Origin of the sequence: Pseudomonas sp. GV105 (assembly GCF_003058185.1) — a bacterium.
In the GTDB taxonomy this organism is placed as follows: domain Bacteria; phylum Pseudomonadota; class Gammaproteobacteria; order Pseudomonadales; family Pseudomonadaceae; genus Aquipseudomonas; species Aquipseudomonas veronii.
Genome location: NZ_QBUF01000012.1, coordinates 113520 through 227074, shown reverse-complemented (window position 1 = coordinate 227074; position 113555 = coordinate 113520). Strand labels below are relative to the sequence as shown.

107 protein-coding genes, 1 tRNA gene and 1 riboswitch (2 of these 109 cut by a window edge) are annotated in these 113555 nt (G+C 61.5%); of the genes, 64 read left to right on the top strand and 44 right to left on the bottom strand.

Annotated features, from left to right (window positions below; translation table 11 throughout):
- From C8K66_RS23195 to ung, 4 genes are all read right to left on the bottom strand, one after another.
- Positions 1-943, bottom strand: the beginning of a protein-coding gene (locus C8K66_RS23195) for an autotransporter outer membrane beta-barrel domain-containing protein (RefSeq protein ID WP_108526039.1). Its footprint begins 1352 nt before the window's first position; 943 of the gene's 2295 nt are visible here — the first part of the coding sequence; it begins with the start codon at positions 941-943; its stop codon lies beyond the left edge, outside the window.
- A 197-nt stretch (positions 944-1140) separates the two neighbouring features.
- Positions 1141-3102 (bottom strand): hypothetical protein, encoded by a 1962-nt coding sequence (locus tag C8K66_RS23190; protein WP_108526037.1) that lies wholly within the window; start codon positions 3100-3102, stop codon positions 1141-1143.
- A 344-nt stretch (positions 3103-3446) separates the two neighbouring features.
- Positions 3447-5480, bottom strand: a complete 2034-nt coding sequence (locus C8K66_RS23185; protein ID WP_057004963.1) for a hypothetical protein — start codon at positions 5478-5480, stop codon at positions 3447-3449.
- Between the two features lie 204 nt (positions 5481-5684).
- Positions 5685-6377, bottom strand: a complete 693-nt coding sequence (gene ung / locus C8K66_RS23180) for a uracil-DNA glycosylase (protein ID WP_017844892.1) — start codon at positions 6375-6377, stop codon at positions 5685-5687.
- 136 nt (positions 6378-6513) lie between these two features.
- Between ung and C8K66_RS23175 the strand changes: the two genes are divergently transcribed.
- Positions 6514-7626: an enoyl-CoA hydratase/isomerase family protein gene (locus C8K66_RS23175; RefSeq protein WP_017844891.1), complete on the top strand. Its 1113-nt coding sequence runs from the start codon at positions 6514-6516 to the stop codon at positions 7624-7626.
- A gap of 3 nt (positions 7627-7629) precedes the next feature.
- Here C8K66_RS23175 and C8K66_RS23170 read toward each other — a convergent pair whose 3' ends face one another.
- Both C8K66_RS23170 and C8K66_RS23165 read right to left on the bottom strand, forming a co-directional pair.
- Entirely contained in the window at positions 7630-8064 is a 435-nt protein-coding gene (locus C8K66_RS23170) for a DUF3757 domain-containing protein (protein ID WP_046384380.1), read from the bottom strand.
- A 154-nt stretch (positions 8065-8218) separates the two neighbouring features.
- Positions 8219-8545 (bottom strand): hypothetical protein, encoded by a 327-nt coding sequence (locus tag C8K66_RS23165; RefSeq protein ID WP_082643854.1) that lies wholly within the window; start codon positions 8543-8545, stop codon positions 8219-8221.
- A 313-nt stretch (positions 8546-8858) separates the two neighbouring features.
- Positions 8859-8960, top strand: a riboswitch (guanidine-I (ykkC/yxkD leader).
- A 60-nt stretch (positions 8961-9020) separates the two neighbouring features.
- Between C8K66_RS23165 and C8K66_RS23155 the strand changes: the two genes are divergently transcribed.
- The 14 genes from C8K66_RS23155 to C8K66_RS23090 all read left to right on the top strand — a co-directional run bounded on the left by C8K66_RS23155 (position 9021) and on the right by C8K66_RS23090 (position 21213).
- Positions 9021-10088, top strand: a complete 1068-nt coding sequence (locus C8K66_RS23155) for a putative urea ABC transporter substrate-binding protein (RefSeq protein WP_108526033.1) — start codon at positions 9021-9023, stop codon at positions 10086-10088.
- Positions 10089-10100: 12 nt separating this feature from the next.
- Positions 10101-10916 carry an ABC transporter permease gene (locus tag C8K66_RS23150; RefSeq protein WP_046384383.1) on the top strand — a complete coding sequence of 272 codons (816 nt, stop codon included), beginning with the start codon at positions 10101-10103 and terminating at the stop codon, positions 10914-10916.
- Positions 10913-11677 (top strand): ABC transporter ATP-binding protein, encoded by a 765-nt coding sequence (locus C8K66_RS23145; RefSeq protein WP_017844886.1) that lies wholly within the window; start codon positions 10913-10915, stop codon positions 11675-11677. The genes C8K66_RS23150 and C8K66_RS23145 overlap by 4 nt, the downstream gene beginning before the upstream one ends.
- Positions 11674-12399, top strand: coding sequence for an urea amidolyase associated protein UAAP1 (locus tag C8K66_RS23140; RefSeq protein WP_017844885.1), 726 nt, complete (start codon positions 11674-11676; stop codon positions 12397-12399). The genes C8K66_RS23145 and C8K66_RS23140 overlap by 4 nt, the downstream gene beginning before the upstream one ends.
- A gap of 9 nt (positions 12400-12408) precedes the next feature.
- Positions 12409-13038 carry an urea amidolyase associated protein UAAP2 gene (locus C8K66_RS23135; protein WP_046384385.1) on the top strand — a complete coding sequence of 210 codons (630 nt, stop codon included), beginning with the start codon at positions 12409-12411 and terminating at the stop codon, positions 13036-13038.
- 233 nt (positions 13039-13271) lie between these two features.
- Positions 13272-16895 carry an urea carboxylase gene (uca, locus tag C8K66_RS23130; protein ID WP_108526031.1) on the top strand — a complete coding sequence of 1208 codons (3624 nt, stop codon included), beginning with the start codon at positions 13272-13274 and terminating at the stop codon, positions 16893-16895.
- A 59-nt stretch (positions 16896-16954) separates the two neighbouring features.
- Positions 16955-17167, top strand: coding sequence for a cysteine-rich CWC family protein (locus C8K66_RS23125; RefSeq protein ID WP_017844882.1), 213 nt, complete (start codon positions 16955-16957; stop codon positions 17165-17167).
- Positions 17167-17859, top strand: coding sequence for a pseudouridine synthase (locus tag C8K66_RS23120; protein WP_017844881.1), 693 nt, complete (start codon positions 17167-17169; stop codon positions 17857-17859). The genes C8K66_RS23125 and C8K66_RS23120 overlap by 1 nt, the downstream gene beginning before the upstream one ends.
- Positions 17860-18163: 304 nt before the next feature.
- On the top strand, positions 18164-19048 hold the full coding sequence (locus C8K66_RS23115; RefSeq protein WP_057004957.1) for an alpha/beta fold hydrolase: 885 nt from the start codon (positions 18164-18166) through the stop codon (positions 19046-19048).
- Between the two features lie 142 nt (positions 19049-19190).
- A tRNA-Gly gene (locus C8K66_RS23110) sits at positions 19191-19264 on the top strand.
- 218 nt (positions 19265-19482) lie between these two features.
- Positions 19483-20007 (top strand): DUF3833 domain-containing protein, encoded by a 525-nt coding sequence (locus tag C8K66_RS23105; protein ID WP_046384389.1) that lies wholly within the window; start codon positions 19483-19485, stop codon positions 20005-20007.
- A gap of 23 nt (positions 20008-20030) precedes the next feature.
- Positions 20031-20336, top strand: coding sequence for a DUF6482 family protein (locus C8K66_RS23100; RefSeq protein ID WP_017844869.1), 306 nt, complete (start codon positions 20031-20033; stop codon positions 20334-20336).
- A 223-nt stretch (positions 20337-20559) separates the two neighbouring features.
- On the top strand, positions 20560-20841 hold the full coding sequence (locus tag C8K66_RS23095; protein ID WP_082107793.1) for a BrnT family toxin: 282 nt from the start codon (positions 20560-20562) through the stop codon (positions 20839-20841).
- Between the two features lie 3 nt (positions 20842-20844).
- Complete coding sequence (locus C8K66_RS23090) at positions 20845-21213, top strand: BrnA antitoxin family protein (RefSeq protein WP_079443030.1); 369 nt, start codon at positions 20845-20847, stop codon at positions 21211-21213.
- Between the two features lie 81 nt (positions 21214-21294).
- Here C8K66_RS23090 and C8K66_RS23085 read toward each other — a convergent pair whose 3' ends face one another.
- Both C8K66_RS23085 and C8K66_RS23080 read right to left on the bottom strand, forming a co-directional pair.
- Positions 21295-22488 (bottom strand): MFS transporter, encoded by a 1194-nt coding sequence (locus C8K66_RS23085; RefSeq protein WP_108526029.1) that lies wholly within the window; start codon positions 22486-22488, stop codon positions 21295-21297.
- A complete protein-coding gene (locus C8K66_RS23080; protein ID WP_108526027.1) occupies positions 22485-23648 on the bottom strand; it encodes an MFS transporter in 1164 nt (387 codons plus the stop codon). The genes C8K66_RS23085 and C8K66_RS23080 overlap by 4 nt, the downstream gene beginning before the upstream one ends.
- 95 nt (positions 23649-23743) lie before the next feature.
- Here C8K66_RS23080 and C8K66_RS23075 point away from each other — a divergent pair, with 95 nt between their 5' ends.
- The 4 genes from C8K66_RS23075 (at position 23744) to C8K66_RS23060 (ending at position 26039) form a co-directional block, all read left to right on the top strand.
- Entirely contained in the window at positions 23744-24646 is a 903-nt protein-coding gene (locus tag C8K66_RS23075) for a LysR family transcriptional regulator (protein ID WP_046384393.1), read from the top strand.
- A gap of 148 nt (positions 24647-24794) precedes the next feature.
- Positions 24795-24977, top strand: a complete 183-nt coding sequence (locus C8K66_RS23070) for a type II toxin-antitoxin system HicA family toxin (protein ID WP_108526025.1) — start codon at positions 24795-24797, stop codon at positions 24975-24977.
- 22 nt (positions 24978-24999) lie between these two features.
- Positions 25000-25410 carry a type II toxin-antitoxin system HicB family antitoxin gene (locus C8K66_RS23065; protein ID WP_057004761.1) on the top strand — a complete coding sequence of 137 codons (411 nt, stop codon included), beginning with the start codon at positions 25000-25002 and terminating at the stop codon, positions 25408-25410.
- A gap of 128 nt (positions 25411-25538) precedes the next feature.
- Positions 25539-26039, top strand: coding sequence for a methylated-DNA--[protein]-cysteine S-methyltransferase (locus tag C8K66_RS23060; protein WP_046490294.1), 501 nt, complete (start codon positions 25539-25541; stop codon positions 26037-26039).
- A gap of 92 nt (positions 26040-26131) precedes the next feature.
- Here C8K66_RS23060 and C8K66_RS23055 read toward each other — a convergent pair whose 3' ends face one another.
- The 4 genes from C8K66_RS23055 to C8K66_RS23040 all read right to left on the bottom strand — a co-directional run bounded on the left by C8K66_RS23055 (position 26132) and on the right by C8K66_RS23040 (position 28822).
- Positions 26132-26659, bottom strand: coding sequence for a DUF4142 domain-containing protein (locus tag C8K66_RS23055; protein ID WP_017844866.1), 528 nt, complete (start codon positions 26657-26659; stop codon positions 26132-26134).
- Between the two features lie 116 nt (positions 26660-26775).
- Positions 26776-27417 carry a LysE family translocator gene (locus tag C8K66_RS23050; RefSeq protein WP_046384396.1) on the bottom strand — a complete coding sequence of 214 codons (642 nt, stop codon included), beginning with the start codon at positions 27415-27417 and terminating at the stop codon, positions 26776-26778.
- Between the two features lie 54 nt (positions 27418-27471).
- Entirely contained in the window at positions 27472-27882 is a 411-nt protein-coding gene (gene fos / locus C8K66_RS23045) for a fosfomycin resistance glutathione transferase (RefSeq protein WP_108526023.1), read from the bottom strand.
- A gap of 13 nt (positions 27883-27895) precedes the next feature.
- Positions 27896-28822 carry a LysR family transcriptional regulator gene (locus C8K66_RS23040; RefSeq protein ID WP_046384398.1) on the bottom strand — a complete coding sequence of 309 codons (927 nt, stop codon included), beginning with the start codon at positions 28820-28822 and terminating at the stop codon, positions 27896-27898.
- 68 nt (positions 28823-28890) lie between these two features.
- Between C8K66_RS23040 and C8K66_RS23035 the strand changes: the two genes are divergently transcribed.
- Positions 28891-29379: a DMT family transporter gene (locus C8K66_RS23035; RefSeq protein ID WP_046384399.1), complete on the top strand. Its 489-nt coding sequence runs from the start codon at positions 28891-28893 to the stop codon at positions 29377-29379.
- Here the strand turns inward: C8K66_RS23035 and C8K66_RS23030 are convergent, their stop codons facing one another.
- Positions 29380-30057, bottom strand: coding sequence for an NAD(P)H-binding protein (locus C8K66_RS23030; RefSeq protein WP_108526021.1), 678 nt, complete (start codon positions 30055-30057; stop codon positions 29380-29382).
- Between the two features lie 340 nt (positions 30058-30397).
- Here C8K66_RS23030 and C8K66_RS23025 point away from each other — a divergent pair, with 340 nt between their 5' ends.
- Both C8K66_RS23025 and C8K66_RS23020 read left to right on the top strand, forming a co-directional pair.
- Entirely contained in the window at positions 30398-31624 is a 1227-nt protein-coding gene (locus C8K66_RS23025; protein ID WP_079443023.1) for an aminotransferase class I/II-fold pyridoxal phosphate-dependent enzyme, read from the top strand.
- A gap of 142 nt (positions 31625-31766) precedes the next feature.
- A complete protein-coding gene (locus tag C8K66_RS23020) occupies positions 31767-32954 on the top strand; it encodes an MFS transporter (protein WP_108526019.1) in 1188 nt (395 codons plus the stop codon).
- Here the strand turns inward: C8K66_RS23020 and yiaY are convergent.
- The gene (gene yiaY / locus C8K66_RS23015; protein WP_017844859.1) at positions 32921-34069 is read right to left on the bottom strand and encodes an L-threonine dehydrogenase; all 1149 of its coding nucleotides are present in this window, start codon (positions 34067-34069) and stop codon (positions 32921-32923) included. The two genes, C8K66_RS23020 and yiaY, sit on opposite strands and share 34 nt — an antisense overlap.
- A gap of 123 nt (positions 34070-34192) precedes the next feature.
- Between yiaY and C8K66_RS23010 the strand changes: the two genes are divergently transcribed.
- The 4 genes from C8K66_RS23010 (at position 34193) to C8K66_RS22995 (ending at position 39509) form a co-directional block, all read left to right on the top strand.
- Positions 34193-35209: a DUF4917 family protein gene (locus C8K66_RS23010; protein ID WP_079443021.1), complete on the top strand. Its 1017-nt coding sequence runs from the start codon at positions 34193-34195 to the stop codon at positions 35207-35209.
- A gap of 110 nt (positions 35210-35319) precedes the next feature.
- Positions 35320-35859: an RNA polymerase sigma factor gene (locus C8K66_RS23005; protein ID WP_017844857.1), complete on the top strand. Its 540-nt coding sequence runs from the start codon at positions 35320-35322 to the stop codon at positions 35857-35859.
- The gene (locus C8K66_RS23000; protein WP_057004757.1) at positions 35856-36824 is read left to right on the top strand and encodes a FecR domain-containing protein; all 969 of its coding nucleotides are present in this window, start codon (positions 35856-35858) and stop codon (positions 36822-36824) included. The genes C8K66_RS23005 and C8K66_RS23000 overlap by 4 nt, the downstream gene beginning before the upstream one ends.
- Positions 36825-36950: 126 nt before the next feature.
- A complete protein-coding gene (locus C8K66_RS22995) occupies positions 36951-39509 on the top strand; it encodes a TonB-dependent receptor (protein WP_057004756.1) in 2559 nt (852 codons plus the stop codon).
- A 7-nt stretch (positions 39510-39516) separates the two neighbouring features.
- Here C8K66_RS22995 and C8K66_RS22990 read toward each other — a convergent pair whose 3' ends face one another.
- Together C8K66_RS22990 and C8K66_RS22985 are read right to left on the bottom strand one after the other, a co-directional pair.
- Entirely contained in the window at positions 39517-39816 is a 300-nt protein-coding gene (locus C8K66_RS22990) for a ribbon-helix-helix domain-containing protein (RefSeq protein ID WP_017844854.1), read from the bottom strand.
- Between the two features lie 18 nt (positions 39817-39834).
- Complete coding sequence (locus C8K66_RS22985) at positions 39835-40416, bottom strand: DJ-1/PfpI family protein (RefSeq protein WP_102618437.1); 582 nt, start codon at positions 40414-40416, stop codon at positions 39835-39837.
- Positions 40417-40603: 187 nt separating this feature from the next.
- Between C8K66_RS22985 and C8K66_RS22980 the strand changes: the two genes are divergently transcribed.
- Positions 40604-41503: a DMT family transporter gene (locus C8K66_RS22980; RefSeq protein ID WP_017844852.1), complete on the top strand. Its 900-nt coding sequence runs from the start codon at positions 40604-40606 to the stop codon at positions 41501-41503.
- Between the two features lie 41 nt (positions 41504-41544).
- Here the strand turns inward: C8K66_RS22980 and C8K66_RS22975 are convergent, their stop codons facing one another.
- From C8K66_RS22975 to C8K66_RS22960, 4 genes are all read right to left on the bottom strand, one after another.
- Positions 41545-42762 carry an SAM-dependent methyltransferase gene (locus tag C8K66_RS22975; RefSeq protein ID WP_108526017.1) on the bottom strand — a complete coding sequence of 406 codons (1218 nt, stop codon included), beginning with the start codon at positions 42760-42762 and terminating at the stop codon, positions 41545-41547.
- A 221-nt stretch (positions 42763-42983) separates the two neighbouring features.
- A complete protein-coding gene (locus tag C8K66_RS22970) occupies positions 42984-43601 on the bottom strand; it encodes a TPM domain-containing protein (RefSeq protein WP_108526015.1) in 618 nt (205 codons plus the stop codon).
- A 31-nt stretch (positions 43602-43632) separates the two neighbouring features.
- The gene (locus tag C8K66_RS22965; protein ID WP_108526013.1) at positions 43633-44364 is read right to left on the bottom strand and encodes a YgcG family protein; all 732 of its coding nucleotides are present in this window, start codon (positions 44362-44364) and stop codon (positions 43633-43635) included.
- Between the two features lie 18 nt (positions 44365-44382).
- A complete protein-coding gene (locus C8K66_RS22960; protein ID WP_046384408.1) occupies positions 44383-44994 on the bottom strand; it encodes a LemA family protein in 612 nt (203 codons plus the stop codon).
- A 241-nt stretch (positions 44995-45235) separates the two neighbouring features.
- Here C8K66_RS22960 and bglX point away from each other — a divergent pair, with 241 nt between their 5' ends.
- Positions 45236-47527: a beta-glucosidase BglX gene (gene bglX / locus C8K66_RS22955; RefSeq protein WP_108526011.1), complete on the top strand. Its 2292-nt coding sequence runs from the start codon at positions 45236-45238 to the stop codon at positions 47525-47527.
- A gap of 181 nt (positions 47528-47708) precedes the next feature.
- On the opposite strand, the gene C8K66_RS22950 is transcribed toward bglX, so the two are convergent.
- The 4 genes from C8K66_RS22950 to C8K66_RS22935 form a co-directional block, all read right to left on the bottom strand.
- A complete protein-coding gene (locus C8K66_RS22950) occupies positions 47709-48866 on the bottom strand; it encodes a phosphatidylserine/phosphatidylglycerophosphate/cardiolipin synthase family protein (RefSeq protein WP_057004751.1) in 1158 nt (385 codons plus the stop codon).
- A gap of 1 nt (position 48867) precedes the next feature.
- Positions 48868-49458, bottom strand: coding sequence for a YceI family protein (locus tag C8K66_RS22945; protein ID WP_017844844.1), 591 nt, complete (start codon positions 49456-49458; stop codon positions 48868-48870).
- Between the two features lie 99 nt (positions 49459-49557).
- Positions 49558-49872 (bottom strand): hypothetical protein, encoded by a 315-nt coding sequence (locus tag C8K66_RS22940; protein WP_017844843.1) that lies wholly within the window; start codon positions 49870-49872, stop codon positions 49558-49560.
- Positions 49869-50951: a serine hydrolase gene (locus tag C8K66_RS22935; protein ID WP_108526009.1), complete on the bottom strand. Its 1083-nt coding sequence runs from the start codon at positions 50949-50951 to the stop codon at positions 49869-49871. The genes C8K66_RS22940 and C8K66_RS22935 overlap by 4 nt, the downstream gene beginning before the upstream one ends.
- A gap of 185 nt (positions 50952-51136) precedes the next feature.
- Here C8K66_RS22935 and olsB point away from each other — a divergent pair, with 185 nt between their 5' ends.
- Together olsB and C8K66_RS22925 are read left to right on the top strand one after the other, a co-directional pair.
- A complete protein-coding gene (gene olsB / locus C8K66_RS22930; protein WP_017844841.1) occupies positions 51137-51892 on the top strand; it encodes an L-ornithine N(alpha)-acyltransferase in 756 nt (251 codons plus the stop codon).
- The gene (locus C8K66_RS22925; RefSeq protein ID WP_057004749.1) at positions 51892-52683 is read left to right on the top strand and encodes a 1-acyl-sn-glycerol-3-phosphate acyltransferase; all 792 of its coding nucleotides are present in this window, start codon (positions 51892-51894) and stop codon (positions 52681-52683) included. The genes olsB and C8K66_RS22925 overlap by 1 nt, the downstream gene beginning before the upstream one ends.
- 109 nt (positions 52684-52792) lie before the next feature.
- Here C8K66_RS22925 and C8K66_RS22920 read toward each other — a convergent pair whose 3' ends face one another.
- Positions 52793-53377: an ACP phosphodiesterase gene (locus C8K66_RS22920; RefSeq protein WP_017844839.1), complete on the bottom strand. Its 585-nt coding sequence runs from the start codon at positions 53375-53377 to the stop codon at positions 52793-52795.
- 154 nt (positions 53378-53531) lie between these two features.
- On the opposite strand from C8K66_RS22920, the gene C8K66_RS22915 reads away from it, so the two are divergent.
- Genes C8K66_RS22915 through C8K66_RS22905 form a run of 3 tightly spaced genes read left to right on the top strand, consistent with a single transcriptional unit; the run spans position 53532 to position 56121 of the window.
- Positions 53532-53858, top strand: coding sequence for a helix-turn-helix transcriptional regulator (locus C8K66_RS22915; RefSeq protein WP_017844838.1), 327 nt, complete (start codon positions 53532-53534; stop codon positions 53856-53858).
- Between the two features lie 13 nt (positions 53859-53871).
- Complete coding sequence (locus tag C8K66_RS22910; RefSeq protein ID WP_017844837.1) at positions 53872-55038, top strand: MFS transporter; 1167 nt, start codon at positions 53872-53874, stop codon at positions 55036-55038.
- 27 nt (positions 55039-55065) lie between these two features.
- Positions 55066-56121, top strand: coding sequence for an alkene reductase (locus tag C8K66_RS22905; protein ID WP_057004747.1), 1056 nt, complete (start codon positions 55066-55068; stop codon positions 56119-56121).
- 296 nt (positions 56122-56417) lie between these two features.
- Here C8K66_RS22905 and C8K66_RS22900 read toward each other — a convergent pair whose 3' ends face one another.
- Entirely contained in the window at positions 56418-57050 is a 633-nt protein-coding gene (locus C8K66_RS22900; RefSeq protein WP_108526007.1) for a TetR family transcriptional regulator, read from the bottom strand.
- 286 nt (positions 57051-57336) lie between these two features.
- Here C8K66_RS22900 and C8K66_RS22895 point away from each other — a divergent pair, with 286 nt between their 5' ends.
- From C8K66_RS22895 to C8K66_RS22855, 9 genes are all read left to right on the top strand, one after another.
- Positions 57337-58485, top strand: a complete 1149-nt coding sequence (locus tag C8K66_RS22895) for an efflux RND transporter periplasmic adaptor subunit (RefSeq protein WP_017844834.1) — start codon at positions 57337-57339, stop codon at positions 58483-58485.
- Between the two features lie 3 nt (positions 58486-58488).
- Positions 58489-61650: an efflux RND transporter permease subunit gene (locus C8K66_RS22890; RefSeq protein WP_108526005.1), complete on the top strand. Its 3162-nt coding sequence runs from the start codon at positions 58489-58491 to the stop codon at positions 61648-61650.
- Entirely contained in the window at positions 61647-63104 is a 1458-nt protein-coding gene (adeC, locus tag C8K66_RS22885; protein ID WP_046384418.1) for an AdeC/AdeK/OprM family multidrug efflux complex outer membrane factor, read from the top strand. Before C8K66_RS22890 ends, adeC begins: the two co-directional genes overlap by 4 nt.
- A gap of 166 nt (positions 63105-63270) precedes the next feature.
- Positions 63271-64968: a molecular chaperone HscC gene (locus C8K66_RS22880; RefSeq protein WP_046384419.1), complete on the top strand. Its 1698-nt coding sequence runs from the start codon at positions 63271-63273 to the stop codon at positions 64966-64968.
- A 10-nt stretch (positions 64969-64978) separates the two neighbouring features.
- Complete coding sequence (locus C8K66_RS22875; protein ID WP_046384420.1) at positions 64979-66592, top strand: J domain-containing protein; 1614 nt, start codon at positions 64979-64981, stop codon at positions 66590-66592.
- A gap of 142 nt (positions 66593-66734) precedes the next feature.
- The gene (locus C8K66_RS22870) at positions 66735-67985 is read left to right on the top strand and encodes an OprD family porin (protein ID WP_108526003.1); all 1251 of its coding nucleotides are present in this window, start codon (positions 66735-66737) and stop codon (positions 67983-67985) included.
- A 91-nt stretch (positions 67986-68076) separates the two neighbouring features.
- On the top strand, positions 68077-69618 hold the full coding sequence (locus tag C8K66_RS22865; RefSeq protein WP_256591021.1) for a M91 family zinc metallopeptidase: 1542 nt from the start codon (positions 68077-68079) through the stop codon (positions 69616-69618).
- 111 nt (positions 69619-69729) lie between these two features.
- Positions 69730-70629 carry a polysaccharide deacetylase family protein gene (locus C8K66_RS22860; protein ID WP_017844826.1) on the top strand — a complete coding sequence of 300 codons (900 nt, stop codon included), beginning with the start codon at positions 69730-69732 and terminating at the stop codon, positions 70627-70629.
- A 137-nt stretch (positions 70630-70766) separates the two neighbouring features.
- Positions 70767-72233 carry a M91 family zinc metallopeptidase gene (locus C8K66_RS22855; protein WP_108525998.1) on the top strand — a complete coding sequence of 489 codons (1467 nt, stop codon included), beginning with the start codon at positions 70767-70769 and terminating at the stop codon, positions 72231-72233.
- Positions 72234-72321: 88 nt separating this feature from the next.
- Here the strand turns inward: C8K66_RS22855 and pcaC are convergent, their stop codons facing one another.
- From pcaC to pcaR, 11 genes are all read right to left on the bottom strand, one after another.
- Entirely contained in the window at positions 72322-72714 is a 393-nt protein-coding gene (gene pcaC / locus C8K66_RS22850; protein WP_017844824.1) for a 4-carboxymuconolactone decarboxylase, read from the bottom strand.
- 10 nt (positions 72715-72724) lie between these two features.
- On the bottom strand, positions 72725-73516 hold the full coding sequence (gene pcaD / locus C8K66_RS22845) for a 3-oxoadipate enol-lactonase (protein WP_046384423.1): 792 nt from the start codon (positions 73514-73516) through the stop codon (positions 72725-72727).
- A 10-nt stretch (positions 73517-73526) separates the two neighbouring features.
- Entirely contained in the window at positions 73527-74891 is a 1365-nt protein-coding gene (locus C8K66_RS22840) for a 3-carboxy-cis,cis-muconate cycloisomerase (protein WP_046384424.1), read from the bottom strand.
- Between the two features lie 10 nt (positions 74892-74901).
- Entirely contained in the window at positions 74902-76197 is a 1296-nt protein-coding gene (locus C8K66_RS22835; RefSeq protein WP_017844821.1) for an MFS family transporter, read from the bottom strand.
- 186 nt (positions 76198-76383) lie between these two features.
- Positions 76384-76950 carry a protocatechuate 3,4-dioxygenase subunit alpha gene (gene pcaG / locus C8K66_RS22830; protein WP_046384425.1) on the bottom strand — a complete coding sequence of 189 codons (567 nt, stop codon included), beginning with the start codon at positions 76948-76950 and terminating at the stop codon, positions 76384-76386.
- Between the two features lies 1 nt (position 76951).
- The gene (gene pcaH, locus C8K66_RS22825; protein WP_017844819.1) at positions 76952-77656 is read right to left on the bottom strand and encodes a protocatechuate 3,4-dioxygenase subunit beta; all 705 of its coding nucleotides are present in this window, start codon (positions 77654-77656) and stop codon (positions 76952-76954) included.
- Between the two features lie 17 nt (positions 77657-77673).
- Positions 77674-78879 (bottom strand): 3-oxoadipyl-CoA thiolase, encoded by a 1206-nt coding sequence (gene pcaF / locus C8K66_RS22820; protein WP_178087551.1) that lies wholly within the window; start codon positions 78877-78879, stop codon positions 77674-77676.
- Entirely contained in the window at positions 78876-79655 is a 780-nt protein-coding gene (locus tag C8K66_RS22815; protein ID WP_017844817.1) for a CoA-transferase subunit beta, read from the bottom strand. The genes pcaF and C8K66_RS22815 overlap by 4 nt, the downstream gene beginning before the upstream one ends.
- A complete protein-coding gene (locus C8K66_RS22810; protein ID WP_017844816.1) occupies positions 79655-80512 on the bottom strand; it encodes a CoA transferase subunit A in 858 nt (285 codons plus the stop codon). Before C8K66_RS22810 ends, C8K66_RS22815 begins: the two co-directional genes overlap by 1 nt.
- Before the next feature lie 171 nt (positions 80513-80683).
- On the bottom strand, positions 80684-82024 hold the full coding sequence (locus C8K66_RS22805; protein WP_102617391.1) for an MFS transporter: 1341 nt from the start codon (positions 82022-82024) through the stop codon (positions 80684-80686).
- A gap of 144 nt (positions 82025-82168) precedes the next feature.
- Positions 82169-83011, bottom strand: coding sequence for a pca regulon transcriptional regulator PcaR (pcaR, locus tag C8K66_RS22800; protein WP_108525994.1), 843 nt, complete (start codon positions 83009-83011; stop codon positions 82169-82171).
- Positions 83012-83552: 541 nt separating this feature from the next.
- Between pcaR and C8K66_RS22795 the strand changes: the two genes are divergently transcribed.
- Both C8K66_RS22795 and C8K66_RS22790 read left to right on the top strand, forming a co-directional pair.
- Entirely contained in the window at positions 83553-83753 is a 201-nt protein-coding gene (locus C8K66_RS22795; RefSeq protein WP_003172389.1) for a hypothetical protein, read from the top strand.
- A 333-nt stretch (positions 83754-84086) separates the two neighbouring features.
- Positions 84087-85562 carry an inorganic phosphate transporter gene (locus C8K66_RS22790; protein WP_057004740.1) on the top strand — a complete coding sequence of 492 codons (1476 nt, stop codon included), beginning with the start codon at positions 84087-84089 and terminating at the stop codon, positions 85560-85562.
- Between the two features lie 176 nt (positions 85563-85738).
- On the opposite strand, the gene ccoM is transcribed toward C8K66_RS22790, so the two are convergent.
- Both ccoM and C8K66_RS31030 read right to left on the bottom strand, forming a co-directional pair.
- The gene (gene ccoM, locus C8K66_RS31480; RefSeq protein ID WP_017844812.1) at positions 85739-85855 is read right to left on the bottom strand and encodes a cytochrome c oxidase subunit CcoM; all 117 of its coding nucleotides are present in this window, start codon (positions 85853-85855) and stop codon (positions 85739-85741) included.
- A gap of 143 nt (positions 85856-85998) precedes the next feature.
- Positions 85999-86160, bottom strand: coding sequence for a hypothetical protein (locus C8K66_RS31030; RefSeq protein WP_017844811.1), 162 nt, complete (start codon positions 86158-86160; stop codon positions 85999-86001).
- A gap of 132 nt (positions 86161-86292) precedes the next feature.
- Between C8K66_RS31030 and C8K66_RS22785 the strand changes: the two genes are divergently transcribed.
- The 3 genes from C8K66_RS22785 (at position 86293) to C8K66_RS22775 (ending at position 88708) form a co-directional block, all read left to right on the top strand.
- Positions 86293-87165, top strand: a complete 873-nt coding sequence (locus tag C8K66_RS22785) for a LysR substrate-binding domain-containing protein (RefSeq protein WP_108525992.1) — start codon at positions 86293-86295, stop codon at positions 87163-87165.
- Between the two features lie 89 nt (positions 87166-87254).
- Entirely contained in the window at positions 87255-87530 is a 276-nt protein-coding gene (locus C8K66_RS22780; RefSeq protein ID WP_108525990.1) for a RidA family protein, read from the top strand.
- The gene (locus C8K66_RS22775; RefSeq protein WP_108525988.1) at positions 87527-88708 is read left to right on the top strand and encodes an aminotransferase class V-fold PLP-dependent enzyme; all 1182 of its coding nucleotides are present in this window, start codon (positions 87527-87529) and stop codon (positions 88706-88708) included. Before C8K66_RS22780 ends, C8K66_RS22775 begins: the two co-directional genes overlap by 4 nt.
- Here the strand turns inward: C8K66_RS22775 and C8K66_RS22770 are convergent.
- Positions 88705-89046: a hypothetical protein gene (locus C8K66_RS22770; protein WP_046384432.1), complete on the bottom strand. Its 342-nt coding sequence runs from the start codon at positions 89044-89046 to the stop codon at positions 88705-88707. The genes C8K66_RS22775 and C8K66_RS22770 overlap by 4 nt on opposite strands.
- A gap of 218 nt (positions 89047-89264) precedes the next feature.
- On the opposite strand from C8K66_RS22770, the gene rapA reads away from it, so the two are divergent.
- Positions 89265-92111, top strand: coding sequence for an RNA polymerase-associated protein RapA (gene rapA / locus C8K66_RS22765; RefSeq protein WP_057004737.1), 2847 nt, complete (start codon positions 89265-89267; stop codon positions 92109-92111).
- Between the two features lie 167 nt (positions 92112-92278).
- On the opposite strand, the gene C8K66_RS22760 is transcribed toward rapA, so the two are convergent.
- Complete coding sequence (locus C8K66_RS22760; RefSeq protein WP_057004736.1) at positions 92279-93631, bottom strand: MFS transporter; 1353 nt, start codon at positions 93629-93631, stop codon at positions 92279-92281.
- A 253-nt stretch (positions 93632-93884) separates the two neighbouring features.
- Between C8K66_RS22760 and C8K66_RS22750 the strand changes: the two genes are divergently transcribed.
- From C8K66_RS22750 to C8K66_RS22740, 3 genes are all read left to right on the top strand, one after another.
- Positions 93885-94253: a YkgJ family cysteine cluster protein gene (locus C8K66_RS22750; RefSeq protein WP_108525986.1), complete on the top strand. Its 369-nt coding sequence runs from the start codon at positions 93885-93887 to the stop codon at positions 94251-94253.
- A gap of 133 nt (positions 94254-94386) precedes the next feature.
- Entirely contained in the window at positions 94387-96651 is a 2265-nt protein-coding gene (locus C8K66_RS22745) for a bifunctional diguanylate cyclase/phosphodiesterase (RefSeq protein WP_108525984.1), read from the top strand.
- Positions 96652-96856: 205 nt separating this feature from the next.
- Positions 96857-99034: a hypothetical protein gene (locus tag C8K66_RS22740; RefSeq protein WP_108525982.1), complete on the top strand. Its 2178-nt coding sequence runs from the start codon at positions 96857-96859 to the stop codon at positions 99032-99034.
- A gap of 221 nt (positions 99035-99255) precedes the next feature.
- Here the strand turns inward: C8K66_RS22740 and C8K66_RS22735 are convergent, their stop codons facing one another.
- Positions 99256-99558, bottom strand: coding sequence for a DUF2288 domain-containing protein (locus C8K66_RS22735; protein ID WP_017844802.1), 303 nt, complete (start codon positions 99556-99558; stop codon positions 99256-99258).
- Positions 99559-99899: 341 nt separating this feature from the next.
- On the opposite strand from C8K66_RS22735, the gene C8K66_RS22730 reads away from it, so the two are divergent.
- The 9 genes from C8K66_RS22730 (at position 99900) to C8K66_RS22690 (ending at position 107585) form a co-directional block, all read left to right on the top strand.
- On the top strand, positions 99900-101027 hold the full coding sequence (locus C8K66_RS22730; protein WP_017844801.1) for a branched-chain amino acid ABC transporter substrate-binding protein: 1128 nt from the start codon (positions 99900-99902) through the stop codon (positions 101025-101027).
- Between the two features lie 228 nt (positions 101028-101255).
- A complete protein-coding gene (gene livH, locus C8K66_RS22725; RefSeq protein ID WP_003231100.1) occupies positions 101256-102179 on the top strand; it encodes a high-affinity branched-chain amino acid ABC transporter permease LivH in 924 nt (307 codons plus the stop codon).
- The gene (locus C8K66_RS22720) at positions 102176-103429 is read left to right on the top strand and encodes a high-affinity branched-chain amino acid ABC transporter permease LivM (protein WP_017844800.1); all 1254 of its coding nucleotides are present in this window, start codon (positions 102176-102178) and stop codon (positions 103427-103429) included. Before livH ends, C8K66_RS22720 begins: the two co-directional genes overlap by 4 nt.
- Positions 103426-104193 carry a high-affinity branched-chain amino acid ABC transporter ATP-binding protein LivG gene (livG, locus tag C8K66_RS22715; RefSeq protein ID WP_012722652.1) on the top strand — a complete coding sequence of 256 codons (768 nt, stop codon included), beginning with the start codon at positions 103426-103428 and terminating at the stop codon, positions 104191-104193. The genes C8K66_RS22720 and livG overlap by 4 nt, the downstream gene beginning before the upstream one ends.
- A 1-nt stretch (position 104194) precedes the next feature.
- Entirely contained in the window at positions 104195-104896 is a 702-nt protein-coding gene (locus tag C8K66_RS22710) for an ABC transporter ATP-binding protein (RefSeq protein ID WP_017844798.1), read from the top strand.
- 226 nt (positions 104897-105122) lie between these two features.
- Entirely contained in the window at positions 105123-105428 is a 306-nt protein-coding gene (locus C8K66_RS22705; protein WP_017844797.1) for a DUF2282 domain-containing protein, read from the top strand.
- A 23-nt stretch (positions 105429-105451) separates the two neighbouring features.
- Positions 105452-106330 carry a DUF692 domain-containing protein gene (locus C8K66_RS22700; RefSeq protein WP_046384437.1) on the top strand — a complete coding sequence of 293 codons (879 nt, stop codon included), beginning with the start codon at positions 105452-105454 and terminating at the stop codon, positions 106328-106330.
- Entirely contained in the window at positions 106327-107103 is a 777-nt protein-coding gene (locus C8K66_RS22695; RefSeq protein ID WP_108525980.1) for a DUF2063 domain-containing protein, read from the top strand. The genes C8K66_RS22700 and C8K66_RS22695 overlap by 4 nt, the downstream gene beginning before the upstream one ends.
- A complete protein-coding gene (locus tag C8K66_RS22690; RefSeq protein ID WP_046384439.1) occupies positions 107100-107585 on the top strand; it encodes a DoxX family protein in 486 nt (161 codons plus the stop codon). Before C8K66_RS22695 ends, C8K66_RS22690 begins: the two co-directional genes overlap by 4 nt.
- On the opposite strand, the gene C8K66_RS22685 is transcribed toward C8K66_RS22690, so the two are convergent.
- Positions 107582-108490 (bottom strand): LysR family transcriptional regulator, encoded by a 909-nt coding sequence (locus C8K66_RS22685; RefSeq protein ID WP_017844793.1) that lies wholly within the window; start codon positions 108488-108490, stop codon positions 107582-107584. The genes C8K66_RS22690 and C8K66_RS22685 overlap by 4 nt on opposite strands.
- Positions 108491-108594: 104 nt before the next feature.
- On the opposite strand from C8K66_RS22685, the gene C8K66_RS22680 reads away from it, so the two are divergent.
- From C8K66_RS22680 to C8K66_RS22670, 3 genes are all read left to right on the top strand, one after another.
- Complete coding sequence (locus C8K66_RS22680) at positions 108595-109194, top strand: short chain dehydrogenase (RefSeq protein WP_108525978.1); 600 nt, start codon at positions 108595-108597, stop codon at positions 109192-109194.
- 96 nt (positions 109195-109290) lie between these two features.
- The gene (locus C8K66_RS22675) at positions 109291-109962 is read left to right on the top strand and encodes a COG3650 family protein (protein ID WP_017844791.1); all 672 of its coding nucleotides are present in this window, start codon (positions 109291-109293) and stop codon (positions 109960-109962) included.
- Positions 109963-110068: 106 nt separating this feature from the next.
- A complete protein-coding gene (locus tag C8K66_RS22670) occupies positions 110069-111682 on the top strand; it encodes an NAD(P)/FAD-dependent oxidoreductase (RefSeq protein WP_046384441.1) in 1614 nt (537 codons plus the stop codon).
- A 58-nt stretch (positions 111683-111740) separates the two neighbouring features.
- On the opposite strand, the gene C8K66_RS22665 is transcribed toward C8K66_RS22670, so the two are convergent.
- Positions 111741-112835 (bottom strand): PLP-dependent cysteine synthase family protein, encoded by a 1095-nt coding sequence (locus tag C8K66_RS22665; RefSeq protein WP_108525976.1) that lies wholly within the window; start codon positions 112833-112835, stop codon positions 111741-111743.
- A 215-nt stretch (positions 112836-113050) separates the two neighbouring features.
- On the opposite strand from C8K66_RS22665, the gene nhaA reads away from it, so the two are divergent.
- A protein-coding gene (gene nhaA, locus C8K66_RS22660) for a Na+/H+ antiporter NhaA (RefSeq protein WP_057004729.1) crosses the window boundary here: on the top strand, positions 113051-113555 show its 5' portion. Its footprint extends 671 nt past the window's final position; the window shows 505 of its 1176 coding nt (coding positions 1-505); the start codon lies at positions 113051-113053; the stop codon falls past the right edge of the window.

Below are 113555 nucleotides of genomic sequence, written 5' to 3'. Positions count from 1 at the left end.
TGAGGACCGAGCCGTTGTTCAGGCCGACACTGGCGCTACCGCCATTGTTGATCACATCGCCCTTCATGATGGCGCCATCAAGGCTCAGGTCGAGGGCGCTGTCGGTGCCTACCTGGATGTTGCCGGCCAGGGCGCTGTTGTTGACACGCATGTTGGCATTGCCGCCACCGGTCAGCTCCAGCATGTTGCCGTTGCCGCCGATCAGCGTGGAGCCGTTGTTTACATCGATCTCGGCGGTAATGGCCTGATTCACCAGAATGGCCGGGCCGCTCACGCCTTCGACACGCGAACCTTCCAGCACCAACACGGGAGCTTCGTTTACCGTGCGATGCTCGCGGGTCATCGTGACGCCATTAGTCGCCCCGGTAATGGTACTACCCACCACGGAGGCCTTGCCGCCCATCAACTTCAGGCCTTCCTGGCTGCCGCCGGTCAGCGTGGAGCCGTCGAGCAACTGCAGATGGCTGAACGCCGTGACCGTAGCGCCGTAGGTGGCACCCGTGATCTGGCTGTTGCTCACTACGGCTTCGGAGCCGATATCCTCCGACAGGCTGCGGGACATATCCAGGCCACCCTTGGAGTAGCTGGTAATCTGTGAGTTGGCAATGGTGGCGTTGCTTCGATTCAGAAGTATGGCTGCATCGAGAGTGGAGTAGCCGTCAACGCGGCCTCCATCCATGTTGAGGGTCGAGGCGCCGGTCACGAGAATCTCACGCGTGACACCACCTGGCTTCACATTCAAGACGCCTTCGCGTTGCACAATATAATTGTCGGTGTGCGAGCCAGGGACGACGTCGAAATAAGCCGGGCCAGTTTGCCCATCAATGACTTTTACGGCAAAGGCTTGCTCGCCCAACAGGCACAGAGGGGCGGCTGCAATGAGCTTGATCGCAGTGGACAAACGCGTACAACGAAAACGTGGGTGAGTAGAGGTATGGATCATGTTTTGCGACTCTCAGAAAAAAGTTCCAGTTCGAAACCGGAGCCGTATCGAGCAGGTTCCGTTTTCAAGAGCCGCACAGACTAGAGATCCAAAAAGAAAGGATATGTAGGATATTCCTTATCTAATACCTACAAAAATCCCCTCAACGAGAGGGGACTTTTGATTACCTGGAGGCCCGAATAGGTGCGTATGAAGGCCTAGGCCAACGAGCCGTTTCTTAGGGTGATGGGGGCACAAGTCCCTGTTGAAGCGCTGCTGCGGATATCCCACTTCACCGCAACAGGGTCCGACGTTCCACTCTCTGGCGGCGGCCCCGAGCGGATGATGCTCCAACTGACTTCCAGCCAACCGCGCCGCCTTGCCGTATCGCCGTCGAAGTAAGAATTCAAGGCAAAATTATAGGTGAAACCGTTGATCCTTTCAGACGGCCCAATCCCTATAGGAGGACTGTTTATCTCACTGCCCGCCACCGGCGTTGGAGGCTTTGTCACACCTGAATAGAGATACCGCACAGCGTGAATAACGACGGTGTCACCATCCTGGAGCGTCACCGGATCAAAAATCCTGATGGGCACGCCGACCCAAGGTATTTGCTCACAGGAAATGAAGGGCGCGTCGGTGGAAGGCGGTGGCGGCGTGAACAGGTTGGTAAAGACAGGGTCCGCCAACCCGTCAAGCGAAAAGACGTTAACATTCACGTTCTGCTTACGGGACTCTTTGTAATTGTTAGCATTGCGTACCCGATACCAACAAGGAACTTCACCGTTCCCGTAGCTTTCAATGATATCCGACGCGATAGTTATCGATATCATGGTCCCTTCAGGTTCCGTACCCGTGACTCCATACGTACCGACAGCCGTCCCGTCCATGAACCCGTAATAGAGATCGATGAACTCAGTGCCCGGAGTCGTTGTACGCCCCGCATAGATGGGAAAGGTCGCACGAATCGTACCGTCCAGGTCGGACGCAATCAACGAGTTATCAACCGCCGAATCGCCTCTCACCACAGGCAATGCCAGTGCTGTATCCACCGGCCCCTCCCCGGGGATCGGCGTGCCGGGCTCCACAAAGTCGACGGGGACGTCGGTCTCCGGAGAGGGGTATGTATCCAGACCACGACGAACTTCATATTTGAAACTGGCGGTATACAGCACGCCACCTGCGCGCAGGGTGGAGTAACCAACGACAAACGGCAACGCAAATACTGGCGTGACGCCAAGGCGCTGACTACCAAACTCAATGCCGTTCATAAAGATATGTACCCAGTCGTTGGGGTGGAAGTTGTCGATGGTGGGCACAGTCACCAGCACCCCATCACGCGCCTCTTCCTTGTCGATCAGAGCGCCTGCATTGGGAACCAGCGGGGCCAGCAGCACAGGTGGATTGCTCGTTCTAACCGAGAGCGTGCGGGGTATCGACACTTGTGTGGCATTTCCTGCCCTGTCGGAGATCTGATAGCTGATTAAAAAATCGCCCTCTCCGAAGCCCTGAATTTCAAGCGTGTTATACGTGAGGGTAATCGGCCCTGTGGGCGGAACGTTAATCGTCTTGCCCGTATCGTCCGTCTCGCCAAAAAACACCACAAGAGTATCCCCAGGTCTTGAATCCACTGGCCGGGGGAAGGTCAGCGTGACGCCACCATGTGCCGCCAAATACGCAGGTGTCACCCCTTCCGATGGCAAATCAACCGGCAGCGTGAGGGCACCCGGCCGGTTATTGCCATTGGGGTCGATCGCATCGACAAAGACGGTCTGCGGCAAGGAAAACTCGCCAGCGGGTAAGCCGCTTAGCGTAACGGAGTAGGTAATATCTTTCGGTCCATGGGTTCTAAGACGGCTCGACTTGATCACAATATCCACGTCAGCCGTGATAGGACCTTCGATCTCTTGAAGTTGAACTGCCTGTCCTTCAAGCGAAACCGTCAAGATATCGAACTCTCCCGGAAACTCGGCAGCATTCGGCCAGAGCCGTATCGTCGCGGGCAGCCCGTCCCTCTGTTGCTCGGCGCTGACTACAGCGAGTTGGTCATCCCCTACTACATCCGGCAGCGTATGAATATCAGCCGGCGCTGGCGGGGTCAGGATGGTGGGCCATGTGTTGGGTTTATTCGAAGACGCTTTAGACGCCTTTACATCTTTGAAACGTGCTGGGTTTGCCATTTTTACAAACTCCTGGGTAGACGGAGCCGAGGGCCCACCGCGAATGGACCTTCAGGAACTTCCGACAAATGTGTACTGCTGTTGATCAGTGCCACTCACAACGACTCAACGAACTCACACTGACAAGCGCAGTAAACTCTTTTCGAAAAGCCTTCGTAACTGTCAAACTTGACAGGTTGATATATGTAAAAATTGAGCGAAAGGCCGCCACTGGCCCCTTCGACGACAACCGTCCAAGCGGCTTTTTTTATTGCGAAATAGCGCAAAAAGGCAGGAATCCAACGTCTGAAAATGAAACCGGGAAGGCTTCATGCCCTCCCGATTGCACGTACAACATGCCAGGTTCAATCACTGATGCAGGGCGGCAGGGTGCCGAGGCGAGTCAGAGAAATGAACACCAGTTCCCGACGGGAATCCCCTATCCCCCCTCCGCCGCTTTTGATCAGCCGATACTGTATGACCGCCGAGCCATAGCGCGGATTGGTTTGCCCCTCAGGCGGCTTTACAAGTCCCGGCAGCAGGATATAGGGGTCAAACGGCACCCAAAAGTCATAGCCCTGCTCCGCCTCTTGTTGCGTCAGCGTATGGGAGAACGTATCGATCGTTTCTGGAATGACGCCATCTGAATTGCCGTTGGTATTGGCGTAGCTCGCCCAAGACAAGACAACCGTGTCCTGCTCCGACAACCGGCTGCTGTCGCCGGGAATTCTCACTCGGACGCCTCTGTCCCAAGGCCGCATGTCGCAGTTGATAAAGCCTGCATCAGGCGCAGGCCCATAGTTGACATCGGGAAATTCAGGGTCGCGCAACCCATCGATCGGCACAATATTGACCATCACATCCGTATGAGGCGAACGCTGTCTGTTGATTCCGTTAAACGTCCAATAGAACGTGGGGACAATGCCGCCCGGTGTTTGCTCGATCAGATCCCATGGGACGAAGAACGCAATCTCGTCCCCCGCCCTGTCTTCAGGCCGCACGGTATAGGTATCGGCAAGCACGGGAGGGTTGCCCCACATCAATTCCAACGACTGGTTCGCAACAGGGCCGACATAGAGTCGCACAATAACCCGCGCTGGCTGGCCCCGGTCGCTGATCGTCAACAGGTTGTCGCCGTCTCGGCCTTTGACAGTGACCCGTTCCAGCAACGGGTTCACCGGGTCAGGGTTGTTCGGGCTTACCGGCCCTGCGACGGTCAGATTGACCGGCGCAAACCTGGGAAGTGAACGTCTCGGCGTTCCGGTCCCGCGCTGCCAGGTGTAATCCGTCCTGATCGTACCGCCGATAAACTCGAAGCCGCCACTGGCCAGGGTTCCATAGTCGATCTGCACCACGATCGGCCAGACCTGGCCTACGCCGACGGTAATCGGGGGCAGAGCAATGAAGTCCCAAAATGGCTGCAGAACATCGCCGGGCGCGGCCCCGACCACTTCCAGGATGTGTATATACACACCGCCTGGAAACCCCGGGTCCCGAGCATCCTCCAGATCGATCCGCCCGTCGATCGCCAACTGGGGAACGTCGACAGCCCTGAGGGTGCCCGGCGTGGGTGTCAGGTCTATCAGCAGGACTGAAGTGCGTGAAGGCGGGCCTTCGTTGCCGCCCCTGTCGCTCAAAAAATAACGGGCATTGTATTCAGCGTTGACATGACTGCGCAGCACGTCACCGGTAAAGATCAGCTCAATGGGAGCGCCATCCAAGTGGGCCTGAGTGATCGTGGTACGGGCGATCCCGTCCGCAAGCACCCGACGCTTGCCTTTGGCCTTGCTCAGGGGCAAACGCACCAGGTCGGCCGTCACTTCATCCTCAAGCCGAATGTCCGGCCAGCGCGGAACCCGTGCCACGACGCGATCACCGTTAGACACCAGGTACGCATCCGTCACTCCGCCGCTTTCTATCTCTGATGGAAAAATCAACGGTGCCCCCCGGTTATTCTGATTAGGCGCCTCCTTGTCGATATTAATGAGAATCGGACTGGACGGGCCGGCCGTATCGCCCGGCACCAACGTCACGGTGTAGCGCAGCAAATGCAGGCCGGGTGAGTTCAGTTTTATCTGCGGCACAAGCCCGACCACCGGCAGGTCGCTCTCATCATAAAATGCGGTACGGGACGCGGTAGCGAACGGCGTCGATTCATCATCCCAATAAAATCTGATGACGGTCACCTCGCCAGGATCCAGCCCATCCCCACCGGCCCATAACGTCTGGACTTCTACCGGCAAGTCCGCCGCCTGCGCCGAACGTGGAATGGTGTACGCCGTTTCATCACTCAATAAAGGCAACGCGAAAGGTGGCGGTACCACGGGTTCAGCCGCCATTTTCGGAGTTGGAAGGCCGCTTTTGGATAAGCGCTTGTCCGATGGTGTGTTATTAGGCATTTCCACTCTCCTCAACACTGGGTTCAGTGACTGGCCGCTGGCTGCGTGCTGCTGAACAGCAGAGCGATAAGGCCGGGAGAACAGTTAATTAGGAAACGCGGTGGTTGGATACTGTCAAAAGTAACAGGTAGGGCGGACACAAGACCGTTGCCCCCCCACAGACGGTGTGCTCCCGCTAACCCGGGAACACAACGCGCCGGCCCCTCAGACGGGTGGCAACACCCAATCAATCGGCGTCTCGCCATTCTGCTCAAGAAACTTGTTGGTGCGGCTGAAATGCCCGCAGCCCAGAAAGCCGCGATATGCCGACAACGGCGACGGGTGGACCGACGTCAGCACCAGATGCTTGGTCGCATCGATCAGCTTCTGCTTGCTCTGTGCATGCGCGCCCCACAGCAGGAACACCAGGTGCGGCTGGTGCTCGCTGACGACTTCGATGATCCGATCGGTAAAAAACTGCCAGCCCTTGCCCGCATGGGCGTTGGCGTTGGCGCGTTCCACGGTCATGGTGGTGTTGAGCAGCAATACGCCCTGGTCGGCCCAGCTTTGCAGGCAACCGTGGTTGGGGATGTCGATATTCAGGTCGCGCTTGAGCTCTTTATAGATATTGACCAGCGACGGCGGCGCCGGCACGCCCGGTTGCACCGAGAAACACAGACCGTGGGCCTGGCCGGGGCCGTGGTAGGGGTCCTGGCCGAGGATCACCACCTTGACCTTGTCCAGCGGCGTGGAGTTGAGCGCGTTGAAGATCAGCGGGCCAGGCGGGTAGATCTCCTTGCCGGCCGCGTGTTCCTGGCGCAGGAACTCACGCAACTGGGCCATGTAGGGCTGCTCGAACTCATCGCGCAGGGCGTGTTTCCAGCTGGGTTCGAGTTTGATACGGTCGCCTTCGCTCATGATTGACTGGTCTTGTAAAAAAGAATGAGGCGAACCCTAGGAAAGCCGACCCCGCTTGTCAATTGATCTGACACACAACCGGCACTTTCCCATGAAGGGATCATACTCAACCTTCACCTTCCCGATTGAGGTCACGATGAACCTGCACTTCGAAGAGCTGACCGGCAGCGGCGGCGCGCGCATCGGCATCGCCAGCCTGGACGCCGAAAAGGCCCTCAACGCCCTCTCCCTGCCGATGATCCTGGCCCTGGGCGATCGCCTGGACGCCTGGGCCAAAGACCCGAACATCGTCTGCGTGCTGTTGCGCGGCAAGGGCCCCAAGGCATTTTGCGCCGGCGGCGAAGTGCGCAGCCTGGCCATGGCCTGCCGTGAACAACCCGGCGTCGTGCCGGAGCTGGCCGCGCAGTTTTTTGCCGCGGAATATCGCCTCGACTATCGCCTGCACACCTACCCCAAACCGTTGATCTGCTGGGGTCACGGCTATGTGCTGGGCGGCGGCATGGGCCTGCTGCAAAGCGCCTCGGTGCGTATCGTCACCCCCAGCAGCCGCTTGGCCATGCCCGAGATCAGTATCGGCCTGTACCCGGATGTGGGCGCCAGTTGGTTCCTGTCACGCATGCCGGGCAAACTGGGGTTGTTCCTTGGCCTGACCGGCGCGCACATCAACGGCCGCGACGCGCTCGATTTGGGCCTGGCCGACCGCTTCATGCGCGACGACCAGCAAGACGAACTGCTCGAAGGCCTGTTGCAACTGAACTGGCAGGAACAGACCGCGATGCAGCTCAACAGCCTGCTCAAGGCCTTGGCCCAGGAAGCCATCGACCAGCAACCCGAAGCGCAATGGCTACCACGCCGGGCGCAGATCGATGAGTGGCTGGATGTCAGTGACGTGCGCAGTGCCTGGCGGGCCTTGAGCCCGTTGCGCGAGCACGCCGACCCGTTGCTCAGCCGCGCCGGCAAGACCCTCAGCGAAGGCTGCCCGCTGACCGCGCACCTGGTGTGGGAACAGCTCCAGCGCGCCCGCCACCTGTCGCTGGCCGAGGTGTTCCAGATGGAATACACCCTGAGCCTCAATTGCTGCCGCCACCCGGAATTCAGCGAAGGGGTCCGCGCGCGGTTGATCGACAAAGACCAGCAGCCTCATTGGCATTGGCCGGATATCAATGCCATTCCGCAGGCCGTGGTGCAGGCGCATTTCAACAAAGCCTGGGAAGGCCGCCATCCGCTCGCGGATTTTTCCTACTTTTGACAGTCAGTTTTTTGGCTTTTTAACCGTGAATGCGCAATTGTCCGGCTGACTGTCCTGGCAGATATACACCGGCAGGCCGAAGGGGTCGCTGGCAAGGTGCCAATGCAAAGTACCGGTCAGCGACATCGTCTCCACCTCTGCCGATTTGCCGTACCGCAAGTCCACTCTCTGACCGTCACCGGTCAGGTAGCTGCACTTGTCTACATAGCCGTTTTCCCGATCCTGTGCCTTGCCCGGGGTAAAAATGGCGCCAATGAATTGGTCGACAAACTCCCGATAGCCGATCTTCGGGCTTTGCCAGACGAGTGTTCCTACCGTCGCCTGGAAGTAGCCATCAACGTACTTGATTGCCGAGGGATAAGGGCAGCCTTGGTTCGCTTGCACGTGTGCAACGCCGCCGACCATGAGGAGTAAAACGCACATCAATTGTCTGATCATCGGGGGTTCCTTCGCTCACTGGGCGGTCGAAGAGACACAACGGCCGCTCCCAGTTGAATACACTAGAAACCCAAACGATAGCTGTTAAATCTGACAGTACTGCTAAATGCTACGAAAAAGCGGCGCTGCCTGCGCCGCTTGCCTTCAAGAGCGGTCAACGATGACCGCCGCGACCAGCGCCACGATCGCCACCGCGACCGTGCCCGCCATTGCCCCAGCGATCCCCCCAACCCTGGTTTGGATAAGGCCGGTAACCCATGCGAGGCGCCGGCTGGTAATAACGCGGCGCCGGCGCGTAGTAACGCGGCGCCGGGTAATAGTCACGCCGATATTGATACGCCGGGCCGCCGCCGTAGTAATACACCGGCGCGGGCGCGGTATAGACCTCGGAACGGTAATAACCTGGGCCTCCATCGTAATAGGGCACGCACGCAGAAAGGGACAGACCGAGCACAGCGATAAGAAGCAGTCGTCGATACATGGCGGCCTCCTGGACCGCGAAAGAGCACCGCCAGCGACGCTGGCGGGCGGCATTCAACTTTTGCTGAATGACGAAATATCTGACATCAAAAAGCGAAACTGGTGCGATTTCGACACAGACTGAAACATCTGTTTCAGACGAACCGAATGCCTCATTGCAGTGCGACGGCGCACCAGTGCAACGCAGCCGCACGCACTCGAGCGTCGGGCGTTGCGCGCAAACCCGCGACCTACACGCCCGCGCCCTACTTGGCATGACTCTCGCTTAGCCTCTTGCGTGCAGGATTCATCACAGGTTCGCGGCACCACAATTTGCAATGGCTGACTAGGGTTCCGGCTCGCGAAACGCGAGTGGCTGGTCCGAGAGTCGGCGACCTCCAGTTGAGGTTACACGGCGGGATAAAAGCCCGGGAGACAAGCCACCGTTCACGGTGCCGCGTTGCTCCTGCTCGCCCTCGATCAACTGGAGAAGCCCCATGCCCTCAATCCGTTTACCCGCCCTGCTCGCCGCCGCCTTTGCTGCTGTGCTGAGCGTCCAGACCCAGGCCGCCGTCAAAGACCACTTCAGCGTGTGCTGGACGATCTATGCCGGCTGGATGCCGTGGGAGTATGCCGGCAGCCAAGGCATCCTCGACAAGTGGGCCAAGAAGTACGGCATCACCATCGACGTGGTGCAACTCAATGACTACGTCGAGTCCATCAACCAGTACACCGCCGGCCAGTTCGACGGCTGCACCATGACCAACATGGACGCCCTGACCATCCCCGCCGCCGGTGGCGTCGACAGCACCGCGCTGGTGGTCAGCGACTTCTCCAACGGCAACGATGGCGTGGTGATCAAAGGCAGCGGCAAGACCGTCGCCGACCTCAAGGGCATGAACGTCAACCTGGTGGAACTGTCGGTGTCGCACTACCTGCTGGCCCGCGCGCTGGAGTCGGCCGACCTCACCGAAAAAGACCTGAAAGTGGTCAACACCTCCGACGCCGACATCGCCGCTGCCTTCAACACCGACCAGGTGCAAGCGGTGACGACCTGGAACCCGATGCTCTCTGCGATCAACGCCAAACCCGGCGTCACCCAGGTGTTCGACTCCAGCAAAGTGCCCGGCGAAATCATGGACATGATGGTGGTCAACACCCAGACCCTCAAAGACAACCCGGCCCTGGGCAAAGCCCTCACCGGCGCCTGGTTCGAAGTGGTCGCCCTGATGAACGCCAAAGGCGCCGCCAGCAGCGAAGCCCTGGAACACATGGCCAAGGCCTCGGGCACCGACCTCAAGGGGTTCCAGTCGCAACTGGACACCACCAAGTTGTTCGCCACGCCCAAGGAAGCCCTGGCCTTCGCCACCAGCGCGCAGTTGCCAGCGACCATGCGCAAGGTCGCCGAGTTCTCCTTCCAACACGGCCTGTTAGGTGAAGGGGCCAAGGACACCAGCGCCGTGGGCATGAGCTTCGCCAATGGCGTGACCAGCGGCGACAAGGCCAACCTCAAGCTGCAGTTCGACCCCCGCTACGTGCAGATGGCCGCCGACGGCACGTTGTAAGAGGACCCGGCCATGCGCCTGATCAACCGTCACCCGGACCGCTCCAGCCGCCTGTTGTTGGTGCTGCTGCCGTTCGCCCTGCTGCTGTTCGCCTACTTCGTGGGCTCGGCCGAGCGCCTGGCGGATAACCCCAACGACAAACTGCTGCCCAGTGCCGGGCAAATGCTCGAGGCGGTCAAGCGCCTGGCATTGAGCGCCGACAGCCGCACCGGCGAATACGTGCTGTGGCAGGACAGCGCGTCGAGCCTGCGCCGCCTCGCGCTCGGCCTGGGCATCAGTGCCCTCGCCGGCCTGTGCCTGGGCATCGCCGCCGGCACGTTGCCATTGTTCGGCGCGCCGTTGTCGCCGTTGCTGACGGTACTGTCGATGGTGCCGCCGCTGGCGATCCTGCCGATCCTGTTCATCGTGTTCGGCCTGGGGGAATTGTCCAAGGTGATGCTCATCGTCATCGGCGTCACCCCGTGCCTGGCCCGCGACCTGGAACAGCGCGCACGCGAAATTCCTGTGGAACTGCTGGTGAAGGCGCAGACCCTCGGCGCTTCGACCTGGACCCTGATGCTGCGCGTGGTGTTGCCGCAATTGCTGCCGCGCCTGCTGATCTCACTGCGGCTGATGCTGGGCTCGGCGTGGTTGTTCCTGATCGCCGCCGAAGCCATCGCCTCCACCGACGGCCTGGGCTACCGGATCTTCCTGGTGCGCCGCTACCTGGCGATGGACGTGATCCTGCCCTACGTGGTGTGGATCACCCTGCTCGCCTGGCTGATGGACTGGGGCCTCAAGGCCCTGACCCGGCGCGCGTTCCCCTGGTATGAAGGAGCGCGGGCATGAGTTTTATCAGCGTCAACAATGTGTGGCAGCGCTACGGCGATCAGGTGGTGCTGGAGGGTTTGAATCTGCAGGTCGCCGAGGGCGAATTCTGCACCCTGGTCGGCACCTCCGGCTGCGGCAAATCGACGTTTCTGCGCCTGCTGCTGGGCCAGGAAACCGCGAGCAAGGGCCACATCCTGCTCGACGGCCAACCGCTGGCCGGCGAACCGGATGCCAGCCGTGGCGTGGTGTTCCAGCGCTACTCGGTGTTCCCGCACCTGAGCGTGCTCGACAACGTCGCCCTCGGCCTCGAGCTGCCGCGCGCGCCGTTGCTCGGACGGCTGTTCGGCAAAGCCAAAAAAGCCGCGCGCGAACAGGCCGCCGCGCTGCTGCACAAAGTCGGCCTCGGCCACGCGCTTGACAAGTACCCGGCGCAGCTCTCCGGCGGCATGCAACAACGCCTGGCCATCGCCCAGGCCCTGATCATGAAACCGCGCGTCTTGCTGCTGGACGAACCCTTCGGCGCCCTCGACCCCGGCATCCGCAAAGACATGCACCAGTTGCTGCTGGAGCTGTGGCGCGAAACCCGGCTGACGGTGTTCATGGTCACCCACGACCTCAGCGAAGGCTTCAGCCTCGGCACGCGCCTGCTGGTGTTCGACAAGGTCCGCGTCGACCCCCACGCCCCCGGCGCCTATGGCGCCCGTATCACCTACGACATCCCTTTGAACGGCGAGCGGCGCAAGGCGCTCGCCGCCGAACTTGGAGCGACTTCCAAATGACCGATTCGACTCAACTGTTCCCGCCATTCGCCGAAGAAATACTGCCCGGCGGCGGCCACCGCTCCTTCGTGCTCAAGCGCGGTCAACTGCTGCGCCTCACCGACCTGCGCGGTGGCGCCAACGTCAGCCTGACCCTGCTCAACGCGAACGAAAAAACCGAACGCCTGAACCTGCCCGACAGCCTCAAATGCCAACACACCGCCAAGCTCACCCGCGGCCATTGCCTGTACTCGGACATGGGCCGCGTGCTGGCCGCCATCACTGCCGACACCTGCGGCTGGAGTGACAGCATCGGCGGCGTGCTGTGCGCGGCCGAGGTGGCCGAGAAGTACGGCCAGGGGCGCTATCAGGAACTGCGCAACGGTTTCTATCGCAACGGCACCGACAACCTGCTGGTGGAATTGGGCAAGTGGGGCCTGGGGCTTTCCGACCTGCTGATGACCCTCAACCTGTTCAGCAAAGTCAGCGTGGACGACAACGGTGGCCTGCACTTCGTGCCGGGCAATTCCAAGGCGGGCGACTACATCGAACTCTACGCACCGATGGACACCCTGGTGGTGCTCACCGCGCTGCAGCATCCGATGGACCCCAACCCCGACTACGCCCCGCAACCGCTGAAACTGAGCTGGATGAACGCCGACCCAAGCGTCGCCGAACACTGCCGCACCTCGCGCCCGGAAAACGCGCGCGGCTTTATCAACACCGACCGTCTGTTCGCCTGAGGAGCTGCCATGTCTATCGCACTGAAACAACCCGACACGGCGGTGTACCGCGCCACCATTCCCGCCGGCGAGCCGTGGCTGATGGAGGTCAAGGCCGGGCAGACCCTGCGCATCCTTGACCTGGAGGGCAACCAGGCGGTCGACACGCTGTTCTACAGCGTGAAAAACCCGCGCGAGCGCTACGACGTGCAACGCACCTTGCGCCGCCAGAACAGCGTGTACCTGGGCGCCGGCAGCGTGCTCTATTCCAACCTCGGCCAGCCGATGCTGACCCTCGTCGCAGACACCTGCGGGCGCCACGACACCCTCGGTGGCGCCTGCGCCCAAGAGAGCAACACCGTGCGCTACGCCCTGGAAAAACGCTACATGCACAGCTGCCGCGACAACTACCTGCGGGCCTGCGCCCATGACGGTCGCCTGGGCAAACGCGACATTGGCCCGAACATCAATTTCTTCATGAATGTGCCGGTCACGGCCGACGGCGGGTTGACCTTCGAAGACGGCATTTCCGCCCCCGGCAAGTACGTCGACCTGCGCGCCGAGATGGACGTGATCGTGCTGATCTCCAACTGCCCGCAATTGAACAACCCGTGCAACGCCTACAACCCGACGCCTGCGGAGTTACTCGTATGGAACTGACACTCAAGCGCTTGCGCAGTTGGTTATTTGCACTCTGCCAGGCCCGAGCCGGGCAGTGTCTTCAAAACCGCTGAACCCTGTGGGAAGGGGCTTGCCCCCGATGGCGGCAAGTCAGCCAAACACGCACCCACTGGCTCACCACCATCGGGAGCCCCCCCTCCCACACTCACGACATGCACTGCGGACGACCGCAGTGCTCCTTCACTTTGCGGGACGGCCCGCAGGGTTTTGCCATGTTCGAAAAACTCTTGATCGCCAACCGTGGCGCCATCGCCTGCCGCATCCTGCGCACCTTGCGCGAGCTGCATGTAAAGGGCGTCGCCGTGTACGCCGAAGCCGATGCGGCCAGCCTGCACATCCAACACGCCGACGAAGCCTACAGCCTCGGTGAAGGCGCCGCGGCCGGCACCTACCTGGCGGTGGACAAAATCCTCGCCATCGCCAAGGCCAGCGGCGCCACGGCGATTCATCCCGGCTACGGCTTTCTCTCGGAAAACGCCGCCTTCGCGCAAGCCTGCGAAAACGCCGGCATCGCCTTTATCGGGCCGACCCCGCACCAGCTGCGCGTATTCGGCCTCAAGCACACCGCACGGGCGCTGGCCAAGCAACACCACCTCCCCTTGCTCGAAGGCAGCGAACTGCTCGACAACCTCGACGCCGCCATGCTCGCCGCCGACCGCGTGGGCTACCCGGTCATGCTCAAGAGCACCGCCGGCGGCGGCGGCATCGGCATGCGCGTATGCCGCCACGCCGCGGAGTTGAACGAGTGCTTCGACGCTGTCAAACGCCTGGGCCAGAACAACTTCAGCGATGCCGGCGTGTTTATCGAGAAGTACATCGAGCACGCTCGCCACCTGGAGGTGCAGGTGTTCGGCGACGGCGCGGGCGAGGTAATCGCCCTTGGCGTGCGCGATTGTTCGGTGCAGCGGCGCAACCAGAAAGTCCTCGAAGAAACCCCGGCGCCGAACCTGCCCGAAGGCATGGCCGAGGCCCTGTGCTCGGCCGCCATCACCCTGGCCAAGGCGGTCAACTACCGCAGCGCCGGCACCGTGGAATTCATCTTCGATAGCGCAGACAGTCGCTTCTACTTCCTGGAAGTGAACACGCGGTTGCAGGTGGAACACGGCGTCACCGAACAAGTGTGGGGCGTGGACCTGGTGCGCTGGATGGTGCAACTGGCGGCGGGAGACATGCGGCCATTGAGTGAGCTGGCGTTGAAGCCCCAGGGCCACGCGATCCAGGCACGCTTGTATGCGGAAGATCCAGGCCGCGATTTCCAGCCAAGCCCGGGGCTGTTGACCTGCGTGGATTTTCCGCAGGCCGAAGGCTTGCGCATCGACACTTGGGTTGAAGCCGGTTGTGAGATCCCGCCGTACTTCGACCCGATGATCGCCAAGCTCATCACCTGGGCGCCCACCCGCGAACAGGCGCGCCTGGATTTGCATCGCGCCTTGAGCGACAGCCAGCTCTACGGCGTGGAAACCAACCGCGATTACCTGCGCCAGATCCTGCTAGCCGCGCCCTTTGCCGGTGGCCATCCGTGGACGCGCTGCCTGGAAGATCTGGTCTACGTTGCCCACACGTTCGAAGTGCTCAGCGCGGGCACGCAAACCAGCGTGCAGGACTATCCCGGACGCCTCGGTTATTGGGCCGTGGGCGTACCGCCGTCGGGGCCGATGGACAGCCGCGCGCTGCGCCTGGGCAATCGTCTGCTGGGCAATCGCGAAGGCGCGGCAGCCTTGGAGATCACCATGAGCGGGCCGCTGTTGCGCTTCAACTGCGCTGCCGTGGTGGCGGTGACAGGGGCGGAGATTCCGCTGCTGCTGGACGATCACCCCGTGCCAATGAACACCACGCTGCGGATCGAAGCCGGATCGCTGTTGAGCCTCGGCACCCTCGCCGGGGCCGGCGCGCGCAGTTACCTGTGCCTGCGCGGCGGGCTGCAAGTGCCGGACTACCTGGGCAGCCAAAGCACCTTCACCCTGGGCCAGTTCGGCGGGCATGGCGGGCGGGCGTTGCGCGCGGGCGACGTGCTGCATCTGTTGCCGCTGGTCGACGTCACCGCAGGCCGGCAACTGGTCGCGCAACCGCTGGCGCAGGTCCGCACGCTACGGGTGATTTATGGCCCCCACGGCGCGCCGGAATACTTCCGGCCCGAGTACATCGACACCTTCTTCGCCACACAGTGGGAAGTGCATTTCAACTCCAGCCGCACCGGCGTGCGGTTGATCGGCCCCAAGCCGTTGTGGGCGCGTACCGATGGCGGCGAGGCCGGGCTGCATCCGTCGAATATCCACGACAACCCTTATGCGATCGGCGCGGTGGATTTCACCGGGGACATGCCGGTGATCCTCGGCCCGGACGGGCCGAGCCTGGGTGGGTTCGTGTGCCCGGTGACGGTGATCGAAGCCGACCTGTGGCAACTCGGGCAACTCAAGGCCGGCGACAAACTGCGCTTCGAACCGGTGAACCTCGAGACCGCCCGCGATCTCGCGCTGAAATGGGATCAAATGCCGGAGCCAGGCTTGCCCGCGATGCAGGCGACGCGCGCTCACAGCAACACCGAGGCGATGCCATCGCGAGCAAGCCCCCGCCCACATTGGCCCGCGTCGCCTGTGGTGTTGGATATCGGCCAGGAAGATACGCGTCTGGTTGCCCGATTGGCCGGCGACACCCACCTGCTGCTGGAAATCGGCGCGCCCGAGCTCGACCTGGTGCTGCGCTTTCGCGCCCACGCGCTGATGCAGGCCCTCGAAACCCACGCACGGCACGGTGTGATCGACCTGACGCCGGGCATCCGCTCGCTGCAGGTCCACTACCAGCCGGAACAATTGCCCCTGGCCGACCTGCTGGCGCTGATCAGCGGCGAATGGACGGCCGTGTGCGCCACGCCCAACCTGCAAGTGCCTTCGCGCATCGTCCACCTGCCGCTGTCCTGGGATGACCCGGCGTGCCAGTTGGCCATCGACAAATACATGACCACCGTGCGCAAGGACGCGCCGTGGTGCCCGAGCAACCTGGAGTTCATCCGCCGCATCAACGCCCTCGCCGACCTCGACGCGGTGCGCCACACCGTGTTCGAAGCGAGCTATCTGGTGATGGGCCTGGGCGATGTCTACCTCGGCGCCCCGGTGGCCACGCCGCTGGACCCGCGTCATCGCCTGGTGACCACCAAATACAACCCGGCCCGCACCTGGACCGCCGAGAACTCGGTGGGCATCGGCGGCGCGTATTTGTGCGTGTACGGCATGGAAGGCCCCGGCGGCTATCAGTTCGTCGGGCGCACGTTGCAGATGTGGAACCGCTATCGCGAAGTCGCGGCCTTCGACGGCAAGCCGTGGCTGCTGCGGTTTTTCGACCAGATCCGCTTCTACCCGGTGAGTGCCGAAGAACTGGTAAAGATTCGTCGGGACTTTCCGCTGGGGCGCTTTGCGTTGCACATCGAGGACAGCGTGTTGAACCTGGCGGACTACCAGGATTTTCTGGCGCGTGAAGCCACCGGTATCGATGCGTTTCGTGACCACCAGCAACAGGCGTTCAATGCCGAGCGCGAACGCTGGATCGCCAGCGGCCAGGCGCACTTCGACAGCGAGGAAGCGCCAGCGCCGCTCGCGCAGGACACGCCGCTGAAGGCCAATGAGCACAGCATCGACAGCCATATCGCGGGCAATCTGTGGCAGGTCCGGGTGGCGGTGGGCGAACGCGTCGCGGCCGGCGATGTGCTGGTGGTGCTGGAGTCGATGAAAATGGAGATCGCGCTGCCGGCGCCGTTCGCCGCAGTGGTGCGGGAAATCACCGTGCAGCCCGGCAGCGCGATTGGCGCCGGCCAGCGGGTCGTGGTGCTGGAACGGGACTGAGCGGCGCTGTATCGTGCAGGGACCTTCGGCGCCCTGCCCGATCCAGCCTGAACCGAACGATGACCACAGCCACCCTCTGCCCCGCCTGCGGCGCCCGCAACGACTGCACCCTGGCCGACCCGCGCACCGCCGACCAGGCCTGCTGGTGCTACAGCGTCACCATCGACCCGGCGGTGCTCGAAGCCCTGCCCGATGCATTGCGCAACCAAGCCTGCCTGTGCCCACGCTGTGCCCAGGTCGACGCACAGTTGCGCGGGGCTGAGCCGTTGTAATGCGGGTTGATCGATTCCTCAGCAACCTGCCGCGCTTCAATCGCCAGCAAGTGCGCCTGCTGTTGGTGGAACGGCGGGTGAGCGTCGATGGCGTGCCCGTCAGCGATCCTCACCACGAGGTGCGCGAATTCAGCCGGGTGTGCGTGGACGATGAGGTGCTGCAGGCGGGTAAACCGGCGCGCTATTTCATGCTGCACAAACCCCAGGGCTGCGTCAGCGCCACCTGCGATCCCCAGCACCCGACCGTGCTGGATTGGCTGGACGAACCGGACAAGGACGAGCTGCACATCGCCGGCCGCTTGGACTTCAACACCACCGGGCTGATGCTGATCACCAACGACGGCCAGTGGTCGCGGCGCCTGACGCAACCGACGACCAAACTGCCCAAGGTCTACCTGGTGGAGACCGAACAACCGATCGGCGCGGAATACGCCGCCACCTTCGCGGCGGGCGTGTATTTCGCGTTTGAAGACCTGACGACTCAACCGGCCCAGCTGGAGCTGTTGGCGCCTCGCCTGGCACGCTTGAGCATCATCGAAGGTCGCTATCACCAGGTGAAACGCATGTTCGGGCACTTCGACAACAAGGTGCTGCGCTTGCATCGGGAACGCATGGGGCCGCTGGCGTTGGATGACGCGCTGGCGCCCGGTGAGTATCGAGCGTTGAGCGCCGATGAAATCCGCCAGGTCTGACGACCGTTCGGCCGGTGATGGCTAAAACCCATCCCTGCGACTTGCGACATCCCGAACCGACTGCTTGAATCAAAACGTCAGCCAAAAGATGACTGGCGAGTCGCCTATAACCTCCAAGAAACACCTTGCCGCGCCCGCGCTTGATCCACGGGCCTTCCCGGCAAACAACCCGCCCTGGTAACACCCGTCGGCCAGCCGTCATCGGCGCGACATGGGCGCTCATCTTCAAGGCGTATGCCTACCTGTCACAAAGCTCGTGCAGAGTGATCTGCGCGCCCTACCCGCTTGCCAGGAGTCTTACGACATGAGGCCAGAAATCGCTGTGTTGGATATACAGGGTCAGTATCGGGTTTACACGGAGTTCTATCGCGCGGACGCGGCTGAAAAGACCATCATCCTGGTCAACGGCTCCATGGCCACCACGGCCTCCTTCGCCCAAACCGTGAAAAGCCTGTACCCGCAGTTCAATGTGGTTTTGTACGACCAGCCCTACGCCGGTCGCTCCAAAATCCATAACCGCCACGAGCAGATGCTGACGAAGGAAGTCGAAGGCCAGATCCTCCTGGAACTCATCGACCACTTCGCCGCCGAACACGTGTTGTCCTTCTCCTGGGGCGGCGCCGCCACCCTCGTCGCCCTCGCCCAGCGCCCGCGCCGCGTGGAAAAGGCGGTGATCAGCTCGTTCTCGCCGGTGATCAACGCGCCCATGCGCGATTATCTCGAACGCGGCGTCGACTACCTCGGCAAGCTCGACCGCGACCGCGTCGGCCACCTGGTCAACAGCACCATCGGCAAACACCTGCCGTCGCTGTTCAAGCGCTTCAACTACCGCCACGTCAGCAGCCTGGCCGAGCATGAATACGGGCAGATGCACTTCCACATCAGCCACGTACTCAACAGCGACCGGCTGTGCTACCTCAAGGCCGCGCGCCAGATCACCGTGCCGGTGCTGTTCATGAACGGTGAATGGGACGAATACACCAGCGCCGAGGATGCCCAGCAGTTCGGGCAATACGTGCCAAACAGCAGCTTCAGCACGATCCAGGCGACCGGGCATTTTCTGGACATGGAGCACAAAGCGGCCTGCCGCGACAGCCGCGACGCCGTGGTCGGCTTTCTGAAGCCCGCGCGGCAGACCAGCCGATTGCGCTATCACCAGGGCCAGGCGCAGCATGCCTTTGCGCTCTGAAACACAGCCGACTGTAGGAGCGAGCATGCCCGCTCCTACAGTCGGTCGGCTCGTTGCCTACGCAAACACGCGCAACCTGCACATTTCTCAAAGAAAAACTTCAAATCGCGGCGCACATCTGGTACAAAGTCAGCCGCTCTGAGCGGGTGTCGTATAATGGCATTACTCCAGCTTCCCAAGCTGATAACGAGGGTTCGATTCCCTTCACCCGCTCCACTCAGATATTGATCTCGCGTCAGGATGGTTTTGACGGGGGATGTAAAAACCGGTCCTTGGTGGCCGGTTTTTTTATGGGTGGAATATAGAGTCGGGCGCTTCAAAGCCTCGGAAGCCTTCAAAATAAACACCGCAAAACATGTACAAAACAATATTTTTGTACAACTATCAATCCTTGAACCTCAGTACCCCGCCCCACACGATCAAGGAGCCGGTCCATGGCACGCCTACTGGTTTCACTGCTTCTGGTATTGAGCCTGTGCAGTTGCGGCAACGTAGAGGTCGACCACTACGCCGATCAGCAACCGCAGTTGGACCTGGAGCGTTTCTTCAGCAAACCCGTCAAGGCCTGGGGCATATTCCAGAAGCGTTCGGGGGAAGTGACCAAGCGCTTTGAGGTGGATATCGCCAGCCGACGCGAGGGCGATGCGTTGATTCTCGACGAGCGTTTTCTCTACAGCGATGGCACGCGCCAGCAGCGGGTGTGGACGTTGACACCGGATGGCCCTGGGCGCTGGCGCGGGCGCGCGGGGGATGTGGTTGGCGAGGCGATTGGCGAGGTGGCCGGCAACGCATTGCGTTGGCGCTACCGCCTCAACCTGGCGGTGGATGGCTCGGTCTACGAAGTCAGTTTTGACGACTGGATGTACTTGATGGACGAAGACACGTTGATCAACCGGTCGAGCATGTCCAAGTTTGGCGTCGAATGGGGCCAGGTCACGCTGTTCTTTCGTCGCCAATGAACGACCCACTGCGAGGCTGAATCATGAATATGCAAATGCTGACCGAACTGGCCGTGAAGGGTGAGATACGCGAGCTGGAGCTGCTGTCGCTGGAGGGCGGTTTCTACATCGCGCGCGTCAGGCTCGAGCATACGGCGATGACGCTGCTGGACGAGGATGCGAAACCGATGCGTATCGGCTCGACCACGCATTTGCGCGACCTGTTGCAACGGGTTCCGGCGTTTCCTTGTGTGCTGGTGCAGCACTGCGTCCACGATGAAATGTGCGGTACACGTGAAGGCCCCATCGGTGCGTTGCGTATTCCGTTTACGTTGGCCCAGTCCTTCTAGGGTGCATTTCATTCTTTGGCTGGCCTTCCCCTTGGTATGGGTGGCCTGGAAAGGGAAACCTACCGCACGCGATCCTGTGCCGCTTCTGTCAGTAACACCTCCTACACGCTAATTCTCTGCTCCCCACACTCCAAGTCAACGTCGATGGACAGATTCAAACGCCCATAGATCTGAAGATCAGCGGTCCCGACAACCGCATTTATATACATATAAAATATGCATAATTAAAACCTTCAGAATTCAATATGACGCCGCGAAAAACACACTCAATAAAAGCAAGCACAACGGCTTGAGCCGGGCGGATACGGAACCGGTGTTTTATGACGAATCAGCACTGGTATGGCAAACCCATGACCATGACGAGTATCGCTGGTGCATCATCGGGAAGGACGCGAAAGGAAGAATATTGGTGGTCGCCTATACCTATCGGGACCCGTATTTTGTGAGACCTATCAGCGCAAGACTCGCATCCAGAAATGAACGACGGAAGTATCTGGAGGCTTGAATCATGAAAGACGAATACGACCTCAGCAACACTAAACGCGGCGCTGTCGCCAGCAGTAAAGGCAAAACCCGGATCACCATCATGCTCGACGACTCAGTGATCGAGGCGGCTCGCGAAAGGGCTGAAAATGCCGGTACGGGTTACCAGACCGTCATCAACAACATTCTTCGGCAAGCGCTGATTTCTCAGGATGTTCATGATCTGGCACCCACGCCTAAAAAACCGCTGAAGACACTTCAGGTCATCAACAGCGGAATCAGTCAATCCGAAGTGGAGGCGCTGGAACAGCAATTGATCGCCGTTGCAGGAGAGCTGAATCGCGTGTTGGGTACGCCTAAGCTCGGCAAACAGAAAAACAAACCCTCGCTGTGATAGATAAAGCCCTACGCCCTTCCAAATAAAGACAGCGAGGGGCAAGGCGAACAAGCACCGACTGCCGTAAGCCAAACCCGCTTAAACCTCGTTTCTTAAACTCCTTCGCACCTCCCACACCAACGGCAACGTCACCAGCAACATCCCCGCCAACACCATCACCGCCACCGGCACGCCCAGCGCATCGCCTACGCCCCCCATCAGCACCGGCGCCAGCGCTCCGCCGCCAATGGTGCCGGTGTAGAACAGCGCAAAGGCCCGTTCCCGTTTGCCGGGGCTGACCAGGTCCGGCACGGCGCCGTACAGCACCGACGAGGTGCCATTGAGCACCAGCCCCAACACCGGCAACATCAGCATCAGCCCAGCCAGCGGCAGATACAGCGCGGCGACGATCAGCAGCGCCGTGCTGGTTTCCGTCAGCCAGACGGTTTTCATCATGCCGATACGCACGCCGAGATAGCCGCAGAACAGTTTGCCGAATGCACCGCCGATGAACAGCAGCGTCAACGCCAGGCCGATACCGGCCGTGCCCGCGCCTTTGGCTTGCAGCAGGAACGGCAGGAAGGTGAGAAAACCCATTCGCACGGCGCTGTCGATAGTGCCGGTAAGGATCAATGCGCGCAGGCCGGCGGCGGAGCCGGTTGCGGTGCAAGGCTGGGGCTTGGTTGTGGATGCGGCTGCGTGTGGCTGACCGGGGATCAGCCACCACAGCAACCCCGCCGCCGCCAGGCCGAGCAGCCCCAACAGTGTGGCGCTGGCCCGCCAACTGATCAGCGTGAGCAACAGGCCAACCAGGCCGGGAATCAGGGTTTTGCCGATGTCGCCGGAAAAGTTGTAGTGGGCCAGCGCTTGCTTGACGCCACCACCCTCCTCATACGCGTCCGTGATCATCGAGGAAGCCAGCGGGTGCTGGGTGCTGGCGCCCAGGCCGCCAAGCAGCAGCGCCAACAACAGCACGGTCAACCCGCTGGCTTGCCCGGCCAACAGGTAAGCGACACCCGCCAGCACGGTGCCGCCCACCAGCATCGGAGTACGCCCCCAGCGTGTGGCGGCGCGGCTGGCCATCAGTTGGAACACGGCCATCATCCCGGAATAGGCGCCGCGCAACAGGCCGATCTGGACGTAGGACAAGGCGAATTGAGCTTGCCAGATAGGCAGCAGAACGTAGATCACATCGGTGAGGCCATCGTGTACGGCATGGGCGCTGCAGCCGGCGATGAGCGCGCGGCGGCGGGTGGATGTTTCAGCAGCAGGCAAAGCGACGGTGTCGTTCATGGTGTGCGGATCAATTGAGGTTTAAGGGGCTTCCAGCCAGTCAAGGCGATCAGCAACGTCAGCAGTTGGAACACGATGATCAGCGCCACACACCCGGCCCAGCCCCAGCGCTCCCAGATCAGCGCCGGGACGACGGCCCCGCAACTGCCGCCCAGGTAGTACGCGGTGAGATAGACCCCCACGGCCCCCGCCTTGTTCTCGCGAGCGCTGCCGGCAATGAACGCATTGGCGGCAGCCTGGGCCAGAAACACACCGGTAGAACTGAGCGCCAGCCCGATCACGATGCACCACAGCGACGGCATCAGGGTCAGCGCCGAGCCGCTGATGCCAAGCACCGCCGCGACACTCAGCAGTTCGGCGGGTGGGCGGGCTTTGCTCAGGCGCCCGGCGATGGGGATCACAACCAGGGCCAGCAAGAACACCATGTACAGCGTTCCCAAGGCCGCAGGCCCCAAGTTAAAAGGCGGTAGGCCAAGGTACAAACCTGCGTAGGTAAACGCCGCAACCTGGGAAAACAGCACGCAAAAACCTACGGCATACGCCGCCACCAAGGGTTTGCGAAACAGCCCCGACGAAAACGCTTCAACCTGCATCGCTCGCGGCCGACCGGCGGGCAGCAGAAACTGGATAAACCCGCCCACCATCAGGCTCAACACGGCCAGCAGCTCAAAGGCTTCGCGCCAGCCCACGTACTCGGTCATCACACCGGTGACGAACCGTCCCGCGAACCCTCCCAACACGGTTCCCGCAACATACAGGCTGGTGACTTCAGTGACCGTCCCACCACGCCAGCGCTCGCCGATATAGGCCACGCTGGTGGCGAATACCACCGGAATCAACATGCCTTCGACAAAGCGCCACATCAGCACTTCGGCGAAGCTATCGGCATAGGCAGTCATCAACGTCGGCAGCGCCAGCAGCAGCGCGGCCGTGCTGATCACGCTGCGCGGCTCCAGGCGTGCGGTCAGGCGGCTGACGAAAGGTGCGGTGATCGCCACCGCCAGCGTGGTCACAGTGATGCTCCAGCCCGCCGTCCTGGCGCTGATCTGAAAGTGCGCGGCAAACGTCTGCAGGATGCTCTGGGTCGCATACAGGTTGAGAAACGCCGCGCAGCCACACAGGAACAGGGCAAGGCGGGCACAATGCAGGCGCGCGTTCATGAAACCTCTCGTTTTATTTTGAAAGGTCTTTATAGAATGGCGGGCGGGGCTTAAACCAATACCGAATTCGCACCGATTGATACCCAAGGATCAGGATGCTCGACCTACGCAAGCTGCGTTACTTTCTGATGGTCGCCGAAGAATTGCATTTCGGCCGCGCCGCCCTGCGTCTGCACCTGGCCCAGCCGCCATTGACCCGGCAGATTTCCGCGCTGGAGGCAGAGCTGGGTTTCAAACTGTTCGATCGCACCAGCCGCACGGTCGCCCTCACCGCCCAGGGCCGGGCGTTTTTGCCCTATGCCCGGGGTGTGCTGGAACAGGTCGAATTGGCCCACGTCATCGCCGGCAAACTCGCGGCCGGAACGGCCGGGCAATTGGCGTTGGGGTATGTCAGTTCAATCGCCCTGTCGGATCTGTTCAGCCAGGCGATCCAGGCTTTCGCGCAACGCTTCCCGGATGTGCAATTGACCCTGGTGGAATGCGCCTCCGGCAGCCTCGGCGCGCAGGTCGCGGATGGGCGGCTGGATATCGGCTTGAGCCGGCTGTTACCGCAAAACGACCACGTGCAGGCGCTGTCGCTGGGCGAAGAGCGGCTGGTGGCGGCTGTATCCAGCGACAGCCCGCTGGCCGAGCAGGCAACCGTCAGCCTGGCGCAGCTCTGCGCGTACCCGGTGATACTGTTTCCCGCAGACTACGGGTCAGGGCTGAACCAGACCGTCGAACAGCTTTATCGCCAGCATGGCGTGCCCCTGCGCGCGGGGCCAACGGGGCGCCAGATCACCTCGATCATCGCCCTGGTGGCCGCCGGGCAAGGGGTGGCCTTGGTGCCGGCCTGCACGCAGAGCTTGATGAACAAGGGCGTGACGTACAGGCCGTTGGTGGAGGTGGATGCATGTGCGCGGTTGTTGGTGCTGACCCCGACTGAAAGACCGAGTGCATTGGTTGATGCGTTTCTCTCCGTCATCGGAGAAGCGTCACTCCTGCGAAAACCCCAGTAATACCTCTGACCGACGCCCGTCCTGCGCGCTCATACGCTTGATTCGCCCCCCCACCGAACTATCGCTCACCGACCGCTGGTAGGTAGAGTGTTGATAATTTATCTTCAGTGGTTATAGCCACCACCAACACACACCACAAGGAGGTGCTGTGGATAGCCGATATTTAATAGGCCATATCGTCGCCGACGGCTGGTATCTGGTGCGCGTCAGAGGTAGCCATCACCCCTTCAAGCACCCGACGAAACCGGGGCTGGTGACAATTCCTCATCCGAAGAAGGACTTGTTGGACAAGCCCGCCAAAAGCATGTTGAAACAGGCACTGCTGAGTTAACTGTCCTTGGAGGACAACGAACGTGCTGTACCCCATCGCAATTTCTACTGGTGACGAAGACCATGCCTGGGGCGTGGAAGTCCCGGACATTCCTGGTTGCTACTCCGTCGGTGACGACTTGGACGACGCCATGGCCATGGCCCGTGAAGCGATTGAAGGCCACTTCGAAATTCTCGCCGAAGACGGTGCGCCGATTCCCAGCGCGCAGAAAGTCACCCTGCATGCAGCCAACCCCAAGTACGCCGGTTGCATGTGGGCAGTGGTGGACATCGATGTCACCAAATACCTGGGCAAGGCGCAGAAACTCAACATCACCCTGCCAGGCTATTTGCTCAATCGTATCGATGAATACGTACTGCACCATCCCGAGGAAAAAAGCCGTTCGGGGTTCCTCGCGTCCGCAGCGCTCAAGGTGCTGCAACAGGATCGATAGCGGCATCTGAATGCGCCGACAGACTCGTTCCGGCGGAATTTGACCGCAAGAAACGTAGTTTTCCTCCAGGTCGATGGAACTACCGTAGCGCTGTACCCTTTTACGTCCGTTCTCCGAGGAGCCCGTTGATGGCCTACGAATACACACTCATGCCCTCCCCCGTCGGCGAACTGACCCTGGTGTCCCGCCATGGCAAACTCAGCGCCATCCTATGGGAAACAGAGCGCGCGAACCGTGTACGCCTGGGGGAATTGCGCGAAGTGAAAGACAACCCCGTGCTGTTGGAAACCGAGCGCCAGTTGCAGGAATACTTCGCCGGTGCCCGTCATCGGTTCGAGCTGGAGCTGGACTTCACCGGCACCGACTTTCAGAAACAAGTCTGGCAGGCACTGCTGACCATCCCCTTCGGCGAAACCCGCAGCTACAGCCAGATCGCCCAGCAGATCGGCAACCCGAAAGCCGTGCGCGCCGTGGGCGCGGCCAATGGGCGTAATCCGATCTCGATCATTGCGCCGTGCCATCGGGTCATTGGCGCATCGGGCGGCTTGACAGGGTTTGCCGGCGGGCTTGCGGCCAAGCAGTATCTGCTCGCACTGGAAGGCACAGGCCAGGCGGAACTGCGGTTCTGAGTGCGCCGGCGACCAGGACCGACTTGAACCCGGCATAAAAAAACGGCGGTTGGATGGGCGCCAACCGCCGTTTTGCATATCGAGTGCAAGCCTCAACCGTCGCCTTGACGGCCTTTACCGTAGGTAGATGCCAGGGCGCGGGCCTTTTGCAGACGCTCTTCCAGCTTGGGCAGCGTCTCATCCACCAGCGCTTTTATTTCCGGGACATCCGACGCGGCACCTTCCTGCTTGAACAGCGCGATGGCGTCTTCGTTTTCTTTGACCTGTTGCGCGGTGTAGGCAGCATCGAAGGAATCACCGTCCTTGAGCTCGGGCATGAGGGTTTCGGCTTTGTCGACGATCTTCTCGCGCGGCGCCACGGGCAGGTCGAGCTTCTTGGCGATGGCCGCCAGATGCTGGTTGGCCAGGGTGCGCTCGTTGATCACCTCGATGGTGTAGTCCTTGATTTCCTGGGACGAGGTCTTGGCGTGGGCCATGCGGCTGGTTTCGATATCGGCCATGCCTTTGGCCGAAGCCTGCTCGATGAATTCAGCCGGCGACTGGGCGAAAGCATTGCTGGCGCCGAGGCCCAGCAGCATCGCGAAACTGGCGGTGCGTAACCGGATAGCCATGCGGCTCATGATGGGTTCCTCCAGGGCAAAAATAGGTGCGAGAACATACGCCTCGCTCTGAATTCGAATTTTAACCGCCGCAAAGGTTTAGAAAAAACTTGCCAGTGCGACGAACGGTCGCCGCCTCACGCCGGTTTACTGCCGAACAGGCCCGGCAACGCGTGGGCCAGCGCATTGATGGCGAAGCCGATGAACATCACCCCACAGAGCTTGGTGATGAGGATTTCGTGACGCTGATACACCGTGCGTACCCGCTGCGCGCCCACCACGCCGATCAGAATCGCGTAGGCCAACAGCCCACCGATAAAGCTCAGCAAGATCAACGATGGCAGCATCGCCCAGGTCAGCAACTCGGCACGGCTGGACAGCAAGGCGGTAAACGTGGCGACGGCCACCGGGTAGGCCTTGGGGTTGGTCAGGCCGAACAGGATGCCGTGCCAGAACGGATGCCGCGCCGCGCCCTGGGGTGCCTCGCTACTGCGGCGCTGGGTACGGATCGCGCGCCAGCCCAGCCAGAACAAGTACGCGCCACTGAGCACGCCCAGCACATCGAACGCAGTGCTGCCGACTTCCCGCGCCCCCACGATCGCAATCAGCGCGGTGCTGCACCACAGCACATCGCCGAGCAAATGCCCGCACAGAAAACCGGCCCCGGCGCGACGCCCCCGGGCCGCGCCGATACCGAACACGGCCAACACCCCCGGGCCAGGCGTAATACCGTAGATAAAACCCGAAGCGAGGACGGCGAGCAGCAAGGATGGGGTCATGGGCGTGACTCTGACTGACGGTTGAGAGGTGGAAGGATTCTGCACGTTCCCGCGCTACGGGTAAAACTGCATGCCGGCATAAGGCTTGGCGCGACAGGCTTGCAGGCGCGAGGCCAGATCACCGACATGGGCTTCGAGCTTGTGGCCATCGGGGTCGAGAAAATAGAACGAAGCGCCCTCGCTGCGGTTGTCGCGCCACTCTGCTACGCCGGCGGCTCGCAGGCGTTGCACCAGCGCGGCGAAGTCGCTCGCGCCTACCGTGAAGGCAAAGTGGGTGTATTCAGCCGCCGGCACCGACGGGCGCAGTGGGTCGAGGCACAGGCACAGCCACAAGCCGGGCAATGACAGGTAGGCGCCGTTGTCCCAGGTGGCGTCGAGGCGAAGTTGCAGCAGGTCACGGTAGAAGCTGACGCTGCGCGGCAGATCGGTGACAGCCAGGGTCAAGTGGTTGAGGCCGGTGAGCATGGGGTCGTTCCTGTTAGTGGCAACCTTCGGACAATACACCCTGCACCTGCGCCTTCAACCACTGCAACCCCGAATCCCCACCCCGCCGCGCATGCCACGCCAGCTCAAAGGCGAACGACGGAATATGAAACGGCGGCGGCACCGTCGACAGTTGCTCACGGTCGATGTTGAGCACGCCCCTCGACGAGACGGTCAGGATCAGGTCCGTGCCCTCGATCAACTGCGGCGCCACGCCCCAATGCGGCAGGCTGATCGCCACATGCCGCCGCTCACGGATCACGCTCAGTGCCCGCTCGATTTCCGGGGTGCCGCTGCCGCGCATTTCCAAGAGCACATGGGGCCGCGACAGGTAGGTGGGCAGGTCGAGCGTGCCGCTGGGTGGCAGGCTGGCGCGGTCGACCAGGCAGGTGTAATGCTCTTCGAATAACGGCGTAGTCCGCAATTCAGCAGGCATGTCAGGGAAGACCCCGGCAGCCAGGTCGATATCGCCGCTGAGCACGCCGTCCACCATGCCTTCGCGGCTGGCCTGGATGATCTGCAGATCGATGCCGGGCGCTTCACGGCGCAAGGTTCGCACCAGCCCCGGCAGGAAAATCGCCGCGCTGTAGTCCGACATCGCCACGCGAAACTTGCGCGTGGCCGAGGCCGGATCAAAGCGATTCGGTGCCAGCAGCGCCTGCACCTGGGCCAAGGCCTGCGCCAACGGTATCGCCAACTCCAGCGCGCGGGCAGTCGGCAGCAACCTGCCGCCGTGACGCACCAGCAGCGGATCACCAAGCATGTCGCGCAGGCGCGCCAGAGCGTGGCTGACCGCCGGCTGGCTCAGGTGCAAACGTGCAGCGGCGCGAGTGACGTGCTGCTCGCTGAGCAAGGCGTCGAGGATCACCAACAGGTTGAGATCGATGCGGCGCAGATCATTCATCAGCTGCATGCCCTGCATAAAAACTTGGAATTTAAATTTGCGCGACGAATAGCCTAGAGTCCAGCAAAACCTCTGGGAGATTCAACATGACGACGTTGCAGTGGGCAGGTTTATTGCTTTTGGCGGTGATCGCCGGGGCGGTGGTGCCGTTTCAAAGCGCGATCAATGCCAACCTCGGACGCGGGCTCGGTCACCCGTTGTGGGCAACGCTGGCGTCGTTGCTGGTGAGCATCATCGTGCTGCTGCCAGTGATCATCGCCTTGCGCCTGCCGTTGCCGAGCCTGGCGTTTATCGGCAAGGCGCCGCTGTGGATGTGGGCCGGCGGTGCATTTGGCGTGTGCTTTATCTCGTTGGCGTTGATGTTGCTGCCCAAGCTGGGCGCATCGGGCTTTATCGCGCTGGCCATGGCCGGGCAACTTCTCGCCTCGCTGCTGCTCGATCACTTCGGCCTGTTCGGCCTGGTGGAACGCCCGCTGACAACGCCCCGGGTACTGGGCGCGTTGCTGTTGATCGGTGGCGTCGCGTTGATTCAGTTCAGCGCCACCCCCGCCCGCGCACTCGCGACGACGAGCTGATCAGCGGTTGTTCAGAGAGGCCAGGCGATGGATCTCGGCTTGCTCCACCACCGGCTGTGGTGCGCCGTGACGCACCGCCGCCAACATCGCACGGCCAACGGTCTCGGTGCTGACTACCCAACCTGGCTTTATCCGACGCACCAACGAGAGCAACGGCCCGAGTACCGTATAGAACAACGCGTACAACGGCGTCTTCGAACGCACGTCGTGCAACGGCTGAATCAGCCCCGGCCGGAACACATACACCGCCTTGAACGGCAGGCGCAGCAAGGCATTCTCGGTCTTGCCCTTGACCCGCGCCCACATCGACTGGCTCGTTTCGGAACTGTCGGCGCCGGCGCCGGACACATAGATAAACGTCATTTGCGGATTGAGCCGCGCCAGAGTGCTGGCGGCGACCAGGGTCAGATCATAGGTAAGATGGGTGTAGCGGGTTTCATTCATCCCCGCCGATGAAACACCGAGGCAAAAGAAGCAGGCATCGAAACCTTGCAGCAAGTTCTCCAGAGCCTGCAAATCCAACATGTCCGCGTGCAGCACCTGATGCAGTTTGGCGTGTTCCAGGGTCAACGGCGTGCGGCCGACGGCGACGACTTCCTGCACGTCGGCGGCCAGCAGGCACTCGCGCAGAACGCCTTGACCGATCATGCCAGTGGCACCGAATAACAGAACTCTCATCAAATCCTCCTTCATCCCGCTAGATTTACCTAGCCGACAGACAAGTCTTTTGAACGCTATCGGCACATCCGTTTGCACGCTGACACCTTACCTAATCGCGTGACGCACAACCTGAATAAATTGCATGCCCCCACGAAAACGCCACACTCTAATACTCCTCTGACGCAAAGGGCACGGATTAGAAAGCGTCTATCGAGACATCTATTCGCCATCATAAAAAGTAGGACCTTACTCACACAAATAACTCCATTTTGAGTTACGAGCACGGGAAATGTCTGACTTATTTCACAATGGTTTCCCCGCTACTGTTTTCCGCCAACGCCCAAGGACGAATAGGCAAATGGAAAACACATCATTCACAAACAAATTTTCAAACTACAAAAAACTAATTGAGCTGGCTGAAACAGACTGGCACTTTGCAAAGACAGGCAGAATATGCGAACTCAACGTCACCATCAAAAACAACAACTACCTGACCGACCAGCACGGACGTGAATTCCATCACTTCTGCACAACCTCATATCTCGGCCTTGATTATCATCAAGACATAATAGAGGGAGCGATTTGCGGAATAAGGGAGGCTAAAACCCTCCGAATTGCAAACTCAAAAAACCGATGCAAACTTGAAATCCTGGAACGGTACGAACAGGAGCTTTCGACTCTATTCGACTCCATCTGCTTGAGTACTTTATCGTGCAGTTCAGCCAGCTCGGGGCTACTCCCCTTGCTCGCCAGCGGAGTGCTTACAAATAACTGTTCGCCAACAATGGTTTTCGACAAGCATTCTCACTATTCCATGAACCATATCAAAGCCTCATGCGCTGATGAGACCGAAGTTAAAACAGCGCCACACAATGATCTTTCCTTCATTGAGGAATTATGTAAAAAACGAAAAAAGGTCGCCTATGTATGCGATGGAATATATAGCATGGGCGGAATTGCGGACATCGATGGGTTACTTTATTTGAAATCGCGTTACGGACTATTTCTTTACATGGACGACTCCCATGCGCTATCGGCATTCGGAGAGAGAGGAAGAGGTTTCATCCGGCCGCGCATACAAACGCTAGACGATCAGACGTTAATTGTAGCCTCTCTAGGTAAATCCTTTGGTGCTAGTGGGGGATTAATCATGTTTGGTAGCGAAAGACAAAAGAGCCTGATGCACCGATACGGAGGCCCTAGCAACTGGTCTCAAAGCCTAAATTCGGCAGCTATAGGTGCAGGACTAGCCTCAATAAAAATACATCAAACGGAAGAACTGTGTTCACTTCAAGAGAAACTCCTACTCAACATAAAATTATTTGACAGCCTGATACATACCGACCAATCCGGTACAGATGCTGCAATACGGCTGATCACCTGTGGCAAAGCGGAAAAAGCAAACACCCTCACCATTCATCTTGCGGAAAAAGGCTTTTTTACATCCTCCGTATTTTTCCCAGTGGTGCCAAGAGGAAAAGCTGCAATACGCGTCACTCTTCGAGCAGACATGGACCCTGCGACAATAATATTATTTTGCTCGTACCTCACCACTCTACTGAACAAGCACGAAATCAATAATTAACACTCACATCAGCTAAAAAACAACATTCACTTACTCGCATTGATTATTAACCCCTCTAAAAACCAGGCACCTGTGAACACCACGATAATCAGATAAGACGCATAACAATCCCCTTGAAACCTGGAGTGAAGGACAATACTTATTGAAAAATACCACCCCCCTAGCCCTCGCCTGCAGCGCCGCATTCCTTTCCCAAGTGGGCATCAGCAGCTACCTGCCGGCAGTCCCGGCCATCGCCCAGTCTCTACCGGCCGCCGAAGATCAGGTCGCCCTGGCCTTGGCAGCATATCTGGTGGGCATGGCACTTCCGATGTTGCTGTGGGGCAGCCTGGGCGAACGCTTTGGCAGAAAGCCGGTGTTGCTGGTGGCGCTGGCGGTGTATGCCTCGGCGAGTGTCGCGATTGCGTCGGCGTTCAATGTTGAGTCTTTTCTGGCACTGCGCCTGATTCAAGGCCTGGGCGCGGGCGGCATATCGGTGATGGCGCGAGTATTGGTGCGGGACAGTTTCAGCGGCACGCTGTTGGCCAAAGGCTTGTCGTGGTTGGGGATGACCTTTGTGATCGCCCTGGGCATCGGCCAATTCCTGGGTTCGCTGTTGCAGGCAGCATTTGGCTGGAAGGCGATCTTTTATAGCCTAGCGATCGGCGCCGTCATATTGATGCTGGTGTTGCCGCGCGTGATTTTTCCGACATTGGTGAAGGCCGATTCGTCGGCGTCAGCCTGGCGCATTTACACCCAGATTCTGCGACACCCCGCGTTCCTGCATGCAGCATTAGCGGGTGGGTTGGGTTATGCGGTGATCATTGCGTTCAACACCTGTGCGCCGATGATTCTGCTGGGGCGTTTCGACTGGAGTGCCGCGCAGTACGGCTGGCTGGGCTGGCCGATCAGCGGGGCGTATCTGGCGGGAGCGTTGATGGTCAATCGCTTCGTCGCGCACACGGGCCGTTTGATGATGATGGGCTGGGGCGTGGGGTTAGTGTTGCTCGGCACAGCGATCATGCTGCTTGGCAGTGTGTTTGCCAGCGGGCTCGCATTGCTGCTGTGGTTACCGTATTGCCTGGCGGTGCTGGGGCAATCAATGAGTTACCCCATCAGTTTGTCCGTGGCCAATGATGAGTCACCGATCAGCGGCTCCTACGCCATGGCGTTGAGCGGCTTTATGCATCAGTTGATAGCGGCATTGATCGGTGGTGTGGCAAGCCTGCTAGTGAGTCAGCAGGCATGGCCGTTGGCGCTGTTGTGCGTGGCCTTGGCGGGCGGCGCATGTGCGTGTGTCGCCTGCTGCCGGTCGGATCAGAACGCGCTGCGGAAAATCTCCTCAATCTGACGCTGATCAGCCCGGCGTGGGTTGGTCAGGCCGCAGGCGTCTTTCAACGCGTTGGTGGCCAGCAGCGGAATGTCCTGCAACTTGGCGCCCAGTTCGCGCAGGCCGGCGGGGATGTCGACGTCCTGGGACAGGGTACGGATGGCGGCGATGGCGGCTTGGGCGCCCTCTTCCGGCGAGTTGCCGTTGATGTCCGCACCCAGCGCACGGCCGACGTCGCTCAAGCGCTTGGCACTGACGCTGGCGTTGAAACTCTGCACATGGGGCAGCAATACCGCGTTGCACACGCCGTGGGGCAAGTCGTACAGGCCGCCCAGTTGGTGGGCCATGGCATGCACGAAACCCAGGGAGGCGTTGTTGAACGCCATGCCGGCGAGGAACTGCGCATAGGCCATGTTTTCCCGCGCGGCCTTGTCGGTGCCGTCGCGTACCGCCAGGCGCAGGTTGGCGCTGATCAGTTCGATGGCCTTGATCGCGCAGGCGTCGGTGATCGGCGTGGCGGCGGTGGATACGTAGGCTTCGATGGCGTGGGTCAGGGCGTCCATGCCGGTGGCGGCGGTGAGGCCCTTGGGCATGCCGACCATCAGCGACGGGTCGTTGACCGACAACAGCGGCGTGACGTTGCGGTCGACGATGGCCATTTTCACGTGACGGGTTTCGTCGGTGATGATGCAGAAACGGGTCATCTCGCTGGCGGTGCCGGCGGTGGTGTTGATGGCCACCAGCGGCAGTTGCGGCTTGCTCGATTGATCGACGCCTTCGTAGTCGCCGATATGCCCGCCATTGGTCGCGCACAGTGCGATGCCCTTGGCGCAGTCATGGGGCGAGCCGCCGCCCAGGGACACCACGAAATCACAGGCGCTCTGCTGCAACAGCGCGAGGCCTTTCTCGACGTTGTCCACATTGGGGTTGGGCTTGGCGCCGTCGTAGATCACCGAATCGATGTCCTGCATCGCCAGTTTCTCGGCGATCATGCTGGCCACGCCCGCCTTCGCCAGGCCGGCGTCGGTAACGATCAGGGCCTTGCGAAAACCGTAGTTGCGAATGGCGACCATCGCGTCGTCAAGGCAGTCAGTGCCCATGATGTTAACGGCGGGGATGAAGAAGGTACTGCTCATGGCGAATCCTCAGAGGCGTTATGCCGACAGCATCAACGTTCATCACAGGGCCCACCTTGATCAGGATCAACCCTCGCTCGTGATAAAGTCACCGACCCGCCGATTTCGAGTAGACCCGCCGCGATGAAGGATTTTCAGGATATTGACGCCCACCTTGAAGACTGGAGCGCACTGCGCAGCGCCATCGACTTCAGTGGAATTCTGATCGGCAACGGCGCCAGCCGAGCGATTTGGGAAGACTTTGCCTACGACTCGCTGTTCGAAAACGCACGCACCGTTGAAGAAAAACCCTTGAGCCAATCCGAGCTGAGCGTGTTCGACGCCCTGCAGACCCGCAGCTTCGAGCAGGCCCTGAGCGCGCTGAAGACCACCAGCCGGGTCAACAAAGCCCTGGCGGTCAGTTCGGCGGCGCCGCGCAATCGCTACTACGCGATCAAGGAAGCATTGATCAACACCATCCACGCCGTACACATCCCGTGGCGCCTGGTGCAGCCGTCGACATTGGCGACGATCAACGCGGAACTGGCCAGCTACTCCACGGTATTCACCAGCAACTACGACTTGCTCAACTACTGGGCGATCCTGCACGCCCCCGGCATCGACGACCTGTTCCGCAGCGCCGACGCCAGCTTCGACCTGCGCGACACCCGCACCGACGCCACGCGCATCCTTTACCTGCACGGCGGCCTGCACCTGGTGCGCAACCTCGACGGCACCGCACGCAAATTGCCGACCACCGACAGCACCCTGCTCAGCAGTTTTGCGATCAACAACACGATCAAGACCCTGGACGATGTGCCGTTGTTTGTCAGCGAGGGCAAGGTGGAAGAGAAGCTCAAGACCATCCGCAGCTCGGATTATCTGTCGTTCTGCTACGAGCAGTTACTCGGCCATGAAGGGGCGCTGTGCATCTTCGGCCACGACCTGGGAGCGCAGGATAAACACTTGGTGGATGCAATTCGCCAGGCCCGGGTGACGACCCTGGCGATCGCGGTATCGGGGCGCAGCGATGGGTTTATCCGCCAGCAGAAGCGGCGGTATTCGCAGTTGTTCGATGGCAGTGGCGTGGCGTTGAGATTCTTTGCCGCGCGCAGCCATGCGCTGGGGCATCCGGCACTGTCGGTGCCGGTCGAACGCTGAGGTCCTGAGCCGCTTGCGCAGGGTCAGTGTATTTGCCTGGAGACAAACGACAATAATTCTCGATATCATTCACGACTTTTCTACGTCGTGCTTCGCCAAGAAGGATATCCATGTCGCGTCCCAAATCCGACCCGCTGTCGGACGATGCCTTTCGCGGGTTTTATGCAGACATTCTGTATTTCCTGCGCAAGCGCACGGACAACGCCAGCGACGCGGCAGACATGACCCAGGATGTCTTCACCCAATGGCTGGACTACCGCGACCGGGCCAAGGTCGAGCAGCCACGGGCGTTTCTGTTCCAGATGGCGCGCAACCTGTTGCGCGATCACTGGCGCAAACAGAAGGTACGGCAGGCCGTCCACGCCGATCAGGTTGAAAGGGATGCCGAGCCGGTCATTGACGAGCACAACCCGCCGATGGCCGCCGCGCTTCGCCTGCAACGCCTGGAACAGTTGAAAGAAGTCCTCGCCGAACTCTCGCCGCGCAGGCGAGAAGCCCTTATGCTGCATCGCTTCGAAGGCTTGAGCCAGGCGCAGATCGCCGAGCGCATGGGTATTTCGACCAGCATGGTGGAAAAGCACATCGCTTTTGCCCTGCTGCATTGCAAGCGACGCCTTCAACCTGACCCCGGCACGGAGCAGCCAGCATGAACCGCCTGAGCGACATCGACGCCCCGGACATCGAAACGAGCGACGCCGTCGATGCCCAAGCCGCCAGCTGGTTTGCACGCAACCGCAACGCCACCGCACGCGCCGACCGCAAGGCCTTCGCCGCCTGGCAGGCGGTGCCGGCCCATGCCCAAGCCTATGCCGAGTTCGAACAACTGTGGGCCGACCTCGCCCAGTTGCAGCAACTGAACACGCCCGTGGCGCTGCCCAAGCGCACCGCCGTGATCTGGCGCCCGGCCCTGGCCGTGGCGGCCGCCCTGCTCTGCGCGGTACTGACCACGCCCCTCGGCGCGCCGCGCGAGTTGTATCACACCCAGGTCGCAGCCCACGCCAAGGGCATGCGTACCCTGAACCTGCCCGATGGCAGCCGCCTCTACGTGAATGCCAACACCCGCCTGCGCGTAGATTTCAGCGCCCACCAACGCATCGTTCACCTGGACAAGGGCCAGCTGTATATCGAAGTGGCGGCCGACAAGGAACGGCCGCTGTACGTGCAAGCCGGCGAAGCGACGGTGCGCGTGGTGGGCACCGCTTTCGATGTGCGACGTGGCCAGCAACAACTGGTGGTGAGTGTTGCCCACGGCCAGGTGGCGTTCGCGCCGGATGCGACCAAACCGGTCGCGTTGCTCGGCGCCCAGCAACGCGCCAGCTTCGACTACGCCAAGGGCACCGTGCAACAACAAACCCTCACCGCCGAGGAGGTTGCCGACTGGCGCAGCGGGCACTTGTCGTTCCGCAATCGCGAGCTGGCCAGCCTGATCGATGAGTTGAGTTTGTACCGTCCCCAACCCCCGCTGCAGGTGAGTCACGCCGTGGCGCACCTGAAGGTGTCAGGCAACCTGGATGTGCATGACCCGGATGCCTTGCTCAACGCCCTGCCCGCCTTGTTGCCGGTGAAAACCGTGACCTCGGCCGATGGCATTGTCCGGATCGAACCCCGAAAATAGCCCCGAAGCAGACACATGAGAATATTTTTCATTCGCATGTGTGGTTTTTTTCCTCGGCCCCGTCTTCCTCCTGATTGTGTTCGATCCGCACACCTTTTTGGCTGTTTGGCCACCCCGGGGGATTTCATGTTTCGCGCGCCTTGCCACGCTTCGCACCTGCTTTTTCGACCGAGTCTAATGGCGACATGCCTGGCCTTCAGCCTCAGCGCCCATGCGCAGTCGTTCACACTGCAACTGCCCGCCCAGGCGTTGGCCACGTCCCTGAGCCAGGTCGCGCAACAGGCGAAAATCCAGCTGCTGTTCGATGAAAAGCAGCTCAAGAACGTCCAGGCGCCGGCGCTCGACGGTGACTTCACCGCGGAAGTGGCGATTCGTACCCTGTTGAACAATGGCGCGTTCACCCTGATCAAGGTCGGCAGCACCTACGTCGTGCGCCCCGATGAGGGCAAGACCACCAGCAGCGGCGCGATCCAGCTGGACGCCTTGAGCGTGATCGGCACCGGCAATCAAGTCGACTCCAGCACCGTCGGCCGCTCGACCCTGAGCCAGGCGGACATCGACCGCTACCAGGCCAACAACATCCCCAGCCTGCTGCAGACGTTGCCTGGGATCAGCCAGGGCGGTTCGCTCAAACCCGGCGGCCAGACCATCAACATCCGCGGTTTCGGTGACGCCGAAGACGTCCCGCTGACCGTCGACGGCGCCACCAAGAGCGGCTTCGAGCGCTACCAGCAAGGCACGGTGTTCATCGAGCCCGAGCTGATCAAGAGCATCGAAGTGGAGAAAGGCCCCAACTCGCCGTTCAGCGGCAACGGCGGTTTTGGCGGCACGGTGAACATGACCACCAAGGATGCCCCGGACCTGCTCAAGGACGGCCGCAACAGCGGCGCGATGCTCAAGTACGGTTATTCCAGCAACGACCACGAACAGGTCTACAGCAGCGCCGTGTATGGCCGCACCGACGACGGCCGGTTCGACGCCCTGGCCTACCTGACCCAGCGCGACGGCGGCGACATGAAGGTGGCCGCCAAGTTGCCCAACGAGAACAACCAGTACCCGATCAACCCCCAGCGCCTGCCCAACACCGCCCAGGATGTGGACGGCAAGCTGTTCAAGGTCAACGCGCACTTCACCGATGAGCACAGTGTCGGCCTGTCTTACTCGAGCGCCCGCAGCAACCGGTGGACGCCGTTTTCCGCCGCGAGCTACCCGACGCCACCGACCCAGGCCAACATCGACCGCTACGGCTACGAAGGCGCGTTGAAACGTTTCCTGGCCAACCGCGACACGCTCGACACCACTTGGTCGGGCAAGTATGAATACCAGCCCCTGGACAACCCGCTGGTGGACCTGACCGTCAAATATTCACAGTCCGACACCCAGCAGACCGACGAGCGCGACGCCACCGCGTTTTTCCAGTTGGCCACCGGCGGGCGCAAGATGGACACGGCCTACACCGACAAGCATCTCGACATCCGCAACGTCAGCCTGTTCGACACCGGGCCGTTGCAACACGCACTGACAGTCGGCGGGCAAATCCGCAAGCACACCCGCGAAACCGAGATGTGGATGCCCGGCGCCACCTACAACACGCCGCGCTACAACTATGGGCATTTCCAGCCGAGCTTCATGCCCCATGGCAAGGTGGATACCAACAGCTTCTTCATCCAGGATGCGCTGACCCTGGGCGACGTGACCGTCACGCCATCGCTGCGCTACGACCATGTGCGCAACCGCGGCGAGGCCAACGATGCGCCGTACTACAGCAACCCCGACCCGGCCGTCGGCCACGACTACAGCGATCGCACCTACACCGGCTGGTCGCCGCGCCTGGCGCTGTTCTGGACCGTCACCCCGAACGTCGCCCTGTTCGCCAACTGGAGCCAGACCTGGCGCGCCCCGGTGATCGACGAACAGTACGAAGTGCAGGGCCTGGGCAGCCGCACCGCCACCAGCGTCGACCTCGACCCCGAGCGCATCACCTCGATCACCGTGGGCAACATCACCCGCTTCGACAACCTGATCGCCCAGGACGATAACCTGCAACTGCGCACCACCCTGTTCCACAACAAAGTCGAAGACGAAATCTTCAAGGCCACGGGCGTGGGCTGCCAGAACCAGGCTATCAACGGCGGCACCATCGCCACCGCGTGCCCGCCGGGGCCGAGGTCCAATTACCGCAACATCGGCGGCCTGACCATCAAGGGTTTCGAGCTGGAATCGTTCTATAACTCCACCTACCTGTTCGGCTCGGTGTCGTTCGCCTACGCCACCGGCAAGCACGAAGGCGCCTACACCAACCCATGGGGCCCGGATGTGTCGGCCCGCGACATTCCGCCGACCAAATGGGTGCTGGTCATGGGCACCCACATCCCGGCCTGGGATGCCCAGGTGGGATGGATGGGGCAATTCATCGGCGCGACCGATCGCCTGCCCAGCGATAAATACTCCGGCGGCCCCGGCTCCGGCGTCGGCGACTTGTTCTACGACCAGTACGGCAACAAGCGCTACAACACCCAGGGCCTGTTCGCCAAATGGGCGCCGCAACAGGCTTACCTGAAAGGCACCGAGGTGAACTTCACGGTGGACAACCTGTTCAACAACAACTTCCGTCCGGCGCTGAGCGGCGACCGTGCCTACACCAAGGGGCGCGACGCGAAGATCAGCGTGACACGGTTCTTCTGACAGCGGCCTAGCGGTTGCGCACCAGGCTCAACTCGGCCGTCGGTGTGCGCTGCTTGCTCAAGTAGCGGGTACAGCTGACGCGCAGAAACGAGGCAAAATTGACCACCTCGCCGCGGTAGTCCATGACTTCCTCGTACAGCTTGGTGATCAGTTGATTGGTGGTCATGCCATCCACGCTGGCGATTTCGCTGAGGATGTCCCAGAACTGGTTCTCCAGGCGCACAGTGGTGACGACGCCGCAGATGCGCAGGGAGCGCGAGCGAGACTCATAGAGAATCGGGTCGGCCTTGACGTACAGCTCGCACATGGCGATGACCTCCGTTGCTTACAAGGTGATTGTCGTGCCCAGCAGGCCGAGGAACCCGGCCAGCCAGCTTGGGTGCGCCGGCCAGGCCGGCGCCGTGGCCAGATTGCCTTGAACGTGGCTGTGGGTCACTGGAATATCGATGAACGAACCGCCCGCCAGGCGCACTTCCGGGGCACAGGCCGGGTAGGCACTGCACTCGCGACCGGCGAGGATACCGGCCGCCGCCAGCAGTTGCGCGCCATGGCACACCGCAGCAATCGGCTTGCCGGCTTGATCGAAGGCGCGCACCAGTCGCAGGACTTTTTCATTCAGGCGCAGGTATTCCGGCGCACGACCACCGGGCACCAGCAGCGCATCGTAGTCGGCGGCTTCGACCTGGGCGAAATCCGCATTCAGGGCGAACAGGTGACCGGGCTTTTCGCTGTAGGTCTGATCGCCTTCAAAGTCATGGATCGCGGTTCGCACGGTCTCGCCGGCCGACTTGTCGGGGCACACCGCGTGGACGATATGACCGACCATCAGCAGCGCCTGGAAGGGCACCATCACTTCATAGTCTTCGACATAATCGCCGACCAGCATCAGGATCTTTTTCGCAGCCATGGGGCATTCCTCCAGTTCAACGGTTGGGCAGACAAGAGTAGTCAAGATAGGCGCGTGCCGACGGGCCGGGTAATCCCCCGCTACTACAACTGTACGGATCAATCCGCACCCAGCTGTAGACCCCCGATTCGCGGAGGTTGTGGCTAGATGATCGTCCACTTCCGACCACTCGATTCCGGTTCCCGCCATGAACTCGCGCGAAAACACCGGCATGGCCCTCGGCCTGCTGGGCGTCATCATCTTCAGCCTGACCCTGCCCTTCACGCGTATCGTGGTGCAGGAAATCCACCCGCTGCTCAACGGTCTGGGCCGTGCGTTGTTCGCTGCGATCCCGGCGGCGGCGCTGTTGCTGTGGCGCCGCGAGCGCTGGCCGAGCTGGCGCCAGGTGCGCGGCCTGTGCCTGGTGATTGCCGGGGTGATCTTGGGCTTTCCGGTGTTGTCGGCGTGGGCCATGCAGACGCTGCCGGCGTCCCACGGCGCGTTGGTCAATGGCCTGCAACCGCTGTGCGTTGCGCTGTACGCCGCGTGGCTGTCCCACGAACGGCCGTCAAAAGCCTTCTGGGCCTGCGCCGCCTTGGGCAGCGCGCTGGTGCTGAGTTATGCGTTGATCAGCGGTGCCGGCAGTATTCAAGCGGGGGATCTGTTGATGCTCGGCGCGATTGCCGTGGGCGGCCTGGGTTATGCCGAAGGTGGGCGCTTGGCCAAGGAGATGGGCGGCTGGCAGGTGATCTGCTGGGCGCTGGTGCTGTCGACGCCGCTGTTGATCGGCCCGGTGGCTTACCTGGCGGTGCAGCATCAAGGCGCGATTTCCATGGGCACCTGGTGGGCGTTCGGTTATGTGTCGCTGTTCTCGCAGTTCCTGGGGTTCTTTGCGTGGTACGCCGGGTTGGCCATGGGCGGCATTGCGCGGGTCAGCCAGATTCAGCTGTTGCAGATCTTCTTCACCATCGCGTTTTCGGCGTTGTTCTTTGGTGAACACATCGAGCCGATCACCTGGCTGTTCGCCTGCGGGGTGATCGTGACGGTGATGCTGGGGCGCAAGACCGCGGTGCAGCCCGCGCCAATTACAAAGGCCAATGCGATTTAACGGTGGGAGGGGGCTTGCCCCCTCCCACATTGGCTTCGTGTTCAGCCGAGGTAACCGTCGGTACGCAACAGGGTTTCCAGGCAGTGCTCGGTGATGTGATAGAACTCCTTGAGCGCCTGAATCTTGTCCAGTAGCTGCGCGTTGTCCACCGGTTCGGCGCGTTTCACCGCAAGGATCATCTTGTTCTTGTTGGTGTGTTCCAGGGAGATGAACTCGAACACCTTGGTCTCATAACCGCAAGCCTCCAGGAACAAGGCGCGCAGGCTGTCGGTGACCATTTCCGCCTGCTGGCCCAGGTGCAAACCGTATTGCAGCATCGGCTTCAGCAGCACCGGGCTCTGGATCTGCAGGCGGATCTGTTTGTGGCAGCACGGCGAGCACATGATGATCGACGCGCCGGAACGGATACCGGTGTGGATCGCATAATCGGTGGCGATGTCGCAGGCATGCAGGGCGATCATCACGTCCAGCTCGCTGGGCGCGACGCTGCGCACGTCGCCGCAGGTGAACACCAGCCCCGGGTGTTCGAGGCGGACGGCGGCGGCGTTGCACAAGCTGACCATGTCTTCGCGCAGTTCAACACCGGTGACCTCGGCCTCGACATTGAGGGTGTTGCGCAGGTAGTCGTGGATGGCGAAAGTCAGGTAGCCCTTGCCCGAGCCGAAATCAGCGACGCGCACCGGTTGGTCCAGCCTCAGCGGGGACGCGATCAGCGCATGGCTGAACACTTCGATGAACTTGTTGATCTGCTTCCACTTGCGCGACATCGACGGGATCAGCGCGTGCTTGGCGTCGGTCACGCCCAGGTCGGCGAGGAACGGCCGGCTCAGGTCGAGGAAACGATTCTTCTCGCGGTTGTGCTCGGCCGACGGCGCCTCACGCAATTGCTGCGGCTTGCTTTTGAACAGCGAGCTTTTGTTCTTCTTGCTGTATTCCAGCTGGGCTTCGTCGGTCAGCGCGAGCAAGTGTGCGTTCTTGAACGAGGTCGGCAACAACTCGGCAATCGCCGCCACACCGTCGGCCACCGGGAGGTTCTTGGTGATGTCGCGGGTTTTGTAGCGGTAGACGAAGGACAGGCAGGGCTGCTCCTTGACCGTCACCGCCTTGATGATCAGCCGTTGCAGCTCGGCTTCCTCACCGACGTACTTGGCCAGCACCAGTTTGATAAAGGCGTTGTGCGCAAGGCTTGCGCTGAGCAGTTCGATGAACTGGGCGTGATGATCCGGCGCAGGGCGGGCAGGTTGAGCGGTGACGGACATGAACAAAAACGCCTCGGGCTGGGAATGCCGGGCATTTTAGGGGGGATGGGGGCTGAGGGCACGGGGTTATTTGATCAACGGTAAGATTGGGGGCCCCACCGCAGATCCAAATGTGGGAGGGGGCTTGCCCCCGATGGCAGTGTGTCAGTCAGCTCATCTGCAGCTGATGCACCGCTATCGGGGGCAAGCCCCCTCCCACATTGGGTTCGGCACTTGTTGGGTTATTCGAGCACGATCAGGCGATTGGGCAATTCATTGCGCGCGTGCGTCAGCGGCACATGCACCTTGAGCAACTCTCCGCTGGCTTCGATGCAGGCAATGAACCCGGCCAATGTCTGGCCCTGTTTCACCTGCTGGGTAAACGCCTTGACGATACCATCCCAACTGCTGTCATCCAGGCGTTTGGAAATCCCGTTATCCACCAGGATCTCCACATAGCGCTCGGCCTCGCTGACAAAAATCAACACCCCGGTGCCGCCCAGCGTGTGGTGCAGGTTCTGCTCGAGGAACTGACGCCGCGCCAGGTTCGACGCGCGCCAGTGGCGTACCGAGCGGGGGATCAAGCGGGTAGTGACTTTAGGCAGGCGAAACACCAGGCACAGCACGATGAATGTCGCCCACTGCGCCAACAACAAGGTGTACATGCTCAGGTAGCCCGAGAAGTAATGCACCACCCCCGGCACCACCAACGCGATCAGGCTGGCCCACAGCAACGGGATGTAGGCGTAATCGTCGGCACGCGCGGCCAGCACGGTCACCAGCTCGGCGTCGGTCTGTCGCTCGACCCGGGCGATCGCTTCGGCGACCTGGCGTTGTTCGTGTTCAGTCAGTAGTGCCATGGTTGTAAACGCTCGTTTTTAGTTATTGTCATCACCAGCCGCCCGAAGCCCCGCCACCGCCGAAACCGCCACCGCCGCCGCGAAAACCACCGCCACCGCCGCCGCCTCCCCCACCGCCACGGCCACTGCTGCTGAGAATCGCCAACAGGATCGCCCACACGGGCAGGCCCAGGCGATTGCACAGCCACAACACGCCGATCAGCAGGACGAACAAGCCGATGGAAAACCCCGGATTATCCTTGGCGAAGTTGGCATCCGCCACATGGGCCGGCACCGCCAGCGGCTCGCCGCCCACCACCTGGATCATCGCGGCGACGCCGTCGCTGATGCCCTGGCTGAACTTGCCGGCCTTGAACTTGGGCGCAATCACCTGATTGATGATCACCCACGACTGCGCATCGGTCAGCGTGCCTTCCAGGCCATAACCGACTTCGATGCGCAATTTGCGCTCATCGCGGGCGACGATCAACAGCGCACCGTTGTCCTTGCCCTTCTGGCCGATGCCCCACTGGCGCCCCAACTGATAACCATAGTCTTCAATCGGCACACCCTGCAGGTCAGGCACGGTGACCACCACAATCTGGTCGCCACGGCTTTGCTCCAGCGCCTGCAATTGCTGGGTCAACTGCTCGCGCACCGCCGGGTCGATCATCTGCGCGGTGTCCACCACCCGCCCGGTCAACGCCGGGAAGGTCAACGCCGCCTGGGCCATGCCCGCGCAGGCCAACAGCCACAGCGCCAGGCCTATCCGTAATAAACGCATCGACACCTCAATGCAGCTTTATTTGAACTTCACTTGCGGCGCTTTATCGGCATCGGCACTGGTGGCTTCAAACGTGGCGCGGATCGGCAGATCGCTGTACATCACGCTGTGCCACAGGCGCCCCGGGAACGTGCGGATCTCGGTGTTGTACGCCTGCACCGCCTGGATAAAGTCGCGACGCGCCACGGCGATACGGTTTTCCGTGCCTTCCAGTTGCGACTGCAGGGCCAGGAAGTTCTGGTTGGCCTTCAGGTCCGGGTAGCGCTCGGACACCACCATCAAGCGGCTGAGCGCACTGCTCAAACCGTCCTGGGCTTGCTGGAACTGCTTGAGTTTTTCCGGGTTGTCCAGGGTGCTGGCGTCGACCTGGATCGACGTGGCCTTGGCCCGCGCTTCAATCACTGCGGTGAGGGTGTCTTGTTCATGGGTTGCGTAACCCTTGACCACCTCCACCAGGTTGGGGATCAGGTCGGCACGCCGTTGATACTGGTTCTGCACCTGGCCCCAGGCCGCCTTGGCCTGTTCATCCAGGGTCGGAATGGTGTTGATGCCACAACCGCTCAGCACTGTGCTGATCAATAGCAAAGCCGCGGCCTTCAAGCCCCAGCGGTAACCTTGTGCTGCTTGCATGGTGTTTCTCCTGCCCAACCTTGATGGAATTTGACGACTCGCCCTATAAACCGCGCACATGGGGCATAATCCGCCCCCACTACTGGAATGCATCGAGCCAATCAGCTAAAAAGATGCCCAGCGCGATAAAGAGTTCAGAGTGTGCTGCATTTTTCTGAACGACACCCGAACAACAATAGACGCTCCCCACATTTTGGCCGATCAGCCTAACCGCTGTGCAGTGCGCCGAAAAAGGATATTCATGAAGAAGCTGTGTTTGCTCGGCCTTGTTGCCACTCTGGCCACCCACCCCGTCTGGGCAGAAACAAAGCCTGCTGCGCTTAAAGACAAGGACGCCTTCGTCAGCGACCTGCTCAAGCAGATGACCCTCGATGAAAAGATCGGCCAATTGCGCCTGATCAGCATCGGCCCGGAAATGCCCCGCGAGCTGATCCGCAAGGAAATCGCCGCCGGCCGCATCGGTGGCACCTTCAACTCCATCACCCGCCCGGAAAACCGTCCGATGCAGGACGCGGCCATGCGCAGCCGGTTGAAGATCCCGATGTTCTTCGCCTACGACGTGATCCACGGCCACCGCACGATTTTCCCGATCAGCCTGGCCCTGGCGTCCAGCTGGGACATGAACGCCATCGGCCGCTCCGGGCGCATTGCCGCCCAGGAAGCCGCAGCCGACAGCCTCGACATCACCTTTGCGCCGATGGTCGACATCTCCCGCGACCCGCGCTGGGGCCGCACCTCCGAAGGCTTCGGTGAAGACACCTACCTGGTGTCGCGCATCGCCGAAGTGATGGTCAAGGCCTTCCAGGGCAGCAGCGCGGCGAATGCCGACAGCATCATGGCCAGCGTCAAGCACTTCGCCCTGTACGGTGCGGTGGAAGGCGGTCGCGACTACAACGTGGTCGACATGAGCCCGGTCAAGATGTACCAGGACTACCTGCCGCCGTACCACGCGGCGATCAAGGCCGGTGCCGGCGGTGTGATGGTCGCGCTCAACTCGATCAACGGCGTGCCCGCCACCGCCAACACCTGGCTGATGAACGACCTGTTGCGCAAGGACTGGGGCTTCAAGGGCCTGGCCGTCAGCGACCACGGCGCGATCTTCGAGCTGATCAAGCACGGCGTGGCCAAGGACGGGCGTGAAGCCGCCAAGCTGGCGATCAAGGCCGGCATCGACATGAGCATGAACGACTCGCTGTATGGCAAGGAATTGCCGGGGCTGCTCAAGTCCGGCGAGATCGAGCAGAGCGACATCGACAACGCCGTGCGTGAAGTGCTCGGCGCCAAGTACGACATGGGCCTGTTCAAAGCCCCGTACCTGCGCATCGGCAAGGCCGAGGACGACCCGGCCGACACCTACGCCGAAAGCCGTCTGCACCGCGCCGATGCACGAGACATAGCACGCCGCAGCATGGTCCTGCTGAAGAACCAGAACGACACCCTGCCGCTGAAAAAATCCGCGACCATCGCCCTGGTCGGCCCACTGGCCAAGGCCCCCATCGACATGATGGGCAGCTGGGCCGCCGCCGGTAAGCCGGCACAATCGGTGACCCTGCTCGACGGCCTCAACGCGGTGATCGGTGAAAAGGGCAAGATCATCTATGCCCGTGGCGCCAACATCACCAACGACAAGGCCGTGGTCGACTACCTCAACTTCCTCAACTTCGATGCCCCGGAAGTGGTGGATGACACCCGCCCGGCCCAGGTGATGATCGACGAAGCGGTCAAGGCCGCCAAGGATGCCGACGTGGTGGTCGCCGCCGTGGGCGAGTCCCGTGGCATGTCCCACGAATCGTCCAGCCGCACCGACCTGAACATCCCACAAAGCCAGCGCGACCTGATCAAGGCCCTCAAAGCCACCGGCAAGCCACTGGTGCTGGTGCTGATGAACGGCCGTCCGCTGTCGATTCTCGAAGAAAACCAGCAAGCCGACGCGATCCTGGAAACCTGGTTCGCCGGCACCGAAGGCGGCAACGCCATCGCCGACGTGCTGTTCGGTGACTACAACCCGTCGGGCAAGCTGCCGATCACGTTCCCACGTTCGGTGGGGCAGATTCCGACCTACTACAACCACCTGACCATCGGCCGGCCGTTTACCCCAGGCAAGCCGGGCAACTACACCTCGCAGTACTTCGATGACACCACCGGGCCGCTGTTCCCGTTCGGCTATGGCTTGAGCTACACCACGTTCAGCCTGTCGGACATGGCGCTGTCGTCCACCACCCTGAACAAGAGCGGTAAGCTCGACGCCAGCGTCACCGTGAAAAACACCGGTAAGGTCGACGGCGAAACCGTGGTGCAGCTGTATATCCAGGACGTGGCCGGCTCGATGATCCGCCCGATCAAGGAGCTGAAGAACTTCCAGAAAGTCATGCTCAAGGCTGGCGAAGAGCGCACGTTGCACTTCACCATTACCGAAGAGGACTTGAAGTTCTACAACAGCCAGCTCAAGTTCGCGGCGGAACCGGGTGAGTTCAATGTGCAGATCGGCTTGGACTCCCAGGATGTGCAGCAGCAGACCTTCGAGCTGCTCTAACGCCCGCCCCCGCCCTCTGTAGGAGCGAGCTTGCTCGCGAAGACCGTTAACGATGACGCGCTCATGCTGAATGAACGCGTTGTTCTCAGGTTTTTCGCGAGCAAGCTCGCTCCTACAGTTAAGCGAATTGAGCGAATTAAGCGCGTTGAGCGAGTTGAGCGCGTTGGGTGAGTTGGGCGCGTCAGTCGCGTCGATTGAGCAGGTTCACCACCAACCGATCGATCCACCCCCACACCCGCTGCTTCACCCGCCGCCATAACGGCCGCGACTTCCACGCCTCCAGGCTCACCGCCTGGCTCTGGGCAAAATCCCGTTCGAAACTGCCGGCCACGGCCAGCGTCAGCGCAGGGTCCAACGCTTCGAGGTTGGCTTCCAGGTTGAAGCGCAAATTCCAGTGGTCGAAGTTGCACGAGCCGATGCTGACCCAATCGTCCACCAAGACCATCTTCAGGTGCAGGAAGCACGGCTGGTATTCAAATATCTGCACGCCCGAGCGCAGCAAACGCGGGTAATAACGGTGCCCGGCGTAGCGCACGGACGGGTGATCGGTACGCGGGCCGGTCAGCAGCAAGCGCACGTCCACGCCGCGCCCCGCCGCCCGGCGCAAGGCCCGACGCACGCCCCAGGTGGGCAGGAAATACGGGGTCGCCAACCAGATGCGCCGGTGGCCGCTGCTCAGCGCGCGGATCAGCGAGTGCAGAATATCGCGGTGTTGGCGCGCGTCGGCATAGGCAACACGGCCGAGACCAGACCCGGTCGGCGGTACTTTGGGCAAGTGCGGCAAGCCGAAATGGGTGGCCGGTTTCCAGGCGCGGCGGTCGTCGTTGGCCAACCATTGCCGGTCGAACAGCGCTTGCCAGTCGAGCACCAGCGGGCCGTCGATCTGCACCATCACTTCATGCCAGTCGGCGCTGTCCTGCCCCGGTGTCCAGAACTCATCGGTGACGCCGGTGCCGCCGACCACGGCGATGCCTTGATCGACCAGCAATAATTTGCGGTGGTCGCGGTACAGGTTGCCCATCCAGCGCCGCCATTCCAGGCGATTGTAAAAACGCAGTTCCACACCGGCGTCGGTCAGGCGCTTACGCAACCCGAGGGTGAACGCCAGGCTGCCGTAATCATCGAACAGGCAGCGCACCCGCACGCCCCGCTCAGCCGCCTGCGCCAGCGCCTGCACCAAGACTTCGGCGCAGGCGCCGGCTTCCACCAGGTATAACTCCAGATCCACCTGATGCTCTGCCCGGGCAATGTCCACCAGCATTTGCGGGAAAAAGCTCGGCCCGTCGATCAACAACTCGAAACGGTTGGCGCTGCGCCACGGGAACACTGCGCCGCTCATGTCAGCGCGCCGTAAAGATCAGTACCGCACCCACCGGCACCGCCAAACTGATCGACGCCAGCCCAGCCGCGTTGCGCAACGCCGTCACACCCGGCACCAGCTCAAAATCCTCGGCGCGCAACACCAGCGGTTCCAGGGTCACCACCTGGAAACGCCGATCATCCAGGCGCGTGGCCAGCAGCTCGGCGTTGTAGGTGTGGGTCTTGCCATGCAGCGTGACGCTCAATGGCAGGCGCAACTCCAACTGCGCGCCGGGGGCCAGGTCGTTGATCGGTTGCAGGTTGATCTGCGTGCTGATCAGCGCTTCGGGGAAGGTCTTGATCTCGAACAGTTGATTGCGCATGCGCTCATCGCGCAGCGGGATGCCGCTGTTGACCGACTCCAACTCCACTTCCACCTGCGCCGCACCGTTGCGGTCGACCTTGCCGTGCAGCACCAGGAAGCGCTGCACCTCGGCAATCTCGGTGTTTTTGGTGGTGACGAACGACAGCCGCGAGGACTCGTTGTCCAGGTACCAGTCCGCGTGGGCAGGCACGGCGGCGGCGGCCAGCAGGGCGAAGGCCAGGGGTTTGATGACAGACGCGTTGAACATTAAAGACTCGTGGGGCGGAAAACCTGAACGAACCTTAACTGTGCCGCCTGCCGGGCGCAATGTAGCTGACAAAGCCGCCCCCACCTCGGAGATGACGTGTCAGGGGTTGAGGCGGCAGCCCTGATGTTCGCCCAACCATCTGGCCGTATGGGTACGCCCCAATCCACTGGCGCTGACTTCACTGCGCTCCGGGTCATCGGTGAACGCACTGATCGGCACGTACTGCTTCACATACCCCCGGCAATACTCGGCGGGATTATTCTGCACATACCGGCACGAGCAGTACTCCTTGGCCGTATACGCCGCGATGATGTCGGGGAAGGCTTGCAGGTTGACGCGCTCGTGCCAGCCCCAGCCCAGCACGGCGAGCAACAGCAGCAGGAAAAGACTGGTAAACGGCCGACGACGGATCATGGCTGCACCGCCGCCAGCACGCGTTTGAGCAGTTCGTTGTGGCGGTAGCTGTCGTCGCGGTCATCGCCGTAGCGCACGATCACCAGATGTTCGTCGGGCATGACATACAGCGCCTGGCCCCAGTGGCCGAGGGCGGCGAAGGTGTCGGCGGGGGCGTCGGGCCAGGGTCTTGGGGCGCCCTGCACGGCGCGGTTGAGCCACCAATGGCCGCCGGGCACGGCTTCGTCCTGGCCGGCCTTGTAGTGATCGAACGGTTGCCGATTGAAATCGACCCAGGCTTTCGGTACCAGTTGTTGCTCCCGCCAGCGACCGTCGCGCGCCATCAGCAGGCCGACGCGCGCCAGGTCGCGGGCGGTGAGGTAGGCGTAGGACGAGGCGACGAAGGTTTCATCGGCATCGGTTTCCCAAGTGGCGTTATGAATGCCCAGCGGCTTGAACAGCGCATCCCACGGGTAACTCATGTAGGCCTTGTGGCCGAGCATGCCCTTGAGCGCGGCGGAGAGCAGGTTGCTGTCGCCGCTGGAATAACGGAAGGCCTCGCCCGGCGCGCGGGCGGTGTGCATGCCGGCGACGAACTCCGCCATGTCGGCGCGGCCGCGGGTGTAGAGCATCGCGACGACCGAGGATTTCAGCGGGGCATATTCGTAATCTTCCTGCCAATCGAGGCCCGAGGCCCAGTGCAGCAGGTCGGCCATCGTCACGCTTGGATGCTGTTTCATCGGCGGGTAGAAACGTGCGACGGGGTCGCTCAATTTGAAGCGGCTTTCGCCGTAGGCCACGCCCAGCACGGTGGCCATCAGGCTTTTGCTGACCGACCAGGTCAGGTGCGGCGTGCTCGCGGTGGTGGGCATGGCGTAGCGCTCGTAGATGACTTCGCCATCGCGGATCACCAGCAGCGCGTCGGTACGGATGCCTTGGCGCGTGGCGTCGTCACGCCGGGGAAACGCGTAGGCATTCAGGGCATCGACAGCGGGACCTTCGATCGGCGTGCCCTTGGCCCAGTCTTTGTCAGGCCAGGTTTCGGCGCGGGTGGTGACGGTGGCTAACAACAGGGCAACGCACAACAAGCCTCTGACCATGGACACGAACTCAAGGGGGCATTCAAGCCCGCGAGCCTAGCCGAGGCCGATGACAGATTGGCGACATAAGTGCCTGTCATCTAAGCGTCACCGTAACTTCATGGAGATGACACCGAGCCTACATAGCCTGAGTTTGGACAAACAAGTCGACCGGCCGGAACGTGGCTGGCACTCGGAGATTCGCCATGACTCAGATCGCCCGCATCAGCGACACCGGCAATGAACGCCGTCTGCAAGCCGAACGCCTGATCGGCGCCCAGGCTTTGCAAGAAGCCCAGGCCCTGCGGTTCAACGTGTTCAGCGGCGAGTTCAACGCCAAGCTGAAAGGCGCGGAACTGGGCCTGGACATGGATGACTATGATGTTCACTGCAGCCACATCGGCGTGCGGGATTTGAACAGCGGTCGACTGGTGGCCACCACCCGTTTGCTCGATCACCAGGCCGCCAGCACCCTGGGCCGGTTCTACAGCGAAGAAGAATTCAGCCTGCATGGCCTGCTGCACTTGCAGGGCCCGATCCTGGAAATCGGCCGCACCTGCGTCGACCCGGCCTACCGCAACGGCGGCACCATTGCAGTGCTGTGGGGCGAGTTGGCCGAAGTGCTCAACGAGGGCTGCTACAGCTACCTGATGGGTTGCGCGAGCATCCCGATGCACGATGGCGGCATCCAGGCCCACGCGATCATGCAGCGCCTGCGCGAACGCTACCTGTGCAACGAACACCTGCGCGCCGAGCCGAAAAAACCGCTGCCGGCGCTGGACCTGCCGTCCAACGTCATCGCGGAAATGCCGCCGCTGCTCAAGGCGTATATGCGCCTGGGCGCGAAGATCTGCGGCGAGCCGTGCTGGGATGAAGATTTCCAGGTGGCCGACGTGTTCATTCTGCTCAAGCGCGATGAGCTGTGCCCGCGTTATGCGCGCCACTTCAAGGCGGCCATGTGATGGGCCGCGTGCGCGTGTACGCGCGGATCGCCCGGGTACTGTTGGTGGTGGCGCTGGGCTTGAGCATGGCCAGTGTGTTCGGTGTGTTCGAGCGCCTGGGGGTGGCCAACTCGATGGTGCGCCGTCAGCGTTGGTCGCGGTTCTTTATGTCGCGGCTGACCAACGCCCTGCCCTTTCGCGTGACGGTACACGGTGAATTGCCGCAGACACCGATGCTGTGGGTGAGCAATCACGTGTCCTGGACCGACATCCCGCTGCTGGGCATGGTCACGCCGATGTCGTTCTTGTCCAAGGCCGAAGTCCGCACCTGGCCGGTGGCCGGCTGGTTGGCGGCGAAGGCCGGCAGCCTGTTTATTCGCCGCGGTTCAGGCGACAGCCAACTGATCCGCAAACAGATGACCCGTCACCTGGAGCAGCAACACCCGCTGCTGATGTTCCCCGAAGGCACCACCACCGACGGGCGCAGCCTGCGCACCTTTCACGGGCGCCTGCTGGCCAGTGCGATCGAGGCGGATGTGTCGCTGCAACCGGTGGCGATCCGGTATCTGCGCGATGGGCAAGTGGACCCGCTGGCGCCGTTCATTGGCGATGACGATTTGCTCTCGCACCTGATGCGCCTGTTTGCCAACGACCAGGGCGATGTGGAAATCCATGTGCTCACGCCGATTGCCTGTGCCGGGCAGGAACGCGCGGCGCTGGCGTTCCAGGCGCAGCAGGCGGTGCAGAAGGCGTTGTTCGGGCCGCTGCCGGAAGCAGAGCAGATTGCGGTTCGGCCGGCATTCGCAGCCTGAAGCGAGCACAGTCAACAATGTGGGAGGGGGCTTGCCCCCGATGGCGGTGTGTCAGTCAATGCATGTGCTGACTGAACCACCGCCATCGGGAGCAAGCTCCCTCCCACATTTAGATCTCAGTGGTCAGTTGGGTTTGTGCAAATTTTTGCAACTCTGGATAGAACAGCCGGAAGTCTTCACTCAACGGTTCGTATAACGTGCGCAATTCCTGCATCGCATGGCCCAGTTCCTCAGGCTGCGTCAGGCGCCGCGAGATCCCCCGCAATACCGGCTCCATCACCGCGAACTCGCGGTATGAGCCCAGCCAATCATCCGCCGCCATGTACGGCGCAATCTGCGCCAGCCGCCCCGGCAACTGCGGTTCGGCCGCCAGCACGCGGTACACCTGGGAGGTGAAGTGTTCCAGGGGCTGCTCGGCATACAGCGCCCAATCCCGCGCCAGGCAGTGATCGAAAAACACATCGAGGACGATCCCGGCATAACGCCGGCGCGTCAGGCTAAAGCGCGACAACGCTTCGCCGACCTGCGGATGGCTGTCGGTGAAACGGTCGATGGAACGATGCAACTGGATGGCCGCTTCGATCGGCGGGCTGAACTGGCCTTGCAGGCGACCTTTGACGAAGTCGCCATACAGGCTGCCCAGCAGTTGCGCAGGAAGTTGGCCGCCCAGGTGCAGATGTGCGAGATAATTCATGGTGTGCAGTCTATCACTGCCGTCAACGCATCGTTATAACCCGATATACCGATTCAGTCTGGCCTAAGACCGAAATCATATTGGAATATCGGGATATACCGATTTAAAGTTCGCCTCATCGCGATATAACGCTTTACGACACCGAGCAACCGCCATGTCCATCGACCTCGACGAAATAATAAAAGCCCTGGCGCACCCAGTACGGCGAGACATCCTCACTTGGCTGAAAGACCCGAAAGTGCAATTCCCCGAGCAACTGCACAACCACGAATACGGCATCTGCGCCGGGCAGATCGACCAGCGCTGCGGCTTGTCCCAGTCGACCGTGTCGGCCCACCTGGCGACCTTGCAACGGGCGGGATTGATCAGCAGCCAGAAGGCCGGGCAGTGGCACTTTTTCAAACGCAACGAGGAAACGATCCAAGCCTTCCTCACTGCGCTCATCACTGAGCTCAGTTCTGAAATCCGCGCACCACTGTAACAAGGACACGCACATGCCCCTCTCGCTCCTCATCCTCGCCCTGAGCGCCTTCGCCATCGGCACCACCGAGTTCGTCATCATGGGCTTGCTGCCCGATGTGGCGGCGGACTTGGGCGTGTCGATTCCCGGCGCCGGCTGGCTGGTGACCGGCTACGCCCTCGGCGTGGCCATCGGCGCGCCGTTCATGGCGCTGGCCACCGCCAGGCTGCCACGCAAGGCCGCGCTGGTCGCGTTGATGGGCATTTTCATTATCGGCAACCTGCTCTGCGCCCTGGCCAGCGACTACAACGTGCTGATGTTTGCCCGCGTGGTCACTGCGCTGTGCCACGGTGCGTTCTTCGGGATCGGTTCGGTGGTCGCCGCCAACCTGGTGCCGGCCAACAAGCGTGCGTCCGCCGTGGCCTTGATGTTCACCGGCCTGACCCTGGCCAACGTACTGGGCGTGCCTTTGGGTACGGCGCTGGGCCAGGAAGCCGGCTGGCGCTCGACCTTCTGGGCGGTGACCGTGATCGGCGTGATCGCGTTGATCGGCCTGATCCGCTTCCTGCCGGCCAAGCGCGATGAAGAAAAACTCGACATGCGCGCCGAACTGGCCGCCCTCAAGGGCGCCGGCATCTGGTTGTCGCTGACCATGACTGCGCTGTTCGCCGCGTCCATGTTCACCCTCTTCACGTATGTCGCGCCGCTGCTCGGCGACGTCACCGGCGTATCGCCCAAGGGCGTGACCTGGACCCTGCTGCTGATCGGCCTGGGCCTCACCGTGGGCAACATCATCGGCGGCAAGCTGGCGGACAAACGCCTGGCCGCCACCCTGATCGGCGTGTTCATCAGCATGGCGGTGGTCTCCACCGCGCTGACCTGGACCAGCATCGCGGTGATCCCGACCGAAATCACCTTGTTCCTCTGGGCCACCGCCTCGTTTGCCGCCGTGCCCGCGCTGCAGATCAACGTGGTGACCTTCGGCAAGGCCGCGCCGAACCTGGTGTCCACCTTGAACATCGGCGCCTTCAACATCGGCAATGCCCTCGGCGCCTGGGTCGGCGGCAGCGTGATTGCCCACGGTTTCGGCCTGACCAGCGTGCCCCTGGCCGCCGCGGCCCTGGCGATCCTCGCGCTGCTGGTGACCCTGATCACTTTCCGTCAGAGCGGCGATGCCGACCTGGCCCCTGCGACCAACTGATCAACTTAAAGAGAAGGGTGTTATCCCATGACGACTATTTTCGATCCGATCACACTGGGCGACCTGGAACTGTCGAACCGCATCATCATGGCGCCGCTGACCCGCTGCCGTGCCGACGCCGGTCGCGTGCCCAATGCGCTGATGGCCGAGTACTACGTACAACGCGCCTCCGCCGGGCTGATCCTCAGCGAAGCCACGTCCGTGACGCCGATGGGCGTGGGCTACCCGGACACCCCGGGCATCTGGTCCAACGATCAGGTACGTGGCTGGGCCAATGTGACCAAGGCCGTACATGCCGCGGGCGGCAAGATCTTCCTGCAACTGTGGCACGTCGGCCGGATCTCCCACCCTTCTTACCTGAACGGTGAAACCCCGGTGGCGCCGAGTGCGATCCAGCCTAAAGGCCACGTCAGCCTGGTCCGCCCGCTGGCCGACTACCCAACGCCTCGCGCCCTGGAAACCGCTGAAATCGCCGACATCGTCGACGCCTACCGCACCGGTGCCGAGAACGCCAAGGCCGCCGGTTTCGACGGCGTGGAAATCCACGGCGCCAACGGCTACCTGCTCGACCAGTTCCTGCAAAGCAGCACCAACCATCGCACCGACAACTACGGCGGCTCCCTGGAAAACCGCGCGCGCCTGCTGCTGGAAGTGACCGACGCCGCCATCGAAGTCTGGGGCGCCGGCCGCGTGGGCGTCCACCTGGCACCGCGCGCCGATTCCCACGACATGGGTGACGACAACCTGGCCGAAACCTTCACCTACGTCGCCCGCGAACTGGGCAAACGCGGCATCGCCTTTATCTGCTCGCGTGAAAAAGAAGGCGCTGACAGCCTCGGCCCGCAATTGAAAGAAGCCTTCGGCGGCGTGTACATCGCCAACGAACGCTTTACCAAGGACAGCGCCAACGCCTGGCTGGCCTCGGGCAAGGCGGATGCGGTGGCCTTTGGCGTGCCGTTCATTGCCAACCCGGACCTGCCGGCACGCTTGAAAGCCAATGCGCCGCTGAACCAGGCGCACCCGGAAACCTTCTATGCCAAGGGCCCGGTCGGTTACATCGACTACCCGACGCTGGCGCTGTGATGCGTTGAAACGAAAAAGCCCCGGCTCGCAAGAACCGGGGCTTTTTTTCGCCGATCGGGAAAACACCCCGGATCAAATGTGGGAGAGGGCTTGCTCCCTCCCACATTAGATCTCAGCGGTCCGGAGAAACATTCCTTCACAGCCTTGCAACAAAAACGCTACAAAATACTTAGGCGGCTATCTTTCAACCACCCGCCAGCCCGTATATAAAGTCATCCCACCAATAAGTCAGCAGGACGATTGCCCGCCCTTAGGCTTTACTGTTGAAACAATTGGATGCAATTACATATTTTGACTTAATTGCGCAGGCTAGGGCTCAAGCGCAGCATGTCCAGCCCTGCATCGACCCAACGCTCAGCCTCCTGGTGCAGCTCAAAACTGTCCGGCACCAGCAGCCATTGGCCCAACAAGCCATTGATGTAGGCATGAATGCACACTGCTGCGCGCGTGGTGTCGAGGTTTTCCGGGAGTTGCCCGCGATGGACCGCGTTACGCAAGGTCAGGCTGATACGCAGGTTGCACTCCAGGCTGTGGGTCTGGCGTTGACGGCGCATGTCGCACATCTCATCGGTGAACTCGCACTTATGAATCAGGATTTCGTTGATGCGCCGGGTTTTCGGGTCCAGGACCACTTGATGGAACAGATGAATCAACAGCTTGCGCATACACCCCAGCGGGTCGACTTCATCCTCGCTTTCACTGGCCCTGGCCAGCTCGTCCAGGGGTTCGTGCAGGGTGTCGAGCAATGCCTGCAACAGGTCGGACTTATTGCTGAAGTGCCAATAGATGGCGCCTCGCGTTACCCCGGCCAGCGCGGCGATGTCCGCCAGTGTGGTCCGCGCTACACCCCGCTCATAAAAGGCCTGCTCAGCGGCGTCGAGAATCTGGCTGCGCGTTTCCTGAGCTTCCTCTTTGGTGCGACGGACCATGGCAATAAAACCTCAATCAAAACATGTGGGACTATCGGTAACGCTGCTTTAATAGGCGCTAACGAGCATCTGAATAATTGTGGGACGACACCGTCATGGGCGCCGAACGTACTAAAATCGAGGCTCGGGGCGGTGCTGTGTCAACACCGCGCGAAGCCTGTCAAGAGTTTACAAACAACCATGAACGTAAGTATATTGCGTAGCAAGCTACTTATCTACTCACAGCTTGTTTTTTACCCTTCCACCCTTCTTGTGCGCAATCTGCGCGCCTGACCCGAGGATCTTCATGCAACTTAAGCCAGCTGTTACCGCTCTGGTCACTGCCGTCGCCCTGGCATCGCTGCTCAGCGGATGTAAAAAGGAAGAGGCGGCTCCGCCCGCTCAAACTCCTCTGGTCGGCGTGGTCACCCTTCAACCGCAAGCCTTTACCCTGACGTCCGAGCTGCCAGGCCGCACCACCGCCTACCGCATCGCGGAAGTCCGTCCGCAGGTCAATGGCATCATCCTCAAGCGCCTGTTCAAGGAAGGCGGGGATGTAAAAGAAGGCCAGCAGCTTTATCAGATCGATCCGTCGGTCTATGACGCCACCCTGAAAAGCGCACAGGCCAGCCTGTCCCAGACCAAGTCGATCGCCGACCGCTACAAGCAGTTGGTCGACGAGCAGGCCGTCAGCCGCCAGGAATACGACACCGCCGTCGCCAACCGCATGACTTCCGAAGCAAACGTTCAAACCGCCCAAATCAACGTGCGCTACACCAAGGTGTTCGCGCCGATCTCCGGGCGTATCGGGCGTTCCTCGGTCACCGAAGGCGCGCTGGTCAGCAATGGCCAGACCGATGCCATGGCGGTGATCCAGCAACTGGACCCGATCTACGTCGACGTCACGCAGTCTTCGGCTGAAATGCTGAAGCTGCGCCGCGACCTGGAAAGCGGCCAACTGGAGAAAGCCGGCGCCAATGCCGCCAAGGTCAAGCTGACCCTGGAAGACGGCAGCAGCTATGGCCTGGACGGCAAACTGGAGTTCTCCGAAGTGTCGGTTGACCAGACCACCGGTTCGGTCACTCTGCGCGCCGTGTTCCCCAACCCTGACCACACCCTGCTGCCCGGCATGTTCGTACACGCCCAGTTACAAGCCGGTGTGAACAGCAAGGCGATCCTGGCACCGCAGCAAGGCGTGACCCGAGACCTCAAGGGTATCCCGACGGCGTTGGTGGTCAACGCGGACAACAAAGTTGAGCAGCGCGTGCTGGTCGCCAACCGCACCGCCGGCGCTTACTGGCTGGTGGAAAAAGGCTTGAACGCCGGTGACCGTGTGATCACCGAAGGCTTGCAGTACGTCAAGCCGGGCGTCCAGGTCAAGGTCAAGGACGCCGACAACGCCCAGCCTGCCGGTACCGCCGCTCCTGCTGCCGCTGCTGCTGGCAAAGGGGAGTAATCCATGTCGAAATTTTTTATCGACCGTCCCATTTTCGCCTGGGTGATTGCCCTGGTGATCATGCTGGTCGGGGCACTGTCGATCCTGAAGTTGCCCATCAACCAGTACCCGGCGATTGCGCCGACCGCCATTGATATCCAGGTGACCTACCCAGGTGCATCCGCACAAACCGTGCAGGACACCGTGGTGCAGGTGATCGAACAACAGCTCAACGGTATCGACAACCTGCGTTATGTGTCATCGGACAGTAACTCCGACGGCAGCATGACCATCACCGTGACGTTCAACCAGGGTACCAACCCGGACATCGCCCAGGTCCAGGTGCAGAACAAACTGAACCTGGCGACCCCGCTGCTGCCGCAAGAAGTGCAGCAGCAGGGTATCCGCGTGACCAAGTCGGTGAAGAACTTCCTGATGGTGATCGGTCTGGTGTCGGAAGACGGCAGCATGACCAAGGACGACCTGTCCAACTACATCGTGTCCAACATCCAGGACCCGATTTCCCGTACTGCGGGTGTAGGTGACTTCCAGGTATTCGGTTCGCAGTACGCCATGCGTATCTGGCTCGACCCGGCCAAGCTGAACAACTATCAGTTGACCCCGGTAGACGTCAGCACCGCGATCTCGGCACAGAACGTACAAGTGGCCACCGGCCAATTGGGCGGCCTGCCTGCCCTGCCCGGCACCCAATTGAACGCGACCATCATCGGTAAGACCCGCCTGCAGACCACTGAGCAGTTCGGCAATATCCTGATGAAGGTCAACACCGACGGTTCACAGGTTCGCTTGAAGGACGTCGCGCGTATCGAGCTGGGCGGCCAGACCTACAGCATCAGCGCGCAGTTCAACGGCAACCCGGCGTCCGGTATGGCGATCAAGCTGGCCTCCGGCGCCAACGCCCTGGACACCGCCAAGGCCATCCGTGCCACGGTCGCGTCCCTGGAACCGTTCTTCCCGCCAGGCATGAAGGCGGTGGTGCCGTATGACACCACTCCAGTGGTGACCGAATCGATTTCCGGTGTGGTACACACCCTGGTCGAGGCGATCGTGCTGGTGTTCCTGGTGATGTTCCTGTTCCTGCAGAACTTCCGCGCCACCATCATCACCACCATGACTGTACCGGTGGTATTGCTGGGTACCTTCGGGATCCTGGCCGCGTTCGGCTTCACCATCAACACCCTGACCATGTTCGGCATGATCCTGGCCATCGGCTTGCTGGTGGACGACGCCATCGTCGTGGTGGAGAACGTCGAGCGGGTGATGGCCGAGGAGCACCTGTCGCCGAAAGAGGCGACGGTCAAGTCCATGGGCCAGATCCAGGGCGCCCTGGTGGGTATTGCCCTGGTGCTGTCGGCGGTACTGTTGCCGATGGCATTCTTCGGCGGCTCCACCGGTGTGATCTACAAACAGTTCTCCATCACCATCGTTTCGGCCATGGCGTTGTCGGTACTGGTTGCGCTGATCTTCACCCCGGCCTTGTGCGCCACCATGCTCAAGCCGATCGACCCCGAGACGCACGGCCAACCCAAGCGTGGTTTCTTCGGCTGGTTCAACCGCACCTTCGACCGTAGCGTACTGAGCTACGAGCGCGGCGTGGGGAACATGATCAGGCACAAGATTCCGGCGTTCCTCGTTTACGTGCTGATCTTTGCCGGCATGATCTGGTTGTTCATGCGGATCCCGGCAGCGTTCCTGCCCGACGAAGACCAGGGCGTGATCTTTGCCCAGGTGCAGACGCCGGTCGGCTCAACGGCCGAGCGCACGCAGAAAGTCATCGACGACATGCGTATCTTCCTGCTCAAAGACAAGGAAGGCGAACCCGGCGAAGGCAAGGGCGTGAAATCGGTCTTTACCGTGAACGGCTTCAACTTCGCGGGGCGTGGTCAAAGCTCGGGCCTGGCATTCGTGATGCTCAAACCGTGGGATGAGCGTGACGCGTCCACCTCGGTGTTCGAGATCGCCAAGCGCGCCCAAGGTTACTTCATGCAGACGTTCCAGGACGCCATGGTGTTTGCCATCGTGCCACCGTCTGTACTGGAGTTGGGTAACGCGACCGGTTTCGACGTGTTCCTGCAGGACCAGGGCGGCGTCGGCCATGACAAGTTGATGGCTGCGCGCAACCAGTTCCTGGGCATGGCCGCCCAGAGCAAGATCCTCGCCGGTGTGCGCCCCAACGGCGTGAACGATGAGCCGCAGTACGAGCTCACCGTCGACGACGAGAAGGCCAGTGCCCAGGGCATTACGCTGTCGAGCATCAACCAGACCCTGGCGATTGCCTTGGGTGGCAGCTACGTCAACGACTTCATCGACCGTGGTCGAGTGAAGAAGGTGTACGTGCAGGGTGAGGCCGCCAGCCGGATGTCCCCTGAAGACCTGAACAAATGGTTCGTGCGCAGCAGCTCCGGGAAGATGGTGCCGCTGTCGGCCATCGCTTCGGGCAAGTGGATCTTCGGTTCGCCGAAACTCTCGCGCTACAACGGTGTGGCGGCGATGGAAATCCTCGGTACCCCGGCACCGGGCTACAGTACCGGTGAAGCCATGGCCGAAGTCGAACGTATCGCCAAGCAACTGCCGGCGGGTGTCGGCTACGCCTGGACGGGCCTGTCGTATGAAGAACGCCTGTCCGGCTCCCAGGCACCTGCGCTGTACGCCCTGTCGCTGCTGGTGGTGTTCCTCTGCCTCGCGGCGCTGTACGAAAGCTGGTCGATCCCGATCGCGGTGGTACTCGTCGTGCCGCTGGGTGTGGTGGGTGCGTTGATCGCCACCAGCCTGCGTGGCTTGTCCAACGACGTGTTCTTCCAGGTGGGCTTGCTGGTGACGGTGGGCCTGGCGGCGAAGAACGCCATCCTGATCGTGGAATTCGCCAAAGAGCTTCACGAACAAGGCAAAGGCATTGTCGAGTCGGCGATCGAAGCGTCGCGCATGCGTCTGCGACCGATCATCATGACCTCCATGGCGTTCATCCTCGGCGTATTGCCGCTGGCGATCTCCTCGGGCGCCGGCTCAGGCAGCCAGCATGCGATCGGTACCGGCGTTATCGGCGGTATGATCACCGCCACGGTCCTGGCGATATTCTGGGTGCCCCTGTTCTTCGCAACCGTGTCCGCCATGGGCGAACGCAAAAAGACTGAACCCAAGCAAACTCCTAAAGAGGCTGGCCAATGAGCAAGTCGCTACTTTCCTTAGCCGTCACGGCATTCGTGCTCAGTGGCTGCTCGCTGATACCTGACTATCAGCGCCCCGAGGCGCCGGTGGCCGCGCAGTTCCCGCAGGGCCCGGCGTATTCGTCGGCCCAGGCTCCGAACCAGGCCGCCGCCGAACAGGGCTGGAAGCAGTTTTTCCATGACCCTGCCCTGCAACAGCTGATCCAGACCGCACTGGTGAACAACCGCGACCTGCGCGTCGCGGCCTTGAACATCGATGCTTACGCGGCGCAGTACAACATCCAGCGCGCCGACCTGTTCCCGGCCGTATCGGCCACTGGCAGCGGCAGCCGCCAGCGGACACCGGCACGCATGTCGCAAACCGGTAAAGCAGGCATCAGCAGTTCGTACTCGGCCACCCTGGGCATCAGCTCCTATGAGCTGGACCTGTTCGGCCGTGTCCGCAGCCTGAGCGAGGAAGCGCTGCAGAAATACTTCGCAACCGAAGAAGCGCGGCGCAGCACCCAGATCAGCCTGGTGGCCAGTGTGGCCACCGCCTACCTGACCTGGCAGGCCGACAAGGAATTGCTCAAGCTGACCCAGGAAACCCTGGGCGCATACGAGCAAAGCTACAAGCTGACCTCGCGCAGCAACGAAGTCGGCGTGTCCTCGGCCCTCGACCTGAGCCAAGCGCGCACCTCGGTGGAAAACGCCCGAGTGGCCCTGGCACGCTATACCCGCCAGGTGGCCCAGGACGAAAACAGCCTGACCCTGCTACTCGGCACCGGCCTGCCGGCGAATCTCGTCAGCAAGCCGCTGTCGGATAACCTGCTCAGCGAAGTGCCGACCGGGTTGCCATCGGACCTGTTGCAGCGTCGCCCCGACATCCTGCAGGCCGAGTACAACCTCAAGGCAGCCAACGCCAACATCGGCGCCGCCCGCGCGGCGTTCTTCCCGAGCATCAGCCTGACAGCCAACGCCGGGACCATGAGCCCGGACCTGGGCGGTCTGTTCAAAGGCGGCTCGGGCACCTGGTCGTTCGCCCCGCAGATCAACATCCCGATCTTCAACGCCGGCAGCCTGCGCGCCAGCCTGGACTACTCGAAGATCCAGAAAGAGATCAACGTGGCAAACTACGAGAAGGCCATCCAGACCGGCTTCCAGGAAGTTTCCGACGGCCTCGCCGCGCGTGAGACCTACAAGGAGCAGTTGGAGGCCCAGCGTGGTTTCGTCGCCGCCAACCAGGATTACTACCGCCTGGCCGAGCGTCGCTACCGCATTGGTGTCGACAGCAACCTGACGTTCCTCGACGCCCAGCGCCAGCTGTTCAGTGCCCAGCAATCGCTGATCACCGACCGCCTCGCGCAGTTGACCAGCGAGGTCAACCTGTACAAGGCCCTCGGCGGTGGCTGGAGCGAGCAAACGGCGAAGAACGAGCCTTTGAAAGAAGAAGCACCGGCGTTGAAGTTGTTCTGATCACACCGCTGTAGACAAAACCGCTTCCCTCACTGGAAGCGGTTTTTTTATGCCTGGTCATCGGTGTTTGCTATGACCACAACGCTCTCCCGCCTTGCCTATCGCTCAACCTTTCAGGGTAAAATCAGTAACAGATTCTTACAGACCACAGAGGGAGCTTGTCGTAATGATCGTAGGAATCGACCTGGGGACCACCAACAGTCTTGCGGCAGTCTGGCGCGGCGATGCCGCCGAAATGGTGCCCAACGCCCTGGGCCAGTTGCTGACCCCAAGCGTGGTCGGGCTGGATGACCAAGGCCGCGTCCTGGTAGGCCAGGCCGCCAAAGAGCGCCTGCATACCCACCCGCACCTGACCACCTCGCTGTTCAAGCGCTACATGGGCAGCGCCACCGAAGTGCGCCTGGGCGACCGCTCGTTTCGCCCCGAAGAACTCTCGGCGCTGGTGCTCAAAAGCCTCAAGGAGGACATCGAGCGTACCTACGGCCAAACGGTCACCGACGCGGTGATCAGCGTGCCCGCCTACTTCAGCGACGGCCAACGCAAGGCCACGCGCATCGCCGGTGAATTGGCGGGGCTGACCGTTGAAAAACTGATCAACGAACCGACCGCCGCGGCCCTCGCCTACGGCCTGCATCAGCGTGATAAAGAAACCTCGTTCCTGGTTTTCGACCTCGGCGGCGGCACCTTTGACGTGTCGATCATCGAGCTGTTCGACGGGGTGATGGAAGTCCGCGCCAGCGCCGGCGACAACTTCCTCGGTGGCGAAGACTTCGACACCCTGTTGCTCGAACACTTTGTCGACAGCCAACGTAACGCCACGGGTTTCCCGCCCACCAGCACTGTGCTGCAAGCCCTGCGCCGCGAAGCCGAGCGCGTGCGCAAAGCCCTGGGCCAGGATGACAGTGCTGAATTCGCCCTGCGTGTCGACGGCCAGCAATGGGTGAAAACCATCACCCAACAGGAACTGGCCAAGCTCTACACGCCGCTGCTGGAGCGCCTGCGCGCGCCGATCGAACGCGCCCTGCGCGATGCGCGGATTCGGGTTGGCGACCTGGATGAAATCCTGCTGGTGGGCGGTACCACGCGTATGCCACTGGTACGTAAGCTTGCCGCAGGCCTGTTCGGGCGTTTCCCGTCCATCAGCCTCGATCCCGACCAGGTGGTGGCCCACGGCGCAGCGATCCAGGCCGCACTCAAGGCGCGCTCTGCCGCCCTCGAAGAAGTGGTGCTGACTGACGTTTGCCCCTACACCCTGGGCATCGAAACCTCGAACCAGTACGGCGGCCATATCGAAAGCGGCCATTACCTGCCGTTGATCGAACGCAACAGCAGCGTGCCGGTGAGCCGGGTCAAAAGCGTGGTCACCCTGCACGATGACCAGACCCGCGTGCTGCTGAAGATCTACCAGGGTGAAAGCCGCCTGGTCAAAGACAACATCGAACTGGGCCAACTGGATATTCCCGTGCCCAAGCGCAAGGCCGGTGAAGTCTCCCTGGACGTGCGCTTCACCTACGACAACAACGGTTTGCTGGAAGCCCAGGTGAATATCCCGCTGACCGGCGAGCAACATTCGCTGGTGATCGAGAACAACCCCGGCGTGCTCAACCCGCAGGAGATCCAGCAACGCCTGCAAGCCCTGGCGCAATTGAAGGTCCACCCACGCGACCAGCAGGTCAACACCGTGCTCGTCGCCCGCCTCGAACGGCTCTACCAGGAAAACCTCGGCGAGCTGCGCGAACAGCTAGGGCATTGGGCGGCACAGTTCCAGCAGGTACTCGACACCCAGGACGAACGCCGCATCCGCGAAGCTCGCAGCGAACTGACCCGTCAACTTGAGCAACTCGACAACGGGTTCTGGCGCTGAGGGAACACCGATGGATTGCTGGACCGTACTGCAACTGCCAGATGACGCCGACGAGCGCAGCATCAAGCGCAGCTATGCGCGCTTGCTGAAAAGCTGCCGCCCGGACGACGACGCCCAAGGCTTCCAGCGCCTGCGCGAGGCCTATGAACACGCCCTGAGTGAAGCACGCTGGCGGGCTGATAACGAAGAGGAAGAACGCGTCCAGGCGCCCGTGGCCGAAGCGGTCTACGCAAACCTGAATGACCTGGCCGAACTGATGAACATCAGCCCCGTCAGCCCTGCGCCCTTCGAAGCCCACACACCGGACCCGGCCCAGGCACTGCTCGACGACCTCAACGCGCGTAACCTCGATGAACGCTGGGTCCAGGCTCGGCAACAGGGCTGCACCGATGCGTTCCAGGCCGGCCTGTTGCGCCATTGTTTCGAAGCACCGGGTGAACGCAGCGCCATCGCCGGTTGGGCCGCCCAACACCTGGAATGGCTGACGCCCTGGCAGCAAGTGGCGATGACGTCCTGGCAATACGAAGCGCTGACCGGCGAACTGCTGCAAGACTACCGCCGCACCTTGCTGGAACTGCTGGAGCAAAAGGCCGAGCGCGAGTTCATCACCCAGCTCAATCAATACACCAACCAACCCTGGCTGCGGGTGTTCGACCTGCAACAGCAGTGGCAGCGCATCGTCCTGCACCTGCTGCATGAAACCCAATGGAGCGTGCCGCTGTTCGAGCGGGTGTGCCAGGCATTCGGCTGGGACGACCAGAAAGGCGTGTACCCGGAACCGGCGTGGATATGGCGCGAATTGGTGTCGCGTTGCGAGCAGGAAAGTTTCTACGCCAACTTGCAAGACAAGGCCCAGGACACGCGGCGCACATCAGCCGATGCCCTGGCCGCGCGCCTGCTGCTGACGCCGATGTCCGCCACGCAACACAAACGCATGATCGATGGGTTTGGCGAAAACGAGTGGAACGCCTGCCAGCACCTGGCGCAAACACTGACCTGGCGCTATCCGCAACTGGTCGAGCGCCTGCCTCAAACAGATCTGTTCTTTTGGCGCAAATTCGTACCTCGGCCGATCTACACACAGGTGTTTATCCGGCTATGGGCCGTCTTCGCCCTGGGGCTTGGCCTGAGCATCGCCCACGATAAGCCAGACAGAATGGACGGGATGTCGCTGGTCATTTTCATGCTGATGGCGTTCGTGCCGGCGGCCGTTGGCTTTCGCGTCACCCAAATGTGGGCCGGGATGAGTTCAACCTATCGGGTTCTGGATGTGTGGCTGAGCCAGTACCTGATCCCCAAGCGAATCAACCCCAATGACTACTGGCTGGTCATTCGCCACGGCGTACCGCAGGCGATCATGCTGGTGGCCTGCGGCTTGATGCTCGGCGTGCTGGGCATGTTCACCTACGCGGGTATGGTCCTGATCAACCTGTTGCACAAGACGCGTATCGGTCAGATGAGCCAGAAATTCAGCGAAGGCTACCCGTGGCTGAACGGTTTGCACTGGGCCTTCTGGAGCCCCCTGCAAGTGGTATTCCTGGTGGTGATGGTGGCGCTGATCGTAGCTGCGCAACACTACCTGCCAGCGGTGCCTTGGACCCACTTCGACCTGCCCAAACGATAACCCGCAAATGCCGGGCCTCAGCGCCCGGCAACTTGCGTTCGATCATCGCCCAAAACCCGCCCTCCCCCGATTGAACCACCCCCGCACTGCCCCGCACCATGGCCGCCACCTGCATAACCCCAATAACAACAGGTCCAATGCCATGAGCACTTTTCACCCTCGCCAGCTATTGCTGGCCACCGCAGTCGCCAGCCTCGCGTTTCCCGTCGTCGCCGAAGAACACGGTTTTATGGAGGACGCCAGCGCCAACCTCAACCTGCGCAATTTCTTCATCAACCGTAACTTCACCAACCCGACCAAAGCCCAGGGCGGCGCGCAGGAGTGGACGCAAAGTTTCATTCTCGACGCCAAGTCCGGCTTCACTCAGGGCACCGTGGGGTTTGGCGTGGATGTACTGGGGCTGTACTCGCTCAAGCTTGATGGCGGGCGCGGCACTGGCGGTTCACAGTTATTGCCGCTGGACCACGACGGCCGCCCCGCCGATGATTTCGGGCGCCTGGGTGTGGCGTTCAAGGCGCGGATTTCGAAGACCGAACTGAAGGTCGGCGAATGGATGCCGACGCTGCCGATCCTGCGCGCCGACGACGGCCGTTCCCTGCCGCAAACCCTGCGCGGCGGGCAGATCACCTCGAAGGAAATCGACGGCCTGACCCTCTACGGCGGCCAGTTCCGCGCCAACAGCCCGCGGGACGACAGCAGCATGTCGGACATGTCGATGTTCGGCAAAGCCGCCTTCACCTCCGACCGCTTCAACTTCCAGGGCGGCGAATACACGTTCAACGACAAACGCACCCAGGTCGGCCTGTGGAATGCCCAGCTCAAGGACATCTACCGCCAGCAGTTCGTCAACCTGGTCCATAGCCAACCCGTGGGCGACTGGACCCTGGGCGCCAACCTCGGGTTCTTCTACGGCAAGGACGACGGCAGCGCCCGCGCAGGCGAGCTGGACAACAAAACCTGGTCCGGCCTGTTTTCGGCCAAGTACGGCGGCAACACCTTCTACGTCGGCCTGCAAAAACTCACCAGCAACAGCGCCTGGATGCGCGTCAACGGCACCAGCGGCGGTACCCTGGCCAACGACAGTTACAACTCCAGCTACGACAACGCCCAGGAGAAATCCTGGCAAGTGCGGCACGACTATAACTTTGCCGCCCTCGGCGTACCGGGCCTGACCTTGATGAACCGCTATATCAGCGGCAGCAACGTGCATACCGGCACCATCACCGACGGCAAGGAGTGGGGCCGCGAAAGCGAATTGGGCTACACGCTGCAGAGCGGCGCCCTGAAAAACCTCACGCTGCGCTGGCGCAATTCCAGCATCCGCCGCGACTTCAGCAACAATGAGTTCGATGAAAACCGTTTGATCGTCAGCTACCCGATCAGTCTGCTGTAAAGCCGTATTACACCTTGGCGGGAACGATTTGCTGCGGGTGATCACTGTTAAGCGCCAGGGCTGATACCTGGCGCTTAAACAAGGACCACACATGGATGTTTTCAACGGTAGTACCCGCCTTCTCCCACGCCTCCTCGATGGCGTACCGCCCTTACCTGCAGCGCGCCCAGTAGCAACGTTCGACACTGGTCACTACGGGCTGGCCAAACCTGCCCATTTGCAGTTCCTCCCAGGCACGTCGATCCAGACCTATCTGCACCCGTTCCTGAATGACGGCAATCTAAAAGCCAGCGGACAGTCGATATGGGAGCGCGGCTATTCCTTCAGCCTGAACAACAGCCTGCTCCTGGAAACCGGCAACGACGCGGACCAGGTCCACATCAGCCAGGCTTCTGACGATCAGTTGAACATTCGCCTCAATGGCCGGTTGTATCGTTTTGCCAGCCACGATAACGATGGCAAACCGCTGACCCTGTACCTGAAGACCCACGGCGGCAATGACCACGTACACATTGATGCCAACGTCATGCAGCCCATCGTGATTGAAGCGGGGAACGGCAATGACCGAATCCAGGCCGGCGGTGGCGACACCCGCGTAGTCGGCGGCAACGGTAACGACGTCGTGCGCCTTGGCAGCGGCCTTGGCTACGCAGAGGGCAATGACGGTGACGACCGGCTCATGGGCGGCAGCGGCGACAGCGTGCTCTATGGCAACAACGGCAATGACCGCCTCTATGCGGGCGCGGGATCGCGCCGAAAAGCCAGCTATCTGGATGGCGGCAACGGCAATGACCGGCTGTACGCCGGCTCCGGCCACACGGTGTTGCATGGCGGCACCGGGCACGATCGCTTGATCGGCCACGACCGAAGCACCTTCTACACCGGCGACGGTTACGACACCGTCATTGCCAATCGACCGGGCGACCGGATCTACGCCCAGCCCGGCGACTCGATCAACCACCTCAATGGCTCGCTATTGACCGCCGTGCCTGCCCACCCCGGCCCAATCAAGGGGTTTGCGATCAAGGGATCTGCCGCGTTCATCCAACGGGTCGAAGACGATTTGGCGCTGTTACGCCACTCTCCCCAAGGCCAGCAGATGCTCGCAGAGATGGACGCGGCTGCCGATCGCAACGGCGCCCCGGTAACGATTGTGGAAGATCGGCAGGAGAACGGCAGCGGGTACATCTACGGCAGCCAGGAACTCCAGGCCCTGCTGCAGGACGAACGTGCGCCGGTAGTCGGCGACGATCCCAAGTGGGGGTTCATGGTCGACGGAGTACCAGGGTCTCGGGCTGACCGCGCGCGCATTGAATACAACCGGTCCCAACTGAACCCCTCGGCGGGCACGACTCACCCGCCCATCATCGGGCTCTACCACGAAATGGCTCACGCCTATAACGCCGCCAACGGCACCGCCTTCACGGGTTCCACGCAGGAAGTATTCGAGGGGCAGGCGCACGAAGTGCCTAACAGTGAACGCCAGGCCGTCGGCCTTGAGAGCAGCGCAGCCGCCTTTGATTTTGACAACGACCCTGCCACGCCGGCCATCACCACCAACCCCAAGCCCTTCACTGAAAACGCTTTGAACGAGGAAATGGGTAGGCCACTGCGAGCGCAATACGTAGGTTAAACCAGATCGCGTTTGTCAGCCTTTAACCCCACGCCGAGCATCTTGCGGTATCGTGCGCGCCTGCCGCAGCTGACCCATCCAGCAGCGGGTTTTATTCGAGCCTGCGCACCCATGAAATCTTTCGCCATCGCATCCGCCTTGCTTGCCCTGGCCTTGAGCCTCAGCGGCTGCATCAGCGCGCCCATCGCGCTGACGCCGCAGACTGAACAACGCCTGCAGGCCCAGGCGCCGATCCGTTTTCTGCTGACGTTTGATGACGGTCCCAGCGCCTCGGGGTACAACAACCCGACCCGCTCGGTGATGGCCGACCTGGCAAACAACCCGGTATTGCCGGGCATCAAGGCGGTGTTCTTTCTGCAGACCGAAGCCTCGCGCTCCGGCGGCAGTTCACGGGGTCGCAAGACCATGGAACGTGAGTTCGCGGCCGGGCATGTGCTGGCGTTCCACACGGCCACGGCCTTTCATACCAACCATCGCTGGTTGAGCGACGCTGAGCTTGAACGCACCCTCAGCCAGGGCGCTGCGGATATCGCCGCGATCACCGGCGTGTCGCCGACGCTGGTGCGCCCGCCCTTCTGGAACTACGACCGGCGCACCTTCGCCGCCTACCAGCGCCACGGCATGAAGGTGTTGTTGACCGACCTGAGCGCCAACGACGGCAAGATCTGGGGCTTCAACGCCAGCCCGCGCCGCCGCGAGAACCTGATCCGCCAGCTGTCGGTGGTGCGCGAACGCATCGCCTTGGGGGAATTGCCGACAGTCGACGGCGTGATACCGGTGGTGGTGACCTTCCACGACATCAACCGCTACACCGCACGGCATCTGCAAGAGTACCTGCAGATCCTGATGGACAGCGCCCGGATCGACGGCCTGAAGACCGCCGCCGAGCCGTTCTACACCGCTCACGCAGCACTGGAGCGGGCGGCATTGGCGCGTACCGTGAAACAAGCGAGTGAAGAAGTGCATCTGCCCGGGGTGTGGAATTGGGTGTGGGACGCCGATTCCAAGTGATGTGCGTTATCGGGCAGTGCGTTGTCTTTTTTCATACATGCTGTAATGAAGTAGTTATCGTCATGCGGGAACCCCTCCAACTTTTTCACCACTGATCGGCGGTAAATCACCGACGCTCACAAGAAAGAGTATTGACGATGCAAACCTCTTCCGTTGCGCCTAAAGCGCCCGAACCTAATGCCCTCCCCGGCGGATCGCCAGCTCCAGGCGCCACTGCACTCGTAAACAGCCCTCCCCCCCAGACCAGCAAGATTGTCAGTGACAAAAATGTCGATATCACACTGACAACCACGTCGTATCAGGGGGAAAGCGGGAAAAAAAATGTGACGATTCTAAAAATCGATACTGCCGATGGCGCGGACGACATTCACATCAGCAAAGGCGAACGCGGCCAACTCAATGCCGTGATAAATGGCAAAAGTTATTTACTGCCCGCTGCTAACAGCGATGCGACAGCGATAGCCATCAGGGCGAACAAAGGTGACGACACCGTTCGCATTGATCCTGATGTGATGGCTTACACCCTAATCCATGGAGGTGAAGGTAACGATCATATACAGACCGGAGGTGGTAAAAGCCAAGTTTACGGCGGCGCGGGTAATGACATCATCCAACTGGGCAGCGCAAGCAGTTACGCCGGCGGTGACGACGGCGATGACACCATGATGGGCGGCACAGGCAATAACACCATGTACGGCGGGAACGGTAACGACCGCATGTATGCGGGTTACGGTCCTGACAGCAAAACCAGCTACATGGACGGGGGAAACGATGACGACCTGATGCACGGCGGAAGCGGCCACAACATCATGCACGGCGGCAAAGGCGATGATCAGATAAACGCTTATGGCCGAAGCCATATCTACACGGGTAGAGGTCAAGACAGCGTCTATTCCAACTCAAGCGACGACGTTGTGTACGGTAAACGCAGCGATCACCTGGGATTGCCATTCGGATTCAAGTTTATCGAGACCGTGCCATTGCCCGAAAATGCAGGGCGCAAGGCGATTGATATCGAAGGTTCCCCGGCATTCAAGCAACGGGTTGAGGATGACCTGGAGTTTTACCGAGGCTCTCCCAACAGCCAGCACATGTTGAATGAACTGGACGCCGCCGCAGAGCGCAGCGGAGCCAAAGTCACGATAATGCAAGATATCACTGATACTCACATCGTCGTGCCGCCGGAGGGCGTTCCCCTGGAAGAATGGCAGGACCCCACGATCATCCGCGATGGGGTCCGTGGCGCGGGCACGACAGAATCGTTTGTGACCTATAACCCGGTCATCCCCAGAGAAGCCTCGGACGAGTCGCGTGTGTTTCTGCCGACCACCACGACCCTGTACCACGAACTGGGTCACGCTTATAACGCAGCCACAGGCAGCACATTTCTCGGCAATACGGAAATTATCCGCCCGGACGGCACACGCACCCAGGAGCCCAATGATGAACGCCAGGTCGTCGGCCTGGAAACTGCCAGTCCGCCCTTCGACTTTGACAACGACCCCGCAACCGCGCCAACCACGTCAAATCCTTACCCACTGACCGAAAACGCGTTACGAGAAGAAATGGGCCTGCCCCTGAGAAAAAGCTACGGCTCCCTGTGAGTCGACCTGACCGCTCAGCCCCGTGACGGTCAGCGACCGCTCCTCGACAACCTGTTGCCTCTCGCCAGGAGTGCAGTGCCGAGTCGCACTAAGCGCGCGACTCGACCCCCAACTCATCCCACACCGATTCGGCCAGATGAAACGTCGCATTCGCCGCCGGAATCCCGCAGTAGATCGCGCTTTGCATCAGCACTTCCTTGATCTCGGCACGGGTCACGCCATTGCTGGCGGCGGCGCGCAGGTGCAGTTTGAGTTCTTCGCCGCGGTTCATGCCGATCAGCATGGCGATGGTGATCAAACTGCGGGTGTGCCTGGGCAGGCCGGGGCGGGTCCAGATATCGCCCCAGGCGTGGCGGGTGATCATGTCCTGGAATTCGCTGTTGAACTCGGTCAAGGCATTCAGGCTGCGGTCGACATGCGCGTCGCCCAGCACTTCGCGGCGCACTTGCAGGCCGTCGGCGTAACGTTGTTTCTCGTCCACAAAAGACTCCTCAGCGGGCCAGCAGAAATTGAATGACCCGGTCGCTGAACGCCGCACCGGCTTGCACGTTGGACAGGTGGGCGGCGTAGAACTCGGCGTACTCGGCCCCCTGTACCTGACGCTGGATAAAGTGGCTGCCGGCGGGCGGTGTGACAGCGTCTTCAGTGCCGGCGATCACCAGGGTCGGCACGTGGATCGCCGACAGTTGCTCGCTAAAGTCTGCATCGCGCACCGCTGCGCAATTGGCGGCGTAGCCCTGGGGCGAGGTGGCCGCGAGCATGTCGGTAATGCGCTTGGCCTGCTGCGGGTTGGCCGCCGCGAAATCGGCGGTGAACCAGCGCGCAATCGACGCGTCGCGCAGCGCCACCATCGCGGCCGCACCGTCGCGCAGGACCATCTCGATACGCGGGTTCCACACGTCTGATGTACCGATCTTGGCCGCAGTGTTGCACACCACCAGGCGCTGCAAACGATCCCCCGCGTGAATCCCCAGCCATTGGCCGATCAGCCCGCCCATGGACAGCCCGCAGAAATGCGCGCGCGGGATGTCCAGCGCGTCCAGCAGCGCAATCACGTCGCGGCCGAGTTGTTCGATGCTGTAGGGGCCTTCGGTCACCAGGGATTGGCCGTGGCCACGGGTATCGAAGCGCAGCACGCGAAAGTGCTCGGCAAAGGCCGGGACCTGGGTGTCCCACATATTCAGGTCGGTGCCCAGCGAATTGGACAGCACCAGCACCGGTGCATCGATGGGGCCATCCAGTTGGTAATGCAGTTCGCCCTCGGCGAGTTGTACAAAAGCCACAGCAATCTCCTCAGGCAGTCAGTGCAAAGTGTTCGGTTACAGCGCGGCTGACCCAGGTTTGGGCCTGGCCCAGGTAGTGCGCCGGGTCGAGCAGGCGGTCCAGGTCTGTCGCCGACAACTCGGCGGTAATGAGCGGCTCATCGGCGAGGACGGCGCGCAGATGGCGTTGTTCGGCCACCGCGCGTTTGCAGCACTGCTCCAGCAGATGGTGCGCGGTGTCGCGGCCCAGGCGCTGCGCGAGCACGATGCTGACGGCTTCGGCCAGCACCAGGCCCTGGGTCAGGTCGAGGTTGCGCGCCATGCGCTCGGGGTCGACTTCCAGCCCTGCGCTCACCAGCAGCGCCTGTTGCAATGCGCCAGAGACCAAGCGGCAAATCTCCGGCAGGGTTTCCCATTCGGCATGCCACAGGCCCAGGCTGCGTTCGTGTTCCTGGGGCATGGCGCTGAACAGCGTCGCCACCAGGCCAGGCACGCGGGTCGCAGCGCTGATCAGCACGGCGGCGCCCACCGGGTTGCGTTTGTGCGGCATGGTCGACGAGCCGCCTTTGCCGGGCGCCGCCGGCTCGAATACTTCCGCCGCCTCGGTCTGCATCAGCAGGCTGATATCGCGGCCCAGCTTGCCAAGGCTGCCGGCGATCAGACCCAACACGCTGGCGAACTCCACCAGGCGATCACGCTGAGTATGCCAGGGTTGCTCGGGCAAGGTCAGTTGCAACTGCGCCGCCAACGCTTGGGCAACGGGCATTGCCTGTTCGCCAAGCGCAGCCAACGTGCCGGAGGCGCCGCCGAATTGCAGCACCAGCAAGCGCGGTTTCAGCTCGATCAAGCGCTGGCGGCTGCGGGTCACCGCGCCCAGCCAACCGGCGATTTTCATGCCCAGGGTGACCGGCGTGGCATGCTGCAACCACGTCCGCCCGGCCAACGGTACAGCCGCATACCGCTGGGCCTGGGCTGCCAGAATATCGCCGAGGCGAGCCAGGTCGGCTTCGATCAACGCCAGCGCGCGCCGCAGTTGCAGGACCAGGCCAGTGTCCATCACATCCTGGCTGGTCGCGCCCAAATGCACATAGCGTTCGGCACTCGGGTCTTCACCGGCCACCCACTTGCCCAGCGCCTTCACCAGCGGAATCGCCGAATTGCCCGCCGAGGCAATCGCCACACCGAGGGCGTCGACGTCATACAGCGACGCCAGGCACGCCTGGGCAATCGGCGCGACGGCCGCCTGCGGGATCAACCCGACCTGGGCCTCGGCCCGTGCCAGTGCGGCTTCGAAATCCAGCATGCCCTGTAGGCGCCCCTGGTCGCAGAACACCTCGGCCATGCTCTCAGCGCTGAAGTAAGCGTCGAACAGTTGGTTGCTCGTGCGCAGCGTCATAACGCCTCCTTTATAAATCGTGATGCAGGTACGCCGCCTGTTTCGGCAGGCGCAGGCTGAACAGGAAAGCCACCGCCATCATGCCGGTGACGTACCAATAAAAGGTGTTCTCCATGCCCAAGGATTTCAAACCCAAGGCCACGTATTCCGCCGAGCCGCCGAAGATTGCGTTGGCCACCGCATAAGCCAGGCCCACACCCAGGGCGCGCACCTGGGGCGGGAACATTTCCGCTTTCACCAGGCCGCTGATGGAGGTGTAGAAACTGACAATGGCCAACGCCAGCGTGATCAGCACAAACGCCAGGAACGGACTGCTGACGGTTTTCAGGCTGAGCAGGATCGGCACCGTAAACAAGGTGCCCAGCGCGCCGAACCACAGCATCGAATTACGGCGACCGATCTTGTCGGCCAGCATGCCGAACAGCGGCTGCATGCACATATAAAGGAACAGCGCGCCGGTCATGATGTAGCTGGCGGTCTTGGCGTGCATCCCGGCGGTGTTCACCAGGTACTTCTGCATGTAGGTGGTGAACGTGTAGAAAATCAGCGAGCCACCGGCGGTATAGCCGAGCACGGTGATAAAGGCCGCTTTATGGTCACGGAACAGCGCGGCGATGCTGCCGGCGTCCTTGTCTTCGCGCATTTCCTTGCTGGTGGTTTCTTTCAGGCTGCGACGCAGCAGCAGGGAGATCACCGCCGCGATGGCGCCGATCACGAACGGAATCCGCCAGCCCCAGGCGCGCAGTTCGTCTTCGCTGAGGATCTGTTGCAGGACCACCACAACCGACACCGCCAGCAGTTGCCCGCCGATCAGGGTCACGTACTGGAAGGAGGCGAAGAACCCACGCTGGCCCTTGAGCGCGACTTCACTCATGTAGGTCGCGGTGGTGCCGTATTCGCCGCCCACCGACAAGCCCTGGAACAACCGCGCCACCAGCAGTAACGCCGGGGCCCAGGCGCCGATGTCTTTGTAGGTGGGCAGGAAGGCGATTACCAGGGAACCGGCGCACATCATCAGCACCGAGATCATCATCGAGTTTTTGCGCCCGTGCTTATCGGCCACCCGGCCAAACAGCCAGCCGCCGATGGGCCGCATCAAGAACCCGGCAGCGAACACCCCGGCGGTGTTGAGCAGTTGCACCGTGGGGTCGTCCGAGGGGAAAAACGCCGGGGCGAAGTAAATGGCGCAGAAGGCGTAGACGTAGAAGTCGAACCATTCGACGAGGTTGCCGGAGGATGCCCCGACAATCGCAAAAATCCGTTTGCTGCGCTCTTCTCCGGTGTAGTGACTGGTTGTTGTTGTCATTTTTTTTCACTCAGTGGGAATGGTTATAGCCTAGACACACTTTGCAACAGCCATGTTCCGCTTGTAGACATTTACATAGGTGTTGCCTGAAATGGCCTCATCGGGGGCAAGCCCCCTCCCACACTTGAATGTATTCACACATCAAAGGTGGGAGGGGGCTTGCCCCCGATAGGTTCTCAAGCCAACTCAGTAATCAAAGAACACCGTTTCCTTATCTGTCCCCTGCAACACCACATTCCACTGATGCACACCGTCCGCATCCCGCTTGGCAATCAAGGTACTGCGCCGCTCTGTGGGCACGCGCGCGAGCAACGGGTCATCCGCATTCAGCGCCTCACCGTCAAAATAAATCCGCGTGAGCAAGTGTTTCACCAGGCCACGGGCAAATACCAGCACCACCAGGTGCGGCGCCTGGGTCGTGCCCGCCAGCCCCGGCACGCTGCCCGGCTTGACGGTGGTAAAGCGGAAGCGCCCTTCAGCATCCACCGGCACCCGGCCGAAGCCTTCGAAGTTCGGGTCCAGCGCTTTGTCCTGGTCGTCCTCCGGGTGGTCGTACTTGCCGGCGGCATTGGCCTGCCAGACTTCCAGCATGGCATCGTTGACGACATCACCGTTGCCATCCACCACTTGCCCGCTGATCGCCACGCGTTCGCCGAGGGTCGCAGCGTTGGCCAGGGCTTCGCGGTTCAGCCAGGTCAGGCCGATGTGGTAATACGGCCCGACGGTATGGGACGTGGTCGCGTAAAGGCTCATCTCATTTCTCCATCGGCGTGGCGTCGCGGCCGCGCAGGACGATGTCCCAGCGGTAGCCGAGGGCATAGGAAGGAATGGTTTTTTCCAGGTCGAACGTGGCGATCAGGCGTTGCTTGGCCGAGGTGTCCGGTACGCAGTTGTAGATCGGGTCGTACTCGAGCAGTGGGTCACCGGGGAAATACATCTGCGTGACCAGGCGCGTCAGTACGCTCGGGCCGAACAGCGAAAAATGGATATGCGCCGGGCGCCACGCATTGTGGTGGTTGCCCCACGGGTAGGCGCCGGGCTTGATGGTCTGGAACTGGTACCAGCCCTCGGCGTCGGTGACGGTACGCCCGGTGCCGGTGAAGTTCGGGTCGAGCGGCGCGTCGTGCAGATCGCGCGCGTGGTTGTAGCGGCCGGCCGCGTTGGCCTGCCAGATCTCCACGAGGATGCCCGGTACCGGCAGACCGTTTTCATCGAGCACGCGCCCGTGAACGATGATGCGCTCGCCCTGCGGCTCGCCGTCGTGCTGCGCAGTCAGGTCGTTGTCCTTCTCGTTGATGCGCTCGGCGCCGATGGTCGGCCCGGTGATTTCCGACAGGGAATGGGGCAGGAACACCAACGGCTGAGACGGCGAACGCAGGTTCGTCGACTGGTAGGCCGGGTGCAGGTAATCAGGTTGAGTGCCCGCTTGCGGGCGCCGGTAACCGGGCTTGTCACTCATGGAGCGGTCCTCTCTTATTAGATGCGTTCAATCGCCAGCGCCAGGCCCTGACCCACTCCAACACACATGGTCGCCAGACCTTTGTGGCCGCCGGTTTTTTCAAGTTGATGCAGAGCCGTCAGCACCAGTCGCGCACCGCTCATGCCCAGAGGATGGCCGAGGGCGATGGCGCCGCCGTTCGGGTTGACCTGGGGTGCGTCGTCGGCGATGCCCAATTCACGCAACACCGCCAGGCCCTGGCTGGCGAAGGCTTCGTTGAGTTCGATCACATCGAAATCGGTGACGGCCAGGCCCAGGCGTTCCACCAGCTTGCGAACCGCCGGCACCGGGCCGATGCCCATCACCCGTGGCGCGACACCGGCGCTGGCCATGCCCAACACTCGGGCACGGGCGGTCAGGCCATGTTTTTTCACGGCCTCGGCAGACGCAAGAATCAGCGCCGCCGCCCCGTCGTTCACACCCGACGCATTGCCGGCGGTGACGGTCTTGTCCGGGCCGTTGACCGGTTTGAGCCGGGCCAGGGTTTCCAGGGTGGTGTCGGCCCGTGGATGCTCATCGTGTTCCACCACGGTTTCGCCTTTTTTATGGGCGACCCGCACCGGCACGATTTCTTCGGCGAAGAACCCGGCGGCCTGGGCGGCGGCGGTGCGTTGCTGGCTGCGCAGGGCGAAGGCGTCCTGGTCGGCGCGGGACACATGGTAGTCGTCGGCGACGTTATCGGCGGTCTGCGGCATCGCATCCACGCCATACTGAGCCTTCATCAGCGGGTTGATGAAGCGCCAGCCGATGGTGGTGTCTTCAAGCTTCATGTTGCGCGAAAACGCCGTGTCAGCCTTGCCCATCACGAACGGCGCGCGGGACATCGACTCGACGCCGCCGGCAATCGCCAATTCCATTTCACCGCTGGCAATCGCACGAAAGGCGGTGCCGATCGCGTCCATGCCCGAAGCGCACAAACGGTTGAGGGTCACGCCGGGAATGCTCGACGGCAGGCCCGCCAACAACAGCGCCATACGCGCGACGTTGCGGTTGTCTTCACCGGCCTGGTTGGCGCAGCCGAGGAACACTTCATCGACGGCGTGCCAATCCACGCTAGGGTTGCGTTCGATCAACGCCTTGATCGGCAGTGCCGCCAGGTCGTCGGCGCGCACCGTGGACAGGCCACCGCCGAAACGGCCGATGGGGGTACGAATTGCATCGCAGATAAATACGTCGCGCATCAGGCTTCTCCGGGTGCTTGGCCGTGGGCGGCCGCTGTGCGGGCTTCGAGATCACGCAGGGCGGTCAGCTCGACTGCCGTCGGTTCCGCGGTGGTGCTGACCTGATCGGCAAAGCGGATCGCCCAGCCGGTGGCCGCGACCACTTGCTCACGGGTCACGCCGGGGTGCAGCGCGGTGACCACGAACTCATGGCTGCCCTCTTCCGGCTCCATGATGCACAGGTCGGTAATAATCCCGACAGGACCGGCGCCGGGCAGGCCCAGGCGCTTGCGTGAATCGCCGCCCTCGCCGTGGCCGACGGAGGTGATGAAGTCCAGCTTGTCGACAAACGAACGCGCCGACTGCTTGAGAATGATCAGCACGCTCTTGGCCGAGCCGGCAATCTCCGGCGCGCCACCGGCACCCGGCAGGCGCACTTTGGGCTGGTGATAATCGCCGACCACGGTGGTGTTGATATTGCCGAAACGGTCGACCTGGGCCGCGCCGAGAAAACCGACGTCGATGCGCCCGCCCTGCAGCCAGTAGCGAAAGATCTCACCGGTGGGGACGACAGTGTCGGCAGTCTCGGCCAACTCGCCGTCACCAATGGACAGCGGCAATACGCTGGGCTTGGCGCCAATCGGGCCGGACTCGTAGATCAGCACCACATCCGGCGAAGACGTCAGGCGCGCCAGGTTGGCCGCCTTGGACGGCAGGCCGATGCCGACAAAACACACCGAATCATTCTTCAGGCGGCGTGCAGCGGCGACGGTCATCATTTCATTGGTCGAGTAAGCCATTACTTGGCCTCCTGCGCGGCGGCCAGCTTGGCCTGGAATTCACTGAAATCGGCAGTGCCGTGGATGTATTCGTCGATCCAGGCGGTAAACGTCCCACGGTCGCGAGCGATCGGGTCCCAGGCCTGGTAGAAACGGTTATCGCGTTGGTTATAGCCATGGGCATAGGACGGATGCGCGCCACCAGGCACATGGCACACCGCCGTCAGCGCCCAGGTCGGCAGCACGCAGCTGTTCATCGGCGCGTTGAGGTCGTCGACGATTTCTTCGACGGTGACGATGCAACGCTTGGCGGCCAGCGCCGCTTCCTTCTGTACGCCAAGAATGCCCCAGAGCAGCACATTGCCCTTACGGTCGGCCTTTTGCGCGTGGATCACGCTGACGTCCGGACGTACCGACGGCACCGCCGCCAGCACTTCGCCGGTGAATGGGCAGGTGACGGTCTTGATCAGCGGGTTGACCTTGGGCAGATCGGAACCAGCGTAGGCACGCAACACCGCGAACGGCAGGCCGGAAGCACCGGCGACGTAGGCATTGGCCAGGTCGGCGTGGCTGTGTTCCTCAATCTCCAGGGGTTGCGGCCAGTGTTTCTCGACCGCATCACGCAGGCGATGCAGGGAACCCACGCCAGGGTTGCCGCCCCAGGAAAAAATCAACTTGCGGGCGCAGCCGGCGCCGATCAACTGGTCGTAGATCAGGTCAGGCGTCATACGTACCAGCGTCAGGTCTTTCTTGCCCTGACGAATGATTTCATGACCCGCCGCCGTAGGGATCAGGTGGGTAAAGCCTTCCAGTGCGACAGTATCGCCGTCGTTCACAAATCGCTTCACCGCGTCACGCAGCGCAAGAATTTCAGCCATGGGTTCGGGCTCCCGGTGTGGATCGAAAAAGGCGCGAAGGTGGCGCCGAAGTGCTTGAAGATTAAGCCGGGGCAAAAAGCCAAACAATCCGATAATCGACACAGTGTTCGATTATCGAACCGATTGTTGTCTAGCTAATCTTTCTTGCACCCACAGGAAATGCGCGTGTCTTCAGGTGGCGTCGGCATGGCTGACCATGCCTTTGATCACCACGGCGGCCGTGGCCAATGCGGCGGGGATCACCAGCGCGGTGAGCACCTGCTCGAAGTTCCAGCCCAGGCCCAGCAAGGTGGCGCCCATCCACGCGCCGAGGATCGCGCCGAAGCGGCCGATACCGAGCATCCATGACACGCCGGTGGCGCGGCCCTGGGTCGGGTAGAAGCGTGCGGCCAGGGACGGCATCGCCGATTGCGCACCGTTGACGCACATCCCGGCGACCAGCACCAAGGTCGCCAACACGGTGATATTGCCCAAGCTCTGCCCTACCGCGTAGGCAAATACCCCGGCCAGCAGGTAGAACGTGCCGATGACCTTGTGCGGGTTGAACCGGTCCATCGCCCAGCCCACCCCGACCGCACTCAACACGCCACCAAACTGGAATAGCGCACCGATGAACGCGGCCTGTTCCATGCTCGCGCCACTGTCGCGCATCAGCGTGGGCAGCCAACTGGTCAGCAGGTACACAATCACCAGGCCCATGAAGTAGGTGAGCCAGAGCAACAAGGTGCCGGCGCTGTAGGTGCCGGAGAAGATCACCGCGAATACGTTGCGCGCCTTCACGGTTTTTTGCTCGGGCACGCTGAAACCGCTGGCTTGGGCGACGATGCCGGGCTCGATGGGTGACAAGGCTTTGCGCACCTTGTCGGTGCCGCGGTTGCGCACCACCAGGTAGCGCGCCGATTCCGGCAGCCATCCCCACAACACCACCGCGAGGATCAACGGCAAAATACCGCCGATGAGCAGCAAGCTGTGCCAGCCGAATGCCGGGATCAATTTGGCCGAGATAAACCCGCCACCGGCCATGCCCAGGTTGAAACCGCAGAACATGCTGGTCACCAGCAGCGATTTATGGCGTTCGGGGGTGTATTCGGACAGCAGCGTGGTGGCATTCGGCATACCGGCGCCCAACCCCAGGCCGGTGAGGAAGCGCAACACCAGCAACTGATCGACGTTGCTGCTGTAGGCCGAGGCCAGGCTGAAGGCGCCAAACACCAGCACCGCACTCACCAATACCACTTTGCGCCCGAAACGGTCCGCCAGCGGGCCGGAACCCAGGGCGCCGAATACCATGCCGATCAGCGCGGCGCTCATCACCGGGCCGAGGCTGGCGCGATCAATGCCCCAGTCCTGGGACAGCGCGGGCGCGATGAAGCCCATGGCGGCGGTGTCGAGGCCATCGAGAAAGACAATCAGGAAACACAGGATCACCACACGCCACTGATAGCGTGACAGTGGCTGGGCATTGATGAAGGACTGCACGTCCAGGGTGGTAGCGACAGAAGGTTGATTCATTATTGTTATTCCACACCGATGGCGGGCCAACGACCTGGGGTCGTCATTATTATTGGGCGGCGCTCAGAGCGCTGCCGCACAGTAATAACCCAGGGGAAACAACGTCAATTGATCGAACCGGGATCTGTGCGGTCACCGAACAGCTTAGGCAAACAGTTGCGCACTCAACTCACGGCTGGCGCTGAGCATGCTCGGCAGGAAGCGCTGCTCCAGTTCGCTGCGGCTGACACGACCGGCATGGGTACTCACGTTGAGCGCCGCCAGCACCTGGCCGGACGCGTCATACACCGGCACTGCGATGGAGCGCAGGCCTTGTTCCAACTCCTGATCGACGATGCACCAGCCCTGCTGGCGCACGTGTTGCAGACACTCGAACAAGGCTTCGGGCGTGGTAAGGGTGCGGCTGGTCTTGGTTTGCAGGTCGGCGTGGTCGAGGTAGTCCTGCAGCGACGCATCGTCCAGCGCCGCCAGCAGGATGCGGCCCATGGAAGTGCAGTACGCCGGCAAACGCCCGCCTACCGAGAGGTCCACGGAAATCAGGCGCTCCGTGGTGGCCGACCGGGCGATATAGAGGATGTCGTCGCCTTCCAGAGTGGCCATGTTGCAGGCTTCGTGAAGCTGCTCGCTCATGCGGTCCAGGTACGGTTGAGCGGAGACCGCCAGCGGCGTCGAGGACAGATAGGCATGCCCGAGGGTCAGCACCTTGGGCAACAGCGAATAGGTGCGCCCGTCAGTGGTGGCGTAGCCGAGCTTGATCAAGGTGTGCAGGCAACGGCGCACGGCGGCGCGGGGGATTTCGGTACGGTGGCTGATTTGGGCGATGGTCAAGTGACGCTTGCGTTCCTGGAACGCCTGCACCACGGCCAGGCCACGGGCCAGGGAGGTCATGAAGTCCGGATCACCGGTGAATGCCTGGATGCGTTTGGCCGGTGAAGCCACGATCGGCGGCGCCGCTGACGCAAAGGAGTTGCGCAATTGATCGTTCATTTCAAGGTCCTCTTTATTATTTTCAACCGCTGGCGCTTATCGGCAACCGCGAAGGTTGCTCGCTATTGAAAGCCGCCCCAACCGGGATGCACAAGGTTGGGTCAGCAACGTTGGGCGATTATCGGACGATCATGCGATTATCGCAATTTTGCCGGCGCGATCATAAAAACCGGATTGCATGACAGCATTGGGCTTACGCCGGCATTTATGTCGGCCACTTCCCAACCAAGACTGACGCGTGCATGTAACAAAAGCCTCACACAACGTTGACGCTTTTTAACTTTATGATGATAGTGTTATTAAAATACGCCGCTATAATGCAACCTGTGCAGAGGTCAGCCCGATATCCATATCGGGATGGGAGCTCGCCCGGCATCGTATGTTGATTATGCTGCCGTTTATAAATACCGGTTCAAGGAAGTCACCGCTGGCAATTCGTCTAAAGTTGAAGGGTTCACCTGCTCAACTTAAAACATGCCGAGGGCAATATTCGGGTGTAGCACTGCACGTTAATTAAACTCAACTCAAATTAGGTAACACTGTGACGAAAGATGAACTGCGCGCGGAACTTGAGCGCCAGGAGCAACGTTACAAGGACGTATACGGCGGGGAAGTCACCACCTACGCCGCTCAGCCTGAACCAGAGCGCAAGCCATGGCGCAAACGAGCGAGTCTGCTCGATCAGGCCTTTGCCCAGGAGATCCAAAAGATTGAACAGGAACTCAAAGCCGAAGAGCCATAAGCGTCGAGGTTTGAGTCCAACGGGTTCTGCTGTCTCCGCCGGCTCACCGCCGGCGGAGGGCACCTCGCTCGTGGGTCAATTATTCAGCGTCCTGCTGCGACCAACGAAATTTCGTACAAATGTTTCAGAGATGACGTTTAGGTGACAAAACCCCACCTCTACGACGCCGCGCTTTGTAAATCAAAGACTTGCCGAGCCCCCGAAAACCCTGGGATGCGCGCTGCTGCCCGGCTTTTTTTCAATGAAGATTGTTACCGATGAGCAGCTAGTGCATCGATTACCGAGGTTTTCTGGCATAATCGCGCCCCCTTACGACCGGGTCAGAAAACCTTCATGATCGATTTATTCAGCGGACTGGATGCTTGGGTTCTCGTGAGCCTGCTGCTCGCCCTGGCCTTTGTCCTCGCCTTCGAGTTCATCAATGGCTTTCATGACACCGCTAACGCGGTGGCCACAGTCATCTATACCAAAGCCATGCCGCCGCATCTGGCCGTGTTCTTCTCCGGGTTGTTCAACTTCCTCGGCGTATTGCTCGGCGGTGTCGGTGTCGCCTACGCCATCGTGCATTTGCTGCCGGTGGAATTGCTGATCAATGTGAACACCGGCCATGGTCTGGCGATGGTCTTCTCTTTATTGGCCGCGGCGATCACCTGGAACCTGGGCACCTGGTACTTCGGTATTCCCGCCTCCAGCTCGCACACCCTGATCGGCTCGATCCTGGGCGTCGGTCTGGCCAATGCGCTGATCAATGACATTCCCCTGGCTGACGGGGTGAACTGGCAGAAGGCAATCGATATCGGTTCGTCCCTGGTGTTCTCGCCAATCGCCGGTTTCCTGGTCGCGGCCCTGGTGTTGCTGGTCCTGAAACGGTGGCGCCCACTGTCGAAGATGCACAAGACCCCGGACCAGCGCCGCAAGGTCGACGACAAGAAGCACCCGCCGTTCTGGAACCGCCTGGTCCTGGTGATTTCCGCCATGGCCGTGAGTTTCGTCCACGGTTCCAACGACGGTCAGAAAGGTATCGGCCTGATCATGCTGGTGCTGATCGGTATCGTGCCGGCGCAGTTCGTACTCGACCTGGGCAGCACCACTTACCAGATCGAGCGCACCCGCGACGCTACCCTGCACCTGAACCAGTTCTACCAGCGCAACCACGAAACCCTGGGCGAATTCCTGGCCCTGGGCAAAAGCGTGAAGGACGACCTGCCGGGCAAGTTCCGCTGCAACCCGCAGCAGACTGAACCGACCATCGACGCGCTGCTGGGCACCTTGAAAGGCGTTTCCGACTACCACGCGCTGTCGTCCGACCAACGCATCGAAGTCCGTCGCTACCTGCTGTGCCTGGACGATACCGCGAAGAAAGTCGGCAAGCTGCCAGGCCTGGAGTCCCGTGAGAAGTCCGACCTCGACAAGCTGCGCAAAGACCTGACGGCCACCACCGAATACGCACCGTTCTGGGTGATTATCGCGGTCGCACTCGCCCTGGGCCTGGGCACCATGGTTGGCTGGAAGCGCGTGGTACTGACCATCGGCGAGAAGATCGGCAAGCAGGGCATGACTTATGCCCAGGGCATGTCGGCGCAAATCACCACCGCCAGCATGATCGGCCTGGCCAACATCTTCAGCCTGCCGGTGTCGACCACCCACGTGTTGTCGTCCGGTGTTGCCGGCACCATGGTTGCCAACAAGAGCGGCCTGCAAGGCGGCACGGTGAAGACCATCTTGATGGCCTGGGTATTGACCCTGCCGGCGACCGTAGGCCTGTCGGCCGGGTTGTTCTGGATGGCGTCCAAGGCGCTGGGCAGCTGATAGCCCGCCGGCCATGACAAAGGTGCGATCCGCGAGGGTCGCACCTTTTTTTATGCGGTCGATCTCAAGCCGAACACCGTTCAAAAGTGAGAGTGGTGTTGATTAAATCGCGGGCAAAAAAAAGGGCGACCGAAGTCGCCCAAAATGCCTTGCGTGCTCATGTAACCTGGAAAAACCTATGGTTTTTTACGCTTGTTCGCGTCTCTCCAGATAAAAAATCCAAACCCTACGAAGAACAGCACCATGAGGCCAACTGTCAGCACTCCGGCAAACACCACATTATCGAAAAACATGACTGGCCTCCTGCTGTTGCCTTGTTGCGATAGGGCTAAGTTAAAGGAGAAGGCGGGATGGGAAATTGACGAGGATCAATGTCGCCCACGACGGGGCGTAAAGAAGGGAAATAACTGACCTGCATCAATAGATGCAGGCTGTTTCAACGCTTTTTCGGTTTGTTTTTCGGTTTTTTCTTAACTTTTCCGAGCGGCATCGCCTGTTCAAACGCCTGGCGAACCTCATTCAGACGTTTGTCGTTGAGGTCATGCACCCGTTTAGCGCGTTCGGCGTTCAGGTCGATCAGTTTGTCGTCATCACTCATGGCTTGGCTTACGTCGTGGCGGGGATCGCTTAATAATGCGGCCTCACTTGCCCGACAGCAAATCAGCGGGCGACAAAATGCAGGTCATCGCCCAAAATCGGCACTTCTCCCTTACCCAAGAGGCGCACACAGGTGGCACTGCACAAGGACCTTCCGCCGTTGCTGGCCCTGCGCGCCTTCGAGGCCGTGGCGCGGCACTTGAGCTTTATCAAGGCGGCGCATGAGTTGTCAGTGACCCAGAGTGCGCTCAGCCATCAGGTACACAAGCTCGAACAGTACCTGGGCAAACCACTATTTGTCCGACGCACCCGCGCGATTGATCTGACCGCAGACGGCCAACACTACTACGAGCAAATCCGCCCTGCCCTCGACCTGATCGCCGTCGCCACCCGCAGCCAACGGGTGGTGTCCAGCGTCACGGTGTTGCGCATCGGCTTGCTCGCGTCCTTTGCCACCTTATGGCTGGCGCCGCGCCTGGCGGGTTTTCTGCAACGCTACCCGCAGATCCAGGTGGAGCTGGTGCCAGCGATTCAACTGGCGAACGTCGCGGCGGCCGAGGTCGACCTGGCCATCCGCTATGGCAAGGGCGACTGGCCTGACGTGCAGGCCACGCGGCTGATGCCGGAAGTGCTCTCCCCCGTGTGCAGCCCGGCGTTCAAGGCCAGCCGGCAGCACAACGGCGCTCTGCTGATGGCCACCTCGCACCGCCCGTTCGAATGGACGGATTGGTCCGGCCATTATCAAGTCGACCTCAGCCCGCATCCGCGCGTGGTGCTGCATGACTACAACATCGTGGTCGAAGCCGCCGTGGCCGGCCAAGGTATCGCCATGGGCCGTCACCGCTTGATCGAGCGCCGGCTCCAGGACGGCAGCCTGGTAGAAGCCTTCGACTGGCCGCCGTATCGCAGCGAAATCGGCTACTGGCTGATCGCGCCCCAAGGCCCCGCCAGCGCGGCGGCCGAATGTTTCAGCGCGTGGTTGAAGGCTGCCTGCGCCGACGCGTGAGTTATTTCGATACGTCGAATGATATCTATGCGTTTGCCGTCCATCACCTTGATCAACATGCTGAAACCTCTCAACCCAGAGGATTCAACATGCGCGATTCCATCCGCCAACGCGTGCAGGCCCTCGGCCTCACGCTGCCGACGCCCAGCCAGCCGATTGCCAATTACATCAACCATGTGATCAGCCGGAATCAGTTGTTTATCTCCGGGCAAATCCCATTGCTGGACGGCAAACCGGCCTATGTCGGCCGCCTGGGCGAATCCCTCGGCGACAAAGGCCGGCATGTACGCACCGCTGTCGGCGTGTCCAGCCTGCCGGGGGGCGTGGCGGTGGAAGTCGACGCCATGTTCGAGCTGCAGCCATGAGCCCGCTCGACGTCCAGCGCCTGCGCGAGGCCACGCCGGGTTGTCGGTCCGGTCTCGTACACTTCAACACGGCCGGTGCTGCATTGCCGAGCCAGGCGACCCTCGACACCATCATCGAGCAACTGCAACGCGAAGCGTGCGACGGCCCGATGGAGGCCAGCGAACATGGCGCCATCCTGGTGGAAAAAGCCCGCCGCGCCGCCGGCCAGTTGCTCAATGCACCCACCGCGTCGATTGCCTTTGCCGGCAGCGGCTCGACCGCCTGGAGCCTGGCGTTCCAGGCGCTGGGCCGGTGGCAGCCGGGCGACAGGATTCTGGTGGGGCGCCACGAATGGGGCGGCAACCTGGCGAGCATGGAACTGGCGGTGCAGGCCGGTGCGCGAATCGAGGTAATCCCCTGCGATGAAACCGGTGCAGTCTGCCCGGTAGCCCTGGAAGCGATGATCGACGCAAGCGTGAAACTGATCGACCTGACCTGGCTCCCCGCCAATGGCGGCCTGATCAACCCCGCCCAGGCGATTGGTGAAGTGGCCAGGCGGCATGGCATCCCCTACTTCATCGATGCCGGCCAGGCGGTCGGCCAGGTGCCGGTGGATGTGCAGGCGCTGCACTGCGACGTGCTCAAGTCGGCGGGCCGCAAGCACCTGCGCGGGCCGCGGGGCACGGCGCTGCTGTACGTGCGGCCGGACTTTCTGGCGCGGTTGAACCCTGCGCAGCGCGATGTGTTTTCAGCGCCGTGGAGCGCCCAGGGGTTCGGCCTGCGCAACGATGCCCGACGCTTTGAAACCAGCGAAACGTCCTACGCCTTATTGGCAGGTTTGGGCAATGCGTTGCAGGAACTCAATCAACTGGGGATTGAGCGGGTGTGGGACCGGGTCCGGCAGACCAGCGAGCGAATCCGCGAAACGTTGCGTCAGACTCCGGGAATCTCTCTGCATGACTTGGGCACCAGCCAATCAGGCTTGATCGCCTTCAACCTCGCCGGCTGGGACGCCTTCGAGCTCAAGCGTCGCCTGGAGCTCAAGCGCATCAATATCGGCGCCAACGATGTGGCGTATACCCCACTGGATATGCAGGCACGAGGCCTGGCCAGCATTGCGCGAATCTCCGTCAGCCCGCTCAACACCGATCAGGACATTGAACGGCTGATGGCGGCCTTGCGCGAACTGCGCGATTAAACCTCGACGTCCACCCACAACCCCTGGCGCGGCGCGTCTTCGATCAGCGGCGCCACGGGCACGGTGTTATCGGCGTTGAGCTCGTCGCCCGGGATCGCCAAGTGCGCCTCCGGGTCGTCATCGGCTTCACGCCGGCGTTTCTGCTGCTCCTGCTGGCGACGTTGCTCCTCGCGCAGCAAAAACGTCGACTGCTCGGCATCGCCATTTTTCAGGTCGATCGTGCTCTCGTTGGAACTCGCTTGTACGGGCACCACGGGCGGAATATCGGGTTTTTGACGCACCGGGTCGAGTTGCGACGTGACCGGCACAACGCTGACGGGCAGCATAGGTGGCAGCATAATAGTTGTTCTCCTGTCAGCAGGCTGTCGGCGGGCGGCGGGCGGACTTGAGCGCAGGCTTGCCAACCTGTGACCCAGTCGACACTCACAAGTGCCCGCCATCTGTCGACTCAACATTCGATGCACGGCGCAAACCGCGTAGTTTTTGTCAGAGTCCTTTGGATGAGGGCCTTGTTCCGTTAAGATAGTCGGCTTTTTCACGGCGGGAGTCAGGCAGCATGGCGCAGCAGTATCAACCGGGGCAACGCTGGATTAGTGACAGCGAAGCAGAGCTGGGTTTAGGCACCGTTCTGGCACAGGACGGCCGCTTGCTGACCGTGCTCTATCCGGCCACTGGCGACACGCGCCAGTATGCGCTACGGAATGCGCCCCTCACCCGCGTGAGGTTCTCGCCGGGCGACAGCATCACCCATTTCGAAGGCTGGAAAATGACCGTGCAAGAAGTCGACGACGTCGACGGCCTGCTGGTCTACCACGGCCTCAATGGGCAGAACGAGCAGGTCACCCTGCCGGAAACCCAACTGTCGAACTTCATCCAGTTCCGCCTGGCCAGCGACCGTCTGTTCGCCGGGCAGATCGACCCGCTGGCCTGGTTCTCGCTGCGCTATCACACCCTGGAACACACCAGCCGCCAGTTGCAATCTTCGCTGTGGGGCCTGGGCGGCGTGCGGGCGCAACCGATTGCCCACCAGTTGCACATCGCCCGTGAAGTCGCTGACCGTATCGCGCCACGGGTATTGCTGGCCGACGAAGTGGGCCTGGGCAAGACCATCGAAGCCGGCCTGGTGATCCATCGCCAGTTGCTGTCCGGGCGCGCCAACCGCGTGCTGATCCTGGTTCCGGAAAACCTGCAGCACCAATGGCTGGTGGAAATGCGCCGGCGCTTCAACCTGCAAGTGGCGCTGTTCGACGAAGAACGCTTCATCGAAAGCGATGCCGCCAACCCGTTCGAAGACACCCAGCTGGCCCTGGTGGCCCTGGAGTGGCTGGTGGACGACGAGAAGGCCCAGGACGCACTGTTCGCCGCCGGCTGGGACCTGATGGTGGTCGACGAAGCCCACCACCTGGTCTGGCATGAAGACAACGCCAGCGCCGAGTACTCGCTGGTCGAACAGCTGGCCGAGGTCATCCCTGGCGTGCTGCTGCTCACCGCTACCCCGGAACAACTGGGCCAGGACAGCCACTTCGCACGCCTGCGCCTGCTGGACCCGAACCGTTTCCACGATCTGCAAGCGTTCCGCGCCGAAAGCGAGAACTATCGCCCGGTGGCCGAAGCGGTGCAGGAACTGCTGGACAAGGGCCGTCTCTCCCCGGCCGCGCACACCACCATCCAGGGTTTCCTCGGCAACGAAGGTGAAGCGCTGCTCACCGCCGTCAACGATGGCGACACCGAAGCCAGCGCGCGCCTGGTGCGCGAGCTGCTCGACCGCCACGGCACCGGCCGCGTACTGTTCCGCAACACCCGCGCCGCAGTGCAGGGCTTCCCGGAGCGCAAGCTGCACGCCTACCCGCTGCCGAACCCGGACGAATACCTCGAATTGCCGCTGGGCGAACACGCCGAGCTGTACCCGGAAGTCAGCTTCCAGTCGCAGCCGGACATTGAGGAAGACAATCGCTGGTGGCGCTTCGACCCACGGGTTGAATGGCTGATCGACCAGCTGAAAATGCTCAAGCGCACCAAGGTCCTGGTGATCTGCGCCCACGCCGAAACCGCGATGGACCTCGAAGACGCCCTGCGCGTGCGCTCCGGCATCCCGGCCACGGTGTTCCACGAAGGCATGAACATCCTCGAACGTGACCGCGCCGCCGCCTACTTCGCCGATGAAGAATTCGGCGCCCAGGTGCTGATCTGTTCGGAAATCGGCAGCGAAGGCCGCAACTTCCAGTTCTCCCACCACCTGGTGCTGTTCGACCTGCCGTCCCACCCCGACCTGCTGGAACAGCGGATCGGCCGTCTGGACCGGATCGGCCAGAAACATGTGATCGAACTGCACGTGCCGTACCTGGAAACCAGCCCGCAAGAGCGCCTGTTCCAGTGGTACCACGAAGCGCTGAATGCGTTCCTCAACACCTGCCCGACCGGCAACGCCTTGCAGCATCAGTTCGGCCCACGCCTGCTGCCGCTGCTGGAAAACGCCGACGACGGCGAGTGGCAAGCCCTGATCGACGAAGCCCGTGCCGAGCGCGAGCGCCTGGAACAGGAACTGCACACCGGCCGCGACCGTCTGCTGGAACTCAACTCCGGCGGCGCGGGTGAAGGCGATGCGCTGGTGGAAGACATCCTCGAGCAAGACGACCAGTTCGCCCTGCCGATCTATATGGAAACCCTGTTCGATGCGTTTGGTATCGACAGCGAAGACCATTCGGAAAACGCACTGATCCTCAAGCCCAGCGAAAAAATGCTCGACGCCAGCTTCCCCCTGGGCGATGACGAAGGGGTGACCATCACCTACGACCGTAACCAGGCGCTGTCGCGTGAAGACATGCAGTTCATCACCTGGGAACACCCGATGGTGCAGGGCGGCATGGACCTGGTGCTGTCCGGTTCCATGGGCAACACCGCCGTCGCGCTGATCAAGAACAAGGCGCTCAAGCCCGGCACCGTGTTGCTGGAGCTGCTCTACGTCAGCGAAGTGGTTGCCCCGCGCTCGCTGCAACTGGGCCGCTACCTGCCGCCGGCCGCCCTGCGCTGCCTGCTGGACGCCAACGGCAACGACCTGTCCGGCCGCGTGTCGTTCGAAACCTTGAACGACCAGCTGGAAAGCGTGCCACGGGCCAGCGCCAACAAGTTCGTCCAGGCCCAGCGCGACCAGCTGACGCCACGCATCAACGCCGGCGAAGAGAAGATCACCCCGCGCCATGCCGAGCGCGTGGCCGAGGCCAAGCGTCGCCTGGCAGCCGACACCGACGAAGAACTGGCGCGCCTGACCGCGTTGCAAGCGGTCAACCCGACCGTGCGCGACAGCGAACTGGTTGCCCTGCGCCAACAGCGCGAGCAAGGCCTGGCCATGCTCGACAAGGCCGCGCTGCGCCTGGAAGCGATCCGGGTGTTGGTGGCGGGTTGATTGCTGCGTTGCTCAGCTAAAAAGAAGGCCCGCGCAATGCGGGCCTTTTTTATTCACTGAAGAAGGTCTTCGCCAGTCATGGCCTCATCGGGAGCAAGCCCCCTCCCACACTTGGAATGCAGTTCCAGTGTGGGAGGGAGCTTGCTCCCGATGGCGTCAACGCGATCTCAAGCCGTCGCAGCAGCAGCCGGCACCGCCACCTCCACCGCCACCAGCCCGTCTTTCATCCGCTTGGCATCCCGCACAAAACTGCGCGACGCCTGAAACAGAAACAGCATGGTCAAGAACAGCGCCACCGGAATCAGGTACATGGCGTCATGCAACCCCACCGCTTTATAAGCCTCGGTCATCTGCTCCGCCCCGGCGGCATACATCGCCGAATGGGCAAAGTGATCGGACAAGCCCCCCACCACCACCGGCCCCATGCCGCCACCCAGCAAGTACAGGCCGGCAAAGAACAGCGCCATCGCCGTGGCCCGCAGGCGCGGCTCGACCACGTCCTGGATCGCCGTGTACACACAGGTGTAGAAGTTGTAGGCAAACAACCAACCCACACTGAACAGCGCGACAAACACACCGATCTCGATACGCCCGGCGTGCAAGGCCCAGGCGGTGGTGACGGTGGAAATGATCAGGCTGAACGCGGCAAACAACAGGCGGCCATTGGCAACCCGTTGATGGATCTTGTCGGCGATCCAGCCGCCCAACGTCAGGCCGACCAGCCCGGTCAACCCGACGATCACCCCGGTGGCAACCGCCGCGTCCTGCAACGGCATCAGGAAATAGCGCTGCAGCATCGGCACCAGGAACGAGTTACACGCATAGGTTGCGAAGTTGAAGCACAACCCGGCCAGCACCAACCAGAGAAAGGTCGGCACCGCCAGCACGCGGCGGATCGGGCGGTCGACGCGTTCCTGGGAGACTTGCACGGTTTCTGCCGCGCCGCGCTTGGGTTCTTTGATAAAGAACATGAAGACCGCGAGGATCAGCCCCGGCACGGCCGCGATAAAGAACGGCGCGCGCCAGCTGTCGAACGCCTTGACCATCGCGCCAATGGTAAAGAACGCCAGTAACAGGCCCAATGGCAGGCCCAGCATGAAAATGCCCATGGCCCGCGCACGGCGGTGGGCCGGGAACAGGTCGCCAATCAGCGAGTTGGCCGCCGGCGCGTAGCTGGCTTCGCCGATGCCGATGCCCATACGCACCAACAGGAACGTCCAGAAACTGCCGACCATGCCGTTGATCGCCGTCAACCCGCTCCACGCGAACAGGCCCCACCCCATGAGTTTGCTGCGCGAACCGGTATCGGCCAGGCGCCCGAGCGGCAGGCCGGCAATGGCGTAGACAATGGTGAAGGCGGTGCCGATGATGCCCAGCTGAAAGTCGCTCAGGTGCCACTCCATGCGGATCGGCTCGATGATGATCGCCGGAATGGTGCGGTCGAAGAAGTTGAACAGGTTGGCGAGGAACAGCAGGAACAGAATGCGCCAGGCATTCGCCGCTTGGGTCGAGTTCTGCATGGGTCCGTCTCTTTTATTGTTATGAGAGCTGCGATGCCCGATGCATCCTGCTCAGGTATCTGCAACATAGTCAGGCCGGCGACGCTTGTCTGTAATGATTCGTAACGCTGATAGGGCATGATTTCACCCGAAACTACGGGACTTTCCCTACGAAAAATATAAGTGTGCCCTCCTCTTCCCAACGGCCATGGCGCGATTAGAATGGCGAGCCTTCCTGTCACAACCCTTCTTACTTTCCTTATCGAAGACGCCCATGTCCGAAGCCAGTCCGTGTCTGAATTGCGGTGCCTGCTGTTCACACTTCCGTGTGTCTTTCTTCTGGGGTGAGTGCGCCTCGGCGGGGGGCACGGTGCCCGATGACCTGGTGGTGCAGATCAACCCCACACGCGTGGCGATGATCGGGACCGACCAGAAACCCGCGCGCTGCTGCAGCCTTGAGGGCGAAGTGGGCAAAGGCACTCATTGCACGATCTATGAGCAGCGCTCCAGTGTGTGCCGCGAGTTCGACGCCTCCTGGAGCCAAGGTGTGCAAAACACCGATTGCGATGCCGCGCGCGCAGCATTTGGTCTGACGCCGCTGGAGCCACCGCCTTTCGAGCTGGACCTGCCGATCAGCGCTTAGCATCAATCGCTATAGGCAAGATGCCGAAATCATAGCGAGCAACCTACCATTCGTCCTGGCGAAACCCGCGAGGCTTCTATACTCGACCTCATAGGTCACCGCCGGAAGCAGTGACGTAATGACGGGGCATGCAATGGAATTGCTGGGTCTGCATTTTTTTTCTGACCTCCCCGAGAATGGGCACTTGTTACTCAACTGCAGTCATAACCCCTTTCTGGTGCTACTCGCCTACCTGGTTGCGTGTGCGGCGGGGTTCGGCACATTGGACATGGCCGAACGCGTCGGCCATGTCGAGGACCCCACCGCCCGCCGTCACTGGCGCTGGCTGGGTGCCGTTTGCCTGGCAGGCGGTATCTGGTCGACTCACTACATCAGCGTGCTGGCTTTCGAAGCACCGGTCGTCATTCACTACGAATGGATCATGACGCTCGTGTCGCTGCTGATCGCTCTGGCCGCCGCGTGGTTCGCCATGCAAACCCTCAGTCATCCCCACCCGCGGGTGCGCCAGTGCCTGGCGGCGGCGGTGTGGATGGGCCTGGGCATCGCGCTGATGCATTACGTCGGCATGTCGGCCATGCGCTCCCAGGCCCAGGCGTACTTCGACTCGCAACTGTTCATGGCCTCGGTTGCGATCGCCATCGGCGCCAGCCTGGCGGCATTGTGGCTGTCGATCGCCCTGCGCAAAGGCGCGGGCGTGTTTCACCAATTGCTCAAATACGCCGCCAGCCTGGTACTGGGTGCAGGGATTCTGAGCATGCACTTCACCGGCATGGCCGCCATGCAACTGGTAGTGACCGCAGGCGCTGATCTGTTATTGCCGCAGGACAACCACCCCATTCAACTGGGGCTGTCGGTGGCGATCATCACCCTGCTGGTGATCGCCAGCAGCATCAGCGCCGCCCTCGCAGACAAGAAGTTACAACACAAGGAGCGCGACCTTCGCCGGGTCAACGCCCTGCTCGGCGAGCTGGACCAGGCCCGCGCCTCGCTGCAACAGGTGGCGCATTACGACGCCTTGACCAGCTTGCTCAATCGCCGTGGTTTCAATCTGATTTTCGCAGAGAAAATCGCAGAAAAAACCCGAAGCAACGGCATGATGGCGGCGATTTTCCTCGATATCGACCATTTCAAGCGTATCAACGACAGCCTCGGGCATGACGCCGGCGACCAGTTGCTCACCGTGTTGGCCGGGCATATCAAGGGCTCGGTGCGCAGCCATGAAGACGTGGTCGCGCGTTTTGGCGGCGATGAGTTCTGCATCCTGATCAGCATCCACCACCGCGATGAAGCGCGGCATTTGGCCCAGCGCATCATGCAAAAAATGAAAACCCCGATCGAACTGGCCGGGCGCCGCATGGTGATGACCACCAGCATCGGCATCAGCCTGTTTCCCGAAGACGGCCTGACCTGCGAAGAATTGCTGAAGACCGCCGACCTGGCGCTGTACCAGTCCAAGGATACGGGGCGTAACAGCCTCAACTTCTTCAGCTCCAACCTGAAAACCCGCGCGTTCATGGAGCTGCAACTGGAAGAGGAACTGCGCATGGCCCTGCGCGCCCGTAACGAACTGGTGTTGTTCTATCAGCCGATCTTCGATATGAAGCGAGGCAGGATCACCCGCCTGGAAGCCATGGTGCGCTGGCAGCATCCGCACCATGGCTTGCTCGCGCCCGACCGTTTTATCGGCATTGCCGAAAGCAACGGATTGATCGCCGAACTGGACCACTGGGTATTGCGCCAGGCCTGTCATGACTTGAGCCTGCTGTCCGACAAGGGCTACGGCGAATTGACCATGGCCGTGAACTGTTCGACGTTGAACCTGGGCCGCGACGAGCTGGTCGATGAGATCGAAGACGCCCTGCGATCCAGCGGGATTGGGGCCAACCGCCTGGAGCTTGAAGTCACCGAAAACGCGCTGATGGGCAATATCAGCAGCACTTTGGCGAAGCTGCGGCAGATCCGCGCGCTGGGCGTGTCGCTGGCGATCGATGACTTCGGCACCGGCTACTCCTCCCTCGCCTACCTCAAGCGCCTGCCGCTCAACACACTGAAGATCAATCGCTCGTTTATCCAGGACATTTCCCAGTCGAGCGCCGACATCGAGATCGTCGAGGCGATTGTCGGCATGGCCCACACCCTGCACTTGCAGGCGGTAATCGAAGGCGTGGAAGCCCAGGCCCAGTTCGAGCTGCTGCTTAAACATGGCTGTGACTTCGTTCAGGGCTACCTGTTGAGCCCGGCAGTGCCCGTCGACGAGGTCATCAGCGTGATCCAGGGCATCGATCGGCGCCCCCTCCTGCCGCCGGTCAACGTGGCGGCGGCCAAGGAAGCGCTGTCGCCAAACGAGCTTCGCCCAGACCGAAGCTGTCCCGCCTCGATCATCAGGCCAATTCGCTGACGTCTAAATCTTTGGCATTTCGCCATCAATTATCTAAAGAACGCCGGTAAACGGCCGATTCATCAGAGTCGGGCCGGGATTTCCCCTTGAAACGCTAGGGTTAAACCTATCGCCCCGGACCCGAACGCACTGTAAAGTCGCGAACTCCCACTCAGTGATGGCTTTTTAACATTTCACAGCCATCCGCCCAGGTACATGGCGCACAATGACTTCTAAAAATAACTCTGCCACCGTGGTCTCCGATGTGTTGCCGACAGCTCCTGCGGAAAAACCTTCAGGTTCGAAGTCATTGAGCAGCCCCCGTCCACTGGCGACCCAGCAATACCTGTACTTCACCGAGACCAATACCGACCGCATCCTCGACAACCTCGACGGCCTGCGCGACATGGTGTTCCCGCGCCTGCCCCATCAGGAAGTCGATGGCGAGCCGCGCAGCGAACAGGAATTCCCCTCGGTGTGCCTGATCGGCCTGGGCCGCTGCGGTTCGAACATTGCGCTGGACGTGGCCGAGCTGGTCTATAACGCACGCAAGTTCTACCTCAACGAATTCAGTACCGAAGACAAGTCGACAGACAAGGGCTACAGCCCCGCCCAATGGATTCGCAACAACCTGCGCCTGGGCGTCGGCAAGGCCAGCAAACCAGTGTTCCTGGTGGAGCCGCTGGTGATGCTGGGCGACCTGGACAAAGACATCGCCGGGCGCATCCGATTCTCGCGCAAGGGCGAAAAAAGCGGCTTCCTGCGCGATTACAGCAAGATGAAAATCATGGACCTCTCGGAAGTCCATGCCGGTGGCGCCGGTAACGCGCCGATCCTCGGCCAGTACCTGGCCAAGATCATCCTCAATAAAGACACCCAGCGTTTTTCCAGCCCCGACTGGAAGATGATCCATTCGTACCTGATCGACTCCTGCGGCATCAAGGCCAACCAGTCGCGCCTGTATTTCTCGATCTTCAGCGCCGGCGGCGGCACCGGCTCGGGCATGGCGTCGGAGTTCGGCCTGGCCCAACAGCACTCGTACATGAACAAGACGTTCGACACCAAGCCGGCCGACGAGCACGACAGCAAAAGCGGCCACGCCTTCGTCTTCGAACCGATCTTCACCAGCGGCATCTGCGTGCTGCCGAACATCTCCGACCACCGCAGCGAAATGTCCGAGGCGCTGCACATCAACGCCGGGCGGCTGCTCTGCAAGTATCTGTCGGAAGAATGGGATTTCTCGTACAACTTCGCCAATGAAGACAGCAGCGAAGCCAGCGTCAAGGGCCGTATCCGCCCTTGGAACGCGATGATGCTGATCTCCAACGACATCATGCGTTACGCCGAAGAGAGCGACGACGGCAATATCCAGAACATTGATGTCAATGCCATGGAAAAGCACGCCAACCAGTATATCTCGCAGCAGATCTTCAACATTCTTACCGCCCAGGCGGTCACCACCGACTACGACCAGAACTACTTCCGTCGCGCCGGTATCGACATCGGCGAAACCATCCGTCTGGATGCCAACGACCTGTTCATGAGCCTGGCCGGCCCGGTGGCGATTGCCTACGCCGAATCGGTGGTCCCGGAAACCCCGGCGCCGTCGGGTGACAAGTTCAAGGTGTTCGACAAAGAGCCGCAGCGCCTGAACATCGACGACCTGTTCTTCCGCTCCATCGACCTGCCGCACTTCAACAAAGTCACCCAGGCCATCGAAGGCATCAGCCTGCTGCCGATCGAGTCCAAGCGCTACAAGGCCTCCCTGGAGCAGTACAAGAACTCCGGCTATGACGCGGCGGCGCTGCACGACCTGCACTTCTTCAAGAACTGCTCGTCGGTGGTGTCGATCGTGTCGCTGCCCAAGGACTACAAACTGTCCTACATGGACCTGAACCGCCTCAAGACCCACCTCAACAGCCTGTTCCCCAACACCACGCTCAAGCGCTACGCCCTGGTGATCGGCGCGTCGGCCAACCTGTCGCTGACCACCCTGATCGCCAAGAGCCCGTGCCTGTCGGATGACTTCCTGACGCTGATCGTGGCGTTCATCAAACGCTGCTTTGCGCGCAACCCGTACCGTTTCGACGACACGCTGGACAACTCGATCCTGGACTTCATCATCCACGAGGATTTCGACGAAGAGCGTATCGACGAACTGCTCAATGAGTTTGAAAACCCAGCGAAGATCCTCGACACCAACTGGTACGCGATCAAGCCGATGTATGAGAAGAAGTACCGTGAGTTGATCAATGACAAAGATAAGTTTGTCTCGATCAATGACATTCGCCTGTCACGGGATTGCGTGAAGAAGGCGATCAAGTACTTGCGTGAGATTTACCGTCATCGGATCGGCAAGACGAAGATTATTTCGTTGAACATCCATACCGGCAAAACTGCCTAGTTGTCTGTGGCGAGGGAGCACGCTCCCTCGCCACAGCGATCTGCTAACACCAAGAAACAATTCCCCGGGCATTTCACCGTCGGCAAAACTGTTCCCGTGACGCGCACGTCACCCTCAGCTGTGACCTTTCTCCACGGCAAGATGCCATCACCGCATCAGCGGTTACTCCGCTACACACTTGCAGCGGCGCAAATCGCGCACCATTTTCGTGCAGGCTTTTCTTACGCTGCCCTTTCCTGGATCAGAATCCACGGCGAAACCACCACCGCCCACAGGCTCGGATCACGCTCCAGCAGGTCCAATGCCCGCGTCGCAGACACTTCGCCCAGGCTCCCCGAGGCCAGCCAGGCAGCGACTTTATCGCGCTGATCCTCGGCCATGCCTTCGGCCGCCTCGATCAAATCCAGGCCGGCGTCGACCCACAATAGGGCACCCTTGGCAAAGAACGGTTCGAGCTCCTTCCAGGAGATTTCGGCGGTTTCACCGAGCAGCTTGGCATAGAGGGTGCTAGGTTCTTGCGTCATGGGGATTCACCTTGGGAAAAAATCGGCGCAATCATAACGTCGTGTCTCTCGTAGAAAAACCCAGTTGCAAATGAGTGAACGATTGAAAGCGTCAGGAAAGCCACGGATTGTCCGCCACTGCGGCAGCGTCCCGGCGCAATTCTGTCTTTTTCTTTCATTTAAGCGACACGCCCGGGTATTGCCCCCAGCAGCCAGCTTTTCAAGCGATCAACCGGCGCTCTACACTGTACCGGTACAGTTGCCAGGGCACTGCCGGGGGGATATTCAAGATATCTGATCCGGTTCTGCAGCTCACAAGGCCGCTAGAACTATAAAAAAGACAACAGTAAGAGTGGAGCACTATGAATAAGGCTACTAAGCAGATTTCCAAACTGTTTGCCGCTATGGTCCTGGCCGGGGTTGCCAGCCATTCGTTCGCAGCCGACACCATCAAGATCGGCATCGCCGGGCCTAAAACCGGTCCTGTCACGCAATATGGCGACATGCAGTTCATGGGTGCCAAGCAAGCGATCGCCGACATCAACGCCAAGGGCGGCGTCGATGGCAAAATGCTCGAAGCCAAGGAATACGACGACGCCTGCGATCCCAAGCAAGCCGTGGCCGTCGCCAACAAAGTGGTCAACGACGGCGTGAAGTTCGTGGTCGGTCACCTGTGCTCCAGCTCCACTCAGCCCGCGTCCGACATTTATGAAGACGAAGGCGTGATCATGATTACCCCGGCAGCCACCAGCCCGGAAATCACCGCCCGTGGCTACAAGCTGATTTTCCGCACCATCGGCCTGGACAGCGCCCAAGGCCCGGCGGCCGGCAACTACATCGCCGACCACGTGAAGCCGAAGATCGTTGCCGTGCTGCACGACAAGCAACAATACGGTGAAGGCATCGCCACTGCCGTTAAACAGACCCTCGAGAAGAAAGGCACCAAGGTTGCCGTCTTCGAAGGCCTGAACGCCGGTGACAAGGACTTCTCCTCGATCATCCAGAAACTCAAGCAAGCCAACGTCGACTTCGTCTACTACGGCGGCTACCACCCTGAGCTGGGCCTGATCCTGCGCCAAGCCAAGGAAAAAGGCCTGAACGCCAAGTTCATGGGCCCAGAAGGCGTCGGCAACGACTCCATCTCGCAAATCGCCCAGGGCGCTTCCGAAGGCCTGCTGGTGACCCTGCCGAAATCCTTCGACACCGACCCGGCCAACAAAGCCATCGTTGAAGAGTTCGCCAAGAACAAGCAGGACCCAACCGGTCCGTTCGTGTTCCCGGCCTACTCGGCCATTGAAGTCATCGCCGGTGGTATCAAAGCCGCGAAAAGCGAAGACACCGCCAAAGTGGCCGAAGCCATCCACGCGGGCACCTTCAAGACCCCTACCGGCGATCTGAGCTTCGACGCCAAGGGCGACCTGAAGGACTTCAAGTTCGTGGTCTACGAGTGGCACTTCGGCAAACCGAAAACCGAAGTTTCCCCTCAGTAAGCCAGGCGTTACTGGTCAACAAGCCCACTGTGAGAGCAGTGGGCTTTGTTTTACGAGGTTTATGGGCCTGTCACCCGCGATCCGGGCGCTGGCTCACCTGAAAATCTTAAAACCGTCACCAGCGGTTCGCTGGCAAACGCTTTGCGCAAATGTGCTCACAGAACACAGCGCAGGGCCGGAACATGACTCCACCAGTGAAATGCGTATCGGGTTTTTAGGAGCGTTGTAATGCCTGAGATCTATCATTTTTTCCAACAGCTGGTTAATGGCCTGACCATTGGCAGCACCTATGCCTTGATAGCCATTGGCTACACAATGGTTTACGGCATCATTGGAATGATCAACTTCGCCCATGGCGAGGTCTACATGATTGGTTCCTACGTGGCCTTCATTGCCCTTGCCGGGCTGGCCATGATGGGGATCCACTCCCTGCCGTTGTTGATGACCGCCGCGTTCCTGGCGTCGATCGTCGTAACCAGTGCCTATGGCTACAGTATCGAACGGGTTGCCTATCGTCCCTTGCGTGGCAGCAACCGTTTGATCCCGCTGATTTCCGCCATCGGCATGTCGATTTTCCTGCAGAACACCGTATTGCTGTCCCAGGACTCCAAGGACAAGTCCATTCCCAACCTGATCCCGGGGAGCTTCTCCTTCGGCCCAGGCGGCGCACAAGAAGTGCTGATTTCGTACATGCAGATCCTGGTCTTCGTCGTCACCCTGGTGGCCATGCTGGGCCTGACCCTGTTCATTTCCCGCTCCCGTCTGGGGCGCGCCTGCCGGGCCTGCGCCGAAGACATCAAGATGGCCAACCTGCTGGGCATCAACACCAACAACATCATCGCCCTGACCTTCGTCATCGGTGCCGCGCTGGCGGCCGTCGCGGCCGTGCTTTTGAGCATGCAGTACGGCGTGATCAACCCCAACGCCGGTTTCCTGGTCGGCCTCAAGGCCTTTACCGCAGCGGTATTGGGCGGCATCGGCAGCATTCCGGGCGCGATGCTCGGCGGGCTGGTGCTGGGGGTGGCCGAAGCGTTTGGCGCCGATATCTTCGGCGACCAGTACAAGGACGTCGTGGCGTTCGGCCTGTTGGTTCTGGTGCTGTTGTTCCGTCCGACCGGCATTTTGGGCCGTCCGGAGGTTGAGAAAGTATGAGCAGATATCTTAAATCGGCGTTTTTCAGCGCCCTGTTGGTGTGGGCCGTGGCGTTCCCGGTACTCGGCCTCAAGCTGAGCATTGTCGGCATCAACCTGGAAGTGCATGGCACCGGTCCCGTGACCCTGACCATCATTGCCCTGTGTTCGGTGCTGATGTTCCTGCGCGTGCTGTTCACCCGGCAGGTCGGCGCGTTGTTCAAGGGTAACCGTGGCCCGCTGGTATCGCCCAAGGTCAGCCAATTCCTGACCCTGCCGCGCACCCAGCGCTACATCATCATCGGCCTGATCGTGGCCGCGCTGATCTGGCCGTTCTTCGGCTCGCGCGGTGCGGTCGACATCGCCACCCTGATCCTGATCTACGTGTTGCTGGGCCTGGGCCTGAACATCGTGGTCGGTCTGGCCGGCCTGCTCGACCTGGGTTATGTGGGTTTCTACGCCGTGGGCGCCTACACCTATGCGCTGCTCTCGCACTACCTGGGCTGGAGCTTCTGGATCTGCCTGCCCCTGGCCGGCATGGCGGCGGCGACGTTCGGCTTCCTGCTGGGCTTCCCGGTGCTGCGTCTGCGCGGCGACTACCTGGCCATCGTGACCCTGGGCTTCGGGGAAATCATCCGACTGTTCCTGCGTAACCTGACCGACATCACCGGTGGCCCCAACGGCATCAGCAGCATTCCCAAGCCGACCTTCTTCGGGCTGTCGTTCGAGCGCTCTGCGGCCGAAGGCATGCAGACCTTCCACGAGTACTTCGGGATTGCCTACAACCCGGTGAGCAAAGTGGTGTTCCTGTACCTGGTGGCGCTGTTGCTGGCCCTGGCCGCACTGTTCGTGATCAACCGCCTGCTGCGCATGCCGATCGGCCGTGCGTGGGAAGCGCTGCGCGAAGATGAAATCGCCTGCCGGGCCTTGGGCCTGAACCCGACCATCATCAAGCTGTCCGCGTTCACCCTGGGCGCCGCGTTCGCCGGTTTTGCCGGCAGCTTCTTCGCCGCTCGCCAAGGCCTGGTGACGCCGGAGTCGTTCACCTTTATCGAGTCGGCGATCATCCTCGCCATCGTGGTACTGGGTGGCATGGGCTCGCAGTTGGGCGTGATTCTCGCGGCGATCGTGATGATCCTGCTGCCGGAAATGATGCGTGAGTTCAGCGAATACCGCATGTTGATGTTCGGCGCCATGATGGTGCTGATGATGATCTGGCGTCCTCAAGGCCTGCTGCCCATGCAACGTCCACACATGGAGCTGCGCAAATGAGCCGCGAGATCCTGAAAGTCGAAAACTTGAGCATGCGCTTCGGCGGCTTGCTGGCGGTCAATGGCGTGGCCCTGACCGTGAAGGAAAAACAAGTGGTTGCGCTGATCGGCCCCAACGGCGCCGGCAAGACCACGGTGTTCAACTGCCTCACCGGTTTCTACAAGCCCAGCGGTGGCAGCATCCTGCTCGACGGCCAGCCGATCCAGGGCCTGGCCGGTCACGAGATCGCCCGCAAGGGCGTGGTGCGGACCTTCCAGAACGTGCGGTTGTTCAAGGACATGACGGCGGTCGAGAACCTGCTGATCGCTCAGCACCGTCACTTGAACACCAACTTCTTCGCTGGCTTGTTCAAGACCCCGGCGTTCCGCAAGAGCGAGCGCGAGGCCATGGAATACGCGGAGTATTGGCTGGACAAGGTCAACCTCACCGAGTTCGCCAACCGCCCCGCCGGCACCCTGGCCTATGGGCAGCAACGTCGCCTGGAAATCGCCCGCTGCATGATGACCCGCCCGCGGATCCTGATGCTCGACGAACCGGCCGCCGGCTTGAACCCCAAGGAAACCGAAGACCTCAAGGCGCTGATCGGCGTGTTGCGTGAGGAAAACAACGCCACCGTGCTGTTGATCGAACACGACATGAAACTGGTCATGAGCATTTCCGACCACATCGTGGTGATCAACCAGGGCACGCCCCTGGCCGACGGTACGCCGGAGCAGATCCGCGACAATCCTGAAGTGATCAAAGCCTATCTGGGGGAAGCGTAAAATGCTGCAATTCGAAAACGTTTCCACTTTCTACGGAAAGATCCAGGCCCTGCACAGCGTCAACGTCGAAGTGCGCCAGGGTGAGATCGTCACGCTGATCGGCGCCAACGGTGCCGGCAAGTCGACCTTGCTGATGACCTTGTGCGGTTCGCCGCAGGCCCACAGCGGCAGCATCCGCTACATGGGTGAAGAGCTGGTGGGCCAGCAGTCGTCGCACATCATGCGTAAAAGCATTGCCGTGGTGCCGGAAGGCCGACGGGTGTTTTCGCGCCTGACCGTCGAAGAGAACCTGGCCATGGGCGGGTTCTTCACCGACAAGGGCGACTACCAGGAGCAAATGGACAAGGTGCTGCACCTGTTCCCCAGGCTCAAGGAACGCTTCAGCCAGCGCGGCGGCACCATGTCCGGCGGCGAGCAGCAAATGCTCGCCATCGGTCGCGCGCTGATGAGCAAGCCCAAGCTGTTGCTGCTCGACGAACCTTCCCTGGGCCTGGCGCCGATCATCATCCAGCAGATCTTCGACATCATCGAACAGCTGCGCAAGGACGGTGTGACGGTGTTCCTGGTCGAACAGAACGCCAACCAGGCGCTGAAAATCGCCGACCGTGCCTATGTGCTGGAAAACGGCCGGGTGGTGATGCAGGGCACGGGTGAGCAGTTGCTGACCGATCCGAAGGTGCGTGAGGCGTACCTCGGCGGTTAACACCTGGTTGCTAAATGTGGGAGGGGGTTGGCCCCCGATGGCGCCATGTCAGGCACAGAACATGTGACTGATATACCGTCATCGGGGGCAAGCCCCCTCCCACATTTGTTTCGGGTGATCCCTGAAATTTTTTTCAAACGGCTTGTAACGAATTCCAGCGTCCAGCCTCTAGTGGTACAAGCAGGCAATCATGCCCGCCGACTCATCCCACTGCTGGAGATACACCATGACCGTTAAACACCGTTCACTGTCCGCTGCTTCCCTCGTCCTCGCCCTGAGTTCCGCCCTGAGCCTGTCCGCCTTGAGCACCAGCGCCCACGCGGCCGACGACATGCAGAAATGCTTCGGCGTCGCCGAAGCCGGCAAGAACGATTGCGCCGCCGGCGCCGGCACTTCCTGCGCCGGCACGTCCAAAACCAAGGATCAGGCCAACGCCTGGAAACTGGTCCCGGCCGGCACCTGCACCCAAACCCCAAGCACCACCTCGTCGACTGGCTTCGGCCAGGAAGCGGCCTTTACCGCCAAGTCCTGAAGCAGCCCGCAGCCTGAGTACTGATGATGACGCTTTCGTTCCTGCAAACGCCCTCAGCGGCTCAGGTGCCCGGCCTCCCCCTGCGGGCCGGGCTGGGGCTGAAAAACGAGCACTTCACCGAAGTGCTCGACACCTGCCCCGATATCGGTTTTTTTGAAGTGCATGCCGAAAACTACATGGTGGCCGGCGGCCCGTTTCATCACTACCTGGGTTTGATTCGCGCGCAGTACCCGCTGTCGCTGCACGGCGTGGGCCTGTCCATCGGCGGCGAAAACCCGCTGAACCGTGAGCACCTGGCACGGCTGGCAACACTGATCGAGCGCTATCAACCCCAGGCCTTTTCCGAGCACCTGGCCTGGTCGACCCACGGCCCGGTGTTTTTCAACGACTTGCTGCCCCTGGCCTACGATGTCGCCGCCCTCAATCGAGTGTGCGAACACGTTGATCAGGTTCAGAGCACCCTCAAGCGGCCAATGCTGCTGGAGAACCCGTCGACCTACCTGCAGTTCCAGCGCTCGACGCTCGACGAAACGGACTTCATCGGCGAAATCATCCGCCGCACCGGCTGCGGCCTGCTGCTGGACGTGAATAACGTCTATGTGTCGTGCATCAATCATCAGCGCGATCCGTTGACCTACATCGACGCGCTGCCCTTGCACGCCGTGGCTGAGATTCATCTGGCAGGCTTTGCCGAAGACACCGACAGCCTGGGCGAGCGCCTGCTGATCGATGATCACGGCGCGCCCATCGATAACGCCGTCTGGCAGTTGTACGAACACGTGCTCGCGCGTACCGGCCCGGTGGCCACGCTGATCGAAAGGGATAACCAGGTACCGGCCTTCAGCGTGCTGCTGGCCGAGGCACAGCAGGCCGAACGGCACTTGTCGCGGGGCCGCCCATGAGCCTTCTCGAAGACTTTGCCGCCGCCCTGCTGGCGCCGGACCAAGCCTGCCCGGCCGGCCTGTTCAGCAGCAACGGCGCCGACCCGGCCAGCCGTTTTGCGGTGTATCGCAACAATGTCCACGGCTCGTTGATCAACGCGCTGGCGACCGCTTACCCTGTGACGTTGCAACTGGTGGGCGATGAGTTTTTCCGCGCCATGGCCGGCTGCTACGTACAGGCATGCCCGCCCGGCAGCCCATTGATCAGCGAATACGGCGCGACATTTTCCGGTTTTATCCAGGGCTTTGAACCGGCCGCGAGCGTGCCTTACCTGGCGGATGTAGCACGCCTGGAACGCTTGCGGGTCCGTGCCTATCACGCGGCGGATGCCCTCGCGCTGGAACCGCAGGCTGTTCTGCAGCAACTGCAAACGCACACCGAGCTGGGCACATTGCACCTGCAACTGCACCCATCCCTGGCCACGCTGGACTCGCGCTACGCCGTCGTCGCGGTGTGGGCGGCGCACCAGACCGAGGGCGCGATTGCCACGTTGAATCCCTGGCATGCCCAGGGCGCCCTCGTGTTGCGCTGGGGCCTGGAGGTCAAGGTGTTCGCCATCGACAGCGGCTCGGTGGCGTTTATCGACAGCCTGAACCAGGGCGCGGTGCTGGAGAAGGCGCTCGCGCACGCACTCGAGGCCTCAGCCGAGTTCGACCTGCACCAATGCCTGGCGCTGCTGATCAACCAAGCCGCCATCACTCATCTGTCTCTGGAACACAAGGTATCGCCATGAACCCTCGATCAACGTGCCTGATCAACCGGGCCATCCAGCTTTTCGAAAAAATCCCCTACAGCTTGATCGCCTTTCTCGCACGTTTCTCCATCGCGGCGGTGTTCTGGAAGTCCGGGCAAACCAAAGTCGAAGGCTTTGCCATCGACTTGATCAGCGGCACCTTCCAACTGGGCGAGCCGCGCCTCGCCGCCTCGACGCTGCCGCTGTTTCGCAGCGAATACAAGCTGCCCTGGCTGTCACCGGAAGTGGCCGCGCACATGGCGGCATTTGCCGAACACTTCTTCCCGGTGCTGATCCTGCTGGGCTTGGCCACACGCTTCTCGGCCCTGGCGTTGATCGGCATGACCCTGACCATTCAACTGTTCGTGTACCCCGATGCCTACCCGACCCACGGCACCTGGCTGGCCGTCCTACTGCTGTTAGTGGCCAAAGGCCCGGGTCGCCTCTCCGTCGACCACCTGATCGCCCGCCGCTATCGCTAGAGTCGGTCGAGGGCTTCACCGCTGCGCTTGAACCAGTCCACCAGGTAGTCGGCCAACACTTGGGTGCGTCGCGGTAAGCCGCCCTGATAGGGATGCACCAGGTACATCGGCAGGCTCCGCGTCTGATAATCCCGCAGCAGCCAGCGCAATCGGCCGTCAGCCAGTTCCGCCGGTAAAACGTAGGAAGGCAGCCGCGCAATACCAGCGCCCACCAGGGCGGCCTTTTTCAACAGGTTGTAGTGATTGGAAGCGAAGGTCCCGCTCACCCGCACGCGCAGCAGCTCGTGCTGCTGGTGGTACAGCCACTCTTCGCGGCCGCTGTAGTGGCTGTTCAGCAGGCAGGTGTGGGACGCCAGATCGGCTGGGGTCAGCGGTTCGCCGTGCTGCTCCAGGTAGGCCGGGCTGGCACAGGTCATCTCGTGCCAGGCCAACAACGGCTTGGCCACCAGGCGCTGATTTTCGATGGCGCCCGAGCGTACCCCCAGGTCGAAGCCATCCCGCGCCAGGTCGCGGTAGCTGTTGTTCAGCTCCAGTTCGATCTGCACCTGCGGGTAGTGCTCGGAAAACTCCAGCAACAAGCCGTCGAAGAAAGTTTCGCCCAACGACACCGGAACCGTCATACGCACCGGCCCGGCCAAGTCGTCCTTGAGCCGGGCCAGCGCCTGACGTGCCCGTTCGACCTGCGCCACCAACGCCTGCGCCTGGGGCAACAACGCAGCGCCGGCAGCGGTCAGGCTGAGCTTGCGCGTGGTGCGATGCAGCAACACCACCGAGTACCCCGCCTCCAGCTGGCTGATGCGCTTGGACAGTTGCCCTTTGCTGCAACCCAGTTGCTCAGCCGCCACGGTGAAACTGCCGGCCTCGATCAGTACGGCAAACGCCGCCAGGTCATCCATCTCGCTCATGGATTGTTTCCATTTGAAAACCAAAGGTTGCCTATTAGCGCGTTTATCCACTTGAAAAGCCACACTAGACTGAACCCTCACTTACCCACTGGAGAAACAGCACGATGAAAATCCTATTGATTGGTGCCAGCGGCACCGTGGGCTCGGCGGTCAAGGCGGAACTGGCGCAGCGTCACGAGGTGATCAGCATTGGTCGCAGCAGCGGCGACTTTCGGGTGGATATCAGCGACAGCGCCTCGATCCGTCGGCTGTTCGAGCAGACCGGCCGGTTCGATGCCTTGGTCTGCGCCGCCGGCAGTGTGAATTTCGTCGCGCTGGGTGAGATGAGCGAAACCGATTTCGAACTGGGCCTGCGCGACAAACTGATGGGCCAGGTCAACCTGCTGCTGATCGGCCGCGAGTACGCCAACGACGGCGCCTCGTTCACCTTTACCAGCGGCATCCTCAACCGCGACCCGATTCGCACCGGCGCCTCGGCGGCACTGGTCAATGGCGCACTGGATGCATTTGTGAAAGCCGCGGCAATCGAATTGCCACGGGGCCTGCGCGTCAATTCCGTAAGCCCGACAGTGCTGCTGGAAGCCATGGACAGCTATGCACCGTACTTTCGCGGGTACAAACCGGCTGCGGGCGCCGATGTGGCGCTGGCCTACGCGAAAAGCGTCGAGGGCTTGCAGACCGGCCAAACCTTTATCGTAGGTTGAACGCCAAAGCTGTAAGAAATGCCTGAAGCTGGCGCGTGGGCTTGTGATGCACCGCCAGCCTGCGTAACGTGGCGGCACTTGTCAGGAGACCCGATAATGCGTGCCGCCCGTACCCTCATGCTGTTTGCCTTGCTCCCCTTGTTCACCGCCTGCCAGTTGTTCGAAAGCGAGCCGGCCAAACCGTCCACCGCCGGGCTGACCCGCATGCAGGGCGAGCTCACGGCAGTCGCCGGCAAGCTGTTGTTCCAACCGTGCCACGACCAGCGCAACTACGTGGTCAAGGACACCGGCGGCACCAGCATCCTGCAGGAAGCCGCTTCCCTGGCGGGCCAGCAAGGCGCACTGTTTGCCGACCTGCGCGGCAAGTTCTCCGGCGTCGCCGCCGGCACCCAGGGCGAAGTGGAGCTGCAACAGCTGTACCGCGTCGAGCGCTCGACCTCGGCCTGCGATGATCCCGACTTCAAGCGCATGATCCTGCGTGCCAACGGCCACAAGCCGGCCTGGGCGCTGAACGTCACCGCCAAGGGCATGGTGCTGGAGCGCGAAGGCCAGCCGCCGCTGCCGGTTCCCTATGTCGAGGAACAACTGGGTGACGGGCGTTTCAACCTGATGACCGAAGCCAATAACCAGCACATCGAATTGTGGGTGGCCCCGCAGCGCTGTGTCGACAGTGCCAGCGGCAGCCTGCAACACATGACCGCCGAGTTGCGGGTCAACGGTCAAGTCCAGCGTGGCTGCGCGGCTTTCGGCGGTTCGCGCGACGATTGATTCGGGCCCGCGCTGTTTTAACATGACGGGAACCTGCCGTTGGGGCTTATAATCGCCGGTTTGCAAAACCGCCGGCCCCACCAAACGCCGCACACCGGATCCTGTCATGTTACGAATCACCGAACTCAAGCTGCCCATCGACCATCCCGAAGAAGACCTGCGGCCCGCCATCGTGCAGCGCCTGGGCATCGCCAGTGATGACCTGCTCGATTTCACCCTGTTCAAGCGCAGCTACGACGCCCGCAAGAAATCGTCGGAGCTGTGCTTCATCTACACCGTCGACGTGAACGTGAAGGGTGAAGCCGCCCTGCTGCTCAAGTTTGCCGACGACCGCAACATCAACCCGGCGCCGGACGTCAGCTACAAGGTGGTGGGCCAGGCGCCCGCGGATCTGGTTGAACGTCCGATCGTCGTCGGTTTTGGCCCGTGCGGGATTTTCGCCGGGCTGCTGCTGGCGCAGATGGGCTTCAAACCGATCATCCTCGAGCGCGGCAAGGAAGTGCGCCAGCGCACCAAGGACACCTGGGGCCTGTGGCGCAAAAGCGTGCTCAACCCGGAGTCCAACGTGCAGTTCGGTGAGGGCGGCGCCGGGACCTTTTCCGATGGCAAGCTCTACAGCCAGATCAAAGACCCGAAATTCCACGGGCGCAAAGTGCTGCACGAGTTCGTCAAGGCCGGCGCGCCGGAAGAAATCCTCTACGTCAGCAAGCCGCACATCGGTACGTTCCGCCTGACCGGCGTGGTGGAAAACATGCGCGAGCAAATCATCGCCCTGGGCGGTGAAGTGCGCTTCGAGCAACGGGTGACCGACGTATTGATCGAAGACGGTCAACTGAACGGCGTGGTCATCGACGGCGGCGAGCAGATCCTCTCCAAGCATGTGATCCTCGCCCTCGGCCACAGCGCCCGCGACACCTTCCGCATGCTCCACGGCCGTGGCGTGTACATGGAAGCCAAGCCGTTTTCCGTGGGTTTCCGTATCGAACACCCACAGTCGCTGATCGACGCCGCGCGCCTGGGCAAATACGCCGGGCACCCGAAACTCGGCGCGGCCGACTACAAACTGGTACACCACGCCAAGAATGGCCGTTCGGTCTACAGCTTCTGCATGTGCCCCGGCGGCACCGTGGTGGCCGCGACGTCCGAGCCGCATCGCGTGGTGACCAACGGCATGAGCCAGTACTCGCGCAACGAGCGCAACGCCAACTCCGGTATCGTCGTCGGCATCACGCCTGAGGTCGATTACCCAGGCGGTCCGCTGGCCGGCATCGAGCTGCAGGAGCGCCTGGAATCCCACGCCTACATCCTCGGCGGCAGCAATTACGAAGCCCCGGCGCAACTGGTCGGCGATTTCATCGCCGGCAAGCCGTCCACGGCCATCGGCAGCGTGGAACCGTCCTACAAACCTGGGGTGTCCATGGGCGATCTGGCCCTGGCACTGCCGGACTTCGCCATCGAAGCGATCCGTGAAGCCTTGCCAGCGTTCGAGAAGCAGATCAAGGGCTACTCGTTGCACGATGCCGTCTTGACCGGGATCGAAACGCGCACCTCATCGCCGTTGCGGATTACCCGTAACGAATCGATGCAGAGCCTGAACGTCAAAGGCCTGTTCCCGGCCGGCGAAGGCGCGGGTTATGCCGGTGGGATTCTGTCGGCGGGCGTCGACGGCATTCGGATTGCCGAGGCGTTGGCGCGGGATATGTTGGGTATCGAGGCCTGAAAACAGCGCCGTCCAAAGGTGGGAGCGCGGCCGCTCCCACATTGGTTTTTGTAGCGTGTCAGATATTCGCGCGCAGGACGTCGTCGGGCAGTGGCTCACCGCGCTCGACGCTGGCCGCCACCACGGCTATCAAGCCCTGCAGTTCATACCCCTGCCCCGCCAGCCACGCCTGATCGTAATAGGTAGTGGCATACCGCTCGCCCCCGTCACACAAGATCGCCACGATCGACCCCGACTCCCCCGCCGCTTTCATCTGCTGCGCCGCCATCAGCGCACCGATCAGGTTGGTCCCGCTGGAGCCGCCGACCCGCCGACCCAACCGCTCGGCTAGGTAATGCATGGCCGCCAGCGACAGCGCGTCCGGCACCTTGACCATCGCATCGATGACCTTGGGCAAAAACGACGCTTCGACCCGCGGTCGGCCAATGCCTTCAATCCGCGAGCCGCACTCCAGGCGCAAGCCGGCATCGCCGCTCAGGTAGTAGTCAAAGAACACCGAGCGCTCGGCATCGGCACACAACACGCGGGTGCAATGCTGGCGATAACGCACATAGCGTCCCAGGGTCGCGGTGGTGCCGCCCGTGCCGGGGCTGGAAATCAGCCAGCTCGGCTCCGGATGACGCTCGAAGCGCATCTGCTGGAAGATCGACTCGGCGATATTGTTGTTCGCCCGCCAGTCGGTGGCGCGTTCGGCGTAGGTGAACTGGTCCATGAAGTGACCACCGCTTTCCTGCGCCAGGCGTTCGGATTCGGCGTAGATCTGCGTCGGATCTTGTACCAGATGGCTCTTGCCGCCATAGAAGCCGATCTGGGCGATCTTTTCCTGGGAGGTGGTGGCCGGCATCACGGCGATAAACGGCAGGCCGAGCAAGCGTGCGAAGTAGGCTTCGGAGATCGCCGTCGAACCGCTGGAGGCTTCGATCACCGGCGCTCCCGGCTTCAGCCAGCCATTGCACAGCGCATACAGGAACAGCGAGCGCGCCAGCCGGTGTTTGAGGCTGCCGGTGGGGTGGCTGGACTCATCCTTGAAGTACAACTCGATACCCGGCAAGCCGGGCAGCGCCAAAGGAATCAGGTGGGTGTCGGCGCTGCGCTGGAAGTCTGCTTCAATGATACGAATGGCTTCGCGGGCCCAGGGACGGTGGTCGCTCATGAGAGGATCTCTAAGGATTTCAGTCTCAATCTTAGGATGTTTCCTACACCACACACAGATACAGTAACGACTCAATCGGACACACAATTGCTAGGCTCCGCCCCAACTCCGAGCGCGCCCCCTTCTTATAACAAATAAGAATATAACTTTTGTTTTAACAACTAACGGTACGGGTTAGGGTACGCATCTATTGAATCTGGATTGGAGAGCACCCCTTGGCTCTGCGTAGCACGTTCACCCGTTTCTTCCAGCTGGAAGCCGCCAGCGGTCTGTTGTTGATCGCCGCAGCCGCGTTGGCGCTGATCGTCAACAACTCACCGTTGTCGCACCTCTACAGCGCGTTCCTCGACGTGCCCGTGGTGGCGCAGATTGGCGCGCTGAAGATCGCCAAGCCCGCGTTGCTGTGGATCAACGACGGCCTGATGGCCCTGTTCTTTCTGCTGATCGGCCTGGAGGTCAAGCGCGAGCTGCTCGACGGCCACCTGTCCAAGCCTTCGCAAGTCGTCCTGCCAGGCGCCGCGGCGATCGGCGGCATGGTCGTGCCGGCATTGATCTACTGGGCAATCAACAAGGATTACCCGGCGGCGCTTTCCGGCTGGGCGATCCCCATGGCCACCGATATCGCCTTCGCATTGGGCGTCCTGGCGCTGCTCGGCAAGCGCGTGCCGGTGTCGCTGAAACTGTTCCTGATGACCCTGGCCATCATCGATGACCTGGGCG

Excerpts from the sequence above, each read along its gene's own strand:
- C8K66_RS23190 (WP_108526037.1), bottom strand. The coding sequence starts at position 3,102 with ATGGCAAACCCAGCACGTTTCAAAGATGTAAAGGCGTCTAAAGCGTCT.
- C8K66_RS23185 (WP_057004963.1), bottom strand. The coding sequence starts at position 5,480 with ATGCCTAATAACACACCATCGGACAAGCGCTTATCCAAAAGCGGCCTT.
- ung (WP_017844892.1), bottom strand. The coding sequence starts at position 6,377 with ATGAGCGAAGGCGACCGTATCAAACTCGAACCCAGCTGGAAACACGCC.
- C8K66_RS23175 (WP_017844891.1), top strand. The coding sequence starts at position 6,514 with ATGAACCTGCACTTCGAAGAGCTGACCGGCAGCGGCGGCGCGCGCATC.
- C8K66_RS23170 (WP_046384380.1), bottom strand. The coding sequence starts at position 8,064 with ATGATCAGACAATTGATGTGCGTTTTACTCCTCATGGTCGGCGGCGTT.
- C8K66_RS23165 (WP_082643854.1), bottom strand. The coding sequence starts at position 8,545 with ATGTATCGACGACTGCTTCTTATCGCTGTGCTCGGTCTGTCCCTTTCT.
- C8K66_RS23155 (WP_108526033.1), top strand. The coding sequence starts at position 9,021 with ATGCCCTCAATCCGTTTACCCGCCCTGCTCGCCGCCGCCTTTGCTGCT.
- C8K66_RS23150 (WP_046384383.1), top strand. The coding sequence starts at position 10,101 with ATGCGCCTGATCAACCGTCACCCGGACCGCTCCAGCCGCCTGTTGTTG.
- C8K66_RS23145 (WP_017844886.1), top strand. The coding sequence starts at position 10,913 with ATGAGTTTTATCAGCGTCAACAATGTGTGGCAGCGCTACGGCGATCAG.
- C8K66_RS23140 (WP_017844885.1), top strand. The coding sequence starts at position 11,674 with ATGACCGATTCGACTCAACTGTTCCCGCCATTCGCCGAAGAAATACTG.
- C8K66_RS23135 (WP_046384385.1), top strand. The coding sequence starts at position 12,409 with ATGTCTATCGCACTGAAACAACCCGACACGGCGGTGTACCGCGCCACC.
- uca (WP_108526031.1), top strand. The coding sequence starts at position 13,272 with ATGTTCGAAAAACTCTTGATCGCCAACCGTGGCGCCATCGCCTGCCGC.
- C8K66_RS23125 (WP_017844882.1), top strand. The coding sequence starts at position 16,955 with ATGACCACAGCCACCCTCTGCCCCGCCTGCGGCGCCCGCAACGACTGC.
- C8K66_RS23120 (WP_017844881.1), top strand. The coding sequence starts at position 17,167 with ATGCGGGTTGATCGATTCCTCAGCAACCTGCCGCGCTTCAATCGCCAG.
- C8K66_RS23115 (WP_057004957.1), top strand. The coding sequence starts at position 18,164 with ATGAGGCCAGAAATCGCTGTGTTGGATATACAGGGTCAGTATCGGGTT.
- C8K66_RS23105 (WP_046384389.1), top strand. The coding sequence starts at position 19,483 with ATGGCACGCCTACTGGTTTCACTGCTTCTGGTATTGAGCCTGTGCAGT.
- C8K66_RS23100 (WP_017844869.1), top strand. The coding sequence starts at position 20,031 with ATGAATATGCAAATGCTGACCGAACTGGCCGTGAAGGGTGAGATACGC.
- C8K66_RS23090 (WP_079443030.1), top strand. The coding sequence starts at position 20,845 with ATGAAAGACGAATACGACCTCAGCAACACTAAACGCGGCGCTGTCGCC.
- C8K66_RS23085 (WP_108526029.1), bottom strand. The coding sequence starts at position 22,488 with ATGAACGACACCGTCGCTTTGCCTGCTGCTGAAACATCCACCCGCCGC.
- C8K66_RS23080 (WP_108526027.1), bottom strand. The coding sequence starts at position 23,648 with ATGAACGCGCGCCTGCATTGTGCCCGCCTTGCCCTGTTCCTGTGTGGC.
- C8K66_RS23075 (WP_046384393.1), top strand. The coding sequence starts at position 23,744 with ATGCTCGACCTACGCAAGCTGCGTTACTTTCTGATGGTCGCCGAAGAA.
- C8K66_RS23060 (WP_046490294.1), top strand. The coding sequence starts at position 25,539 with ATGGCCTACGAATACACACTCATGCCCTCCCCCGTCGGCGAACTGACC.
- C8K66_RS23055 (WP_017844866.1), bottom strand. The coding sequence starts at position 26,659 with ATGAGCCGCATGGCTATCCGGTTACGCACCGCCAGTTTCGCGATGCTG.
- C8K66_RS23050 (WP_046384396.1), bottom strand. The coding sequence starts at position 27,417 with ATGACCCCATCCTTGCTGCTCGCCGTCCTCGCTTCGGGTTTTATCTAC.
- fos (WP_108526023.1), bottom strand. The coding sequence starts at position 27,882 with ATGCTCACCGGCCTCAACCACTTGACCCTGGCTGTCACCGATCTGCCG.
- C8K66_RS23040 (WP_046384398.1), bottom strand. The coding sequence starts at position 28,822 with ATGCAGGGCATGCAGCTGATGAATGATCTGCGCCGCATCGATCTCAAC.
- C8K66_RS23035 (WP_046384399.1), top strand. The coding sequence starts at position 28,891 with ATGACGACGTTGCAGTGGGCAGGTTTATTGCTTTTGGCGGTGATCGCC.
- C8K66_RS23030 (WP_108526021.1), bottom strand. The coding sequence starts at position 30,057 with ATGAGAGTTCTGTTATTCGGTGCCACTGGCATGATCGGTCAAGGCGTT.
- C8K66_RS23025 (WP_079443023.1), top strand. The coding sequence starts at position 30,398 with ATGGAAAACACATCATTCACAAACAAATTTTCAAACTACAAAAAACTA.
- yiaY (WP_017844859.1), bottom strand. The coding sequence starts at position 34,069 with ATGAGCAGTACCTTCTTCATCCCCGCCGTTAACATCATGGGCACTGAC.
- C8K66_RS23010 (WP_079443021.1), top strand. The coding sequence starts at position 34,193 with ATGAAGGATTTTCAGGATATTGACGCCCACCTTGAAGACTGGAGCGCA.
- C8K66_RS23005 (WP_017844857.1), top strand. The coding sequence starts at position 35,320 with ATGTCGCGTCCCAAATCCGACCCGCTGTCGGACGATGCCTTTCGCGGG.
- C8K66_RS23000 (WP_057004757.1), top strand. The coding sequence starts at position 35,856 with ATGAACCGCCTGAGCGACATCGACGCCCCGGACATCGAAACGAGCGAC.
- C8K66_RS22995 (WP_057004756.1), top strand. The coding sequence starts at position 36,951 with ATGTTTCGCGCGCCTTGCCACGCTTCGCACCTGCTTTTTCGACCGAGT.
- C8K66_RS22990 (WP_017844854.1), bottom strand. The coding sequence starts at position 39,816 with ATGTGCGAGCTGTACGTCAAGGCCGACCCGATTCTCTATGAGTCTCGC.
- C8K66_RS22985 (WP_102618437.1), bottom strand. The coding sequence starts at position 40,416 with ATGGCTGCGAAAAAGATCCTGATGCTGGTCGGCGATTATGTCGAAGAC.
- C8K66_RS22980 (WP_017844852.1), top strand. The coding sequence starts at position 40,604 with ATGAACTCGCGCGAAAACACCGGCATGGCCCTCGGCCTGCTGGGCGTC.
- C8K66_RS22975 (WP_108526017.1), bottom strand. The coding sequence starts at position 42,762 with ATGTCCGTCACCGCTCAACCTGCCCGCCCTGCGCCGGATCATCACGCC.
- C8K66_RS22970 (WP_108526015.1), bottom strand. The coding sequence starts at position 43,601 with ATGGCACTACTGACTGAACACGAACAACGCCAGGTCGCCGAAGCGATC.
- C8K66_RS22965 (WP_108526013.1), bottom strand. The coding sequence starts at position 44,364 with ATGCGTTTATTACGGATAGGCCTGGCGCTGTGGCTGTTGGCCTGCGCG.
- C8K66_RS22960 (WP_046384408.1), bottom strand. The coding sequence starts at position 44,994 with ATGCAAGCAGCACAAGGTTACCGCTGGGGCTTGAAGGCCGCGGCTTTG.
- bglX (WP_108526011.1), top strand. The coding sequence starts at position 45,236 with ATGAAGAAGCTGTGTTTGCTCGGCCTTGTTGCCACTCTGGCCACCCAC.
- C8K66_RS22950 (WP_057004751.1), bottom strand. The coding sequence starts at position 48,866 with ATGAGCGGCGCAGTGTTCCCGTGGCGCAGCGCCAACCGTTTCGAGTTG.
- C8K66_RS22945 (WP_017844844.1), bottom strand. The coding sequence starts at position 49,458 with ATGTTCAACGCGTCTGTCATCAAACCCCTGGCCTTCGCCCTGCTGGCC.
- C8K66_RS22940 (WP_017844843.1), bottom strand. The coding sequence starts at position 49,872 with ATGATCCGTCGTCGGCCGTTTACCAGTCTTTTCCTGCTGCTGTTGCTC.
- C8K66_RS22935 (WP_108526009.1), bottom strand. The coding sequence starts at position 50,951 with ATGGTCAGAGGCTTGTTGTGCGTTGCCCTGTTGTTAGCCACCGTCACC.
- olsB (WP_017844841.1), top strand. The coding sequence starts at position 51,137 with ATGACTCAGATCGCCCGCATCAGCGACACCGGCAATGAACGCCGTCTG.
- C8K66_RS22925 (WP_057004749.1), top strand. The coding sequence starts at position 51,892 with ATGGGCCGCGTGCGCGTGTACGCGCGGATCGCCCGGGTACTGTTGGTG.
- C8K66_RS22920 (WP_017844839.1), bottom strand. The coding sequence starts at position 53,377 with ATGAATTATCTCGCACATCTGCACCTGGGCGGCCAACTTCCTGCGCAA.
- C8K66_RS22915 (WP_017844838.1), top strand. The coding sequence starts at position 53,532 with ATGTCCATCGACCTCGACGAAATAATAAAAGCCCTGGCGCACCCAGTA.
- C8K66_RS22910 (WP_017844837.1), top strand. The coding sequence starts at position 53,872 with ATGCCCCTCTCGCTCCTCATCCTCGCCCTGAGCGCCTTCGCCATCGGC.
- C8K66_RS22905 (WP_057004747.1), top strand. The coding sequence starts at position 55,066 with ATGACGACTATTTTCGATCCGATCACACTGGGCGACCTGGAACTGTCG.
- C8K66_RS22900 (WP_108526007.1), bottom strand. The coding sequence starts at position 57,050 with ATGGTCCGTCGCACCAAAGAGGAAGCTCAGGAAACGCGCAGCCAGATT.
- C8K66_RS22895 (WP_017844834.1), top strand. The coding sequence starts at position 57,337 with ATGCAACTTAAGCCAGCTGTTACCGCTCTGGTCACTGCCGTCGCCCTG.
- C8K66_RS22890 (WP_108526005.1), top strand. The coding sequence starts at position 58,489 with ATGTCGAAATTTTTTATCGACCGTCCCATTTTCGCCTGGGTGATTGCC.
- adeC (WP_046384418.1), top strand. The coding sequence starts at position 61,647 with ATGAGCAAGTCGCTACTTTCCTTAGCCGTCACGGCATTCGTGCTCAGT.
- C8K66_RS22880 (WP_046384419.1), top strand. The coding sequence starts at position 63,271 with ATGATCGTAGGAATCGACCTGGGGACCACCAACAGTCTTGCGGCAGTC.
- C8K66_RS22875 (WP_046384420.1), top strand. The coding sequence starts at position 64,979 with ATGGATTGCTGGACCGTACTGCAACTGCCAGATGACGCCGACGAGCGC.
- C8K66_RS22870 (WP_108526003.1), top strand. The coding sequence starts at position 66,735 with ATGAGCACTTTTCACCCTCGCCAGCTATTGCTGGCCACCGCAGTCGCC.
- C8K66_RS22865 (WP_256591021.1), top strand. The coding sequence starts at position 68,077 with ATGGATGTTTTCAACGGTAGTACCCGCCTTCTCCCACGCCTCCTCGAT.
- C8K66_RS22860 (WP_017844826.1), top strand. The coding sequence starts at position 69,730 with ATGAAATCTTTCGCCATCGCATCCGCCTTGCTTGCCCTGGCCTTGAGC.
- C8K66_RS22855 (WP_108525998.1), top strand. The coding sequence starts at position 70,767 with ATGCAAACCTCTTCCGTTGCGCCTAAAGCGCCCGAACCTAATGCCCTC.
- C8K66_RS22840 (WP_046384424.1), bottom strand. The coding sequence starts at position 74,891 with ATGACGCTGCGCACGAGCAACCAACTGTTCGACGCTTACTTCAGCGCT.
- C8K66_RS22835 (WP_017844821.1), bottom strand. The coding sequence starts at position 76,197 with ATGACAACAACAACCAGTCACTACACCGGAGAAGAGCGCAGCAAACGG.
- pcaG (WP_046384425.1), bottom strand. The coding sequence starts at position 76,950 with ATGAGCCTTTACGCGACCACGTCCCATACCGTCGGGCCGTATTACCAC.
- pcaH (WP_017844819.1), bottom strand. The coding sequence starts at position 77,656 with ATGAGTGACAAGCCCGGTTACCGGCGCCCGCAAGCGGGCACTCAACCT.
- C8K66_RS22815 (WP_017844817.1), bottom strand. The coding sequence starts at position 79,655 with ATGGCTTACTCGACCAATGAAATGATGACCGTCGCCGCTGCACGCCGC.
- C8K66_RS22810 (WP_017844816.1), bottom strand. The coding sequence starts at position 80,512 with ATGGCTGAAATTCTTGCGCTGCGTGACGCGGTGAAGCGATTTGTGAAC.
- C8K66_RS22805 (WP_102617391.1), bottom strand. The coding sequence starts at position 82,024 with ATGAATCAACCTTCTGTCGCTACCACCCTGGACGTGCAGTCCTTCATC.
- pcaR (WP_108525994.1), bottom strand. The coding sequence starts at position 83,011 with ATGAACGATCAATTGCGCAACTCCTTTGCGTCAGCGGCGCCGCCGATC.
- C8K66_RS22790 (WP_057004740.1), top strand. The coding sequence starts at position 84,087 with ATGATCGATTTATTCAGCGGACTGGATGCTTGGGTTCTCGTGAGCCTG.
- ccoM (WP_017844812.1), bottom strand. The coding sequence starts at position 85,855 with ATGTTTTTCGATAATGTGGTGTTTGCCGGAGTGCTGACAGTTGGCCTC.
- C8K66_RS31030 (WP_017844811.1), bottom strand. The coding sequence starts at position 86,160 with ATGAGTGATGACGACAAACTGATCGACCTGAACGCCGAACGCGCTAAA.
- C8K66_RS22780 (WP_108525990.1), top strand. The coding sequence starts at position 87,255 with ATGCGCGATTCCATCCGCCAACGCGTGCAGGCCCTCGGCCTCACGCTG.
- C8K66_RS22775 (WP_108525988.1), top strand. The coding sequence starts at position 87,527 with ATGAGCCCGCTCGACGTCCAGCGCCTGCGCGAGGCCACGCCGGGTTGT.
- C8K66_RS22770 (WP_046384432.1), bottom strand. The coding sequence starts at position 89,046 with ATGCTGCCACCTATGCTGCCCGTCAGCGTTGTGCCGGTCACGTCGCAA.
- rapA (WP_057004737.1), top strand. The coding sequence starts at position 89,265 with ATGGCGCAGCAGTATCAACCGGGGCAACGCTGGATTAGTGACAGCGAA.
- C8K66_RS22760 (WP_057004736.1), bottom strand. The coding sequence starts at position 93,631 with ATGCAGAACTCGACCCAAGCGGCGAATGCCTGGCGCATTCTGTTCCTG.
- C8K66_RS22750 (WP_108525986.1), top strand. The coding sequence starts at position 93,885 with ATGTCCGAAGCCAGTCCGTGTCTGAATTGCGGTGCCTGCTGTTCACAC.
- C8K66_RS22745 (WP_108525984.1), top strand. The coding sequence starts at position 94,387 with ATGGAATTGCTGGGTCTGCATTTTTTTTCTGACCTCCCCGAGAATGGG.
- C8K66_RS22740 (WP_108525982.1), top strand. The coding sequence starts at position 96,857 with ATGACTTCTAAAAATAACTCTGCCACCGTGGTCTCCGATGTGTTGCCG.
- C8K66_RS22735 (WP_017844802.1), bottom strand. The coding sequence starts at position 99,558 with ATGACGCAAGAACCTAGCACCCTCTATGCCAAGCTGCTCGGTGAAACC.
- C8K66_RS22730 (WP_017844801.1), top strand. The coding sequence starts at position 99,900 with ATGAATAAGGCTACTAAGCAGATTTCCAAACTGTTTGCCGCTATGGTC.
- livH (WP_003231100.1), top strand. The coding sequence starts at position 101,256 with ATGCCTGAGATCTATCATTTTTTCCAACAGCTGGTTAATGGCCTGACC.
- C8K66_RS22720 (WP_017844800.1), top strand. The coding sequence starts at position 102,176 with ATGAGCAGATATCTTAAATCGGCGTTTTTCAGCGCCCTGTTGGTGTGG.
- livG (WP_012722652.1), top strand. The coding sequence starts at position 103,426 with ATGAGCCGCGAGATCCTGAAAGTCGAAAACTTGAGCATGCGCTTCGGC.
- C8K66_RS22710 (WP_017844798.1), top strand. The coding sequence starts at position 104,195 with ATGCTGCAATTCGAAAACGTTTCCACTTTCTACGGAAAGATCCAGGCC.
- C8K66_RS22705 (WP_017844797.1), top strand. The coding sequence starts at position 105,123 with ATGACCGTTAAACACCGTTCACTGTCCGCTGCTTCCCTCGTCCTCGCC.
- C8K66_RS22700 (WP_046384437.1), top strand. The coding sequence starts at position 105,452 with ATGATGACGCTTTCGTTCCTGCAAACGCCCTCAGCGGCTCAGGTGCCC.
- C8K66_RS22695 (WP_108525980.1), top strand. The coding sequence starts at position 106,327 with ATGAGCCTTCTCGAAGACTTTGCCGCCGCCCTGCTGGCGCCGGACCAA.
- C8K66_RS22690 (WP_046384439.1), top strand. The coding sequence starts at position 107,100 with ATGAACCCTCGATCAACGTGCCTGATCAACCGGGCCATCCAGCTTTTC.
- C8K66_RS22685 (WP_017844793.1), bottom strand. The coding sequence starts at position 108,490 with ATGAGCGAGATGGATGACCTGGCGGCGTTTGCCGTACTGATCGAGGCC.
- C8K66_RS22680 (WP_108525978.1), top strand. The coding sequence starts at position 108,595 with ATGAAAATCCTATTGATTGGTGCCAGCGGCACCGTGGGCTCGGCGGTC.
- C8K66_RS22675 (WP_017844791.1), top strand. The coding sequence starts at position 109,291 with ATGCGTGCCGCCCGTACCCTCATGCTGTTTGCCTTGCTCCCCTTGTTC.
- C8K66_RS22670 (WP_046384441.1), top strand. The coding sequence starts at position 110,069 with ATGTTACGAATCACCGAACTCAAGCTGCCCATCGACCATCCCGAAGAA.
- C8K66_RS22665 (WP_108525976.1), bottom strand. The coding sequence starts at position 112,835 with ATGAGCGACCACCGTCCCTGGGCCCGCGAAGCCATTCGTATCATTGAA.